Origin of the sequence: Streptomyces sp. NPDC016469 (assembly GCF_040632905.1) — a bacterium.
Lineage (GTDB): Bacteria > Actinomycetota > Actinomycetes > Streptomycetales > Streptomycetaceae > Streptomyces.
In genome coordinates this window covers 112,114-225,976 of the sequence record NZ_JBEYCQ010000003.1, presented here as the reverse complement: position 1 = coordinate 225,976, position 113,863 = coordinate 112,114, and the positions used below count along the sequence as shown (strand labels likewise).

Annotated in this window: 103 protein-coding genes, 1 tRNA gene and 7 pseudogenes (2 of these 111 running past the window's edge); 44 read left to right on the top strand and 67 right to left on the bottom strand. The window is 70.3% G+C overall.

Going from position 1 to position 113,863, the window contains the following annotated elements; translation table 11 throughout:
• Together iolD and ABZ565_RS04680 are read left to right on the top strand one after the other, a co-directional pair.
• On the top strand, positions 1-753 hold the end of the coding sequence (gene iolD, locus ABZ565_RS04685; protein ID WP_361020411.1) for a 3D-(3,5/4)-trihydroxycyclohexane-1,2-dione acylhydrolase (decyclizing). Its footprint begins 1,233 nt before the window's first position; only the last 753 of its 1,986 coding nucleotides appear in the window; its start codon lies off the left edge, out of view; its stop codon occupies positions 751-753.
• A gap of 23 nt (positions 754-776) precedes the next feature.
• Positions 777-2,273: a CoA-acylating methylmalonate-semialdehyde dehydrogenase gene (locus ABZ565_RS04680; RefSeq protein ID WP_361020409.1), complete on the top strand. Its 1,497-nt coding sequence runs from the start codon at positions 777-779 to the stop codon at positions 2,271-2,273.
• Between the two features lie 263 nt (positions 2,274-2,536).
• On the opposite strand, the gene ABZ565_RS04675 is transcribed toward ABZ565_RS04680, so the two are convergent.
• The 6 genes from ABZ565_RS04675 to ABZ565_RS04650 all read right to left on the bottom strand — a co-directional run bounded on the left by ABZ565_RS04675 (position 2,537) and on the right by ABZ565_RS04650 (position 11,541).
• Entirely contained in the window at positions 2,537-3,817 is a 1,281-nt protein-coding gene (locus ABZ565_RS04675; protein ID WP_361020408.1) for a phytase, read from the bottom strand.
• Positions 3,818-4,027: 210 nt separating this feature from the next.
• Positions 4,028-7,117 (bottom strand): alpha-mannosidase, encoded by a 3,090-nt coding sequence (locus ABZ565_RS04670; RefSeq protein ID WP_361020406.1) that lies wholly within the window; start codon positions 7,115-7,117, stop codon positions 4,028-4,030.
• A gap of 77 nt (positions 7,118-7,194) precedes the next feature.
• The gene (locus ABZ565_RS04665; protein WP_361020404.1) at positions 7,195-8,373 is read right to left on the bottom strand and encodes a glycoside hydrolase family 76 protein; all 1,179 of its coding nucleotides are present in this window, start codon (positions 8,371-8,373) and stop codon (positions 7,195-7,197) included.
• Positions 8,374-8,450: 77 nt separating this feature from the next.
• The gene (locus ABZ565_RS04660; protein ID WP_361020403.1) at positions 8,451-9,281 is read right to left on the bottom strand and encodes a carbohydrate ABC transporter permease; all 831 of its coding nucleotides are present in this window, start codon (positions 9,279-9,281) and stop codon (positions 8,451-8,453) included.
• Positions 9,282-9,283: 2 nt separating this feature from the next.
• A complete protein-coding gene (locus ABZ565_RS04655; RefSeq protein ID WP_361020401.1) occupies positions 9,284-10,228 on the bottom strand; it encodes a sugar ABC transporter permease in 945 nt (314 codons plus the stop codon).
• Complete coding sequence (locus tag ABZ565_RS04650; RefSeq protein ID WP_361020399.1) at positions 10,225-11,541, bottom strand: extracellular solute-binding protein; 1,317 nt, start codon at positions 11,539-11,541, stop codon at positions 10,225-10,227. The genes ABZ565_RS04655 and ABZ565_RS04650 overlap by 4 nt, the downstream gene beginning before the upstream one ends.
• 272 nt (positions 11,542-11,813) lie before the next feature.
• Between ABZ565_RS04650 and ABZ565_RS04645 the strand changes: the two genes are divergently transcribed.
• The 11 genes and pseudogenes from ABZ565_RS04645 (at position 11,814) to ABZ565_RS04595 (ending at position 24,400) form a co-directional block, all read left to right on the top strand.
• Entirely contained in the window at positions 11,814-13,526 is a 1,713-nt protein-coding gene (locus tag ABZ565_RS04645) for a class I mannose-6-phosphate isomerase (RefSeq protein WP_361020397.1), read from the top strand.
• Positions 13,523-14,449: an ROK family protein gene (locus tag ABZ565_RS04640; protein ID WP_361020395.1), complete on the top strand. Its 927-nt coding sequence runs from the start codon at positions 13,523-13,525 to the stop codon at positions 14,447-14,449. The genes ABZ565_RS04645 and ABZ565_RS04640 overlap by 4 nt, the downstream gene beginning before the upstream one ends.
• A gap of 55 nt (positions 14,450-14,504) precedes the next feature.
• The gene (locus ABZ565_RS04635; protein WP_361020393.1) at positions 14,505-15,521 is read left to right on the top strand and encodes a LacI family DNA-binding transcriptional regulator; all 1,017 of its coding nucleotides are present in this window, start codon (positions 14,505-14,507) and stop codon (positions 15,519-15,521) included.
• 69 nt (positions 15,522-15,590) lie between these two features.
• Positions 15,591-18,656 carry a glycoside hydrolase family 38 C-terminal domain-containing protein gene (locus ABZ565_RS04630; protein WP_361020391.1) on the top strand — a complete coding sequence of 1,022 codons (3,066 nt, stop codon included), beginning with the start codon at positions 15,591-15,593 and terminating at the stop codon, positions 18,654-18,656.
• Positions 18,657-18,860: 204 nt separating this feature from the next.
• Positions 18,861-19,136 carry a hypothetical protein gene (locus ABZ565_RS04625; protein WP_361020389.1) on the top strand — a complete coding sequence of 92 codons (276 nt, stop codon included), beginning with the start codon at positions 18,861-18,863 and terminating at the stop codon, positions 19,134-19,136.
• Between the two features lie 114 nt (positions 19,137-19,250).
• Positions 19,251-19,901, top strand: a pseudogene (locus ABZ565_RS04620) (NAD(P)-dependent oxidoreductase); the annotation flags it as partial.
• 70 nt (positions 19,902-19,971) lie between these two features.
• Positions 19,972-20,334 (top strand): MerR family transcriptional regulator, encoded by a 363-nt coding sequence (locus tag ABZ565_RS04615; protein WP_361020387.1) that lies wholly within the window; start codon positions 19,972-19,974, stop codon positions 20,332-20,334.
• Positions 20,335-20,384: 50 nt separating this feature from the next.
• Entirely contained in the window at positions 20,385-21,401 is a 1,017-nt protein-coding gene (locus ABZ565_RS04610; protein WP_361020385.1) for a zinc-binding dehydrogenase, read from the top strand.
• 303 nt (positions 21,402-21,704) lie between these two features.
• Positions 21,705-22,193 carry a DUF6281 family protein gene (locus ABZ565_RS04605; protein ID WP_361020383.1) on the top strand — a complete coding sequence of 163 codons (489 nt, stop codon included), beginning with the start codon at positions 21,705-21,707 and terminating at the stop codon, positions 22,191-22,193.
• A 444-nt stretch (positions 22,194-22,637) separates the two neighbouring features.
• Positions 22,638-23,141, top strand: a complete 504-nt coding sequence (locus ABZ565_RS04600; RefSeq protein WP_361020381.1) for a lamin tail domain-containing protein — start codon at positions 22,638-22,640, stop codon at positions 23,139-23,141.
• 377 nt (positions 23,142-23,518) lie between these two features.
• Positions 23,519-24,400 carry a hypothetical protein gene (locus ABZ565_RS04595; protein ID WP_361020379.1) on the top strand — a complete coding sequence of 294 codons (882 nt, stop codon included), beginning with the start codon at positions 23,519-23,521 and terminating at the stop codon, positions 24,398-24,400.
• Between the two features lie 255 nt (positions 24,401-24,655).
• On the opposite strand, the gene ABZ565_RS04590 is transcribed toward ABZ565_RS04595, so the two are convergent.
• Positions 24,656-25,240, bottom strand: a complete 585-nt coding sequence (locus ABZ565_RS04590; protein ID WP_361020377.1) for a TetR/AcrR family transcriptional regulator — start codon at positions 25,238-25,240, stop codon at positions 24,656-24,658.
• A 140-nt stretch (positions 25,241-25,380) separates the two neighbouring features.
• On the opposite strand from ABZ565_RS04590, the gene ABZ565_RS04585 reads away from it, so the two are divergent.
• Complete coding sequence (locus ABZ565_RS04585) at positions 25,381-26,262, top strand: methyltransferase domain-containing protein (protein ID WP_361020375.1); 882 nt, start codon at positions 25,381-25,383, stop codon at positions 26,260-26,262.
• 209 nt (positions 26,263-26,471) lie between these two features.
• Here the strand turns inward: ABZ565_RS04585 and ABZ565_RS04580 are convergent, their stop codons facing one another.
• Positions 26,472-26,831, bottom strand: coding sequence for a hypothetical protein (locus ABZ565_RS04580; RefSeq protein ID WP_361020651.1), 360 nt, complete (start codon positions 26,829-26,831; stop codon positions 26,472-26,474).
• Between the two features lie 9 nt (positions 26,832-26,840).
• Here ABZ565_RS04580 and ABZ565_RS04575 point away from each other — a divergent pair.
• Positions 26,841-26,957: pseudogene (locus tag ABZ565_RS04575) on the top strand (MarR family transcriptional regulator); the annotation flags it as partial.
• Positions 26,958-26,974: 17 nt separating this feature from the next.
• Here the strand turns inward: ABZ565_RS04575 and ABZ565_RS04570 are convergent.
• The gene (locus ABZ565_RS04570) at positions 26,975-27,574 is read right to left on the bottom strand and encodes a DUF6058 family natural product biosynthesis protein (protein WP_361020373.1); all 600 of its coding nucleotides are present in this window, start codon (positions 27,572-27,574) and stop codon (positions 26,975-26,977) included.
• Between the two features lie 121 nt (positions 27,575-27,695).
• On the bottom strand, positions 27,696-28,646 hold the full coding sequence (locus tag ABZ565_RS04565) for a MerR family DNA-binding transcriptional regulator (protein WP_361020371.1): 951 nt from the start codon (positions 28,644-28,646) through the stop codon (positions 27,696-27,698).
• 88 nt (positions 28,647-28,734) lie between these two features.
• Here ABZ565_RS04565 and ABZ565_RS04560 point away from each other — a divergent pair, with 88 nt between their 5' ends.
• Complete coding sequence (locus tag ABZ565_RS04560) at positions 28,735-30,426, top strand: carboxylesterase family protein (RefSeq protein ID WP_361020369.1); 1,692 nt, start codon at positions 28,735-28,737, stop codon at positions 30,424-30,426.
• Between the two features lie 123 nt (positions 30,427-30,549).
• Here ABZ565_RS04560 and ABZ565_RS04555 read toward each other — a convergent pair whose 3' ends face one another.
• Positions 30,550-31,011 (bottom strand): hypothetical protein, encoded by a 462-nt coding sequence (locus ABZ565_RS04555; protein ID WP_361020367.1) that lies wholly within the window; start codon positions 31,009-31,011, stop codon positions 30,550-30,552.
• A 161-nt stretch (positions 31,012-31,172) separates the two neighbouring features.
• On the opposite strand from ABZ565_RS04555, the gene ABZ565_RS04550 reads away from it, so the two are divergent.
• Both ABZ565_RS04550 and ABZ565_RS04545 read left to right on the top strand, forming a co-directional pair.
• Positions 31,173-31,340 carry a hydrophobic protein gene (locus tag ABZ565_RS04550; RefSeq protein WP_361020365.1) on the top strand — a complete coding sequence of 56 codons (168 nt, stop codon included), beginning with the start codon at positions 31,173-31,175 and terminating at the stop codon, positions 31,338-31,340.
• A gap of 468 nt (positions 31,341-31,808) precedes the next feature.
• Positions 31,809-32,141, top strand: coding sequence for an STAS domain-containing protein (locus tag ABZ565_RS04545; protein ID WP_361020363.1), 333 nt, complete (start codon positions 31,809-31,811; stop codon positions 32,139-32,141).
• 143 nt (positions 32,142-32,284) lie between these two features.
• Here ABZ565_RS04545 and ABZ565_RS04540 read toward each other — a convergent pair whose 3' ends face one another.
• From ABZ565_RS04540 to ABZ565_RS04525, 4 genes are all read right to left on the bottom strand, one after another.
• Positions 32,285-34,042 carry an Imm49 family immunity protein gene (locus ABZ565_RS04540; protein WP_361020361.1) on the bottom strand — a complete coding sequence of 586 codons (1,758 nt, stop codon included), beginning with the start codon at positions 34,040-34,042 and terminating at the stop codon, positions 32,285-32,287.
• A 32-nt stretch (positions 34,043-34,074) separates the two neighbouring features.
• The gene (locus tag ABZ565_RS04535; RefSeq protein ID WP_361020359.1) at positions 34,075-34,695 is read right to left on the bottom strand and encodes a hypothetical protein; all 621 of its coding nucleotides are present in this window, start codon (positions 34,693-34,695) and stop codon (positions 34,075-34,077) included.
• A 255-nt stretch (positions 34,696-34,950) separates the two neighbouring features.
• Positions 34,951-35,625: an NUDIX domain-containing protein gene (locus tag ABZ565_RS04530; protein ID WP_361020357.1), complete on the bottom strand. Its 675-nt coding sequence runs from the start codon at positions 35,623-35,625 to the stop codon at positions 34,951-34,953.
• A complete protein-coding gene (locus ABZ565_RS04525; protein ID WP_361020355.1) occupies positions 35,622-36,005 on the bottom strand; it encodes a DUF4406 domain-containing protein in 384 nt (127 codons plus the stop codon). Before ABZ565_RS04525 ends, ABZ565_RS04530 begins: the two co-directional genes overlap by 4 nt.
• Before the next feature lie 48 nt (positions 36,006-36,053).
• Between ABZ565_RS04525 and ABZ565_RS04520 the strand changes: the two genes are divergently transcribed.
• Both ABZ565_RS04520 and ABZ565_RS04515 read left to right on the top strand, forming a co-directional pair.
• Positions 36,054-36,812: a DeoR/GlpR family DNA-binding transcription regulator gene (locus ABZ565_RS04520; protein WP_361020353.1), complete on the top strand. Its 759-nt coding sequence runs from the start codon at positions 36,054-36,056 to the stop codon at positions 36,810-36,812.
• 338 nt (positions 36,813-37,150) lie between these two features.
• Positions 37,151-37,802, top strand: a pseudogene (locus ABZ565_RS04515) (maleylpyruvate isomerase N-terminal domain-containing protein).
• A 201-nt stretch (positions 37,803-38,003) separates the two neighbouring features.
• On the opposite strand, the gene ABZ565_RS04510 reads toward ABZ565_RS04515, so the two are convergent.
• On the bottom strand, positions 38,004-38,627 hold the full coding sequence (locus ABZ565_RS04510; protein ID WP_361020351.1) for a type III effector protein: 624 nt from the start codon (positions 38,625-38,627) through the stop codon (positions 38,004-38,006).
• Positions 38,628-38,756: 129 nt separating this feature from the next.
• Here ABZ565_RS04510 and ABZ565_RS04505 point away from each other — a divergent pair, with 129 nt between their 5' ends.
• Positions 38,757-39,188: an Hsp20/alpha crystallin family protein gene (locus ABZ565_RS04505; RefSeq protein ID WP_361020349.1), complete on the top strand. Its 432-nt coding sequence runs from the start codon at positions 38,757-38,759 to the stop codon at positions 39,186-39,188.
• A 144-nt stretch (positions 39,189-39,332) separates the two neighbouring features.
• Positions 39,333-39,776, top strand: coding sequence for a DUF2267 domain-containing protein (locus tag ABZ565_RS04500; protein ID WP_361020347.1), 444 nt, complete (start codon positions 39,333-39,335; stop codon positions 39,774-39,776).
• 120 nt (positions 39,777-39,896) lie between these two features.
• Here ABZ565_RS04500 and ABZ565_RS04495 read toward each other — a convergent pair whose 3' ends face one another.
• Positions 39,897-40,529 carry a DUF2461 family protein gene (locus ABZ565_RS04495; protein WP_361020345.1) on the bottom strand — a complete coding sequence of 211 codons (633 nt, stop codon included), beginning with the start codon at positions 40,527-40,529 and terminating at the stop codon, positions 39,897-39,899.
• Positions 40,530-40,719: 190 nt separating this feature from the next.
• Between ABZ565_RS04495 and ABZ565_RS04490 the strand changes: the two genes are divergently transcribed.
• Complete coding sequence (locus tag ABZ565_RS04490; protein WP_361020344.1) at positions 40,720-41,604, top strand: alpha/beta hydrolase; 885 nt, start codon at positions 40,720-40,722, stop codon at positions 41,602-41,604.
• A gap of 259 nt (positions 41,605-41,863) precedes the next feature.
• On the opposite strand, the gene ABZ565_RS04485 is transcribed toward ABZ565_RS04490, so the two are convergent.
• Positions 41,864-42,283 (bottom strand): ATP-binding protein, encoded by a 420-nt coding sequence (locus tag ABZ565_RS04485; protein ID WP_361020342.1) that lies wholly within the window; start codon positions 42,281-42,283, stop codon positions 41,864-41,866.
• A gap of 197 nt (positions 42,284-42,480) precedes the next feature.
• Between ABZ565_RS04485 and ABZ565_RS04480 the strand changes: the two genes are divergently transcribed.
• From ABZ565_RS04480 to ABZ565_RS04470, 3 genes are all read left to right on the top strand, one after another.
• Entirely contained in the window at positions 42,481-43,158 is a 678-nt protein-coding gene (locus ABZ565_RS04480) for a hypothetical protein (protein WP_361020340.1), read from the top strand.
• 494 nt (positions 43,159-43,652) lie between these two features.
• Positions 43,653-43,841, top strand: a complete 189-nt coding sequence (locus ABZ565_RS04475) for a hypothetical protein (RefSeq protein WP_361020338.1) — start codon at positions 43,653-43,655, stop codon at positions 43,839-43,841.
• A gap of 946 nt (positions 43,842-44,787) precedes the next feature.
• Positions 44,788-45,471, top strand: coding sequence for an alpha/beta hydrolase (locus ABZ565_RS04470; protein WP_361020337.1), 684 nt, complete (start codon positions 44,788-44,790; stop codon positions 45,469-45,471).
• 386 nt (positions 45,472-45,857) lie between these two features.
• On the opposite strand, the gene ABZ565_RS04465 is transcribed toward ABZ565_RS04470, so the two are convergent.
• The gene (locus ABZ565_RS04465) at positions 45,858-46,022 is read right to left on the bottom strand and encodes a hypothetical protein (protein ID WP_361020335.1); all 165 of its coding nucleotides are present in this window, start codon (positions 46,020-46,022) and stop codon (positions 45,858-45,860) included.
• A 14-nt stretch (positions 46,023-46,036) separates the two neighbouring features.
• Positions 46,037-46,945, bottom strand: coding sequence for a LysR substrate-binding domain-containing protein (locus ABZ565_RS04460; protein WP_361020333.1), 909 nt, complete (start codon positions 46,943-46,945; stop codon positions 46,037-46,039).
• Between the two features lie 72 nt (positions 46,946-47,017).
• Between ABZ565_RS04460 and ABZ565_RS04455 the strand changes: the two genes are divergently transcribed.
• From ABZ565_RS04455 to ABZ565_RS04445, 3 genes are all read left to right on the top strand, one after another.
• Entirely contained in the window at positions 47,018-47,407 is a 390-nt protein-coding gene (locus ABZ565_RS04455; protein ID WP_361020331.1) for a RidA family protein, read from the top strand.
• A gap of 194 nt (positions 47,408-47,601) precedes the next feature.
• Positions 47,602-47,997, top strand: a complete 396-nt coding sequence (locus ABZ565_RS04450) for a hypothetical protein (protein ID WP_361020329.1) — start codon at positions 47,602-47,604, stop codon at positions 47,995-47,997.
• A 510-nt stretch (positions 47,998-48,507) separates the two neighbouring features.
• A complete protein-coding gene (locus ABZ565_RS04445; RefSeq protein WP_361020327.1) occupies positions 48,508-49,092 on the top strand; it encodes a hypothetical protein in 585 nt (194 codons plus the stop codon).
• 246 nt (positions 49,093-49,338) lie between these two features.
• Here ABZ565_RS04445 and ABZ565_RS04440 read toward each other — a convergent pair.
• The 17 genes from ABZ565_RS04440 to ABZ565_RS04360 form a co-directional block, all read right to left on the bottom strand.
• Positions 49,339-49,457: transfer RNA gene (locus ABZ565_RS04440), tRNA-Gly, on the bottom strand.
• 459 nt (positions 49,458-49,916) lie between these two features.
• On the bottom strand, positions 49,917-50,762 hold the full coding sequence (locus tag ABZ565_RS04435) for a helix-turn-helix transcriptional regulator (protein WP_361020325.1): 846 nt from the start codon (positions 50,760-50,762) through the stop codon (positions 49,917-49,919).
• 85 nt (positions 50,763-50,847) lie between these two features.
• Positions 50,848-51,603, bottom strand: coding sequence for an SDR family oxidoreductase (locus ABZ565_RS04430; RefSeq protein WP_361020323.1), 756 nt, complete (start codon positions 51,601-51,603; stop codon positions 50,848-50,850).
• Between the two features lie 189 nt (positions 51,604-51,792).
• Complete coding sequence (locus tag ABZ565_RS04425; protein ID WP_361020322.1) at positions 51,793-53,037, bottom strand: phosphopentomutase; 1,245 nt, start codon at positions 53,035-53,037, stop codon at positions 51,793-51,795.
• 11 nt (positions 53,038-53,048) lie between these two features.
• Complete coding sequence (locus ABZ565_RS04420; protein WP_361020320.1) at positions 53,049-54,215, bottom strand: alanine racemase; 1,167 nt, start codon at positions 54,213-54,215, stop codon at positions 53,049-53,051.
• A gap of 2 nt (positions 54,216-54,217) precedes the next feature.
• Positions 54,218-55,333 (bottom strand): aminotransferase class V-fold PLP-dependent enzyme, encoded by a 1,116-nt coding sequence (locus tag ABZ565_RS04415; RefSeq protein WP_361020318.1) that lies wholly within the window; start codon positions 55,331-55,333, stop codon positions 54,218-54,220.
• A gap of 2 nt (positions 55,334-55,335) precedes the next feature.
• Positions 55,336-56,289: a phosphotriesterase gene (locus ABZ565_RS04410; protein ID WP_361020316.1), complete on the bottom strand. Its 954-nt coding sequence runs from the start codon at positions 56,287-56,289 to the stop codon at positions 55,336-55,338.
• Positions 56,290-56,335: 46 nt separating this feature from the next.
• Positions 56,336-57,673 carry a YhfT family protein gene (locus tag ABZ565_RS04405; protein ID WP_361020315.1) on the bottom strand — a complete coding sequence of 446 codons (1,338 nt, stop codon included), beginning with the start codon at positions 57,671-57,673 and terminating at the stop codon, positions 56,336-56,338.
• A gap of 45 nt (positions 57,674-57,718) precedes the next feature.
• The gene (locus tag ABZ565_RS04400) at positions 57,719-58,075 is read right to left on the bottom strand and encodes a DUF2620 domain-containing protein (RefSeq protein ID WP_361020313.1); all 357 of its coding nucleotides are present in this window, start codon (positions 58,073-58,075) and stop codon (positions 57,719-57,721) included.
• A 57-nt stretch (positions 58,076-58,132) separates the two neighbouring features.
• Positions 58,133-58,519: a PRD domain-containing protein gene (locus tag ABZ565_RS04395; RefSeq protein WP_361020311.1), complete on the bottom strand. Its 387-nt coding sequence runs from the start codon at positions 58,517-58,519 to the stop codon at positions 58,133-58,135.
• A gap of 109 nt (positions 58,520-58,628) precedes the next feature.
• Entirely contained in the window at positions 58,629-59,567 is a 939-nt protein-coding gene (gene yhfZ, locus ABZ565_RS04390) for a GntR family transcriptional regulator YhfZ (protein WP_361020309.1), read from the bottom strand.
• Positions 59,568-60,307: 740 nt separating this feature from the next.
• Complete coding sequence (locus tag ABZ565_RS04385) at positions 60,308-63,325, bottom strand: glycoside hydrolase family 38 C-terminal domain-containing protein (RefSeq protein WP_361020307.1); 3,018 nt, start codon at positions 63,323-63,325, stop codon at positions 60,308-60,310.
• A gap of 39 nt (positions 63,326-63,364) precedes the next feature.
• Complete coding sequence (locus ABZ565_RS04380; protein ID WP_361020305.1) at positions 63,365-65,422, bottom strand: endo-beta-N-acetylglucosaminidase; 2,058 nt, start codon at positions 65,420-65,422, stop codon at positions 63,365-63,367.
• Positions 65,423-65,477: 55 nt separating this feature from the next.
• Positions 65,478-66,734 (bottom strand): glycosyl hydrolase, encoded by a 1,257-nt coding sequence (locus ABZ565_RS04375; protein ID WP_361020303.1) that lies wholly within the window; start codon positions 66,732-66,734, stop codon positions 65,478-65,480.
• 46 nt (positions 66,735-66,780) lie between these two features.
• Positions 66,781-67,641 carry a carbohydrate ABC transporter permease gene (locus ABZ565_RS04370; protein WP_018524349.1) on the bottom strand — a complete coding sequence of 287 codons (861 nt, stop codon included), beginning with the start codon at positions 67,639-67,641 and terminating at the stop codon, positions 66,781-66,783.
• Entirely contained in the window at positions 67,638-68,555 is a 918-nt protein-coding gene (locus ABZ565_RS04365) for a sugar ABC transporter permease (RefSeq protein ID WP_361020301.1), read from the bottom strand. The genes ABZ565_RS04370 and ABZ565_RS04365 overlap by 4 nt, the downstream gene beginning before the upstream one ends.
• Positions 68,556-68,563: 8 nt before the next feature.
• On the bottom strand, positions 68,564-69,850 hold the full coding sequence (locus tag ABZ565_RS04360) for a sugar ABC transporter substrate-binding protein (RefSeq protein WP_361020299.1): 1,287 nt from the start codon (positions 69,848-69,850) through the stop codon (positions 68,564-68,566).
• A gap of 365 nt (positions 69,851-70,215) precedes the next feature.
• On the opposite strand from ABZ565_RS04360, the gene ABZ565_RS04355 reads away from it, so the two are divergent.
• Together ABZ565_RS04355 and ABZ565_RS04350 are read left to right on the top strand one after the other, a co-directional pair.
• Positions 70,216-71,247 (top strand): LacI family DNA-binding transcriptional regulator, encoded by a 1,032-nt coding sequence (locus ABZ565_RS04355; RefSeq protein WP_361020297.1) that lies wholly within the window; start codon positions 70,216-70,218, stop codon positions 71,245-71,247.
• A 72-nt stretch (positions 71,248-71,319) separates the two neighbouring features.
• Positions 71,320-71,664, top strand: a complete 345-nt coding sequence (locus ABZ565_RS04350) for a DUF2750 domain-containing protein (protein ID WP_361020295.1) — start codon at positions 71,320-71,322, stop codon at positions 71,662-71,664.
• Positions 71,665-72,161: 497 nt separating this feature from the next.
• Here ABZ565_RS04350 and ABZ565_RS04345 read toward each other — a convergent pair whose 3' ends face one another.
• The gene (locus tag ABZ565_RS04345; protein ID WP_361020293.1) at positions 72,162-73,745 is read right to left on the bottom strand and encodes an SWIM zinc finger family protein; all 1,584 of its coding nucleotides are present in this window, start codon (positions 73,743-73,745) and stop codon (positions 72,162-72,164) included.
• Positions 73,746-74,653: 908 nt separating this feature from the next.
• On the opposite strand from ABZ565_RS04345, the pseudogene ABZ565_RS04340 reads away from it, so the two are divergent.
• A pseudogene (locus ABZ565_RS04340) lies at positions 74,654-74,875 on the top strand (GNAT family protein); the annotation flags it as partial.
• Between the two features lie 231 nt (positions 74,876-75,106).
• Here the strand turns inward: ABZ565_RS04340 and ABZ565_RS04335 are convergent.
• From ABZ565_RS04335 to ABZ565_RS04325, 3 genes are read right to left on the bottom strand one after another with little or no spacing between them, the layout of a single operon-like run.
• Positions 75,107-75,466, bottom strand: coding sequence for an STAS domain-containing protein (locus ABZ565_RS04335; protein WP_361020291.1), 360 nt, complete (start codon positions 75,464-75,466; stop codon positions 75,107-75,109).
• Positions 75,463-76,731: a SpoIIE family protein phosphatase gene (locus ABZ565_RS04330; RefSeq protein WP_361020635.1), complete on the bottom strand. Its 1,269-nt coding sequence runs from the start codon at positions 76,729-76,731 to the stop codon at positions 75,463-75,465. Before ABZ565_RS04330 ends, ABZ565_RS04335 begins: the two co-directional genes overlap by 4 nt.
• Positions 76,731-77,540: an alpha/beta hydrolase gene (locus tag ABZ565_RS04325; RefSeq protein ID WP_361020289.1), complete on the bottom strand. Its 810-nt coding sequence runs from the start codon at positions 77,538-77,540 to the stop codon at positions 76,731-76,733. The genes ABZ565_RS04330 and ABZ565_RS04325 overlap by 1 nt, the downstream gene beginning before the upstream one ends.
• A 673-nt stretch (positions 77,541-78,213) precedes the next feature.
• On the opposite strand from ABZ565_RS04325, the gene ABZ565_RS04320 reads away from it, so the two are divergent.
• Both ABZ565_RS04320 and ABZ565_RS04315 read left to right on the top strand, forming a co-directional pair.
• Positions 78,214-78,651, top strand: a complete 438-nt coding sequence (locus ABZ565_RS04320) for a hypothetical protein (RefSeq protein ID WP_361020287.1) — start codon at positions 78,214-78,216, stop codon at positions 78,649-78,651.
• Between the two features lie 392 nt (positions 78,652-79,043).
• Complete coding sequence (locus tag ABZ565_RS04315) at positions 79,044-79,697, top strand: hypothetical protein (RefSeq protein WP_361020285.1); 654 nt, start codon at positions 79,044-79,046, stop codon at positions 79,695-79,697.
• Here the strand turns inward: ABZ565_RS04315 and ABZ565_RS04310 are convergent.
• Positions 79,601-80,629: a YdcF family protein gene (locus ABZ565_RS04310; protein ID WP_361020283.1), complete on the bottom strand. Its 1,029-nt coding sequence runs from the start codon at positions 80,627-80,629 to the stop codon at positions 79,601-79,603. The two genes, ABZ565_RS04315 and ABZ565_RS04310, sit on opposite strands and share 97 nt — an antisense overlap.
• A 55-nt stretch (positions 80,630-80,684) precedes the next feature.
• A pseudogene (locus ABZ565_RS04305) lies at positions 80,685-80,968 on the bottom strand (IS481 family transposase); the annotation flags it as partial.
• A 293-nt stretch (positions 80,969-81,261) separates the two neighbouring features.
• On the opposite strand from ABZ565_RS04305, the gene ABZ565_RS04300 reads away from it, so the two are divergent.
• The gene (locus tag ABZ565_RS04300) at positions 81,262-81,786 is read left to right on the top strand and encodes a hypothetical protein (RefSeq protein WP_361020282.1); all 525 of its coding nucleotides are present in this window, start codon (positions 81,262-81,264) and stop codon (positions 81,784-81,786) included.
• A gap of 290 nt (positions 81,787-82,076) precedes the next feature.
• Here ABZ565_RS04300 and ABZ565_RS04295 read toward each other — a convergent pair.
• Positions 82,077-82,265, bottom strand: a pseudogene (locus ABZ565_RS04295) (transposase); the annotation flags it as partial.
• A gap of 112 nt (positions 82,266-82,377) precedes the next feature.
• A complete protein-coding gene (locus tag ABZ565_RS04290) occupies positions 82,378-82,668 on the bottom strand; it encodes a hypothetical protein (protein WP_361020280.1) in 291 nt (96 codons plus the stop codon).
• Positions 82,669-82,834: 166 nt separating this feature from the next.
• Here ABZ565_RS04290 and ABZ565_RS04285 point away from each other — a divergent pair.
• Positions 82,835-82,984 (top strand): annotated as a pseudogene (locus ABZ565_RS04285) (IS256 family transposase); the annotation flags it as partial.
• An 86-nt stretch (positions 82,985-83,070) separates the two neighbouring features.
• Positions 83,071-84,054 (top strand): GNAT family N-acetyltransferase, encoded by a 984-nt coding sequence (locus ABZ565_RS04280; RefSeq protein ID WP_361020633.1) that lies wholly within the window; start codon positions 83,071-83,073, stop codon positions 84,052-84,054.
• Positions 84,055-84,078: 24 nt separating this feature from the next.
• On the opposite strand, the gene ABZ565_RS04275 is transcribed toward ABZ565_RS04280, so the two are convergent.
• Both ABZ565_RS04275 and ABZ565_RS04270 read right to left on the bottom strand, forming a co-directional pair.
• Positions 84,079-84,264, bottom strand: a complete 186-nt coding sequence (locus ABZ565_RS04275; protein ID WP_361020278.1) for a hypothetical protein — start codon at positions 84,262-84,264, stop codon at positions 84,079-84,081.
• A 127-nt stretch (positions 84,265-84,391) separates the two neighbouring features.
• Complete coding sequence (locus tag ABZ565_RS04270; RefSeq protein WP_361020276.1) at positions 84,392-85,027, bottom strand: helix-turn-helix domain-containing protein; 636 nt, start codon at positions 85,025-85,027, stop codon at positions 84,392-84,394.
• A 121-nt stretch (positions 85,028-85,148) separates the two neighbouring features.
• On the opposite strand from ABZ565_RS04270, the gene ABZ565_RS04265 reads away from it, so the two are divergent.
• Positions 85,149-85,781, top strand: a complete 633-nt coding sequence (locus ABZ565_RS04265; protein WP_361020274.1) for an NAD(P)H-dependent oxidoreductase — start codon at positions 85,149-85,151, stop codon at positions 85,779-85,781.
• A gap of 65 nt (positions 85,782-85,846) precedes the next feature.
• Here the strand turns inward: ABZ565_RS04265 and ABZ565_RS04260 are convergent, their stop codons facing one another.
• Both ABZ565_RS04260 and ABZ565_RS04255 read right to left on the bottom strand, forming a co-directional pair.
• Positions 85,847-86,785, bottom strand: coding sequence for an aldo/keto reductase (locus ABZ565_RS04260; RefSeq protein ID WP_361020272.1), 939 nt, complete (start codon positions 86,783-86,785; stop codon positions 85,847-85,849).
• Positions 86,782-88,593: a hypothetical protein gene (locus tag ABZ565_RS04255; protein WP_361020271.1), complete on the bottom strand. Its 1,812-nt coding sequence runs from the start codon at positions 88,591-88,593 to the stop codon at positions 86,782-86,784. Before ABZ565_RS04255 ends, ABZ565_RS04260 begins: the two co-directional genes overlap by 4 nt.
• Positions 88,594-88,841: 248 nt before the next feature.
• Between ABZ565_RS04255 and ABZ565_RS04250 the strand changes: the two genes are divergently transcribed.
• The 3 genes from ABZ565_RS04250 to ABZ565_RS04240 all read left to right on the top strand — a co-directional run bounded on the left by ABZ565_RS04250 (position 88,842) and on the right by ABZ565_RS04240 (position 91,582).
• Entirely contained in the window at positions 88,842-89,717 is an 876-nt protein-coding gene (locus ABZ565_RS04250) for an amidohydrolase family protein (protein ID WP_361020269.1), read from the top strand.
• A gap of 44 nt (positions 89,718-89,761) precedes the next feature.
• Entirely contained in the window at positions 89,762-90,748 is a 987-nt protein-coding gene (locus tag ABZ565_RS04245) for an acetylxylan esterase (protein WP_361020267.1), read from the top strand.
• Between the two features lie 102 nt (positions 90,749-90,850).
• Complete coding sequence (locus ABZ565_RS04240; protein ID WP_361020265.1) at positions 90,851-91,582, top strand: GntR family transcriptional regulator; 732 nt, start codon at positions 90,851-90,853, stop codon at positions 91,580-91,582.
• Positions 91,583-91,660: 78 nt separating this feature from the next.
• Here ABZ565_RS04240 and ABZ565_RS04235 read toward each other — a convergent pair whose 3' ends face one another.
• From ABZ565_RS04235 to ABZ565_RS04215, 5 genes are all read right to left on the bottom strand, one after another.
• The gene (locus ABZ565_RS04235; RefSeq protein ID WP_361020263.1) at positions 91,661-93,589 is read right to left on the bottom strand and encodes a right-handed parallel beta-helix repeat-containing protein; all 1,929 of its coding nucleotides are present in this window, start codon (positions 93,587-93,589) and stop codon (positions 91,661-91,663) included.
• A 116-nt stretch (positions 93,590-93,705) separates the two neighbouring features.
• On the bottom strand, positions 93,706-94,620 hold the full coding sequence (locus ABZ565_RS04230; protein ID WP_361020261.1) for a carbohydrate ABC transporter permease: 915 nt from the start codon (positions 94,618-94,620) through the stop codon (positions 93,706-93,708).
• 6 nt (positions 94,621-94,626) lie between these two features.
• Positions 94,627-95,577 carry a sugar ABC transporter permease gene (locus ABZ565_RS04225; RefSeq protein WP_361020259.1) on the bottom strand — a complete coding sequence of 317 codons (951 nt, stop codon included), beginning with the start codon at positions 95,575-95,577 and terminating at the stop codon, positions 94,627-94,629.
• On the bottom strand, positions 95,556-96,803 hold the full coding sequence (locus ABZ565_RS04220) for an extracellular solute-binding protein (RefSeq protein WP_361020257.1): 1,248 nt from the start codon (positions 96,801-96,803) through the stop codon (positions 95,556-95,558). Before ABZ565_RS04220 ends, ABZ565_RS04225 begins: the two co-directional genes overlap by 22 nt.
• A 242-nt stretch (positions 96,804-97,045) precedes the next feature.
• Positions 97,046-98,305 carry an alpha-L-fucosidase gene (locus ABZ565_RS04215; RefSeq protein ID WP_361020255.1) on the bottom strand — a complete coding sequence of 420 codons (1,260 nt, stop codon included), beginning with the start codon at positions 98,303-98,305 and terminating at the stop codon, positions 97,046-97,048.
• 109 nt (positions 98,306-98,414) lie between these two features.
• Between ABZ565_RS04215 and ABZ565_RS04210 the strand changes: the two genes are divergently transcribed.
• On the top strand, positions 98,415-99,221 hold the full coding sequence (locus ABZ565_RS04210; protein ID WP_361020253.1) for a ribonuclease activity regulator RraA: 807 nt from the start codon (positions 98,415-98,417) through the stop codon (positions 99,219-99,221).
• Positions 99,222-99,351: 130 nt separating this feature from the next.
• Here the strand turns inward: ABZ565_RS04210 and ABZ565_RS04205 are convergent, their stop codons facing one another.
• From ABZ565_RS04205 to ABZ565_RS04185, 5 genes are all read right to left on the bottom strand, one after another.
• Entirely contained in the window at positions 99,352-99,537 is a 186-nt protein-coding gene (locus ABZ565_RS04205) for a hypothetical protein (protein WP_361020251.1), read from the bottom strand.
• A complete protein-coding gene (locus ABZ565_RS04200; protein ID WP_361020249.1) occupies positions 99,534-100,658 on the bottom strand; it encodes a BNR-4 repeat-containing protein in 1,125 nt (374 codons plus the stop codon). Before ABZ565_RS04200 ends, ABZ565_RS04205 begins: the two co-directional genes overlap by 4 nt.
• Positions 100,659-100,836: 178 nt before the next feature.
• Positions 100,837-102,135, bottom strand: coding sequence for an extracellular solute-binding protein (locus tag ABZ565_RS04195; protein ID WP_361020247.1), 1,299 nt, complete (start codon positions 102,133-102,135; stop codon positions 100,837-100,839).
• A gap of 63 nt (positions 102,136-102,198) precedes the next feature.
• Entirely contained in the window at positions 102,199-103,119 is a 921-nt protein-coding gene (locus ABZ565_RS04190; RefSeq protein ID WP_361020245.1) for a carbohydrate ABC transporter permease, read from the bottom strand.
• On the bottom strand, positions 103,119-104,045 hold the full coding sequence (locus tag ABZ565_RS04185) for a sugar ABC transporter permease (protein WP_361020243.1): 927 nt from the start codon (positions 104,043-104,045) through the stop codon (positions 103,119-103,121). Before ABZ565_RS04185 ends, ABZ565_RS04190 begins: the two co-directional genes overlap by 1 nt.
• Positions 104,046-104,384: 339 nt before the next feature.
• On the opposite strand from ABZ565_RS04185, the gene ABZ565_RS04180 reads away from it, so the two are divergent.
• Positions 104,385-106,673, top strand: coding sequence for an FAD-dependent oxidoreductase (locus tag ABZ565_RS04180; protein WP_361020241.1), 2,289 nt, complete (start codon positions 104,385-104,387; stop codon positions 106,671-106,673).
• 69 nt (positions 106,674-106,742) lie between these two features.
• Here the strand turns inward: ABZ565_RS04180 and ABZ565_RS04175 are convergent, their stop codons facing one another.
• The 3 genes from ABZ565_RS04175 to ABZ565_RS04165 form a co-directional block, all read right to left on the bottom strand.
• Positions 106,743-107,531 carry an IclR family transcriptional regulator gene (locus tag ABZ565_RS04175; protein ID WP_360861259.1) on the bottom strand — a complete coding sequence of 263 codons (789 nt, stop codon included), beginning with the start codon at positions 107,529-107,531 and terminating at the stop codon, positions 106,743-106,745.
• Between the two features lie 193 nt (positions 107,532-107,724).
• Entirely contained in the window at positions 107,725-108,750 is a 1,026-nt protein-coding gene (locus ABZ565_RS04170) for an acetylxylan esterase (protein ID WP_361020239.1), read from the bottom strand.
• 860 nt (positions 108,751-109,610) lie between these two features.
• Positions 109,611-109,778, bottom strand: a complete 168-nt coding sequence (locus ABZ565_RS04165; protein ID WP_361020237.1) for a VOC family protein — start codon at positions 109,776-109,778, stop codon at positions 109,611-109,613.
• Between the two features lie 462 nt (positions 109,779-110,240).
• Here ABZ565_RS04165 and trpS point away from each other — a divergent pair, with 462 nt between their 5' ends.
• Positions 110,241-111,350: a tryptophan--tRNA ligase gene (gene trpS / locus ABZ565_RS04160; RefSeq protein ID WP_361020235.1), complete on the top strand. Its 1,110-nt coding sequence runs from the start codon at positions 110,241-110,243 to the stop codon at positions 111,348-111,350.
• Positions 111,351-111,719: 369 nt separating this feature from the next.
• On the opposite strand, the gene ABZ565_RS04155 is transcribed toward trpS, so the two are convergent.
• The 5 genes from ABZ565_RS04155 to hxlB form a co-directional block, all read right to left on the bottom strand.
• Positions 111,720-112,019, bottom strand: coding sequence for a hypothetical protein (locus tag ABZ565_RS04155; RefSeq protein ID WP_361020631.1), 300 nt, complete (start codon positions 112,017-112,019; stop codon positions 111,720-111,722).
• Positions 111,914-112,219, bottom strand: coding sequence for a TetR family transcriptional regulator (locus tag ABZ565_RS04150; protein WP_361020233.1), 306 nt, complete (start codon positions 112,217-112,219; stop codon positions 111,914-111,916). Before ABZ565_RS04150 ends, ABZ565_RS04155 begins: the two co-directional genes overlap by 106 nt.
• Positions 112,220-112,263: 44 nt before the next feature.
• Positions 112,264-112,458, bottom strand: coding sequence for a hypothetical protein (locus ABZ565_RS04145; protein WP_361020231.1), 195 nt, complete (start codon positions 112,456-112,458; stop codon positions 112,264-112,266).
• Between the two features lie 113 nt (positions 112,459-112,571).
• Positions 112,572-113,318 carry a triose-phosphate isomerase family protein gene (locus ABZ565_RS04140; RefSeq protein WP_361020229.1) on the bottom strand — a complete coding sequence of 249 codons (747 nt, stop codon included), beginning with the start codon at positions 113,316-113,318 and terminating at the stop codon, positions 112,572-112,574.
• Positions 113,319-113,343: 25 nt separating this feature from the next.
• Positions 113,344-113,863: the 3' portion of a 6-phospho-3-hexuloisomerase gene (hxlB, locus tag ABZ565_RS04135; RefSeq protein ID WP_361020227.1), read on the bottom strand. 89 nt of this gene lie beyond the right edge of the window; 520 of the gene's 609 nt are visible here — the last part of the coding sequence; its start codon lies off the right edge, out of view; the stop codon is at positions 113,344-113,346.

The following is a 113,863-nucleotide window of genomic DNA, read 5'->3' as shown; positions in this document are numbered from 1 at the left end:
ACCCAGGCCACCGTGCTCGGCTGCGTCAATGAACTGAGCGACCCGCGCGACGTCGTCCTGTGCGCGGCCGGTTCCATGCCCGGCGACCTGCACAAGCTGTGGCGCGTCCGCGACCGCAAGGCGTACCACGTCGAGTACGGCTACTCCTGCATGGGCTACGAGATCCCCGCCGCACTCGGAGTCCGGCTCGCCGACGACACCCGGGACGTGTTCGCCATGGTCGGCGACGGCGGCTATCTCATGATGCCGACCGAACTGGCCACCGCCGTCCAGGAGCGGCTCAAGGTCGTCGTCGTCCTCGTCCAGAACAACGGCTTCCACTCGATCGGCTCACTGTCGGAAGCGCTCGGCTCCCAGCGCTTCGGCACCCGGTACCGCTACCGCTCCGCCGACGGACGCCTGGACGGCCCGAACCTGCCCACCGACCTGGCCGGCAACGCCCGCAGCCTCGGGGCCCACGTCGTCGAGGTGCGTTCCCGCAGCGCATTGGCGGCAGCCATCGCACGGGCCAAGGCGTGGCCGGCGGACGGCGGCCCTTTCGTCATCCACGTCCAGACCGACCCGCACGTCTTCGCCCCCGACAGCGACAGCTGGTGGGACGTCCCCGTCAGCGAGGTCTCCCGGCTCGGCTCGACGCAGGAAGCCCACGCTTCCTACACGGACCACAAGAAGGCCCAGCGGCCCTTGTTCGCCCCCGCGGCCGACCGGGAGCGGAGTGGCGCTCCCGCCGCGCGCCCCGGGAACCAGCCCTGACCACCTCGCAGAAGGAGCTCGCCGTGAGCCTGCCGCGCATCACCCATTTCATCGACGGCCGCCCCTGGGACGGTCCGGCCGGACGCACCGGCCCGGTCCACAATCCCGCCACCGGGGAGCTGACCGCGACCGTGGACCTGGCCTCGGCCGAACTCGTCGGCACCGCCGTCGCCTCCGCGGAGGCGGCTTGGCGGGACTGGCGCGCGCAGTCCCTCGCCAAGCGGGTGCGGGTGCTCTTCGCCTTCCGGGAACTGCTCAACGCGCACAAGCGGGAGATCGCCTCCCTGATCACCGCCGAGCACGGCAAGGTGCTGTCGGACGCCCTCGGAGAGGTCACCCGGGGCCTCGAAGTCGCCGAGTTCGCCTGCGGGATCCCGCAGTTGCTCAAGGGGGACTACGCCGAGAACGCCTCGACCCGGGTGGATGTCCACTCCGTCCGGCAGAGCCTCGGCGTCGTCGCGGTGATCTCCCCCTTCAACTTCCCCGCCATGGTGCCGATGTGGTTCGTCCCGATCGCGCTGGCCTGCGGCAACGCGGTGGTGCTCAAGCCGAGCGAGAAGGACCCCAGCGCCGCCCTCGCCCTGGCCGCCCTGTGGAAGGAAGCCGGTCTGCCCGATGGCCTGCTCCAGGTCGTCAACGGCGACAAGGAGGCCGTCGACGCACTCCTCCACCACGACGACGTCAAGGCCGTGTCATTCGTCGGCTCGACACCCATCGCGAGGTACGTGTACGAGCAGGCGACCGCCCGCGGAAAGCGGGTCCAGGCCCTGGGCGGCGCGAAGAACCACATGCTGGTGCTGCCCGACGCCGATCTCGGCCTCGCCGCGGACGCCGCCATCAACGCGGGCTTCGGCTCGGCCGGTGAACGGTGCATGGCGATCTCCGTGCTCGTCGCCGTCGAACCGGTCGCCGACGCGCTCGTGGCACGGATCGTCGAACGGATGCGCCGCCTGCGTACCGGCGACGGAACCCGCGACTGCGACATGGGCCCCCTGGTCACCCGGGAACACCGGGACAAGGTCGCCTCGTACCTCGACGCCGGCGTCAAGGCCGGCGCCACCCTGCTCGTCGACGGCCGCGAGGGTGCCATCGACGCCGACGGGGACGGCTTCTTCCTGGCTCCGACGCTCTTCGACCACGTCGGCGCCGACATGCCGGTCTACACGGACGAGATCTTCGGCCCCGTCCTGTGCGTGGTCCGTGTGCCCTCCTACGACGACGGCCTGGCCCTCATCAACGCCAATCCCTACGGCAACGGCACGGCGATCTACACCAACGACGGCGGAGCGGCCCGGCGCTTCCAGAACGAGGTCGAGGTCGGCATGGTCGGCATCAACGTGCCGATACCCGTGCCCGTCTCCTACTTCTCCTTCGGCGGCTGGAAGAACAGCCTGTTCGGAGACACTCACGCGCACGGCACCGAGGGGGTCCACTTCTTCACCCGTGGGAAGGTGGTCACCTCCCGGTGGGCCGACCCCAGCCACGGCGGCATCGATCTCGGCTTCCCCCAGAACGGGTGAACGGCCCAGGCGCGGAGACCCGCGCCTGCCGGAGAGCCGTCCAGGCGGCGTCCGACCGGTACTCACCACAGTGAGGCGCCCCGGTCCTTCCCTGACCGGGGCGCCCCCCTTGGTGTGAGCGCTCCCAAAGACGGAAACGCCCCTCGGTGTCTCGCATGGCGAGGCGTGAGCGATACGTCTGAAACGGTCTGCTCCTGCGTTCTGCAGTTGCCTTGCTGTGCGAGACCCTGAGGGCTGATCGTCCCACGCTCCGCCCGCACGGGTCAGTCGTCGATGGCGTCGGTGACCTTGCCGAGGTCCACGAACTTGAAGTTCGTGGACGGACGGTCACCGTCGCCGGGGGCGTCGTGTCCGTCCTGGACGACCAGGAGGCCGTTCGGGTAGCGGCGGCCCAGCGGCTCGTTCAGCGCGGCGGCACCGTCGCACTCCTCGGAGCCGTCGAGCGTCGCGGAGGCGGCGGCGACACGGAAGCCGCCCTCGTACTCGTTGGCTTCGGAGACCTCGCGGTCGTAGGCGGCGAAGGTGTTGTCGCCCTGGCTGGAGGCGAGCAGCAGGCCGTCCCCGTCGTCCTCCTTCACCAGGGTCAGGCCCTCGACGTCCGCGGTGAGCTTCCTGCCTCCGAACCCGGGGTCGGCGCCCGCCGCACACTCCTCGGTGGCCTCGTCGTAGGTGCCGGGCACGCCGTACTCGCGGACCTTGTCGATCAGCTTCGGGGTGCCGGTCAGGTCGGCCTTGAGACGCCAGATCCCCACGTCCTCCTGGCCCGCGTACAGCATGCCGTTCGCCGGGTCCACCACCATGCCCTCCACCTGCGGGAGTTCGCCCGGCTCGCCGCACGGCGACCACGAAGTCCCGTCCGGGAGACGGAAGCTGTGCGGGAGGTCGAGCGTGCGGACCTCGCGGTAGCCCACGGAGCCGTCCGCCCGGGAGGTCAGCTCCAGAAGAGCGAGACGCGTACGCTCGCGCCGGCTGACCAGCGCGAAGGAACGCCCGGTCGCCGGGTCGGTGAAGGTGGCGAGGCCGTAGGCGGTGCGCTGTTCGTTGATCTCGTCCTGCGACGCGGAGAAGACGGCCGGCACCGTACGGTCGGTCACGTCGGCCAGCGGACCGTTGGCGCGGTCACGGTCGATCCGGTAGATCCGAAGCCGGTCGTTGCCCCGGTCCGTGGCGACGGCCAGGTCGCCCAGACGCGCACTGTGCACGAGGTCGACGTTGTTGAAGCGGCCCGGCGCGTCGTCCGCTCCGGGTCCGGCGGGCGCCGGGATCGACTGCACCTCGCGGGCATCCAGGTCGTACACGCGCAGTCCGCCCTGCTTCGCCGTCGCGACGACGAGACTGCGGTCGGGGTCGGCCGGGTTGCGCCAGATCGCCGGATCGTCGGCGTCCGCGTCGCCTCCCGCCTCGTCGTCGTGCAGGGCGGCTGTCTCGGCGCGCGGGGTGACGGCGGGCAGGGGACCGGCGGCCTGCACCGGGCCCGTGGCAGCCACGGCGAGCGCGGCGACAGCGGTGGCGAGGACGACCAGGGACCTACGAGGGGCGAGCATGCAGGGACTCCATCATGTAGGGGACACGCGGAGTGCATCGTGTGATCTTGGAGTAAGGAGTCGGGGGGCGCCACATGGAACGGGAGCGTGGGGGAGGTGAACTCCCGGTGACGCCGCCTCGTGATGCGTCATCCACACCGGCCGGCACGGAGCCCGCCGGCATAACGCCGGAGCCCCGGAGCCGTCGGCGCTCCGGGGCCGCACGGCGGTCTACAGCCGCAACAGCACCGCACACGTGCCCAGCACGGGCACGTCGACGGTCAGGACGCCCTCGTCGTCCGGCGTCAGGAGGTCACCGGCGGCGCCGAGGTAGTCGGCCGTGCGGGCCTCGGTGACGGGGAAGCCGGGGGTGATCCGGCAGGCGACCGGCTCCTCGGCGAAGGACTGGAGCCGGACGAGCACCTGACCGGGGGCCGGTACGGTGAGCCCCACGACGCGCACGCGCCGGTCACCGACCGTCAGCAACGCGTACGACGCCGCCGGGGCCGCGCTCTCCGCGCCCAGCGCGCGGACGGCAAGCAGCGGACGGCTGCCCGCCGCAGCGGTGCGCATGCCCAGGACGGGCCCGCTGGTGTGCGGGGCCTGCCCGAAGGCCACGCTGTAGCGGAACACATGGTCGAACGCCTGCTCGGAGGGGAAGTTGGTGTCCCAGATGTTGTTGTGGACCCAGGAGAAGAGCGTGCCGGGCTCGTCCTGGGCGAGCGACTGCGGATAGGGCGCGTACGGGACGGCGATCCCGCCCACCTGGACGAGCGGCGCGTCCTGTGTGGCGACGGCCGCGACCACCGCGTCCTCCTCGAAGCTCACCCAGCGCCGTACCGCGCGCATGTGCTGCGCGGAACCCGGTACGACCGGCAGACCGGTGCCCGTCATGCCGCCGGTCGCCTCCATGCGGACAGCCGGCTGCCGCATCGCGAAGGGGAACGCGAAGAACGCACTCTCCTTGGTGAGCGTCGCGGGCTTAACGATCCGGTTCTCCAGGTCGATCCGGGCCCGCCCGTGCGGCAGGTGCACACGAACCCGCAGCCGTTCGGTGCCGGCCGGGGCGCACTCGTAGACCAGCGTCTCACCCGTGGCGTCGCGGAACCGGTCCACCAACGCGGCCGGAGGCGCCGCCGTGCGGGACGCGAGGAGATGCATCGACGCGTTCGCCGTGGTCTTGCTCGACTGGTGGTTGAAGCCGCCGGCCGTGGCGTACTCGTCGTACACGTAGGCGTTGAGCCCGACGGTGGCGTCCTGTCGCACCAGCTCCCGGCCGGTGCGCTTGTCGACGACCGAGCCGATCCACGCCGCCCGCAGGTCCACGCTCACCCGCAGGAACTCGTTCTCCAGGACCGTCGGCTCCCCGGAAGGGTCCCCGGGGACCGCCGAGGGCTCCCGCCCCGGGACGATGTCCACCCGTACCGCGCCCTGCGCCGGCACCTCCGCGAGCCGGAACAGGAGGAAGCGGCCCGCGGCCCGGTGCAGCTCGTTGGACTGCGCCTCCTCGGTGTGCTCCAGCACCGAGCCGTCGCGCGCGTCGAGCACCCGGACCGGGTCCTCCAGCGCGACCGTGCTCTCGGGAAGGAACAGCCGGACCGACTCCGACCGCGGCCAGCCGCACGTATTGGTCACGTAGAACCCGGCGAGCGTCCCCTCGCGCGGGGAGAGCCGGCTGCCGAGGGCCGCGCCCGCACCGTCCAGGAGCGTCTTCGCGTCGTCGTGCGCCCGCAGCGCCTGGGCGTACTTCCAGTGCCACTGACGCTCACCGGACGCGTGCCCGTGATCGCCGTGCGTCCAGGGATCGCCCCCGCCCCAGGTGTGCTCGTTGAACAGGGAGGCCGCCCGGTAGACGTCGGGGGCCGACGCCGTGGTGCCCGAACCCGCAGCGCCCAGGACCTCCGCGTGCCCGGCGACCGTCTGGGCGTCGGCCAGCGCCGCCTGACCGTCCCGGGTGGCCGCCAGCGGGACCGCGCCGGCACCCACCCCGTCCACCCACCAGTCGCTCCAGTCGCCCTCGAACGTCTCCAGCCGGTCCCCGTAACGGGCCTCCGCGTCGACGAAGAAGTCCTCGTTGCGTGAGGTCCGCAGGACGGGGAAGGCCCACTCCTCGTTCCACCGCCGTACGGTGTCCGCGATGATCCGGCGCGGGGGGCCGTTGTCCGCGAACTTGCCCAGCACTCGCAGGTGCAGGATGTCCCACGGGTACGGGTCGCCCTTGAACTCCTCGTCCAGAACCGGGAAACCGGGAATACCGCGTCCCTCGTGCGGGTACTGCCGGGTGGCCAGCGCCGACAGGTAGTGCGGCAGCAGATCGTCCACCCGGGCGTACGACTCGTCGAAGCCCAGGATCGACCCCTCCATGTACGCCAGTCCGTGCGGGGTGTCGGTGCGCCACACCAGCACGCTGCGCCCGCCCGGCGCCCGCCACCGGAACAGCCGGGGCAGCGCCCCGCCGCCGGTGTGGTGCGGCACTGCCCGCCCCGCCCAGTTGTGGGCGACCGAGAGATAGCGGATGCCGCTGTCGGCGAGCACGTCGGGCAGGCCCACGACCTGACCGGGGACATCCGTCTGCATGGCCGTGGTGATGTCGATGCCGTGCCGCTCGCGCAGTTCGCGCACCGGTCGCAGCAGCTCGTGCAGTTCGTCCGTCGAGCAGGTTTCCGTGTGCAGGTTGAAGGGCATCGCGGTCAGCTCGATACGGCCCTGGCGCACCCGCTCCAGGAACTGGGCGACCTGCTCCGGCGGGCGGTTCGCCGCCCAGTTCTCGAAGCTGAAGAAACCCTCCACGGCCCAGCGGAACTTCGACGCGTCGGGGCGGTCGTCCGTCGTACGGCACAGTTCCAGCAGGGAGTCGAGGTACTTGCGGCCCTCGGCGAGCACAGTGCCCTGGGGGTCGGTGTAGCCGATGTCGAGATGGGCGTGCTGCACCAGGTGCAGGGTCCAGTGGCGCTGCGGGGTCAGCAGCACCTCGACGTGTTCGCCCGGGGCCAGGTCGGGCAGCTCGACCAGCACCGGCAGCGGAGCGTCCACCTCGGGGACCAGCAGCCGGGTCTCGCCCGCCGGCCCGGGTATCAGCTCGCTGCGCACCGAGGTGCCGGACAGGGTGGTGACCACGGCCCGGGTGAGGGGGCGGCCGGCCTGTATCCGCACGGACTGCAGGAGCCCGCCGTCGCCGTCGTGGCGAAGCAGCGGCTCGCAGGAGAGCCGGACGGGGTGTCCGCCGAGGACACCTGTGGCGGTCACGCCGCGGTCGCGCAGGATGTCGCGGGCGATGTCGGAGTCCCACCAGGAGGGGCGGGACAGATCGGGGCGGGGCATGGAGAGGGTTCTCCGCTCTGGCAGGTGCCGGTTCGGTGCGGTGGGGCGGGCGGGGAGTGTGCGGGGACGTGCGGGAGTCAGGAGGCGTCGGTGGCGAGGCCCGCGAAGATCTGGACCATCGCGGACTGTTCGAGGGTTTCGGCGGAGGCGTCCGGCTCGTAGTCGCCACCGCCCGAGGGCTGGAAGCGGAAGAGGCCGGTGGACGGATCGCGGTTCTCCTTCCAGACGCGCTCCGCGTAGGCGCTCTCCGCCTGCCGGTACGCCGGGTCGTGGCGGATCCCGTCCAGCATCCGGAGGTTGTCGAAGTAGATCGCGTTGAAGATCGCCGGCTGGTCGTGCAGGCGCTCGCCCTGCTTCCAGTACGCGAGCGACCCCTCGGCGTCCTGTACGGCGCGCCGGAGATAGGTGCGGTCCCCGGTGGCCCGGTAGAGCGTGGCCGCGGTGCCTACCATGGCCCCGGAGTTGTACGTCCACAGAGTGGAGTTGACGGATCCGTCGTCGCCGAGGCTGTTGCGGTACAGCCCGGGGGACTGGCGCAGACAGGACCAGTTCCACTCGTACCACCGCTGCGCACTCGTCAGGTAGCGACTCTCGTGCGTCTCCTGGTGGAGCCGGGCCGCCAGCTCCGCGGCCAGGCCCGTGACGTTGGCGGCCCGCATGGTGTTGGCCGGGGAATCGACCCAGTCCATCCCGCCGGGGCACTCCTTGGCCGGGTCGTCGTCCCAGCCGCGGCTGACGATGTCGAAGGTCAGCTCGGCCCGGCGCAGGTAGGTGGCGTCACCCGTGGCCTCGTACTGGTCCAGCAGGGTCAGCCCGACGACGGAGTTGTCGTCGTAGAAGACGTCGCCGCCCTGCCCGAGCGGTGCCGGCAGGTACGAGTCGTATCCGGGCCTGCCGTCACTGGGCTCGAAGTACAGCTCCAGGGTGGTGAAGCGTTCCGCCGCGTCCGCCGTGTAGCGCCTGCCCGATCCGGGAAGGCCGGCCATGTCGACCGTCGCGGCCGCCGCCTCCCGCATCGGCCAGAGGTAGGAGTGGGCGTTGTCGGCACTGCGGTGCGGTGTCGCCTCCTGGTAAAGGCCGTGGTCGTCCGCGCCCTGGTACAGGTGGTGCTGGAGCGCGTCGTACGTCTGCACGGCCCGGGCCTTCCAGGGGCCCGTCGCCGGGTGTGAGGCCGCGAGGGCGGGGGAAGGGCTCAGGGCGGCGCAGAGCAGCGGCGCCGCGGCCAGGGCGAGGGCGGTACGGGCAGAGAGTTTCACCGGGATGCCTTTCGGGAAGCGGCTCGGGGCGTTCGCGCGGGATATCCGCACGCGATATGGCGTCGGTGCGGCGTGCCTCAGCCGAGCTTGAGGCTGCTGACGAAGAACCGCTGCGCCGCGAAGAAGAGGACGACGGTCGGCAGCGAGACCAGCAGGGCTCCGCCGAGGACGACCGGGGGCCCGACGTTGGAGTAGTTGCCCTGGAGTTCGGCGAGCGCGGCCATCACCGGCCGGATGTTGCGGCTCGTGGACAAGGTGATGCCGAAGAGCAGGTCGTTCCAGACAGCGACGAACTGGAAGACGAAGGCGGCGATCATCGCGGACCGGGACAGCGGCACATGGATCTGCCAGAAGACCCGCCACCAGGAGGCGCCGTCCAGCCGCGCCGCCTCGATCACCTCGGCGGGCAGCGTCTGCGCGAAGTTGCGCATGATGAAGTACGCGAACGGGATCGCCACCGCTACGTAGATGAGGAACAGCCCGATCTGCGCGTCGTACAGGCCGGTGTTCGCGTACGCGAGGAAGAGCGGCCGAAGGAAGACCTGGAGGGGCAGGAGAGTGCCCGAGTAGATCAGCCAGAACCACAGGGTCTTGCGCTTGACGGGCATGATCACCGTGGCGAACGCGGCGGTCGTGGCCACCACGATGGCCGCGGCCGAGCTGGTCACCGCGTACAGCAGGCTGTTGCCCATCGCGGGACCGAGCCTGGCCCGGGACCAAGCCTCGGACATGTTGTCGAACAGACCGAACCCTCCGTGCGGCAGCCAGTGCGGCGCGCCGCCGTATTCGGCGGCCGGCACCAGAGCGTTGACCAGCAGCAGCCAGGTCGGGACGGCCCAGAGGAGCGAGACGAGCACCAGGACCGTGTTGCGGACGGCGGTGCCTGCGGAGACGCGGCGTAGGGACATGCTCAGGCGCCTTTCGGAGTGAGCTGGCGCCGCAGATACAGCCAGGAGGCCAGCAGCACGATGACGGTGAGGACGACGGCGACGGCCGCTCCGGCGCCGGGGCGCAGCGCGAGGAAGGTCTCCTGGTACATGGAGACGGCGAGCGTCTCGGAGCTGCGGCCCGGACCGCCCTGGGTGAGGACCCAGATCAGGTCGAACGACTTCAGCCCGTTCACCAGACTGCTGCCGACGACGATCACGGATACGGTCCGCAGCTGCGGCAGGACCACGTACCAGAACTTGCGCAGCCCGTCGGCTCCGTCGAGCGACGCGGCCTCCAGCGTCTCCGGAGGGATGGTCTGCAGACCGACCAGGAAGAGGATCACGGCCACCCCGGTGGCCTGCCAGGTATTGGCGACGATCATGACGAGGGTGTTGCCCGGCCACTCGAGCAGCCAGCCCTGGGCCAGCGATCCCAGCCCCAGCGCGTCGAGCGCCTGGTTGGCCGCCCCGTCCGTGGTCAGGAGGAAGTTCCAGACGACGGCCACGGCCGATCCGGAGATCGCGTACGGCAGGACCACCAGGAGCCGGGCGACCCGGGACCACCCGGAGCCATTCGTCATCACCGCGATGCCGAGCCCCAGGACCAGCGGCAGGACCACCGTGCCGACCACCCACATCAGGGTGTTCTCCACGGACTTCGCCAGAACCGGGTCGCTGAGGAACAGCCCGTAGTTGGTGAACCAGGTGAAGCCGGAGACCCGTCCGTCGCTGAAGAAGCCGCGGTACAGCGTCATCACGAACGGCGTGAGCAGCAGGCCGGCGACGAGCAGGACGGCCGGGGCCAGGAAGCCCGCCGAGGCGAACCGGTCCCTGAGCCCGCGCGAAGACGCACGGGCCGGGGGAGCGGGCGCGGGGGCGGTGGAGGTGTCGGCCCGGGTGCGGCGGGCGTCGAGTGCCGATGTCATGACTCGTCCTTGTTCCACGCGGCCCACTCCTTGGTGGCACGGCTCGCCATGCTGCGTAGCGTCGCCTCGGGCGACATGGCGTGCGTCATGAAGGCTCCGAGGTCATCGGTGTTTCCCTGCATGAGATTGGGCGGTCCCGACTGGCCGTAGCGGGGCAGCTCGGTCCAGTGCTCGTCCAGCGCCCGCTTCCTGAGCCGGGCGAGCACCGGATTGGAGGTGACCGCCTTCGGGTTGGCGGAGCCGTCCTGGAGGAAGTCGGTCCACACTCGCTGGACCGCGGGGTGCAGCCAGTGGCCCGCGTTGGCCATGGCGGCATCGTGCGACACGGCCTTCTCCGGTACGGCGAGCACGCCCGCCTCGGTGATCACGGACCGCCGCGTGGAGGTGTCGACGGGAGGCAGGACGAAGGCGTCGAAGTCCTCGCCGGGCTTCATCCCCGCCGCCGCCAGTCCCTGCGACTGCCAGGAACCGTGCAGGAACATGCCGACCTTGCCCGTCTTCAGCGCGGCCGGACCGTTGTTCTGGTCGAAGTCGGCCGGTGTCATCCAGCCCTTCTTCATGAAGTCCTGCCAGATCTGCATGGCCTTGTGCGCCTGTGGATCGGTGTACCGAGCCCGGCCCGCGATCAGATCCGCGTAGAACACCGGATCGACCTTGCTGATCAGCTCCTCGAACCACTCGTAGGCGGGCCAGTTGCCGCTCTGCGTGGCGACGAACGGAACGACACCGGACTTCTTGAGCACCTCCGCGGTGTGCAGCAGCTCGTCCCAGGTCTCCGGCGCCCGCAGGCCGTACTTGTCGAACACGTGCGTGTTGTAGAAGAGCACGTAGTACGACTGATAGAGGGGCATCCCGTACACCGCGCCCCGGTAGGACATCGCGTCGCGCAGGGACTTCGTCACCCAGCCCTTGCGCTCGTACGCCTCCCACAGCCCCGTCAGGTCGCTGAGGCTGCCGGTGCGGGCGAGCTGCTTCAGGTTGTAGCCCGACTGCCACTTGATCAGGTCGGTCGCTTTGGTCGTCTGCAGGGAGATCTGCGTGACCTGGGTGTACGCGGTCGGGTTCGGGTTGGACAGCGGGCGCAGCGCGTAGCCGGTGAGCTTCTTCAGCTCACGCCCGGCGGCCACGTAGCCGTCGTCCCAGGTCGCGTTGTCGTTGGCCAGGGACGTCGTCCCCGGTTTCGCGGCGGTGCTGTCGCCCCGCGCGCAGCCGCCTGCCAGCGCGGCGGCCGCGCCGGCGCCGAGGCCGGCCAGCACGGTGCGCCGGCGGAGCGGGTGAGACGACCGCTCTGTCGTCTCGCCGGTTGATCTCATGGGCTCACTTCCCTCTGGACCCCGGCGGGGGATCCCTGGCTCCGGTATGCGGTGGGGAGGCCGCCGGAAGCGCCTACGACGTGCGTCGTCGCCTTCCGGGCTGCGAGGATGTTAACGACACCATGAGGCTGAAACAAGAGCCTGGCTGCAGAGAGCTCGGAAAACTGCTGTCAAGCAGTGGATATGTAGGGGCCAGGAGTGCGCGTCTTGATCAGCCTGCGTGTTATCGATACCATGCGGACTGCTTGCCGGTCCCTTCCCCAGGAGCTTCTGTGCACCAGCCCCGTCCCTATGAACGCAACCCGCGGTACGCCGCCACCGGCGGCGCAGTCGTCACCGGCTGGGCCGCCGCCGTCACGGACGTGCCCACGGCGGGCACCGTCCTCGCCCTCGACGGCCCCGCCGCACTCGACTGGGAGCAGGCCGCCGGCTCCCTCGCCGCCGCTCTGCGCGCACGGGGCACGCGGGTCGCGCTGTGCGACGTGCGCGACCTCTGGTCGGCCGAGGCGGTCCAGCGGCTCTGCGTCCCCGGCGCGGACGCCGACCCGTTCTTCCTGCCGCTCGCCGGCTTCTCCATGGACGACCTGTTCGAGACGCCCCCCGTCCAGCCGCGTCCGGAAACCGGTGTCCTGCTCGTCTTCGGCCCCGGCGCCGCGCTCAGCGAGCCCGACCTGCTGTGGTGGGCCGACCTGCCCAAGCGGTACGCGGAAGAGGCCGTCACCCGCGGGGAGCTGCCGCTCGGCGTCAACCTGGGCCGCCCCGGCATCCCCGGTGAGCTGCGCAGCCTCTTCTACACCGACTGGCCCGTCGGCGACCGCCACCGCGACCGCCTGGCGTCCCGCATCGACCGTTGGATCGACCTCCAGGGCGAGAACGGCCCCGCCTCGCTGGACGGTACGGCTGTCCGGGCGACGCTGGCCGCCCTCGCGGCGGGCCCCGTCCGCACCCGCCCGTTCTTCAACTCCACCCCGTGGGGCGGCCAATGGGCGGCCCGCGAGCTCGGCTTCGAGCCCCGCAACGGCAACACGGCCCTCGGCTACGAGCTGATCGCCCCCGAAGCCGGAATCCTGGTCGGCCGGGACGAGACGGCCCAGGTGGAACTGCCCTTCCAACTGCTCTGCGAACTCCACCCCGAGACGTTCCTCGGCCCGGACGTCCACCACCGCTTCGGCACGTCCTTCCCGATCCGCTTCGACTACCTCGACACCGTCGGCGGCGGCAACCTCTCCCTGCACCTGCACCCCCGGGAGCAGTACATGCGGGAGACCTTCGGGTGGCCCTACACCCAGCACGAGACGTACTACGTCACGGCGTGCGACCCCGGCGCGCAGGTCTATCTCGGGCTGCGGGACAGTACGGACGTGACAGTCATGCGTGAGGAGGTCGAGGCGGCCGCCGCGGAGGGAACCCCGCTGCGCGTCGAAGACCATGTCATGGTGCACCCGGCGGACACCGGGCAGCTCTACATGATCCCGGCCGGCACCCCGCACGCCTCCGGTGAGGGCAACCTGGTCCTGGAGATCAGCGCCACCCCCTACCTCTACTCCCTGCGCTTCTACGACTGGCTGCGCAAGGGCGTCTCCGGCGCGCCGAGGCCCCTCTCCTCCGGCCACGCGTTCGCCAACCTCGACACCGCACGGCGCGGCGACGACGTCCTCAAGGAACTCGTGCAGGAGCCGAGGACCTTGCACGAGGGCCAGGGCTGGCGCGAGGAGGTCATCGGCGCACTGCCCGAGATGTTCTACGCGGTGCACCGCTTCGTGATCGAGGGGCCCGAGCCCGCCGAGAGCGACACCGACGGCCGCTTCCACGTCCTCAACGTCTCCTCGGGCGGCGGCGTCGTCGTGGAGACCGACCGTGGAGACCGGCACGACCTGGCCTTCGCCGAAACCCTCACCATCCCCGCGAGCGTGGGCGGTTACCGGCTGCACCCCGTGGGAAGCGACCCCGTGCATGTGGTGAAGTCCCTGGTGACCCCGGCATGAGCCGCGTCCCCGTACTGGAGATCGGCGGCACCCACGTGACGGCCGCCGTCATCGACACGGCCGCCGCGCGGCCCGCCCCCCTGGCCGTGGTTCGGGAGCCGGTCCCCGCCGACGCACCGGCCGGTGAGCTCCTCGACGCGATCGCCGCCGTCGGCGCCCGCGTCAAGGCTCCGAGGGAGGCCCACTGGGGCGTGGCGATACCCGGCCCCTTCGACTACGAAACCGGGATCGGCCGCTTCCGCGGCATCGGCAAGTTCGAGTCGCTGGACGGCGTCGACGTGGGAGCCGGACTGCTCGTCCGGCTCCCAGGAGCCCCGCGCCGCATCAGCTTCGTCAATGACGCGGACGCGTTCGCCCTGGGCGAGTACCGGGCGGGCGCGGCGGCAGGGCGGCGCCGGGTCCTGTGCATCACGCTGGGGACCGGTGTCGGCTCCTCGTTCCTGGACGGCGGACGGCCGGTGGCCGACGGCCCCGACGTACCGCCCGGCGGCCGCGCCCACCGGCTCACCATCGACGGACTCCCTCTGGAGGAGGTGGTCTCGCGACGGGCGATCCGCAGGTTCCACGCCGACGCCGCGGACCTGCCCGACGACGGTCGTCTCCCCGACGTGCACGAGATCGCCGACGCGGCCCGGGCCGGCGACGCGCCCGCCCGGCACACGATCCGGCATTGCTTCGGCGCCTTGGGACGGGCCCTCGCGCCCTGGTGCGAGCGGTTCCGCCCGGACCTGATGGTCGTCGGCGGATCGATGGCCGGCTCCTGGGACCTCGTCGGGCCCGCAGTCCGCGAGGGCTTCGAGTCGTGGGCCCCGGGGTCGGCGCCCCCGGCCGTGACGGCGCTGCGCCCGGCCGACGCCCCTCTGCTCGGCGCCGCTCACTGGGCCCTGCACAGGGCGGCCGGCGCCCTTTCGGTGCGGACCTAGAATGACCGCGTTCCCGATCCACAGGCCCCTTCACGAACCCGCAGGAGAACCGCACATGGCACAGCACCGCGCGGGCGACACCGGCGCCCCGACGATGCGCGACGTGGCCGCGAGCGCCGGCGTCAGTGCCATGACCGTCTCCCGCGTGCTCAAGGACGACGCCCGGGTCAGCGACAGCACACGGGAACGCGTCCTGTCCGCCGTCGAGGCACTCGGCTACCGGCGCAACGAGACGGCACGCAGCCTGCGGCTGGGCGGAAGCGGGATGATCGGCCTGGTCGTCACCAACCTCGCCAACCCGTTCTACTCGCGCCTGGCGCTCGGCGTGCAGGAAGTGGCGTCCGAGCACGGCCTGCGAGTGCTGCTCAGCAACACCGCCGAGCAGGTCGACAAGGAGCGCGGGCTCGTCGAGGACCTGGCGGCCCGTCAAGTCGACGGCATGATCGTGGTCCCGGCGGGCAGCAGCCACCGGCACCTCGGACCCGTGGCGCTGCGCGGCATGCCGATCGTCCTGGCCTCCCGGCCCCCCGCCGGAATGGACGCCGACTGCGTGCTGGTCGACGACTTCGGCGGCGCCGAACAGGCCGTGGAACAGCTGATCGCGGACGGCCACCGCCGCATCGGCTTCCTCGGCAATCCGCCCGCCCTCTACACCGGAGCGGAGCGGTTCCGCGGCTACTGGGCGGCCCACGAAGCGGCCGGGATCGAACCCACCGAGACTCACGTACGGCGTGGCCTCACCGACGTACCCACCGCCGAGGCCGCCGCACGCGCGCTCCTCGACGCCCCCGACGCGCCGACGGCGCTCTTCTGCACCAACAACCGGCTGACGCAGGGCGCCATCCGCGCCGTGCATGGACTCGGCCGCCCGGTCGCGCTCGCCGGCTTCGACGACTTCGACCTGGCCGACGTCCTCGGCCTGCCCCTGACGATCGTCTCGTACGACGCCGACGAGATCGGCCGGCGGGCGGGTCAGATGCTGATCGACCGGATCCACGGCCCGTCCGCCGAGCCGATCCCGGCGCGCCGGACCGTCGTACCCACCCACGTCATCCGCTACGGGACGCGCTGACCCGGACCCCGCCGCCACCTCCACGGCACCGGTCTGCCCTCTCGCCCCGCCCTCCCCTCCGGAGCACTCATGCACCACGACCGAACCGTCACCGAACGCAGGCTCGCCCGTGTACTCGACCTGCGCCTGCGGCCCGCCGTGTACCGCGAGAGCCTTCCTCTCGACATCGCGGCCTGGAGGGTCACCGGTGAACCCGTGCCCGTGTCCGAGGGAATCGACGCGCCCTACGCACCGGTGCGCGTGGGCGACCCGTGGGGGCCCGCCTGGTCCACCACCTGGTTCCGGATCAGCGGCACCGTGCCCACCGGATGGGCCGGGCAGCGCGTCGAAGCGGTCCTCGACCTCGGTTTCGGCTCCACCCAGCCCGGCTTCTCCGCCGAGGGCCTCGTGTACCGCCCCGACGGAAGCCCGGTCAAGGCACTCAACCCCCGCAACGCGTGGCTGCCCATCGCCGAACGGGCTGATGGCGGCGAGAAATTCGTCTACTACATCGAGGCGGCGGCGAACCCGGTCATCTTCGACTCGGGAAGCGGGGGCGACCCCTTCGTGCCCACCCGGGCCGGCGGAGTCCCCCCGTGGATGAGCGGCGACACCACGCCGGACACACCGCTTTACCGCCTCAGCCGGATGGACCTCGCCGTCTTCGACTCCACCGTCTGGGAACTCGTACAGGACCTGGACGTCCTGTCCGGGCTGATGCACCAACTGCCCGAGGACTCCACCCGACGCTGGCAGCTGGTGCACACCGTGGACCGCGCCCTGGACGCGATCGACCTCCAGGACATCGGAGGAACGGCCGCGCGGGCACGCGAGGTGCTCGCCCCCGCACTCGCCGCCCCCGCGCACGCGGGGGCGCACCGCGTCTCCGCCGTGGGCCACGCGCACATCGACACCGCCTGGCTCTGGCCCGTACGGGAGACCGTCCGCAAGGCGGCCAGAACCGTCGCCAACGTCACCGCGCTGATGGACGATCACCCCGGGTTCCGCTTCGTCATGTCCCAGGCCCAGCAACTCGCCTGGCTCAAGGAACAGCGGCCCGAGGTGTTCGCCCGTGTCGTCGAGAAGGTGCGCACGGGGCAGTTCATCCCCACGGGCAGCCTCTGGATCGAACCCGACACCAACCTCTCCGGCGGCGAGTCCCTTGTGCGCCAGTTCGTCCATGGAAAGCGTTTCTACCTCGAGGAATTCGGTGTCGAGACCGAGGACATGTGGCTGCCCGACACGTTCGGTTACAACGCGGCCCTGCCGCAGCTCATGAAGCTGGCCGGCATCAAGTGGTTCCTCACCCAGAAGATCTCCTGGAACGCCACCAACCCCTTCCCGCACCACACCTTCTGGTGGGAGGGCATCGACGGAACCCGCGTCTTCAGCCACTTCCCGCCCGTCGACTCCTACAACGGAGACCTCTCCGGCGCCGACATCGGACACACCGAGCGCAACTTCCGGGACAAGGGCGCGGCCAACCGCTCCCTCGTCCCCTTCGGGTACGGAGACGGGGGCGGCGGCCCCACCCGCGAGATGCTGGCGCGGGCCCGGAGGCTGGAGGACCTGGAGGGCTCGGCCCGCATCACGATGGAGGGGCCGGCGGAGTTCTTCACCAAGGCCCAGGGGGAGTACCCCGAGGCGCCCGTGTGGGTGGGCGAGCTGTACCTGGAACTGCACCGGGGCACCCTCACCAGCCAGCTCGCCACCAAGCAGGGAAACCGGCGCAGCGAACACCTCCTCAGGGAAGCCGAGTTGTGGTCCGCGACGGCAACACTGCGAACCGGCCTGCCCTATCCGTACGAACTGCTCGACCGGGTGTGGAAGGCGGTACTGCTCCACCAGTTCCACGACATCCTTCCCGGCACCTCGATCGCCTGGGTGCACCGCGAGGCCGAGACGGTCTACGCCGAGATCGCCCGGGAACTCGGCGAGGTCATCGACTCCGCCCAACGCACCCTCGCGGCAGCCGGTGCGGAGGGGACGGCCGGCGAAACCGTGTTCAACGCCGCACCGCACACCCGCGACGGCATACCCGCGCTCGGCGCGTCCCCCCGCGCGCGGGCCGCGCGCCCGGTCGAGCCCAGCCCCGTCCAGGACGGCGGACTCGTCCTGGACAACGGTCTCGTACGCGTCACGGTGGACACCCGCGGGCTGGTCACCTCCGCGTACGACCTGACCGCCGGACGTGAGGCGCTCGCTCCCGGCATGGTCGGAAACCTCCTCCAACTGCACCAGGACTTCCCGAACCAGTGGGACGCCTGGGACGTCGACGCCTTCTACCGCAACACTGTCCGCGACCTGACCGAGGCGGACGAGGTCGTCGCCGTCCCCGGAGGCATCCGGGTGGTACGAAGGTTCAACGCCTCGCGCATCACCCAGGTGCTGCGCCTCGGCGAGGACAGCCGCCGCCTCGACATCGAGACCGACGTCGACTGGCAGGAGTGCGAGAAGATCCTCAAGGCCGCCTTCCCGCTCGACCTCCGGGCGGCGGAGTCCATCGCCGAGATCCCCTTCGGCCATGTCCGCCGCCCCACCCACACCAACACCTCGTGGGACAGCGCCCGATTCGAGATCTGCGCCCACCGCTACCTGCACATCGAGGAGCCCGGCTGGGGGGCGGTCCTCGTGAACGATTCCAGCTACGGCCACGACGTCACGAGGGACATGCGCCCCGACGGCGGAACCACCACGACCGCACGGCTCTCACTCCTGCGCGCGCCCCTCTTCCCGGACCCCGACTGCGACCGGGGCGAGCACCGCCTGCGCTACGGACTGGTCATCGGCGCCGGGCTACAGGACGCGGTCCGCGAGGGATACCACTTCAACCTCCCCGAGCGCGTCGTACCCGGCGGAGCGCCGGTCGAACCTCTGGTCCGGCTGCTCGACGAGACCACGGCCGACGTCGTCATCGAGACGGTCAAGCTCGCAGACGACCGCTCGGGCCGCGTCATCGTCCGCCTCTACGAAGCCGGCGGCGGACGCGCCAGGACCACACTGCGGACCGGCTTCCCCCTGGCCTCCGCGCACATCACGGACCTCCTCGAACGCGAACTGACGGACGAGCCCGCGCCGGGGGTGGAGGGCCGGGACGTGCAGCTGTCCCTGCGCCCGTTCCAGATCCTGACCCTGTGCCTGACTCCGGGGGAATGAGGACGCCGATGCGGGGGAGGGCGGCTCGGTGGGTCGCACCACCCGAATGGAGCATTCCCTTCGATGGTGAAAGTCGTTGGGAAATCTGGAATCCCGAAACGATCACGATCGAGCACTGCGCCGGCCACCCCTGCGCAACGCCCTACACATCCGTCGCAACAGAACGGTGGGGGCCGGGGGTGTCGCGGCTGTAGGAGGTACGCAATGCGCGCGCTGCTGGAGAGCTTCTTCGACACCATGGACGAGCTGCGTGTCGACTTCGGTCGACGCATGGAGGAAATCGAGAGAGGGGCTCGGTCCGCTCCGACGTCGAGCACCCACGCAGAAAGCGGGCACATTCCGCACCCGGACCAGTTCGAGGAGATTCGGTACCCGCTCGGGCTGCGACCGCTCTGGACCAACGATCACCTGTCGGCTGCGCCCGTGAATGGCGGCGAGGGGAAACGTTTTCCCGGCCCGACTCGACCCGGTCTCCGATGAGCCGCCCCAAGCAGAAGGCATCGTTTACGTGACTGGGTGGCAGGCAGGAACGATTCGTCGTGACCGGACCGTGGGATCACGCTCGTGCGGTCAAGAGTCGCCGGGGGTAACCGGGCCATGTACGACATCCTCGACCGCGCCACCGCAACGCCCGCCGGCCGGGCGCTGGTCAATCTGAGCTCCGACACTCCCGACCGCACACGTGAGGCAGCATCCTGGGCAGCGGGCCACGACGCCGCATTCCTCGCCGGTGGTGTCATGGTCCCGGCCCCGATGGTCGGCACGGAGGCGGCCCCTGTCTATTACAGCGGCCCCGGCGAGGTCATGGAGAGCCACCGGCCGACTTTGGCACTGCTCGGCACACCGAGGTATCTCGGCGAGGATCCAGGTCTCGCGCAGATGATGTACCAAGCCCAGCTCGCGGTATTCCTCACCACCCTGTCCTCGCTGATGCACGCCATCGCGATGCTGGGCACCGCGGGAATGAGGGCCGAGGAGGCATTGCCGGAGTTGCTCCTGTTCGCCGACTCGATCGACGCCATGCTCAGGGCTGGTGCGGCGAATCCCGGCGCGGCGCTGGATTCCGGAGAGCACCCCGGTGACCTGAGCACGGTCACCATGATGGGCGCGACGGCCGACCACATCGTCGAAACCAGCACGTCACTCGGCCTCGACCTCGCGCTCCCCCTGGCCGTGCAGGCCCATGACCGGCGCGCGATCGAGGACGGACACGGCGGTGACAACTGGACCCGCATCATCGACGGCACCGAAAGCCGCGCCGAGAGGGCCGTTGACGCCCGGAAGCTTCGGGCGCCCCCGGACGTTGCCGTCAGGTATGAGGATCAGCGAAGCAGCCGGTGCCAGCGGCGTGAGCGCGAGGTCGTTGCGGTACTACGAGGACGAGGGCCTGATCGTCCCCGGGCGGATCAGCAACGGATACCGCGACTACTGCCAGTCGACCATCGACCGGGTTCTGGTCATCCGCTCGCTGCTGGATTCCGGACTGCCCGTGCGGTTGATCAGAGAGTTCCTGCCCCACCTCACGGATGGCGCCGACGGCGACTCGGGGGTGCCGCGCGCGGAGTTCGTACGCGAGGTGCAGAGCTACCGCGATCGGCTCGCGGGCCGCATCGCCGATCTCAGCGCTCAGCGGTCCGCGCTCGACGCGTACCTGCGGGAGGCCCGCCGCCCCGGTTGACGACCGCTGCTTGACCTTGACGTGTGTGTGAAGCTTCTACGTTTCCGGGCATGGAGATCAATGAGCAGCAGCACACCGCCGAACCCACGATGCGGGCTCTGATTCAGCACTCCCACGATGGCCCGAGGGACCTGCGCCTCACCGCTGAGAGCCGCCGTCCCACCCCGGGCCCGGGCGAGTACCTGATCCGAGTCGGCGCCGCCGGAATCAACTTCGCTGACGTGCTGCAGACCCGGGGAACCTACGGCAGCGGGCCGCAGGCACCGTACCCGGCAGGGTTCGAAGCCACCGGGGAGATCGTGGCAGCCGGACAGGGCGTTGCGGAACCCCTTGTTCTCGGCAGCCACGTGGTCGGAGCCGGGCCGGGCGCCTTCGCGCAGTACATGACGATGCCGGCCGCGCAGGTACTTCCCGTCCCGCCCGGCTGGTCGGACGCACAAGCCCTCGGGCTGGTGCTGAACTGGGCTACGGCGCTCGCGGCGTTGAAGCCGTTGGGCGAGGCCGAGGCGGGTGAGACGGTTCTCATCCATGCCGCGGCCGGCGGTGTGGGTCAGGCCGCGGTCCGTCTCGCCCGCCACTACGGAGCGCGGGTGATCGCCACGGCCTCAGCGGCCAAACACGACACCGTCGCCGCGCTCGGCGCCGACGCGGTCCTGGACAGCGCGCGTCCTGACCTCGCCGCGGAGATCACTCGGCTGACCGGCGGAGTGGACGTGGTGCTGGAGTCCGTGGGGCAGGCCACCTTCCCGGTCAGCCTGGCGGTCACCAAGCCGTTCATCGGACGGGTGGTCGTCTTCGGCGCCGCTTCCGGTGAGGCCGTCCTGACCACCCACGATCTGGTCTTCACCCACCGGGTGCAGGTCAAGGGCTTGCACATCGGGGCGCTGGCAGCCGCGGTCCCGGCTGTCTACCGAGGCCTGCTCACCGAGCTCGAGGCCCTCATCGCCAACGGTGTCTATCCACCGGGCGCCCCTCAGCTGCACCCCCTGGCCGATGGGCCGGGAGTGCTACGGGACCTCGAAGCGGGTACCACCCGGGGCAAGCACGCCCTCGACCCCTGGCGCTAGGCCGTATACGGATGTTGCGGGCCATGAGGTTGGTCTGGAAGCCGAGTTTGGCTACAGCGACGAGTAGCTGTTCCCTCCCTCGGGGGGAGATGGCCTGCCCCTCGTCGGCTCGGCTGCCGTGGCTGTGGTTCCGACGGCGGGATCGCCCGAGACACGCGCCCTGGCGAGACACGCGCCCGCCGATGAGACGTACCCGAGGGTAACCCCGCCGCATCGGATGCGCGCACCGCTCGGAAGGAACGCGCACCAAGGGAACGCAATCCGGGTCGCTTACGTCGAACGGCGGAACACAAGGGCCTCACCATGGGCACGGTCTCATTCCCGTGTCCAGCGATGGCGAGGTCACTCGGCGAAGAAGAGGCACCTCTCTTCTTCGCGGCATCCACTGAGGGGGGAATGATGAGCTGGACCAGGCGATCCGCGGGCTTGCTGGTGGCGGCGGTCATGGTGATGTCAGTGGCCGCGTGTACGGCCGGCGGCGGGGGCGAGGGGGAGGCATCCTGCGCCAATCTGTACACCTACCAGGACAGGTCGTATCTGGACGTGGCTCCGCACGTGAAGTTCACACTCGGGAACAAGCTCGGCAGCGCGACCCAAACCCCGTGCGACGACACCGGCGGCCAGGATGAGAGCGAGGCGGAGGTTCGGACGGAGAATGCTTACGCAATAGACGGCATCTCTCCCAAGGTGGCCATCGCCATTGGGGACACACCGGAGACAGCGGCGCTTTTCGCCGTTCGCTCGGGTGATGAGGTCCCGTCCGAGGTGCAGAAACTGATCGACGGCTCCTGATCTGAAACGCGGGGTTCGATGTGGTCCCCCCCGCACGCCACATCGAACCCCGCGCAGCGAACTGGGCAGTCACGTAACGGCTGTTCGCCGCATCGTCGTCCAACTGCGCCCGGGCAGCACGCTCACAGTCCTCGTCGTCGCGGCGGTGCGCACACAGAACGACATGTCCACAACGGGTTCGACCGATCCATCGTGACGGTGCCCGCCGCCTTGCCCCGACCTCCACCAGCCATGTCTCCCCCGGATTGTCGCCTCCTCGACCCGGATGCCGGTGGCCGGGGCCCGGGCATACGCATCCCGTGGTTTCCGCCGCGGAGCGCTCGGGGCGGCTTCACGCGGCCATGTCGCACATGATTTCCCCCGGACATCTTCACCTGATAGTCATATGTGTCGGTAGGCTCCGGGGCGCTGCATCCGCACATCCGCACCACAGAGGGGGGCCTCATGCGTATTCGTCATGCCCTGACCGCTGCCGTAACCGGCGCTTCGGTCGTTTCGCTCGGTCTCGTCGTCGGGGCACCGGCCCACGCGGCCGAGTACTCCTCGGTCCTGAAGATCAAGGGCGTTCAGTACGACGCTCCGGGCCGTGACTCCAACAAGTGCTCGGGCGGCAACGCCGCAAGCGAGTACCTGACGATCAAGAACTACTCGCGCACCACGACGGTCAACCTCAAGGGCTACGTCGTCAAGGACGCCACCGGGAACAAGTTCACGTTCACCAAGTCCCACACGCTGCAGCCCGGCGACTACGTCAAGCTTCGCGGGAACCGCGGCACCGACTCCGACGCCAAGAACGTCGTCTACCGCCAGAACTGCAACTTCATATGGAACAACGACAAGGACACCATCTACCTCTACAAGCCTTCCGGCGCCCGTGCCGACGTGCACGCCTACACCAAGAAGTCCAACGATCGCGACGGTAACGGCTACATCACCTACCACGGGTAACGCCCGCCGGAGCCGTTGCGTGCAGTGACGGCGGGCGATGGCCACCGCAGTGCGGGGAGCCCCCAACGGGCTTCCCGCCCTGGACGGCGTCCTCCGGTGCGGGCCGACTCGGCGGCGCCGGAAGGACCGCACGGGCGTTAGTCACGCCGGTGACAGACACTTCCGTTGGCGCACCCGGCCCCTGGCGCGCGCTCACTTCGACCGGCGGCGTCGAGCGTGGAGTCCGGCTTTCGTGGCTGTCCGGTCTCTGCTTCAACCGTGCGGCACCAGTGCATGTGCTCCTTGACCTCCTGGATGCCGGCGAACCCGGGCATTAATGGCGTGCGGACCTGTCCCCCGACGTTCTGGATGCGGCAGTCGTACACACTTCGAGACGGGTGCGCGCCACAGCTGCCGAATGCGGACACCTCTCCGAGAAGCAGTGGCGGCGGCTGATCGCCAGTGCGCAGAGTCCGCACGAGCGAGAACTGCTCACGGAATTCGCGGAACAGGAGCGGTCGGCACGACGGCTCGCGCGTGGCGGCCCCGGCATCGGGCGCGCTCCGTACCCCGATGCCACACCGCCTGCGACACCCGACGAGATCGAGGCCGCAGCCGCTGAAGCACCCGATGTCGATCCCTACCGTCAAACGACCGGGCTCTGGTGGGCCGGCGCCCTCCACGACGACGCCGAAGCCATGCGCCGTCTCGCGGCCTCGCCGAAACTGCTCGTGCGCCGCAGCGTCGCACGGGCACCCCGCCTCCCCGAGGACGTGGTCGGCTTGCTCGCCCGGGATGAGGACCGCGTTGTACGGCTGTTCCTCGCCGAGTCCTGTGATGACGCGCCGCCGGAGATGCTTCTCGAGGTCGCATCCTGGTGGGACGGCAGCCTCTCCTTCCCCGGCCGGCCGCGCAGTCACCCGAACTTCCCGCGCGACGGCCTGCTGCGCTACGCAACCGGCCCGAACCCGCGCCTCCGGGCTCTCGCACTCGACGTCCCTACGGCCACGGATTCCCTGATCGAGCAACTAAGCCTGGACGCAGACCCGTTCGTTCGCATGGCCGCCGGTGAGAACCGCCGGCTCTCGCCGGGCTCCTTGCGCCGCCTCGCCGCCGATCCGGACCAGGCCGTGCGCCGGCGTGCCTGGCAGAACCCGTCCCTTCCGCCGGACGCGCTCGTGAAACTCCTGCTCGACGCACACAGCGCCGGACATGCCGCCCACAACCCGCTCATCCCGATCGCCGTCATGCGCCGCATGGCCGCCCTCGGATGCCATTGAACTCGCCGACGGACGCAGCCGGGTCGCGGTGACCGCGAAGGGCCGAGCGCGGCAAGACGTGCCGTTACCGGCCAGTTCCGTACTCGACTGCGGCATCCGGGCAGTCGGCGGCCCTGGGGCCTCGGCGCCGGGCCCCGTGAGTGATGCGGGGCACGGCCGGCTGCGGGGCACGGCCGGCTGCGGGGCCAGGCGTTCGGACGCAGGCCGCGCAGGATGACGTCGATGAGCCGGTCGATGGCAGAAGGTGCTACCTGACTAGCCGTTCACCATCGCGGCCACCAGGCGCGCCATGGCCGGCCGGGGATCCGGTGTGTCGGGCCAGCCGGTCATGAGGAGATGGTGGGCAGTGCCGACGATGGCGAGGGCCACAGTGTCCGGGGCGATGGACTCGGCCACCCGGCCGAGCCCTTGCTCGGTCTTCAGATAGCCGGTGATGGCCTCCTGAAACGCGGTGAAGCCGGGCGCCCCGCCCTCGAGGGACTCGCGGATGCGCAGCGCGGCGGCGGGACGGGTCATGGCCAGCCCCGAGATGGCGGGACCGCCCGAGTCGAACAGCGCGAAGGCGACGGCTTCGAGGTTCTGCGCCACCGTGCCATGCCCGACGAGCCTCGACAGTGCCTGCGCCTTCGCCGCCGTCCGCGCGAACCGGTCGAGACAGAGCGCGGCCACGAACTCGTCGAGCCCTGCGAAGTGCGTATGCAGCAGGCCCTTGGCGCAGCCCGCTTCGGTCGTGATCGACCGGCTGGTGAGTGCGCCGGGGCCATCCCTCTCCACAACGCGCTCGGCGGCCGCGAACAGCCGCTCGCGAACATCCGGCGTCGCTACTCCGCGTGGTGACATGGGCCCCTCCCTCCGTTCCGGCTCTGCCGCCCTCAAAGAGCACAACCGCTCCGATGGTAACGGGGATTGCCAGTTTGGGTACACGCCCATATGGTTTGGGCGCACGCCCATTCTTCGTCGTCCACCATTGGAGGCACCCCGTGCCGGACATCGCCAACACCGAACAGGCACGAGCATGGAACAGCTCCGAAGGAGCCCACTGGGCCCGCAACCAAGACCGCTGGAACGCCGTGAACGAGGGTTTCAACGAGCCGCTCCTGGACGCCGCGGGGATCACGGGAAACCACCGGACCCTCGACCTCGGCTGCGGCTCGGGGCAGACCACACGCCTCGCGGCGCTGCGGGCACCCGGAGGGCACGCGCTGGGCGTCGACCTGTCGGCCCCGATGCTGGCCGCAGCCCGAGCCTGTGCCGAGCGGGAGAGGATCGGCAACGTTTCCTTCACCCAAGGCGACGCGCAGGTGCACCCCCTTGGGGCGGGCGCCTTCGACGCGGCGATCAGCCGCTACGGGGTGATGTTCTTCGCCGACCCCGTAGCCGCATTCGGCAACATCGGCCGCGCGCTGAGCCCCGGCGGGCGCCTGGCGTTCATCTGTCCGGCCGAGGCCGCGCTCAACGACTGGGTTACGGCAGTGGCATCGCTGCGCGACCTACTGCCGGTCGGCGACTTCGGGCAGCCGGGGGTGCCCGGCATGTTCTCCCTGGCCTCACCGGACCGCATCCGCGATGTGCTCACCGCGGCCGGATTCGCCGACCTCACCATCAACCAGGTGCAGGCGTACGGCGCGTGGGGGAGCGGAGCCGGAGACGCGGCGGAGTTCCTGCTGGGAACCGGCCCCGGCCGTTACCTGATGGAGCAGGCCGACACGACCACACGGGCTCGCGCCCTCCGCGCGCTGACCGACCACTTGCGTGCCCACGAGGCAGCGGACGGCACGGTCCGGCTGCGCAGCACGTCGTGGCTGGTCACAGCGGATCGCCCGACATGTGACACCCCTCGGACCGCCGGCCGCCGGCCCTGACCGACCTGCGCCGCCCCCCATTCGGAAAGCGGGCGGGCTCCGTACAGCCTTTCGCGGCCGGCTTCACGGCGCAGGATGGCCACCGCCATGTCCGCGAACAGGTGCCGGCCGCCTCCGATCGCCCAAGCAGCCCGACGCGGTGGCTCGGCTCGTTGAGGCTGCGAGGTGGTGTCGAGGAGGCCGGCGCTCCCGTTGTCGAGGCCGGGTGCTCAGCCGATCCGGACGCTCGCGCCCGGGGCCAGCCGGCGGAAGCGGGCCGGGAGGCTTGGCCCCCGATCGCCGAGGAAGCCCTCGATCACCACCGTGCCGACATCGTTGAGGGCGCCGTCGTGCACAGCGTAGGCATCGCGGGAAGCGGCCTCCCGCACGTAGTCGATCAGATCGCCGACGGTGGACCAGGGGGCGTGCACGGGCAGCAGCAGGGCGTCACCGGGGTGGAAGAGAGTCTCGTCCACCACGAGTCCGATGTTGGGGATGCGCGGAACGTCCGGGTGGATGACCGCGTGCCAGGTTCCATGAACCCGGATGTCGAAGCCCACCGCGCTGAAGGCGTCCCCGTACCCGGACATGCTGACCTACTGGTCCGCAGCGAGCAGCACCCCGACGACGGCCGCAAGCTCCTGCTGAGCCTCACCGACGCCGGCCGCTCCCGCCTCCAACGGGAACGCGCCCTTCGCGCGGGCGCCCTCGGCACCCCATCGCTGACTTTGGGTCACGGGCGCGAGAAGCGGGCGCGCGTGGCGTCGATGCAGGTGTCCCGGGAGGTCGGTCCGTCGAACCGAAGGCGGTCATAGGCCGTGAACGCCGGTTCCAACGAGTCGAGTTCGTCGACCATTCGGTGCAGCCGCTCACACCACTGCGCTGAGCCCGCGTCCGGCTCGTCCTCCGAGGCACTGATCGCGGTCGTCAGGTAATCCTTGCGCTGAATGGTGGCCGGGGTCACCGAGTGCAGGCACACGTACTGTCCGCTGAGATACGCGTTCCACTCCGCCTTCCCGGTGATCGGGTCGGCCCAGTGAGCGGTGAACCACGCTTCGAGCAGCTCTACGCCGCCGGCTTCTTCGGCGAGTGCGAACAGGTCGGTCGGCACCATCTCAGCACCGTCGGAGCGCAGATACCCCGGAAGCGGCAGACGCTGCTCCAGCATCAGCCGCCGGACCGCGTCGACATCGCGGCCGTGGACCGCGCACAGCTCCTCCAGGGAGATGAACTGCGCGCTGACATAGAGATCATCGGCGTCGGTCATCGGGTGGTCGCCGTTGACCTCGCGGAACCGCTCGGCGAGCTGCTGCTTCAGATCTGGTTCGGACATCGGGCCGCCTCCGCTGCGTATGCCGGCGCGGGCACCTCCCGCGCTGGACTCGGCACGCTATCGGCCGGACGGTTCGGCACTCACCGAACCGTCATGGGGAGCACCAGTGCACGAGGGCACCTCACTCGTGCCGCTGCCCATCGATCTGCTGTTCCAGCGAAGGGCCGTCGGCGATCGAGCGTCCCAACCCCTCGGTCAGCCAGGCGTGGGCCGCGGTCATGTTCAAGGAGCGTCCGCCGGTGACGGTGTCCAGCAGGCCCCAATAGCGGCGCAGACGTGGGTCGAACCCCGACGACCTGGAGACCAGTGTGTGCAGGAAGCGACGGAAGGCCCGGTTGTCCGACTCCCCGCGCGCCCGCGCGTGAGCGGATACGAACGCGTCGACCGCCTCCCCGGGGCCCGGCGGCAGCCCCTCCCTCACCGCAGCGGCCGTCAGGGCGGCCGCCTCGTCTATCTCGCCGTAGAAGGCGGGCGCGTCCCGCATCTCCTCCGCGTGATCCCCGGTCCAGCGAGTGAAGCCGGGCGTGGAAACCAGAACGTGGATCTCGGCGTAGGCCAGTGCCGCGGCGGGGGAGGGGGCGTGCGAGGGCTCGGGCGACAACATGGCGACCATGAGGTCGAGCCGCCGCTTCGGCATCTCCGCGGGCAGTTCGCGGTACCAGTGATCGGTAAGGCTCCGCCGTGCCTGGGGAAGCCGCTGCACCCGGGCGAGAACCTCCAGGCGCCGCAGCCGCTCGCCCTCCGCGCAGTCGTCGAGGGCGCGAAGGGTCGCCTCCCGCCATCGCAACTGCGTCAGCTGCTCCTGAACGGCGGCGAGTTCGGCCGCTACGAGATCGCCGAGAGCCTGCTCCCCGCTCGCGACCCGGCCGATGGTCGCGATAGGGGTCTCGAGCGCGCGCAAGCGCCTGATGAGCCCGATCCGCTCCCACGCCTCGGGGCCGTAGCGCCGGTGGCCCCCGCTGCTGCGCTCCGCGACCGGCAGCAGACCGCTGTCCGAGTAGTAGCGCAGGGTCTTCACCGAGATGCCCGTCCCGGCGGCGAGTTCACCGATGCTCCATGTGCGGTGCGTCACAGACCCTTGAACCTCCAGCGCGCGGGAGCTTCTAGCGTACTGAGCACCGGCCGCCTCCGGTCCGGCCCATCGAGACACGGGAGCACGCATGTCCGCGATCCCACCATCACGCCCGCGCAGGCGAATCGGCCTGCGGGCGCAGAGCGTCCGCCTGCTGCGCCTTGTCGTCCTGCTCGCCGTCACGGCCGTGTCCGCCGCGACCGCGGCCGCCGAACCGCCGCGGGAGGACGGAATGCGTACGGGAGTCGTCGTACGGACCGATCACGGCCTGATCCGCGGCGCCGCCCACGATGCGTACGTCACCTTCGACGGCATCCCCTACGCCGCGCCGCCCACCGGCCGTCTGCGCTGGCGGGAGCCCTCGCCGGCCCCGGCCTGGCGGGGAGTGCGGGACGCCACGGCCCCGGCCCCGCGCTGCATACAGATGCCCATGCCCGGCGTGGACGGCGTGAACGGCTCCGAGGACTGCCTCTACCTCAACGTCACCGTGCCGTCGGCGCCTCCGCCGGCCGGGGAACGGCGCCCGGTACTGGTGTGGCTGCACGGCGGGGCGTTCCTCGGCGGGTCCGGCAGCGACTACGGGGCCGAGCGGCTGGCGGTTCGCGGCGACACCCTCGTCGTCACGGTCAACTACCGTCTCGGTGTGTTCGGTTACTTCGGTCATCCGGCCCTGGGCTCCGCTCCGCCGTTCGGCCTCGCCGACCAGCAGGCCGCCCTGCGCTGGGTACGGGCGAACGCGGACCGCTTCGGCGGCGACCCGGACGCCGTCACTCTGTTCGGCGAGTCCGCGGGGGCCCTGAGCGTCTGCGCGCACCTCACCTCCCCGCGTGCGGCCGGGCTCTTCCGAAGGGCGGTGCTGCAGAGCGGTTCCTGCCTCATGGCGTTCCCGCCCGGCGCCCTCGGCCCCGGAACGCCGGCGTACGAGCCCTTTGCCGCCGAGCGCGATGTCCAGGGCAGCGGCGCCCGGGCCGCGCGGCAACTGGGCTGCGCCGGGAACGAGGGTGCCCGGGTACTGGCCTGCCTGCGCGGGCAGACCACAGAACGTCTCGCCACCGCCCCGCTGATGCAGGCCTTCAACCGCCCCGCCTTCGGCAACGCACTGCTGCCCACGGCACCGGGCAAGGCCCTCGCCACAGGCCGCTTCCTTCGGGTGCCGCTCCTCCAGGGCACCAACCACGACGAGATGCGGATGTTCGTCGGCCAGCCACTCGCCGCGTACCCCATCCGGACCGACGAGGACTATCGCGCCCGTCTCGACGACGCCTTCGGGCCCGCCGCCTCCGCCGTGGCCTCGCACTATCCGGCGGCGCGCTATCCGACGCCGGCACTGGCCTGGTCCGCCGTGCTGACCGACCGCTCCCTGGCATGCACCACACTGGAAGCGTCCCGCACGATCACCGCGCAGGCGCCGCGGATCCCGCTCTACGGCTACGAGTTCAGCGATCCGGACGCCCCCGTCCTGTCCGGCCTGCCCGCGCACCCCGACCTCCCCTACGGGGCGGCACACGGCTTCGAACTGCCCTATCTCTTCTCCTCGGTGCCCACGGAACGGCCCCTGACCGACGCGCAGAGCACCTTGTCCGACCGCATGATCGACTACTGGGCGTCCTTCGCCCGCACCGGGAATCCGAACACACCCGGCGCCCCGCGCTGGCCGGCCCTGAGCGCCACGGGCCCCGTACTGTCGCTGGCCCCCGGACCCGGGGCGGTCCACGTCGGCGACACCTATGATGCGCACCACTGCGCCTTTTGGCACGCTGCCGGCCCGCCAGGCATATGAACCGGACTCGTCGGGCGTGGCCGGATATCGGTTCCGCCCGACGAGAGCTCGACCGTCGACTGAATTCCGGGATACCGGGACCGAGCGTCCGGTACGGATGGCCGTAGCGATACCTGCGGCCTGTCAGTCGTAGAAGAAGAGCTCGAGGTCCTCGATGGACCCGGGTCCGGTGAAGAATGCCTCCGCTCTCGAAACCTCGTCCTCCGGAGGCGTTTCGCCCCTGAGGAGCCGACCCATCCAGATCTCTCCCTGCTCAGCGATCGCGTAGATGCCGGAGAGCAACTCGGCCATGCCCGCATGGGGCGGCGGGTTCCGCCCGGCGACCGGTTGGAGTACCCAGCCGCCTGCCCGGGACGCGAGCCGCAGCACTCCGGCCCAGTTCGCGATCCTTCCCAGGCGCACGTGCCACGACTCCTCTGTGAAGGGGGCCGGCCGCCCACCATGAAGAGGGTTGGTCGCCGCAGCGATGTCCAGCATCACCTGCCGTTCCACGGCATCAGGGACCCACCGCCCCTCCTGTGCCTCTTCGACGGCGGCGTCCCACCATCTCCACCCGGCGTCCAGCCGATCCGCGAAGGTGTCCATGGGGGAGAGGCTGCCATCCCCGATGCCGTAGGTGCTCGAAGGGGCAGGCATGGGCCGACCTGCCCCGGCGCCGCCTGGCCGGGCGCGAGATAAAATTCCCTTAAGGCCACGGGAGTGAATCCGTGACCTTGGGGCAGAGGATGTCTCGGAGGTTGATAATCATGGTTCCCATCATTCTTGTTCTTCTGCTGGCTCTGCTTCTCTTCGGTGCCGGTTTCGCACTGAAGGCGCTTTGGTGGATAGCGGTCATCGTGCTGGTGGTTTGGCTGCTCGGATTCATTATCCGGCCGACGGCGAATGGAAAGCGGGGCCGTTGGTACCGGTGGTGATGCCCGCCGGGCGGGCAGGCTTTGCATGACGTGCGGGTGGGCCGCAACGATTCGTCGTTGCGGCCCACCCGCACGTCGGCGTACGCCGTCCCCGATGTCGGCGCGGTCAGGCATGAGGAAAGCGTTACGGGGCAGTAGGGAAAGACGGCCGGAGATTTCCTCGGGAACCATGACCTCCCCCAAGGGAATCTTCGGCCGTCCTGCATGGGCGCCGCCCGCAACGGAGAGGTACGGGGTCGGTGGCGGGTGTGCACGCACCGAGAAGCCGGCGGGACTCGCCGGAACGGGCATGTGTGTGCGACGGTGGGCCGACATGAGACCGACCGCCACCCCGGCACGGATGACGGTCTTTCGGGGAGCCGGGCGTTGCCCCCATCCCGGGCATCCTGCCCCCTGACATCGTCGCGGCCCCTCACCACGGGTGCTTCGCCTTTGGGCTCAACGACCCCGGAAGGGGGCGCGCCCAGAATGGACATCACCACCGTCATCAACGGCACGTCCGCACGGATCTCCCCGATCGGGGAGATCGACTCCGACACCCTTGCCCCGCTGCGCGCGGCGACCGACGCGCTCCCGCCGCACGTGACCGACGTGCAGTGGGATCTGCACGACGCACCCTTCATGGACGTCGCCGGTCTCCACCTCCTCCTTTCTCCCCGTGCGCGGAGAGGCGCCCCGGGGCGCAGCGTCACCGTCACCGGACTGCGGCCCCAGCCGCTGCGCCTGCTGCTCCTCGCAGCCGACATCAGCCCCGTTACCTTCGGTACTGCTCCGCTCAGCGCTTCGTCCGCCGGGTCCTGAGCGGGCATCCCCGCGGTGTTTCCGGGGCGGCTTGCCGGAACCGCCCCAGCCGCATCCGCACCGGCCCCGCCCGCACGCGCCACGGCCGGTGCGGGCCGACGGCCTCGATGACGAGGGCAGCGCGTGGCCCCGGCCAAGGCACCCTAGAAGGGTTCGGCGGCCAGCAGCAGGTCCGGCGAAAGGTAAGGGGATTCCACGCGGACGGCCCAGCCCCGGCGCCGGGCGTGGCAGGCCAGGGCGAGGATGTCCAGGTTCACGGAAGCATCGGGGCCGTCGGCGCGGTCGGCGACCTGGTAGTAGGCGCGGTGGGCTTCGAGCGCGTCGGCCAGGGCGAGGTTGAAGCTCCCTTCGTCACCCTCGACGAGTTGCGACAGCAGCACGGCGGGCGGCATCGCGAAGCCCCAGTCCTTGGCCTTCTCCGCCTCCTCCCACGCAAGCTGCGCGGCCGTTTCGGGGTCGGTCCCCTTCAGGTAGGCGTGGAGGGCCCTGCGGTACGCGGCACACGCGGAGCCGTCCGGGCGTGCGAAGGCGGGGCCGGTGAGGACCAGCGGGGCAAGATCCTCCCGTACCCCGGTGATCAGCGCGAAGGCGGCAGCCGTCTGCCAGTTGCCCGCACTCGCCTGCTCGCCCCGCTCGGCCGGGTAGCGCAGTGTTCGCCCGCCGATGACGACCTCGGCCTCGGTGCCCGGCTCCGCCAGTGCGATGCGGAACAGCGCCGCCCCCATCTGGGAGGCCAGACGAAGGCTTGCGAACTGGGCGCTCGTGTCGGCGCCGGGATTGCCCGCCCGCCACTTGAACAGGCGCTCCTGATCGTTCATCGCGTGGCCGAGACGCCAGACGGCCAAGGGCTTTCCGGGATCGGCGGTGAACGCCTCCCGGAGGTGCTCCTCGTACCTGGCCTCGATCCGCGCAAGCCCTTCGTGCTCACAGACGGGCCGCTCCACCACCAGCGGACCGGCGGCGAGCGCGGCGACCGCGTCCTGCCGCCGGTCCCGGCCGAACGCTCCGACTCTCGGGCCCCGGGTCTCGAAGCCGGTGACCAGCGCGTGCGGGAGGTAGTCGGTGCTGACGGCAGGCGTCCAGCCCAGCGTCCGGTACGCGAGCGCGGCCAGAGCGAGGGGGACCAGGGGGAGCAGGGTGCTCGGAGCCGCGGCGGGGCTCTGCAGGGCGGCGTGCCCGGTCAGCAGGCCGGCGAGTGCGGTGTCGAAGGCGTCCCGGTCCGCGAGGACCAGGGCGCGCAACGCGCGGAGCGCCGCACTGTCCGGCCGGTCCAGGAGCGGGTGCCCGGTCTCCGCGGCACGGGTGCGGAGACGGTCCAGGGCCGCGTCGATGGCGGCGAGCTTGGCCCGCGTGCTCGGTGGGTACTCCTCGTCGTCGCCGGTGTCGTCCAGGACCACGGCCGACAACCCGGTGGCGAGTTCGCCGGCAGGCGTGCCCTGCGCCGGCTCGACGAACTTCTGCCGGGCGAAGTGGAATGCCTCGCCATGCCACTGGGCCTTGTCCCTGAGGACGGCCAGGCAGAGCGCGTCGATCCACTCGGGGGCCGTGACGCTCTCCACGGGGGCGTCCTCACCCGGGTCGTAGCTCATCCCGAAGTTCACGTAATCCAGGAACACCCGGAAGCCGCAGTGCGGATGGTAGGCGGCGTAGGCGACGGCGCCGGCCGCAGCCTCCGAGGCGTCCTTGAGGGCCGCCTGGGCCTCCGGCGTGTCGAGGCCGGGGGTGCCGACGGAGAGCGCGCCGAGGTAGTCCAGGAACTCGTCGGCGATCGCCCCCCATTCGTAGGTGGTCATCCGGCCGGCCTTCGACATGGACCGGACCCGGCCCCCGATCCGGTTCGTGAAGTCCTCGCGTGCGGCCGACACGGCTGCCCGGCCAACCTGGTGACGCTCTATTCGCACTGCCCCGCTCCTTGATCGATCTCCGTACCAGCCTAGGTCCTGGAGAATCGGGCGGAGAGGGAGCTTGTCGGACGCGTTCGCCGGTGCCGGGGACGACACGGAGCCGCTTGCATCCGGAGAAGTCCTGCGGGGTTCTGTTCACACATCGGCCCGCTCTGCCGGGCCCTGGCAGAGCGGGTCAGGACGCCTGGCCGTCCGGAGCGGCGGTCCCTGGTGATGGCCGTGCACCGGCCGCAGCGCCGAGGGGTTTCTGCCCCGGCGCGCCCGCATGAGTTCAGTGGTGCGGGGGCCGGCGTGCCGTAGAAGGTGAGCGGCGGCCAGCCCTTGGACTGGGCGAGTGCGGACAGCGCCTCTGCCACCTCCAGAGGGGTGATGTCCTGGGCGGACGGACAGCCGTTCGGCTTGTCGACGCGGACCTTGAAGCTCATCTCCATCATCAGGTCGCTCTCGGACATGGACTGGTCGGCCCGGAATTCGGTGCCGTCCACGAACTCGACGGGATTCGTGGCGGACGTCGACGTCGTGGTGGCCTCCGCGGCCGTGGCGGGCTCGTCCCGGCCCGCGGCCTCGGACGTACCGGCGGTCGCGAACACAGCGCCGGCCGCGGCCGTTCCCGTGTACCCCAGCAGCGACCGTCTGGAGAACTGCGACATGGTCCCCTCCTCCTGTCCTGCTCCCGGTGGCCGGGAGCGGATTCGATCACAGGAACGGATGTCGGGCGGTGGAGGGGCTTCGCCTCTTCTGGCTGCGGCTGCGGGTGGCGGCTTCCCGCGACGTGGTGAGGGGTTCGCCGGATGACGAGCGGCCGGCGGGATCGCGAGGGGTGAGGCGTACGCCGCCGACGGGCCGTGCGGCGGTCATGTTCCGCGCCCGCGCGCGGCTTCCCCCCGGCTTGGGGCGTTCGTTCTTCAGATGTGGCGCTCATGGGCGAACGGCCCCGACAGGGCTGCCCATTGCAGGAGCATGATGGTCTTGCCGTCCCTGATGCGGCCGTCGCGGGTCATGGCGAGGGCTTCGTCAAAGGGAAGTTCGAGGACTTCGATGTCCTCGCCCTCTTCCTCCAGTCCTCCGCCCGCGCCGGTCCGGTCGGCCGGGGTGTAGGGGGCGGCGAAAAAGTGGAGGCGCTCGGTGACGGAGCCCGGGCTCATGTAGGCGTCGAGTAGGTGGGTGAGCGGACCGAGGCCGATGCCGAGTTCCTCGGCGCTCTCCCGGCGGATCGCGGTGTACGGGTCCCGCTCGTCGAGCAGTCCGGCCGCTGCCTCGATCAGCATCCCGTCGGGGTGGCCGTTCACGTAGGCGGGGTAGCGGAACTGGCGGGTGAGCAGGACGCGGCCGCGTTCCGCGTCGTAGGGCAGGACGACGGCGCCGTTGCCGCGGTCGTAGGTCTCGCGCTGCTGGGTCTCCCACCGTCCGTCGCGGCGCCTGTAGTCGAAGGTGGTACGGCGCAGGACGTGCCACCCCTGGGAGGTGAGTTCGACGTCGCGTATCCGGACGTCGGGATTGCGGTCGAGGTCGCGTCCCGCGAGGTGGAGACCGGTGCGTCCGCGGTGATCGGGGGCGTCGACGCCCGGGATGCCCGTCACCTGGTCTCCTGCGGGGCGCGGCGCGGAATCTCGGAGATGTCGTGGAAGACGGGCAGGCCGCGGCGGCGGGCGGTGGCGACGTCCTGGTCGGCGCCGGCGGACGCGCCCGGCAGGCGCAGCACGGCGTCGCAACGGGCGAGCAGCCGTTCGGCGGCCGGGTAGAGCACCTGGTCGGCCAGGGCGTCGGTGGGGCCCGCGCCGGCGGAGCGGAGGACGGGCAGGGCGACCCACTCGCCGATCACGGGGAGGTGTCCGGCCGCGAAGACGGGCCAGGCCGCGGATTCCAGGCGGTCGAGGTTGGCGGCCATGGCCCGCGGGTCTCCGCCGGTACCGGAACGGTAGGGGCCTGCGATGAGGATGAGCAAGGGCTTGTCGGTCATAGCGGCTACAATACACGCAGAAACGTGCAAGAACAGGAAGGAATGTAAATGCTGGCCGCTGAACGACGCGAGCACCTGCTCGATCTGCTCGCCCGTACCGGAAAGATCGTGGCCAAGGACGTCGCCGCCGAACTGGGCATTTCCGAGGACAGCGTGCGGCGGGACCTGCGCGATCTCGCCGCCGAGGGGTTGTGCCAGAGGGTGTACGGGGGTGCGCTGCCCGCCTCCCCCGCAGTGGTGGACTACGACGCCCGGCAGGCGGTGGCCCCGGACGGCAAGCGGAAGGTCGCCTCGGCGGCAGCCGCACTGGTGCGGCCGGGCGGCTCGGTGATCCTGGACGGTGGGACCACCGCCCTCGCCGTGGCGAGGGCACTTCCGAGGGACCTCGCCTGCACGGTGATCACCCACAGCCCGACGATCGCCACGGCGCTGATCGAACACCCGCGGGCGGAGCTCTTCCTGCTCGGGGGACGGGTCTTCAAGCACTCTGCGGTCACCTGCGGCGCAGCCGCGGTCGAGGCCGCGCAGAACGTCTCCGCCGACCTGTGCCTGCTCGGTGTCACCGGCGTCCACCCCGAGGCCGGACTCACCACGGGGGACGCCGACGAGGCGGCGATGAAGCGCGCCCTGTCCGCGCGGGCCGCGGACACGTACATCCTCGCCTCCTGCGAGAAGATCGGTACGGCGTCCCCGTATCGCGTCCTGCCGTGGGAGAAGATCACCGGCCTGATCACCGACGCCGACCCTCACGACCCGGCCCTCGAGCGGCTCAGGACACTCGGTGTGGAGGTCCTGGCAGCCCCTTGACAGCCGTATCCGGGAACGCCGCCCGCCCGGCGGTTGCACTCTCCGAGGTCCGGAGCCGGCGGCTGCGGGACAACTCTCCCGCAGTGGGCCCCGGCTGCACGCAGCCGGTGGGACGGGCCCGCTCCCGGCCCTGCGCGGTGAGGCGGGCGTCGTCACGTTCACCGGTGGCGGTCGGTATGCCGTCACCGAGCTCATCCGCGCCCTCGGCACCGTCGCGATCGTGTCCGCCGCGGGCGCGGTGATCGGCTCCGTCGCCCGCCTCGCCGCCGACACAATTTTCCGGGCAACGACCGCGGCCATGGGGTGCGGTTGGCCCGGGCCGGGTGATAGCCGGCGATGTGACAGACACCCTTGAGTTTTCCGCCCTGCTGCACATGGTCGACGAGCGCTCGGCCGCGTTCCGGAGTGCGGCCGCCGCCGCGCCCGGACTCGACGTGCCGGTCCCGTCCTGCCCGGGGTGGACGGTGCTCGATCTGGTGCGGCACCTGGGTACGGGCCGGCGCTGGCGGGCCGCGATCGTCGCTGCGGGCCCGGCCGAGGCTCCGCCGGCCAAGGGCGCCGTACAGGCGCCGGACGAGCCCGGGGCGCTGCCGGCCCGGTACGCCGAGTCGAACGAGCTGCTGCTGAGTGCGCCGCGCGAGGCCGGCCCGGAGCGCGCGTGCCGGACGTGATGGAGCGCCGGCGTGTCGCCCGCCGCTGCGTGGGGTGTTGCCCGGCGCCGGGTGCGCGAGGTGCTGGTGCACCCCTACGACGCCCAGCTCGCCGCGGCGCCGTGCGGCCCATGCCGCTCCTGGCTCCTCACGCCGGACGGCACCGGCGCCTGGCCCGCACCCCTGACGGACGACGCCCCGCCCGCCTCCACTTCGGCCACCGGCACCGCAGAGCGACTGCTCCTCTTCGTCTGGGGCCGCCTCGCGCTGAACGACCTGAAGACCGAGGGCGATACACGGGTGTTCCGAGCAGCTGATCGCCTGGGAGCCCGAGGAGTAGCCGTCAACGGCCCCAGCGTGCGGCCTCGTACGGTGCCGGGCCCGAGCACATCGACCGCCTCGCGTTGCACGGGCAGCGGCCCCGGCAGCCGCAACGCGCGCCGCCGAACGCCGAGTTGCCGAACACCGAGTTGCCGGTACCGCTGACCCGCGCGTCGGCCCGCCGGAGCATCGCATCGGGGCGGGCGGGGGGACGCTGTCGTCAGGGGGGTGTGAGGTCGTCCGTCTGGGCGGCCAGGTCGCGGTGGGTACCGGTCAGGTGGTGCCGGGTGGCGGCCAACGGGGCGATCAGGTCGGCGGGGTCGTCGTGGGCGAGGGCTGCGCGGAGCTCACCGACAGGCCGATGGGCTGCGGGCGGAAGGTCGGTGAGCGCGATGATCTGACCGGCGAGACGGCGCAGGTCGGCCGCGTTGCGCCGGGCCCAGACGGCGGTGTCGCGGTCGGCCGCCCGGGCCTGGCGGGTGGCCTGGACGCGCTGCTCGCCGGTCGTACCTGCCGGTCCGGGGCGGCCCCGCAGGTAGCGGCGCTCGGCGGCCTGCCGGCTGGCGACACCCAGGGGGGAGGCGAGATCCGCCCAGCTCGCCCCCGCGTCGCGGGCGGTTTCGATCAGGCCGGTCTCCCATCCGGCCAGTTGCTCGCGCACCTGTCGCAGCAGCGACAACGAGGCGAGTGCCTGCTCGGGGCCGGGAGCCGGCGCGTCGGGAGCCCCGTGCCGGGCTTCGCGCAGGGCGTCGTCGATGGTTTGCAGAGCCGCGGCGGCGGCGAGGAACGACACCGGGCTGTGAGTGCCGGTGCTGGGCGAGGACGGCTGATCGGCCGAGGCCATGGGCCCCTCCTTCACGTGTGTCATCCATTGGATGACGATGAAGTTTGTCATCCAATGGATGACATGTTACAACGGTGTCAGTGAGGCGCATTGGCAGCAACTGCCTGAACCCGCTGGAGGTGTTTCCCCATGTTGATGCGCACTGACCCCTTCCGTGAGCTGGACCGGCTGGCACAGCAGATGACGAGCCCGGGCACCTGGTCGAGGCCGTCGGTGATGCCGATGGACGCCTATCGCGAGGGCGACGAGTATGTGGTGGCTTTCGACCTGCCCGGCGTCGCCCCGGACGCGATCGATGTCGATGTCGAGCGGAACATGCTCACCGTCAAGGCCGAGCGTCGGCCGGTGGCCAAGTCCGACGACGTGCAGATCGAGCTGTCCGAGCGGCCGCTGGGAGTCTTCTCGCGCCAGATCGTGCTCGCCGACACCCTCGACACCGAGCGCATCCAGGCCCACTACGACGCAGGTGTTCTCACCCTGCGGATCCCGATCGCCGAGCGTGCCAAGCCCCGCAAGATCTCGGTCGGCGTCGGCTCCGGACACCAGGAGATCTCCGGCTGAGGCCGGCCGGGCACGAGCGGAGGGCGGGCACCTGAACCGCCGGCCACCGCCCTCCGCGTTCCTGGAGACCCTGCTCCAGCTCCCCGCCGGCTACGACCCACACCACACCACTCCACTTCGGCTGCGAGAAAGGCATAGACCGCAGTGACCATCGACGTACGCGCACCGCTCGGCCACCAGCAGCGGTACGGGACGGCGTACGAACAGCTGCTGGAGAAAGTGCGCTACGAAGGCGCCTACCCCACCCGCGAGCGGGCCGACGAAGCCGTCCGCCTGGTCCTCGCGGGCCTGGGACGCCAACTGACCGGAGACGAGCGCGTCGACCTGGCCGCCTGCCTCCCCATCGAGGCCGCACGGGTCATGACCGCGCAGGTGCCCAGCACCCAGCCGCTGACCGGCTGGGCATTCGTCAAGGACCTGGCCACCCGCTCCGGCGCCGCCCTGGCTCCCACCCGCTGGGACACCGGATCCGTCTTCGCGGCCGTCGCCGCATGCGCGGGCCCTGACCTGATCACCCGCATCCTCCGCCAACTCCCCTCCGGCTACGCCCTGCTGTTCGGACGCGTCGAACTCGCCCAGGCCGCGTAGGCGGGAACCCGGGACGCGACGGGCCCTCCCGGTCACTCACCGGGAGGGCCCCGTACACAAGCGCCCGTCCATGTGCCCGGCGCCCTGACGCGCGGGCCCTCCACCGGCCCGAAAGCGACGTCAGGCGGTGCGGTTGACGTGGCGGGTCAGCCACTTCAGCAAGGCGTCCAGATCGGTGGCGGCCGCAAGCACCCGCTCGACGGCTTCGGGAGTGTGCAGCCACTCCTCGCGGCCGAGGGAACGGGCGGCGATCAGTGAACGGTGGCGCAGCAGGTCCGCACGAGGGTGGTCCGCCGGATGGCCACGCGGGGGACGCTTCATCATGTCCCCGGAGATGTCGTAGCCCTTATGCCGCACTTCCTCGACGATGGCCGCCAGTTCGCGGCCGCTCCCTTCGGAGGCCACGGCCCTGCGGAACCCGTCGACCTGCCCGGGGTCCGGATACCACCAGGCACCCTGGACCCACAGACCGTCCAGGGAGAACCGCACATTGATCTCGACCTTGCGGCCGAGCCTGATCACGCCGCTCTGGTGTTGCCACCACCAGGAGCCGGTACGGTAATGCCAGACGGAGAAGTCCTCGTACCGGGGATCGGCGTCCGCCACCTCGTTGAGCAGGGCGATCATCGGCTGCCGGACCAGACGCTCCCGGTCCGCACGACACCGTTCCCTGGTCTCTCTCGTCGGTTCACCCTGGAGCTGCCACAGGACGTCCATGGCCTGCTCCGGCCAGCCGGTGAACTGTTCACGCATGCGCGGAGGATAGCCCAGCCCGTCCCGTCGTTCCCGAGACCAGACCCCGGCAACGTGCTCAGCAGGCAGAAAGCCCCGTCACGTGACGCTCACGGTGTACATGCCTCCGAGGCCACAATCAGGGCTTCGGCTGCCGGACGCAGCCGAGCTCTGACCGTGTGCGGTGCCCCGGAGCGGGAACGAGGAAGGTGTGTTCGATGATTTCGCCACCAGGACGGTGGACATCGGTGAGGCTTCCATCTTCGTCCGTTTCGGGGGAGAGGGCCCGCCGCTTCTGCTGCTGCACGGCCATCCGCGCACGTCGGCGACCTGGCACAAGGTCGCGCCCCTCCTCGTTCGCCGCGGCTTCACGGTCATCTGTCCCGACCTACGGGGTTACGGGCGCTCCCGCGGCCCGGCGCCTGCTCCTGACCACGTCCCGCACTCCAAGCGGGCCGTGGCCGGGGACCTGGTCGAGGTCATGCGAGTGCTGGGACATCAGCGCTTCGGGCTCGCGGGCCATGACCGCGGAGCGGCCGTGGCGCTCCGGCTGGTGCTGGACCACCCGTCTGCGGTGACCCGGGTGGCATTCCTGGACGGCCTGCCCCTGAGCGAGCACCTGGCGCGCGCGGATGCCCGCTTCGCCACCGCGTGGTGGCACTGGTTCTTCTTCGCTCAGCCGGAGATCCCGGAACGCGTCATCAACGCCGACCCCGACGCCTGGTACCGCGGCGACCCCTCGGTCATGGGGCAGGCGAATCACGACGAGTGGCGGGCGGCCACCAGGAACCCGGAGGTCGTCCGCGCCATGCTGGAGGACTATCGCGCCGGGCTGACCGTCGACCGGCGGCACGAGGAGGCGGACCGGGCTCGCGGTGCACGCATCGAGTGCCCCACCCTGGTCCTGTGGTCGCTGCGGGACGACCTGGAAGACCTGTACGGCGACCCGCGCGCCATCTGGCGCGACTGGGCCGATGATGTCCGGGGACACGGCATCGACGCCGGCCACCACGTGGCCGAGCAGGCCCCCGGCCCTCTCTCCGAAGCCTTGGCCGACTTCTTCGCCCCGGGCAACGAGTCCGGCCCGCACCTCTGACAGTGCGCTACGGGCCCCGGCCGGCGAGCCTGACGGCCATGGGACGCCCCGCCCCGCGGTCAGCCGTTTGCCGACCGGCTCTCTGCGGACCTCGAAGCTCTGGCCGACCATGAGCACAACCCCCAGGCCGGGTGGGGAGCGTACTCACAGACAATGGTGGCCAGTTCGTTCATGTCCGGCCGGCTGGATTTTCCAGCCCCTAGCCCACCACCCCGGCGTATGGGTTCCAAGCCCTCATTACGCAGCCCGGCGTCCTGGATCAATCCTCGTCATGGCCCGCCAGGGGCGGGCGGAAGCACGCGATCACCATTTTGCCGTCATTGCAGGGGCGGGTCTCCCAGCAGTCGGCCAGGGCGTCGACGAGGAACATGCCCCGACCGCCCGGCCGGTCCGGGCTCGGTGGCCGCGGCGTGGGCAGCGTGGTCGAGGAGTCGTGGACGGCGACGTGCAGACAGCGCTCGTCCCACGTCATCACCAACTGTGCGCTGCTGTCGGCGTGTACGTGGGCATTGGTGACCAGCTCCGAGACGGTCAGCAGTACGTCGTCGATCACCTCTGAGGCGCCGTCGGCCCACGGCAGCGTCTCCAAATGCCCACGTGCCCATTCCCGCGCGTTCCTGACTTCACTGTGGAGAGGCAGTGACCGCGCCCAACCCACTGCGCGCAGCGATTCCCCCATGGTGTTCCCTTCACCGTTCCGGCGTCTATGTCTCGCGTCTACCCCCGGCGGCAGCGCTGACTCGGCCACTGCCCACCCATCCGGCGTCGCACCAGGGTCACGGCGAGCCGGGGGACGCCCGCCGTGACCACACGCACCGGGCGGAATGAGTACGCATACTCAGGTGCCTCGTAACGAGTGGCCCGCAAGGTACCCACATGCAATCGATTCGTCTTCCGAAGCCCCTGCTCACCGCCGTACTCGGCAGCGCCGTCGTTCTCACCGCCATCGGCACCCCGAACGCCCACGCCACCGCCCGCACCTCTGCCACCACCGCAGCCTCCACCCCCTCAGCCCGCACCTCCGTCATCCACACCACCTCCCGCGCTTCCATCGCGCGGACTGCCAGGGAGGCCACTGCCGTGACGCGCGCCGGCGAGGCCGAGGCGCAATTCCTGGAGCTGGCCGATCTCATCGCGCAGAGCTGCGAACCGAAGGTCTACAGAGCCGACGGCCATGTGACCTCTGCACCGACTCCTGGCCCCACCCAGCCCTTCGCAGCTGACCCGGTGGCCCTGACTCCGGCGGAGGAGTGTGCCGCCCAGAGGCACCAGTTGCGGATCAGCAAGGCGTTCTCCGGGGCGGAAACGGTTACCTACGAGCAGATGCTGACCGGGCTGACGGCCCTGAGGTACCCCGGAGCGCGAATCCACCGCATGCCGGACTTCGCGGGCAAGCCCGTGTCGAGACTCGACCTGCGGGTGGGGGCCGACCACCTGGCCCTGGAGGTCACCGACATCGGCCACGGCGTCATGGTCCAGGCGTTCGGCGCACCGCAGGGCGTGAGCGTGACCGAGGTCCGGCTGAAGCGACAGCTGGACCGCCCCACCTCCTGAGAAGGGCCTTCCGCCCGGCCGTCCGCGGCCGGGCGGAAGACTCGTGCCTCGCCCACGGGCCCAGCTGGTCCGTCGCCGAACGCATCACCGTCGCCCGCGCCGCTACCGAGCTGGACCGACATGGCGGCCTGCACGAGCAGCCCGAAGGTTCAGGAGGCCGGCCGGGACCGATGTGCTGACGGCGATTCCCGTGCCGACTGTCTGACCGCGCGGGGTGAGGAGCCCAGTTCCTTCCGGCAGGTCTTGTTGAGGCCGCGACTGTCTGCCGCAGCAGGCCGTTGAGCAGCGCGGCGTCAGCGCCCGCATCCTGCACCGCCGGAACGTGCCGCCGCTCGCCATCGCCAGGCAACATGAAGTGGGCGTAGAGGTGCCGGCAGGGCGTGGTGTCGTAGTGGAAGTGCACCTCGGTGTCGGGCGGGACGAGACTCACGTATCCCGGGCGGATCGGACGGGGCAACGACCTGCGGTACGCCGTACGCGGTATCTGGTTCGAAATGGTGCGCGGCGAGGCCGAAGCCGTACGCGCGAATCCACATGTCCGGGTCGAGCTTGACAAAGGACAGGAAAACGAATTGCGCCGGTACGGTGGTGGCGTGGAGCGCCTGCTCATCAGCCAGTGGGACGCGGTGCATGCCGATGCCCTGTATGAGGCGTTTCCCCGCGAGGGTCGAGACGCACAGTGAACGTACGGCCACAAACGCCGGAATCGGCCGCGCCGCCCTGCGCATCAGAAGACTGCGAATGGGTACCCGTGCTGTGTACTCATTCGCATGCGACAGAGGACGGAAACGTCATGGCAGTAGGAGAAGAAGGCCGGCAAGCTCAACGGTTCTGCAAGGCGTGCGGCAGGCCTGCCGGCGAAGAAAAACTGTGCGAGAACTGCGGTGCCGTACTGGGACTGCCCGAAAAGCCGGGCTTGGTGGATGATGAGGCAGCTGTAGCGCGGCGGGTCTTCGAGGAGAGGGACCAGTAAGCAGCCGGCCCGGAGGCATGGCGAACGAAGCACCTCACCCCTTGTACTGGCCCACATACCTCACGCCATCGAGGAGCCACCATGACTAGCTTTGTCATCACCGTTCCCGGCACGTTCGGTGTTGATATCACTGACTCCACACGGTCCGCCCTGGAAAGTGCTCTGGCTTCACAGCACACGGACGTGAGCGAGAGCGAGGGCTTGGATCTGCTTCCGTCAACGAAGACGGCACCTTCTCCGTCCGGCTGGAAGTCGAAGCCCCGGATCGGTATGAGGCAGAATTGAACGCCAGCAGGATTCTTTCCGCAGCCTTGAAGAAGGCAGGAATCGAAGAATCCGACGCCCCTCTTGGCCCGCCTGCGGTCACCGGCATCGACAGCGACCTCTGAGTCGCACCTCCGGGCCGGGACGCCAGGCCAGGACCGGGCGGACCGAACCTGTCACGGTCTTGCCGCCATGCGTGGGAAGAGGGCCAAGCGGATCCGGTCGGCATGCTGCGTGGGGCAGCGGTCCCTGCGTGATCAACAGACGGAAGCGCAGAGGGCCGTTGGGCGCGGCGGCCACCGATGACGAGGTCGCCAGGCTGCTGAGCATCGAAGCCATCTCGGCCAGGTGGCCGCCCGCAGCCGGGTGGTCGTGGCGGTGGACGATCACGGTTGGGCGCCACGTCGCCGGTCTACTTCTCGGAAGTTGCCGTTCATCCGTTGCTGGCCGGACGTCGTTCGCTTCTGATCGACCTGCTCGGACACGGCCTCAGTGACCGGCCTGCGCACTTCGCATACACCCTGGAGGCGCACCCCGACGCCCTCGCCGCAGCCCTGATCAACGCTGACGTCACATGTGCCGAGGTGATCGCGCACAGTATGGGGGGCTCGGTGGCCATCGTTCTCGCCGTCCGGTACCCCCACCTGGTCGCCCGTCTGGTCCTGGTCGACGCCAATCTCGACCCGATTCCGCCCGAACCCGGCGCGGTGGGCAGCAGCGGCATCGCCGCCTACTCGGAAAAGGACTTCCTGGCGGACGGCTGGAGGGAGATCCGGGACCGGGCCGGTGCCCACTGGTGGACCACGATGCGCCTGGCGGACCGAGAGGCCCTGCATCGCAGCGCGGTCCACCTCGCCCGCGGGACCGATCCCATCATGCGCGAGCAGTTGTTGGACCTGAGAATTCCTCGGACCTACCTGCTACCCGAGGCCGACGGCCCGCTTCCCGGCACGGCGGCGCTCGTCGAAGCCGGCGTGAGCGTGGTCTCTGTCCCGGACTGCGGGCACAACATCATGCTGGACAACCCGGAAGGCTTCGCCCGCGCCACCGCGGAAGCACTCTCGACTACGGCGTAGCGTGGCGCCGCCGTGGCTACCGTAGAGCCTCTGCCACTGAAGGCGCGGTTCCTGGCATGTGCCCAGGTAGTCGGGGGCGCTGCGCCGGGTGGTCTTCTCACCGGGGAAGATCCGCAGGCGTCGGCGGTGCGCTCGATGGTCGAGGAGTGCGGCGGGCAGTGGGCCGGCTGCTCGGTCGTCGTTGACCAGACGCTCCCGGCCCGGCGGGCGGATCCGGGCGTCCGCAGCATCGTCACCGCCGCCGGACTTCCGGCTTGGGACGGGCGATCCTGATACGTGCTCGCCTGGCCGTTCGGTCACTGCCCAGGATCGGGCTGGGCGAGGTGGAGCATCTCCTGTGCGCAGCGGTGCAGTCCCGCTTCGCCGGATCCGTCGGCAGCGGCCATTCAGGGCAGGGCGTCCATGGCGTGCGCGCGCTCGTCGGTGCCCGGGTCGTCGACGGCGGCGCGCAAGCCACCGGGGACGGGTTCGTCGGTGAGGCAGAGCCAGCCACTCGATGGTCGGCTGAAGGTGCCCTGGGGAGTGAAGCGGTTACCGCGACTGCCTGCCACTCTGCCGGAAGTCGTCAGCGCTCCCTCGGGAGACCTTGGTCAAGGGCCGCCATGATGCCTGGGATCAGAGGGCTGGAGTCATCTTTGCGCCACGCAACGGCGACACGTGTGCGCGCGGCACCGGCATCGATCCTGCGGAAGGCGACGCCCTTGAGACGGATCCGGCGGATGCTCTGCGGGGCCAGTGACACGCCCAGACCGGTTTCCACCAAGGCGCACACGGTCTGCCATTCCACAGCGTGCTGAGTCACCTGGGGGGTGAACCCCGCAGCGATGCAGAGACCGGCGATCTGGTCGTACAGCGGCGGACCGGCGGCACGAGGAAGGAGCACGAACGGACAAGGCGCCAGCTGCGCCACTCGGACGGTTCGTTGTGCCGCGAGCGGGTGCGAGGCGGGCAGGACTGCCACGAATGGTTCGGCCAGTACGGTCTTGAACGCGAGCTCCGGGTCATGGGCAGGTGGCTCCCGCAACAGGCCGATGTCGATCGTCCGTTCCCGCAGGGCGGCCAGCTGCGGCGTGGTGGTCATCTCCTGGATGTCCAGATGCACAGCCGGAGACCGTTCCCGGAAGGTGCGCAGCAGGCTGGGGAGGACGGTGAGAGCGAGGGAGGCAGCGAATCCGATGCGCAGCCGGCCGGCCCTGCCACTGCCGACTTCCCGGGCTGCGGTCAGCCCCTCGGCGAGGTGGGCGAGGGCATACCGGGCGGCGGGGAGGAGTTCTCGTCCCGCCGGGGTGAGGCTGACGCGTCCGGGCTCGCGGCTGAACAGTGCGTAGCCGACCTTGTCCTCCAGGCGGCGGATCTGCTGGCTCAGCGGGGGCTGGGCGATGCCCAGGCGGGCGGCTGCACGGCCGAAGTGGAGTTCTTCGGCGAGCACGGCGAAGGCGTACAGCTGCGGCAGGGGTAGTTCGGGGCGCTCCATACGCCTAGAAGTATCACTCCGCGCCTGATGGCGTATTAGACGTATCACTCCTGGTCGCTTAGCGTTCGGCGCATGACAGAGCGACGTTCTCTTCTCAGCGGCTCGACGTTCGAGGAACAGATCGGCTACGCCCGAGCGGTGATCGACGGCGACTGGGTTCACGTCTCCGGGACGACCGGCTTCGACTACACCACCATGACGATTTCCGACGACGTGGTGGAGCAGGCCGACCAGTGCCTGCGTAACATCGAGGCCGCCCTGGCCGAGGCGGGGTGCACCTTCGCCGACGTGGTGAGGGTCCGGTACCTGCTCCCCGACCGCGCCGACTTCGAACCCTGCTGGCCGGTGCTGCGGCGCACGTTCGGCGATGTTCGGCCGGCCGCCACCATGCTCATGTGCGGCCTCGCCGATCCCCGGATGAAGATCGAGATAGAGGTGTACGCCCGGCGGCCCACGGCGTAACCGTCTCTGGCAACCAGCTGGTAAGCGGGGCCTTGATCGTGCTGTGCCGGGCGCCGCACGCTGTTGAATCCCGTGAGCCTTCCGGCTCGAAGTGCTGGCAGCCGGTTGCCGGCTTGTGTGCCGGCGAACCTGTTCCAGGCAGCGCCGACACCTCAGGAGTTCCGGCTGGAACACGGATGCTGCATCATCGAACGATGCTGGTCGAACTGGTGAAGGTCGCAAAGTTTCCCTGGAGCCCCTGGCTGGCCCAGGTTCGGACGCCGTTCGGCTCGACAGCGGTCCGCTGGTGCGGTGACCCGGCCGCGAAGCCGGGCCCGTACCACGTTGAGTGGACGGTCGATGAAGACATCGCCTGGGGGCGGAACGCGAAACCGGCTGTCGGCGTCGGACCGGAGGTCCGACCTGGCGGGCACTGCGTTGTCCTACGCGGGCGGCTGGACCTCACCGTGGACGGCGCCGCCATGCTGGACTTCGATGGCTCGCAGATTCCGCTGGACCTTGCTGATCCGCTGCCCGGGGGTGTTGCCGGTACGTGGGTCGAGCTCTTCGTGGAGCGCGAGCAGATCGCTCTCTGCCCGTACGCACTCTGATCAGTGATCAGGCGTCGGCCGGCGCCCCCTCCGACAAGCGAATCGCTCCCATGCGGTCGGACCGACAGATCACGGTGGCATCGGCATCCAAGCCGAAGACAGCGGCGGCGAACTCGTGTCCATGGCGTTGACCAGGTCGAGCAGGCGAGTGCGGCGGACCATCGGTGCGGGAAGCCACAGGTGGCGACGACCTGACTGGCATAGCCGGTGTGCCGTTCTGCAGTCGAATGTGCACCACGTGCCGGGAGCGCAAGCTCGTCGAAGGAGGTGGCGTCCTAGGATCGGGGCATGCTGCCGTACTCGAACCGGCCGTCCACGGAAGCGATACTCCAGTCCGTACCCGGCCTTGCGCCCTACGGGCGGCCTGCGATAGTGCTCCACCCGACGCCCGGAATGCCTGGCCCGTACGACAGTTCGGTCGCCGGGCCGTTGCTCTGGCCGGGGGACGAACCCTGGCCGCACTGTTCCGTACCGGACGAGCGGGCCCCGACCGGACTGCCTCCTGCCGCGATGTTGCCTGTGGTGCAGGTGTTCCGGCGGGACGCACCGGGGCAATGGTGGCCCGAGGGCGCCGACGTGTTCCAGTTGCTGTGGTGCCCGAACACGCACTGGGACCCTCCGTTCCCGCAGGCCGATGCGAGTCCGGTGGTGGAGATTCGCTGGCGGCGGGCGGCGGACCTGACGCCAGCGCCTTTCCGGCCCCCGGCACCTGTGCGCCAGGAGGACGACGACTACGGCTTCACCCCGCTCCCGTGCCTGCTGACACCGATCCCCCTGACGGACTTTCCCTATCCGCAGGAACTTCCGGGGGGCCTTCGGGAAGACGTGCGTCGGTTGGTCGAGGAGACCGGCGGGGAGGAGGGCGGGGAAGACATCATCACGCGTGTCGCGGGATGCAAGTTCGGCGGTTGGCCGACCTGGCACCTGACCGAGCCCTACACCATTCTCTGCCGGCAGTGCGGTGCGGAGATGACGCTCCTGTTCACTGTCGCCAGTGACGCCACCACAGGCATCACGGTAGGCAGATGGGGCGACCTGCGAGTCTTCAGCTGCTCGGCCGACATCCGGCACGGCTACGACTTCGACGTGCACTGAGCGAATCGCGCCCCCTCAATTCCGCAGCCGCCCAGGGGGTAGTCGCCGGTGCGCGGCTCGGACGGGATCGGGCCCGTCGAGGACTCGCTCGTGTCCGAGCGGCAGGTGGAGCTCGTCTTCCGGCCCGGCGGCCGATGCCGACCGTACGGAGGGGCACCTCTTGGAGCGGAGCTGGTTCCGATCCAACGTTTGTGGACCTGTCGCGACGCTGTGGAGCCGGGCACCGGACCATGTGCGGGTCGGTTGCGGTGCCGACGGGATTCGAACCCGCGGACAGATGGGGGCAGGCCCGCCCCGGCTCCGTCAGTCGCCGTGGGAGGGACCTCGCCCACGGCGATCGCAATGGGCCGCTCTGCCACGGCACCGCAACCTGCGGGAACGCGCGCATTCTCGCTGCGACCAGAGTAGAGACGCCGTTCGCCAGATGTCGTGCCGGATTCACAACGAGCGCAAAAGGTCCAGCAGTCGTTCCGCGGAGGCCGCCGCTTCGCCTGGTGGTGCCGGTCTTGGTGTTGCACTGCCCGCCCGGGAAAGGCGCGCCATCCAGTGCGCTCGTGCGCACTGCGGGAGACCTTCCGGTCCCGAGGCACTGGTCGGCGTACGGCTGCCGGCGAAGGCGTACGCCAAGTTTCCGCCTCTGCACCCCTGTGCGACAACCGCGGGCGCACCGTCGACGACACCGAGCCCCGGGCCGCGGACACCACCACGTTGGCCCCGGACCGGAGCTGCTACACCTGTGCAGCCACCGCAGGTGTCGGAGCCGAGAGTGGGGTCCGGTGCACATCGACGTAGTCGACGGAGGATATGGCGCCTCCCGGGCGCTGTCAGGTGCCCGCCGTCCGCGCTCCCAGCACCGGCAGCAGCCGCAGCTTCTCGTCGTCCGCCGAACCCGGGGTGGCGGTGTACACCAGCAAGGTCTGGTTCTGCTCCGGGTCCAGCAGGACCTGGCACTGGAGGGTGAGAACTCCTAGCTCGGGGTGGCGTACCAGCTTGGGGTCCACGCGCGGTACGTCGATCTCGTGTGCGCTCCACAGGCCCGCGAACTCCGCGCTGCGCTCCAACAGGAGGTCGCGCAGGTGCTCGGCACGGCCGCCCGGGCCCTGCCGTGAGTAGGCGGCGCGCAGACCGGAGGTGAAGAAACGGCTGTGCAGCGGGTGGTCCTCCTCCGGATACACCAGCCGGGCGGCGGGATCGGTGAACCACCGATAGGTGAGACTGCGTTCAGGGCCGGTGAATTGTGTCTGGTCGCCGAGGAGCGCGGTGGCCGCCGGTGTCTGGGCGAGGGTCTCCGCTACATCGCTGACGACCTGCGCCGGGGTGTCGTCCAACCGCCCGAGGATGCGCATCAGGCCGGGCGTGATGTGGTCGGAGCGCAGGTTACTGGGGCGGGAGGGGGTGTTGTGGCCGGCGATACGGAACAGGTGGTCGCGCTCGGCGAGGGAGAGGCGCAAACCGCGGGCGATGGCGGCGAGCATCGGCTCCGAGGGCTGAGGCCCGCGCTGCTGCTCCAGCCGGCTGTAGTAGTCGGTCGACATACCGCTCAGCGTCGCCGCCTCCTCCCGGCGCAGGCCACGGGTGCGGCGGCGCGGCCCGCGGGGCAGTCCGACGTCCTCCGGTTGCAGGGCTTCGCGCCGGGTGCGCAGGAAGTCCGCGAGTTGAGCTCGGTCCACTGTTCCTGTCTCCTTGCCGCCCTGGTGCCTGACGTCCGGGGCGCGGTAGTGCGGGTTGCGGGTCGGCCAGGGCGGGCCGGGGCCCTCAGAGCAGCATGCCGCCCGACGCCTCGATGCGCTGCCCGGTGATCCAGGAGGTGCCTTCGGTGAGCAGTGCGGCAGCGGCGGCGCCGATGTCGTCGGGCTCGCCGGGCCGGCCCATCGCGGTGACACCACTCAGCATGGAGCGCATACCGTCATCGTCACGGACCCCACCGCCACCGAAGTCGGTGCCCGTGGCACCCGGTGCGAGGGCGTTGACCGCGATGCCGCGCGGCCCCAGCTCCTTGGCAAGGTAGCGGGTCAGGACCTCCACGGCACCCTTGGCTGCGGCGTACGCGGCGGTCGGGGCGGCGATGAAGCGGGTCAGGCCGGTGGAGACGTTGAGGATGCGGCCACCGTCCTTGATCAGGGGCAGCAGGGCCTGGGTGAGGAAGAAGACGCCCTTGACGTGGACATCCATCAGCCCGTCGAACTGTTCCTCGGTGGTCTCCTCGAACGGCGCGTGCACTCCGTGGCCGGCGTTGTTGACGAGGATGTCGAGGTCGTCGCGGCGCCACTCCCGGTCCAGGGCCTGACGCACCTGCGCGGTGAAGGCGGGGATCTCGGCGGTGTCCCCGGTGTCCAGCCGCAGGGCGATCACCGTGCGGCCCAGCTTCCTGGCCGCCTCCGCGACGGCCTCGGCCTCGTCGGCGTGCGAGCGGTAGGTGAGGATCAGGTCGGTACCGGCCTCGGCGAGGTGCAGGGCGGTGCTGCGGCCGAGGCCCCGGTTGGCGCCGGTGATCAGGGCGATGCGGGTCATGGTGACTCCATTCGGTTCGGGGTGCGGGCGGACCGGCCGGTCCGTCGCCGCCTGCCCCTCAACGATCGCCCGGCCCGAAGGCCGGATGAAGGCCGCGGTTATCCAGGGATCGCGGATCCCTCCCTGACGCATCGTGGCCTCCTCGGTGGTGTGGGAAGCCGGGCCGGCGCGAACGAGCCGGGGCCGTCCCTAGGCTGCGGCCCCTCGGCCCGTCCGCAACTCCCGGCCGTTTGCCAGGCTCTCCGGGTCCAGCCCCAGGGACACGGCGGCCGTCGCGCCGACATCCGCGAGGCTCTCCGCGTCAGGCAGCAGCTCCACGCCGTCCGCGCCGGGCCGGTGGATGAGCACGGGGACGTACTCACGGGTGTGGAAGGCGTGCCCGGCCGTCGGGTCGTTGCCGTGGTCGCCGGTCACGATGAGGCGGTCGCCCGGCGCGTCGAGCAGGGCGACGAGCGCGGCCAGACCCGCGTCGGTCTGTTCCAGGAGGCGTCCGTAGCGCTCCGTGTCCTGCTGGTGCCCGGCCAGGTCCGTCTCCTGGATGTTGGAGATCACCAGGCCGTCGCCGCAGGCGCGTACCGCTTCGAGGGTGTGCGTGAGGACGTCGGCGGTGTCCACGGCCGCGTGCCGGGCCGCAGTCTCGCAGGCCAGGATGTCGGCGGCCTTCCCCACCAGGGTGACCGGGATGCCCGCGCGGGCCGCCAGGTCGGGAAGCTGGCGGGTGTGGTCGATCCGGGCGCCCAGGTGCTGCACTTCGAGGCCGCCGTTGCGATAGAAGCCGGTGGCGGGGGTGTCGAGGCCGACCGTGCCCTCTTCGCCGGCCCGTACGAAGCGCTCCAGCGGGCCGTCCGCGTGTCCGCCCACCGCGATGACCCGTGCCACGGGAGCGGCGGCGCGCACCGTGCGGGCCACGGCGAGAATGCCGCCCGGCCCGTCGAATGGCAGGTCCTCCAGCCTCCCGGAGGCGTTCCAGTTGATGCCCGGGTCGGCCTCCAGGTTGTCGTGGACCAGCACCGAGCCGTCGATGACCAGGAGCGGCCTGCCGTCCAGCCGGCCGACCCGGTGACCGGCCGCTTCGAGGGCGGCGGTCACCTCGTCGAGGTGGTCGGCGAGCCGGGCGACGGTCACCCGGCTGAAGTCGGCCCCCATCATGGTCTGGTGGCCGGCGAAGGTGTCGGCGCCCGGATAGCCGAGGGCGGCCCGGCCGGCGGCGACGGGCAGATGGGTGCGCCGGGCGAGATCGGGGTGGGGGTGGACGAGCCCGAGGCCGAGCGAACCCAGCACGGGCAGCCGCAACGGCCGGCCGAACGTCTCCCGGCAGTGGTCCAGCACATGTCCGCAGGTGTCGGCGGTCGGATCGCCGGGACGCGCGGTGCCCGCGTCGGGCATGGCGCCGATGCCGAATCCGTCGATCACGACGATGACGGTCTTGGCCATGGGGTGCCTCCTCAGCTCAGGGACCGGCCCTGGGCGTCGTACAGACCGTTGAGACGGGGCGTCCCGGATGAGATTCCGGAGACGACGGCGACGGTCGAGCGGGTGACGAAGATCTGGGTGCGGAAGGCGAGCAGCGCGGTGTCGCCGATGCGGACGTCCTGTCCGGGGGCGGGCGCGTCGAGCAGCCGGTAGTAGTCGATGTTCTCGGCGGGTGCGTCCAGCACGTTCAGACGTGCCCCGGTGCGCGGCAGCAGGGCGCTCCTGATGTGGGAGCGGGCGTAGAACCCGCCGCCGAAGACGGCGGGGCGGCCGTCGTCCAGGGTGTGGGCGACCTCGGTGACGTACACGTAGGCGGGGGTCTCGGGCTGCGCCGGGTCGAGGGCGTGCAGCGGAGTCGTGCCGGTCAGGGCGTGGCCCGGCTCGCCGTGGGTGGCGCCGAGGCCGGCGAGCAGCGGCAGGGAGGCCATCGAGGTGGCGCTGGGGGCGCTCAGCCTGAGATTCGCGTGGCCGCGGCCGGCGAGCGTGTCGCGGGCCTTCAGGGCGAGGGCGAAGTTGGGCGTGGCGTACGGGGCACCGGAGGCCGGGTCGCACAGCACGCACGGGAAGGCGGTGACCCCCGCGATCCGGACGCCGGGAAGCCGTTCGGCGGCCTCGGCGAAGGCGTCGAGCCGGTTGAGCGGGACGCCGCCCTCCTGGCCGGGGTAGATGCTTCCCTCGGCGCCTTCGAGACGGATCAGGATGTCCTGGACGAACCCCAGCCGCCTCGCGGCGTCGGAGACCGCGCGGGCGTTGTCCAGGTCGTAGACGGTGACGGTCTCGGGACGCCACGCCAGCAGCTCGGGCAGGGCGCGGCGCGGGATCTGGACGAGGTGGCCGAGGTTGCCGGCACGGGCGCCGGAGGCGTGCAGGGTGCGCGCCTCCGGCGGGTCGATGGCGGCGTACCGGGGAATGTGCCGGGCGACGGCCCGGATCAGTTCCGGGTTGCGGCCGAGCTGCTTGACGACGAACCAGAGGGAGACGCCCAGCCGTTCTGCCTCGGCGGCCAGCAGCGCGGCGTTGGCCTCAACGGCGTCCAGGTCCATCACATAGGTGTCCGGCGGGATGGCGCCCTCGTCGTGGAGTGCGGCCGCGGCCTCGACGAGCCCGGGATTACGGGTCAGTACGGTGTCGAGAAACACGGTCAGTGGCCCTTCGGATCGTTCAGCGCGGCCAGTGAGCGGCGCAGGATCTCGATGACGAGGTCCGCGCCCGCCCGCATCGGGTTGATGCGCACGGTCCAGTCGGCCAGTTCGGGGGTGTCGTCCAGGGCGGAGCTGGACATCCGGTAGAAGAGCGGCGTGATCTCGTAGCGGGAGTTGGAACCGACGGGGTACGGGGCCGCGCCGAAGCGGGCGGCGACGGCGGGCAGTTCCCTGGCGACGGGCCGGTCGAGCCGGACGAGCAGGCACCGGTCCTGCGCGTTGGCGAGCCGGACCTCGGCGACGCCGGGCACCTCGCCCGCGGTCAGCCGCTCGGCGACCTCGGCGCCGACCTGGGACTGCACGGACCACATGAGCGGTACGTGGGTGAGCGCGCGCAGCGCGTCGAGTGCCTGGTGGCCCTGGACCTGGCCGCCCCCCGAGTAGTTGTCGCGGCGGATGTGCTCGACCAGGTCCCGGGCGCCGACGACGATGCCGACGCCCTCCGGGCCGTGCAGCTTGAACAGGGAAAAGCAGGAGGCGTCGGCGCCCAGTTCGACCCCGGCGGCCGGAGTGCGCATCACGGCGTAGTTGTCGTCGACGACGGTACGGACGCCGGCGGCCCGGCAGGCGGAGAGGACCGCGCCGGGGTCGTACGAGTCGGCGAGCCGCTGCCGGGTGTGCTGGACGTAGGCCCAGCGGAACCGGCCCGACTCCAGCGCCTCGCGTAGCTCATCGGGGTCGTTGAAGTCGGCCTCGACGGTCCGGGCCCCGAGGCCGCGCAGTGTCACCTCGGTCGTTCGGTAGACGGGCGCCCGGTGGATGAGGAGGGGGTCGCCCGGCCGGACGGCGGCTGTGAGGGCGGCCCGGATCGCGCCGGTGCCCGCGCCCTGGACGAAGGCGGCGTCCTCGGTGCCGAAGAAGTCGGCCAGGACGGACTCGACGCGGGCGGTCGTGGCGGGGCGTCCGAGACCGGGCACGACCCCGGCGTCGGAGGCGAACAGCTGCGGGCCCTCGAAGTGGCGGGCGGTGGCCTCGATGAGCCGGAACTGCCGGGCGACGGCGTCCGCCGGGGCCACGGTCGGCAGCGGGAACGTCTGGGGGAGTACGGGGTGCATGGTCAGCTCTCTTCCACGTGCGCGCCGCTCAGGAAGCGCAGCGGATTGCGGCGGGTCAGCAGGTCGATGAGGTCGTCGTCCACGCCTGCCGCACGGGCTTTGGGCAGGAAGCTCCCGAAGAGGTGGCCGTAACCCTGGCCCCCCTCGGAGGCGAGGTAGCCGTGGCGGGAGATGTCGCAGCTGAGCAGGGCCCGGTCGGCGTGCCCCGCTTCCAGGAGGGCGAGCAGGAGCCGCAGCCGGGTGTCGTCGCTCTGGTAGCCGTCCTTGCCGACGGTGTCGAAGGCGACGTACGCGCCGCTCGCGGCCAGCTCCCGGTGCACCGCCGGGTCGTTCAGCAGATCCTGATGGCCGATCGCGATGCGGTGCGGGGGCAGCCCCTCGCCGGTGAGCAGTTCCAGCTGGCCGAGGCCGCCGCGACCGAGCTGGGCATGGGTGGCGACGGAGAGCCCGGTGGCGAGGGCGGCCCGCGCCGAGGCGCGGAGCACCTTGCTCTCGGGTGGCGTCGGGATGTCCCCGTGGCTGCCGATCTCGCCCAGGACTCCGGGGCGGACGCCCGTGGTGCCGATGCCGTCCTCGATCTCGCGGACGAGGGTGGCGGTGAGGTCCCCGACGCTGCCGCGGTCGATCTCGGGGGTGTGGAACGGCTCGTAGTACCAGCCGGTCGCGGCGACGACGGCGACCTGGGCGTCCCGGGAGATCCGGGCCAGGGTGCGCACGTCGCGGCCCATGCCGCGACAGGTCAGCTCGACGACCAGGGCGAGCCCGTACTCCTCGCGGAGTGCGGTCAGTTCGGCGGTCACGGCGGCGGTGTGCCGGCCGGCGGCGAGCACGGCACCGCCGTCACCCCGGTGGTCGAGGTCGAGGACGAGGTGTTCATGGGCCAGGGCGGGGCCGCGTACCGCGTCGGGGACGATGTCTCCGAGGACGGTACGAAGCACGGGGGCGGAGCTGTTCATCGTGGGGGGTCCTTCCTGGGTGGCCTGCGTGATCCGGGGAGCGGAGCTATCCCTTGATCGGTGTGAACAGGTCCATCCAGTACAGGAGGTTGAGGAGGATGCCGCCGACGATCACCGCGGCCGGTGCCGCGGCCATCCGGACGACCGGCCGGCCCATCGCCTCGTTCAGCAGGTAGAGCCCGCCGACGACGAGGATGCCCAGGCCGCCGCCCATGGCGTTGGCCGCCATCAGCGAGCCGAAGAGGATCGCCAGCTGGAGCGTCTCGCTGATCGCACTGCGCAGGTGCTCGGAGGAGTCGCGGACGCTGGGCAGCCGCCCCAGGAGCTTGCCGATGTAGGACAGGGCCAGCACCTCGGCCGCGAAGACCAGGGCGCCGACGATCGCGGCGAGGAACGGGTTCGGCATCAAATACCCGATGGGGTACACGAGCGTGAAGCCCGCGATGCCGTACGCACCGGAGGCCAGCGCGGTGGTCGCGATCAGCGGGATGAAACCGAAGACGCGGTAGAAGTCGACCTGCGCCGCCTCGGAGTACTGCCCCTTCGCGATCAGGAAGCTGGTCGCCTCGCCGCCGCCGAATATGTGCATCTGGGCGAGCACACAGACTCCGGCGCCCAGCACCATGAACAGCGGCAGGTACGTGCGCAGGCGGGCCGCACTGGCGCTGAAGAGGGAGGCCATGGGGTCGTCACCCTCGATGACGGGTTCGCTCACGCCCGCGGCCCTGTCCGCCTTGCGCTGAGCGAGGTCCTTGGCGACGGCGAGACCGATGAGCATCAGCACACCGACAGCCATCGCCAGCGCGCCGGCGAACATGTTGGGCCACAGCTTCATAGTCATGACGACCAGGGCGAACTCCAGCAGCCCCGCGATGCCGCCCCACTTGCGCCCGAACTGCTTGGTGATGGCCAGCACCGGGAACAGCGTGAAGAGGAAGAGGATCGGGGTCGACATCTGCTGCATGGCGGTGATGAAGTCGACCGGCAGGTCATGGGCCACGTTGTTGGCGCCGTTGAGTCCGAAAACGACGACCGCGCCCCAGGCGCCGCCGAGGATCGGCGCGAGCCACTTCTTCGGCGACAGCATGCCGAGGATGTCGGTGGGCAGAAAGAGGAGCCACGGGTTCAGCACACCGGTGGACAGAGCCATCGGGGCGCCGAGCCCGAAGATGAACCCGGCCGAGAGGCCGAACGAGACCGCCGTCGTCGCGCTGCGCGTGGTGCGCCCCTGGATGAAGTCCAGGAGAAACGGCCGTACGCCGTCGTTGAAGACGGCCAGAGCCATGTGGGAGATGTACGCGGTCAGCGCACAGAGGGCTATGACGGTCAGTTGTTGGGCCAGCGAGAAGTCGAGGCTCGTACCGGCTGCGAGTGTCGTACTCACGGGGTCACTCCTTCGTGCCCGGGATGATCAGAGCGGTGGCTGGAGTCAGCCGCGGGCGGCGATGGCGCGCGCCATGAGGGGGGCGATGGTGTCGATCTGGTCCATCGAGAAGCCGAAGACCTTCTTGCCCTCGTCCAGCAAGGCGGTGATCTGCTCCTCGGTGGGGACGCTGCGGCCGAAGGTGTGGCAGACGGCGCTGCCCATCAGGCCGACGAGGACGCCGAGCGAGGCACCGGCGCCCGTGTGGCAGGTGCCCAGGTAATAGCCGGCCTGGCCGACGCGCAGCTTCATCGCGGCGTCCATGTCGCTGGAGGCGGTGACCTCCAGGCCCTCGATGCCGAGCTGCTTGATGGTCTGGGTGACCTCGGTCTTGCCGACGCCGCCGGCGAGGATCTTCGTCATGTCCTGCTTCTTTCCAAATGGTTCGGACCGGCCGAGCCGGTCCGGGGACGGGGTGGTTCAGGAGGAGGGGGCGGCGGGTGTCTGCTGCGCCAGTACCGCGAGGTGCATGCCGAGGAAGTTCACCTCGGACTCCGGGAGGGCGGTCCCGAGTTCGCGCCGGGCGCGTTCGGCGACGGCACGGGCGCGGCTGACGGCCTCGGGGTGTCCGGCCAGTTCGGCGGCGACCTGGTCGTCGGTGAGGAACTGCTCGATGGCCTCGCCGTTCAGGAGCCGGGTGAGCGCCATCATCAGGTGGCTGGTGAGCATGCCCGCGGTCGCCTCGGTCACGGTGTCGCCCTCAGCCTCCAGGGCGGCCAGCTCGGCCGTGACGAAATCGGCCACCTCGGGCTTGACCTGTCCGCCTTCGCGGAAGAGCTGAATCCGCAGGGCCAGCTGGTCGTCCATGACGGTCCTCCTAAAGTCGACAGTAACCAGGATTTTGTATTTTGCCGAGGCCGAAGGTCCCGTCGTGACAGGACCTTCGACCTGTTCCGGCCGTCGCGTCGGCCGGGGCTCAGTACGAGGGCAGGCGCGTGCCCTCAAGCACCTCGCGCTGGAGCGAGGTGATCAGTGAGAGGTCGAGGGAGTCCCGGACGGCGGCCAGGGCCTTGGCCCCCTCGGTCCGCCCGATGACGGCCGCGCTCGAGTTGCGCAGCGACAGCTCGCGGGTGACCTCGTCCCCCAGCGGAAGCACGTCGACACCGAATCCGAGCCGGTCCTGCACCTCGTCCAGGTTCCAGACGGTGGCGTCGACCTCTTCGCGGGCGAAGAGGTCGGGCAACTGCATGTACGAAGCCTCCAGGCGCTGGACGTCCGGGCGCCCGGCGAAGACCAGGTCGACCAGCATGCGCAGATCCTCCGACGCGTGGTCGACCGCGACCCGCAGCCCCGGGGTGTCCAGGTCCACGCCGTGGCGCAGCAGCATGCCGTGCGCCCCGACGTAGGTGGCCGGCCCCAGGTCCGCAACCAGCTCCACCGGATGCTCGGCGATCAGCTCGTCGGCGGCGAAGCGGGACAGGACGACGAGGTCGACCTTGCCTTCGAGCAGGGCGGCGGTACGGGCCCCGGCGCCTCGCATGAACGTGATCGCGAAGGGTGCGCCCGCCTTCTCGAAGGCGCCGCGCAGTCCGGTGGCCAGGCCCTCGTACCGGCGGGAGTACGGGAGGGGCATCGCGGCCAGCAGCGTCCCGAGCCCGGAGAGCCGCCAGAGTATGGAGCGGTCCGAGTGGGCGAGGAAGGTGCCGAGGTGCCCCCGGGCGGTCGTCCTGATGGCGCCGGACTCCTCCAGTAGCTGCAGGGCCGCCTGGACCGTGCCGTTTCCGCAGCCCAGCTCCTCCGCGTAGTCCCGCACCCGGGGCAGTCGCGTGTCCGGCTCATGGTTGAGCAGGAGGACCGCGAGCTGGCGGGCGGCCAGTCCGTTGCGCGTAAGGAAGCGCTCATCAAAGGCGTTCACATAGGGAACAGTAAACAGGATTCTGGATATTGACAAGGGTCCTCGCCGGGCGCAACCGGCGGGCGCCCGAGCCCGGACCGCACCTGTACTTGAGCTTCTACGTCGGCCGTGTTCCGTTGATCACGAGGAGTGGCACATGAGCCTGACGCCCTGCGCGAGCAGTCGGCGGTGGAAAACCTCACCCAGCCGCACTGGTGGACGCTCAACCACGTGGCCGGGGAGCCGGGCAGGTGGAACCGTGCGTCGTTGCCCGAGCGGCTGACGAAGTGGGACGACCTTGGGACCGACTTCGACGGTGTCGTCGAGGACCTCGTCGACCGTGGCCGGCTGACGGAGAACGCAGGACTCAGCACGTGGGCCAAGGCGGGGGAGGAGGGGGTCTCCGGGCGAGGGAGCACAGCCTTCGCGTCCATCAGCAGGTGCACGAAGGCGTCGACGCCGCCGACTTCGCGACCACCCTCAACGTTCTGCGCCGTATGGTCGCCAACCTCGGTGGTGATGGCGGCCTGCCGGCTGACGGATACGGCAGGCTCGGGACGCCCTCCCGCGCATGCCGGACCCGGCGCGCTGCCCCGCCCGGTGCCGGCCACCGCACCGCGCGGCCCGCACCCGCAACCGCCCGGTCGGGCACCAAGCGGCGCCGTCCTCCCGAATGGCAGGGCTCGTACCCCGTGGCCCGTCGACACACTGCCGCCCCCGATGCCCGCGGCACCGGGGGCGGCAGCCCACGCATCCCGGCGTCAGCCGCGCGTCAAGCGCAGCGTCACCAGCTCGAACGGGCGCAGCGACAACCGCACACCCTCGCCATCGCTCTCGGGCACCGGGGCATCGGTCAGCGGCCGCTCCAGCAGATCGGTCGCCACGACGCCCGTGGCCCGGAAGCCGGTGGCCAGGCTCACCTTCGCACGGCCGCCCGTCGACTCGTAGAGCCGCACGACGACGTCGCCGCTCCCGTCGTCCGCCAGCTTGACCGCGCTGACCACGACGGCGTCGTTGTCGACCTCCACCAGCGGTGCCACCTCGCGCTCACCGCTGACCCGGCGCTCCGGCAGGTTCACGCGGAACCCCTCGCGGACGGCGTCACCGATCGCCGCTCCGGGCACCAGCGCGTGCCGGAAGCGGTGCACGCCCTGGTCGGTCTCCGGGTCGGGGAAGCGCGGCGCGCGCAGCAGCGAGACCCGCACCGTGGTGGTCGTCCCCGCGTCCGTGTCCCGGACGGTGCGCGTGACGTCGTGGCCGTACGTCGAGTCGTTGACGAGGGCGACGCCCCAGCCCGGCTCCTCCAGGTGGACGAAGCGGTGGTTGCACGCCTCGAACTTGGCCGCCTCCCAGCTGGTGTTCGTGTGCGTCGGCCGGTAGAAGTGCCCGAACTGGGTCTCGGAGGCGTACCGCTCGGCATGCACGTCCAGCGGGAACGCGGCCTTCAGGAACTTCTCCGTCTCGTGCCAGTCGACCTCGGTGTCGATGTCGAGCCGCTTGGCGCCCGGCTCCAGGGTGAGCAGCTGGGTCACCTTCGAGTCGCCGAAGCTGCGGACGATCCGCACGCCGTCCGTCACCGGGGTCAGTTCGTCGAGGGCGGTCAGGTCCGTGACCGTGTTGCGGTAGAACGCGTCGACATCCCACGCGTCCCACATGTTCGGGAAGTCGGGGTGGATCTGGAGCAGGTTCGCGGCCGCGCCCGGAGCGACGGTCTCGCGGTCCGCGGCGACGTCGTACACGGAGACGACGAGGCCCCGGCCGTCGATCTCCACCCGGAGCCGGCCGTTGTCGAGCACGTAGCCGCCGCCCTCGCGCGGGGCGGACCGGGTGGTCTCGGCCGTCGCGGCGGTGGCCGCCGCTCCGGCGGGGACGCCGCCGCGGGCGTGCGGCGCGGCGTTGAACACGAGGGCCCGTCCGCCCGCCGGGTCACCGGCGAGCGCGCGCTGCGCGGCGTCGATGATGCCGGTCAGCTCCTCGGCGACGGCCGCGTACGTCTTCTCGGCCTCGCGGTGCACCCAGGCGATCGAGGAGCCGGGCAGGATGTCGTGGAACTGGTGCAGCAGCACCGTCTTCCAGATCCGGTCCAGCTGCTCGTACGGGTACGCGAAGCCGGTGCGCACAGCGGCGGTGGCGGCCCACAGTTCGGCCTCGCGGAGCAGGTGCTCGCTGCGGCGGTTGCCCTGCTTCGTCTTCGCCTGGCTGGTGAGCGTCGCGCGGTGCAGTTCGAGGTAGAGCTCGCCGACCCAGACCGGAGGGTTGGCGTACTCGGCCTCGGCCTTGGTGAAGAAGTCCGCGGGGGTCTCCCACGTCACCGTCGCCGAGCCCTCCAGGCTCCGCAGCCGGGCCGCCTTGGCGATCATCTCGCGGGTGGTGCCGCCGCCCCCGTCACCCCAACCGGTCGGCGCCAGCGAGTGCTGCGCGGCGCCCTTGTCCTTGAAGTTCGTCGCCGCGTGGGCGATCTCGCTGCCCTTCATCGAGCAGTTGTACGTGTCGACGGGCGGGAAGTGCGTGAAGATCCGCGTGCCGTCGATGCCCTCCCAGTTGAAGGTGTGGTGCGGGAACTTGTTGGTCTGGCTCCACGAGATCTTCTGTGTGAGCAGCCACTTGGAACCCGCGGCCTTGATGATCTGGGGCAGCCCGGCCGCGAATCCGAAGGTGTCGGGCAGCCACGCCTCGTCGTTCTCGATGCCGAACTCGTCGAGGAAGAACCGCTTGCCGTGCACGAACTGCCGGGCCATCGCCTCGGAGCCGGGCATGTTCGTGTCGGACTCGACCCACATGCCGCCGGACGGCACGAACCGGCCCTCCGCGACGGCGGCCTTGACCTTCGCGTAGACCTCGGGGCGGTGCTCTTTGATCCAGGCGAACTGCTGGGCCTGCGACATCGCGAAGACGAAGTCCGGCTCGTCCTCCAGGAGGGCCGTCATGTTCGACGTCGTACGGGCCACCTTGCGGACCGTCTCGCGCAGCGGCCACAGCCAGGCGGAGTCGATGTGGGCGTGCCCGACCGCGCTGATGCGGTGCGCGGAGGGCACGGCGGGCGTCGCGAGGACCTCGGCCAGCTCCGCGCGGGCCGCGGCCGCCGTCCCGCCCACGTCCTGGAGGTCGACCGCGTCCAGCGCCCGGCCGATGGCGCGCAGGACGTCCCACCGGCGGGCGCCCTCCACGGGCAGCTCCTGCATCAGCTCGCCCAGCACTTCCAGGTCCTGGACCAGGTTCCACACGTCCTCGTCGAAGACGGCGAGGTCCATCCGGGCCAGCGTGTACTGCGGCTCGCTTCCGGCGGTCTCCTTGTCACCCAGCTGCGTCGGAAGGAAGGGGTGGTAGTCGAGGATCACCGGGTTGGACGCCGCTTCGATGTGCAGCAGCACCTCCTCGCCGCCCGCCACAGGGGCGCCCACCCGCACCCACTGGTTGCGCGGGTTGAGGCCCTTCACCGGGGTGCCGTCGGGGCGGTAGACCAGGCCCTCGCACTGGAAGCCCGGCATGTTCTCGTCGAAGCCGAGGTCGAGCAGCGCCTCCACGGTCCGGCCCGCCCACGCCGCCGGCACCGTGCCGGAGACCTTGAACCAGGACGTGCCCCACGGAGCGCCCCACCGGTCGCCGACGGCGATCGGCTCGGTGGGCCCGGCCAGGCCCTCGGCGACGGGGACGGGCTCACCCGGCGCATTCCACACGGCGACATCCAGCGGGACGGACTCCGGGTATACAGCGGGACGGATGCGCTCGTCGAGGACGCGCTTGAGACGGGCTTCGACCAGGCTGCGGTCGTCGTGCATGAGGGGGACTCCGTTGTGAGTGGTGGATCGGGTGGGGGGTTACCAGCGGTGCGCGGTGGAGGCGCTGCCGGAGGTCGTGTACAGCTCGCCAACAGCCCTGACCTGGAAACGAGCGGCTTTCTCGCCCGGTTCCCGGCGCAGACCGGGCACGAAGAACGCGGTGGAGGCGGTTGCGCCCAGGAAGCGCCGGGTGCCGTCGGGCAGGACGCGGTGCAGCTCGTAGTGGCGCGGAGCGCCGGGGGAGCGGTGCCAGCGCAGGCGCAGGTCCGTCCCGCCGGTGCCCCGGGACGCTCCGGTGACGCGGAGCCCCGAGGGCGCTGCGGGGGTCTCGGCCCGGTCCCGAACGGCCATGGCGCCGAGCCGCCAGCGCACCGGACCGGCCGCCGTGAGGCGCACCCCGAGCGCGCGGACCGTACCGGAGAGGGAGTTCAGCCGCAGCGTGGAGGTGGTCCACCCGCTGCCTCCCGCCCGGAGTTCGCCCGCCGGGATGTACGTGTACGCCACCGGGTCGCCCGGCCGGTCCGGCTCGTGCAGGGCGACGGCAAGCTCGACGGCGACCGGGCCCGACTGCGCGTCGGTGCGGTGAGTCAGCTCCACGACCGTGCGCCGGGACAGCGGCAGCCGGGTGCGATGGAGATCGACGGTGACCGGGGCACCCGGCTCCCCGGCGACCAGGAGGCTGCTGCCCCCGCGCCAGGCGTCCTCGAAGTCGAAGCCCACGGACGGGCGCCGGCCTTCGGTGCGGACGACCCAGCGGCGGCCCGGCAGCCGGTCCTGCACCCCGAGGTGGTTCCACTCCGCGTCCGAGGCGACCCGGCCGTTCTCGTACCAGCGCAGTCCGTGGCCGGTGTTGAAGGTGGTGGCGAACGGCAGCCGGTCCACGGTCGAGCGGTCGGCCACCGCCGTCGCCGGGGCGCGCCAGCTGTCCGTACGGTCCGGCCGGGCCGGGTCCAAGGACCGCCCGGTCCAGAACCGCTGGTCGGCGGCGTGGAACTGAGCGGGCGTACGGTCCCCCGGAAGATGGCTGCGGGTCCACTCCGGCCGGTAGAAGCCGTAGCCGACGGTGTGCGGCCGGTCGGCCGGGATGATCGCGTCCCAGTCGACGGAGGCGTTCCAGCCGGTCGATTCGACATCGACGCCCGCCCACAGGGCGTACCGGCTGCGGCCGGCGGCCTCGGCGTTCGCGGCGGAGGAGACGAGCGACGCGGGCTTCCAGCGGAAGTCCACGAACATCGAGTCCGCCTCCCGGAACAGCGCGGTGTTCTCGGCGTTGAGCGCGCCCTGCCAGCCGACCTCGCCCCGCACCGTCATCGCGTCGTACCAGGTGATGCGCAGCCCCGCCGCGTCGCTGCGCGCCCGAAGCTCGGTGACGAAGGCGAGCATCTCGGCGCCGAGCGCGGCGTCCCCGCCCTCGGTCTCGGCATTGAGGAACCAGCCGTCGAAGCCGTGCGCCACGGCCGCCTCCACGAGCTTCGCGGCGAGCGGGAAGCGCCCGGCCGCGTCGCGCTGCACGAGGTCGCGGGTCCACCGGAGGTCGCCGCCGTGGTGCACGGGCGGCAGGAACACGGTCCCGAGGACGGGCACCCCGTGGCGGTGGGCGGCGTCGACGACCGGGGCGTTCGGCGCGAGGATCAGCCCCTCGCCGGCCGAGCCGCCCCAGAAGACCAGCTCGTCGATGTACGCCCAGTGGTTCAGGGCGTAGTAGTCGGCGGTGGCCGAGCCCTGGGACGGATTGCCCGCGGTGTCCCCGAACGCCACCAAGGAGGTGATCCGCGCCTGGTCGGTCCGGGCCGTCGTGTTGGCCGGGACCGGGGTGTAGCGGTCGGCGAGCGGCACGGACGCGGTGTTGAACGGCAGGTCCTGGTCGGCCTCGGGGCGCCACGCCTTCAGGCTGCGCCAGATGATGCCGTCACCGGGCGTGCCGGCGGGCAGCGAGTCGGGGAACCAGTACGAGGCGCAGGGCTGAACCGCGGCAGGTGCGGCGGCCTGGGCGGTCGCGGCCGGACCGGGGGTGAGCAGAGCGGCCGCGGATCCGGCTCCGGCGAGAACCACGGTGCGGCGGCTGGGTGCGGACGGGCGCCGCGGGGACTGGGTCATGGTGTGCTCCGTATCGTGCGGGTTCGATTCCGGTGCGGTGCAGGGTGACGCGAGGTCAGCGGACCTCTTCGGGCGTGACGACCTTCGTGATGCCCCGGGCGGCCAGGTGGTCCTGATCGGACGCCCTGCTCGCGAGGACGGTGGTGGGGCGGACGCCGTCGGCGGTGAGCCGGGCGAAGGCTTCGAAGACCGCGCCGCCGGGGGCGCAGACGGAGCGGCGGGGCGCGGCCTCGTCGTCCCCGGTGTCGACGACGAGTGCCGTGGTCCGGGGCGCGGGCCGGTGGGCGCGGTCGCGCTGCTCCTGGACGATGCGGGCGATGGTCCGGCCGGCCGGCTTGACCCGGCGGTCGTTGGTCAGCAGCCCGAGGCTGTACTCCAGCTCCGGGAAGTCGGCCAGCGAGCGGGACACGTCGTGGGAGCACCACCAGGTGACGCCCCATACATCCTCGCAGTCCAGGGCGTTGGCCACGGTCGCCTCGGTGAACGCGGCGGCATGCTCGGCGGGGATCAGCGGAGCGGGTGCTCCGACCTCCTGGAGCCAGACCGGCCGGTGCGGGTCGAGCGCCCACGCCTTGGAGAGCTCGATGAGGTAGGCGGCGTGGTGCTCGGTGGCGGTGCCGGTACGGCCATGGCGCTGGGCGGTGCCGTTGAAGACCCAGGAGTGCACGGCGGTGACGGCGCCCTTGCGTGCGGCCTGCGCCGGGGTGAAGGCGTGGTCGTCCTGGTACCAGGCGGCGTCGTACTCGGCGTGCAGGTGGAGCTTGCCCGGCGCCCCCTCCTCGCAGGCCGCCAGCATCCGTGTCAGCCAGGCGTCCGCCTGCTCGGGCGTGATGCGGTCGGGGTCGGGGTGCGGGTCGCCGGAGAACTGGTTGATCTCGTTGCCCAGGGTCATCCCGATGAAATGCGGCCGGTCGGCGAGGGCGGCGGCCAGGGTGCGCAGGTACTCGGCCTGTCCGGAGAGGACGTCCGGGTCGGTGAAGAGGTTGCGCCGGTGCCACGTACCGGTCCAGGCGGGCAGGAAGTCGAAGCTCGACAGGTGGCCCTGGAGCCCGTCGACGTTGACGTCGAGGCCGCGTTCGGCGGCGGCGTCGGCGAGCTGGACGAGCTGCTCGACGGCGCGCGGGCGGATCAGGGTGCGGTTGGGCTGGAAGAGCGGCCAGAGCGGGAAGACCCGGATGTGGTCGAGGCCGAGGCCGGCGATCGAGTCGAGGTCGGCGCGTACCGCGTCGAGGTCGAAGTCCAGCCAGTGGTGGAACCAGCCTTGGCTGGGCGTGTAGTTGGCGCCGAATCGCAAGGGGGTGGAGGTGCTCATACGGAACAGGGGTCCTGGTTCTAGTGGTGCGGGGGGGCGGCCGGGGTCAGCCCTTGACGGCGCCTTCGCCGACGCCCCGGAAGAAGAAGCGCTGCAGCCCCGCGAAGAGGATGATGAGCGGCAGCACGGCGATGATCGTGCCCGCCGCGACGAGCCGTTCGTCGTTGGCGAAGGTGCCGTGCAGGTAGTTCAGGCCGATGGTCAGGGTGAAGTTCTCCGGGTCGCTGAGGACGATCAGCGGCCACAGGAAGTCGTCCCACGAGCCCATGAAGGCGAAGATCGCGACGACGGCGAGGGTGCCCTTGACGGAGGGCAGCGCGATCCGCAGGAAGCGCTGCCAGACATTGGCCCCGTCCACGAACGCCGCTTCCTCGATCTCCACGGGTAGGTTCAGGAACGCGTTGCGCATCAGCAGGACGTTCATCGCGCCGACCGACCCCGGCAGCAGCACGCCGAGCAGGGTGTTGTTCAGCCCCAGGTCACGCATGGTGGTGAACTGGGCGATGATGATGCCCTCCACGGGTACGAGCATGGCGAGGATGAACGCCAGCGTCGCGGCCCTGCGCCCCCGGTAGCGGAGCCTCGCCAGGGCGTACCCCGCGAGCGCCGAGCCGACGCAGTTGGTGACCACGTTGGCGGAGGCGACCTTGAGGGAGTTCAGCGCGTAGTCCCAGACCGGGATCGTGTCGGCGACCCGGCTGTAGTTGTCCAGCGTCGGATCGCTGGGGAAGAACTTCGGCGGGGAGCTGAAGATGTCCTCGTTCGGGCCCTTCAGCGAGGTCGACAGCTGCCACAGGAACGGCCCGACGGTCAGCGCGAGGACCGCCAGCAGCAGCACGTACCGCAGCACGAGTTGCCAGACGGGGACGCGCCGGCCCTCGGCGTCGGTGGTCTTCAGGAAGCTCACGCGTCCTCCTTGCGGTCGGCGCGCAGCACCAGCAGCATCAGGCCGACGGTGACGACGAAGATGACGACCGAGATGGCGGAGGCGTAACCGACCCGCCCGCTCAGCCCGGTGCCGACCCGCTGGACGAGCATCACCAGAGTGGTGTCCTCGCCCGCAGGTCCGCCGGACGGGCCGGCCATCAGGTAGACCTCGGAGAACACCTTGAAGGCGGAGACCGAGGAGAGGGCCGCGACGAGCACCATCGTGGACCGGATGGCGGGCACGGTGACCGTGAAGAAGCGGCGTACGACACCGGCACCGTCCACGGACGCGGCCTCGTGCAGTTCCCTCGGTACGTTCGCGAGGGCGGCCAGGTAGATGATCATGTAGTAGCCGAGGCCCTTCCAGACCGTGACCGTCATCGCGCTGCCCAGCAGCAGCCACTGGTCGCTGAGGAAGCCGACCTTGCCGATGCCGACCGCCTCCAGGACAGCGTTGATCAGCCCGCGATCGTCCAGCATCCACACCCAGATCAGGCCGACGACCACGATGGACGCGACGACCGGGGTGTAGAAGGCCGACCGGAAGAAGGTGATGCCGGGTATGTGCCGCTGGACGAGCATCGCCAGCAGCAGCGGCAGGATGACCAGTGCGGGGACGACGCCGACGACGTACAGCACGCTGTTGCGCAGGCCGGTCCAGAACATCTCGTCGTGCAGCAGTTCCCGGAAGTTCGCCAGGCCGACGAACGAGCCGGGGACCAGCGTCCGCCGGTCGGTGAAGGAGTTCACCAGCGTGCTGAAGAACGGGTAGAGGCTGAAGGCGCCGACCACGATCAGGCCGGGTGCGGCGAACAGCCAGGGGCTGAGGGGCAGATGGCGGCGGATCCGGTTGGTGGGCCGGCCCGCCGCAGCGGTGGGGGAGGGGGATTTCACGGGAGGGCTCAGCTCTGCTGCAACAGCCGGTCACACGCCTTGACAGCGTTGTCAAGAGCTTCCTTGGGGCTCTGCTTCCCTTGCAGCGCCTTGGCGATCTGGTTGCGCAGCTCGGTCTTCATCTGCTCGCTGAACAGCACCGGGGTGTAGTTGACGGCCGTCTTCAGGGACTTCGCGGCAGCGACCCGGACACGGGTCTCGTCCGTCCCGTCCTCCTTGGTGAAGTACGGGTCGTCGAGCGAGCCGGCGGTGCTCGGGAAGATGGCGACCTGCTTGGCGAACTCCATCTGGCGGGTCGCGTCGGTCACGAAGTGGGCGAAGGCCACGGCGGCGGGCTTGCGCTTGCTCTGCGCGTTCACCATGACGCCCATGACATACATGTTGGCCTTGCCGGTGCTGCTGACCTGGTCGGTGATCCCGATGTTCTTGTAGAGGCTCGGGGCCTGCTTCTTGAAGTTGGCCAGGTCCAGCGCGCTGCCCGGGTTCATCGCCACGGACTCGGTGAGGAACTTGTGGCCCGACGACTCGGGGGTCGCCGTCAGCGCCTGGGAGTCGAGCGCCTTCGCGTCGTACAACTCCTTGTAGTGCGTGAGGAGTTCAACGCCCTTCGCGTCGTTGAACGCGAAGCCCGTGCCCTCCTTGTTCATCAGCTGTCCGCCGTACCGGCCGAAGTCCTCGATAGTGGGGACGTTGGCGAGCGTGGCGACCTTGCCGTGACTCTTCTCCGCCAGCTTCAGGCCGTCCGCGAAGACCTCGTCGTAGGTGGTCGGAGGCTTCTGCGGGTCGAGTCCGGCGTCCTTGAACAGCCGCTTGTTGTAGAACATCGGACCCGTGTTGAGGTACCAGGGGAAGGCGTACGTGCCCTCCGTGCCGGGTATCTGGTGGCTCTTCCAGGCGCCGTCCAGGTACTCCTTGCGGTACTTCGGCGCGGCCTTGTCGAGGTCGAGGGCGAGGCCGGCCTTGGCCAGCGGAGCCACCAGGTCGGGTGAGACGTTGACGACGTCGGGCAGGGTGCCGCCGGCCGCGTCCGCGCTGATCTTGTCCGCGTAGCCCTCGCCGGGGCGGTCGACCCACTTGACCTCGGTGCCGGGGTACTTCTTCTCGAAGTCCGCGATGACGCCGTTGAAGTAGTCCTTGAAGTTCGCCTGGAGGTTCCAGGTCTGGAAGGTGATCTTCCCTTCGACCTTGCCCGAGGCATCGGACGAGTCCGAGCCGGATCCCCCGCCGCACGCGCTCAGCGGCAGGACGGTGGCGAGGACGGCGGCAGCGGCGACTGCTCTGCGGGAGATGTGCACGGTGAACGGCTCCTTTGCTCGGACCAGGCGCGCGGACGGTGGCCCCCGGGGTCCCTGACCCGGCGGGCCGCGTTCGCCCGACAGACCCTGCAATGAGCCTGTGCTCAAAGTCAATACATTCACCGGAACGTAATCTCCCATCGTCGCATCAGTGCAGGTCAACGACCTGCAAGGTGATATTGACACCTGCTTGCTAATGCGCTTTAGCTTGATGCAGCTCAAGCGCATTAGTCAGTTCGGCGTCCCCTCTCGACCAAACGGCCGGGAAAGCTCTACGATGCCCCGGGGCGACCGGGCCCGACTGCCCGTCAGTACCCCCGGGCGAGGCAGGAAGTGAGGCACGGGTGGCTCCGAAGCGGCCGACCATGAAGGACATCGCCCAGCGGGCCGGTGTCTCGGAGAGCGCCGTCTCCTTCGCGCTCAACGACCGTCCGGGTGTTTCCGAGGTCACCCGCGCCCGGGTGCGGCGCGTCGCCGAACAGCTGGGCTGGCGCCCGAGCGCCGCCGCCCGCGCCTTGTCCGGCGAGGGCTCGGCCACCGTCGGCCTCGTCGTGGCGCGCCCGGCGGCCAACCTCGGTGTGGACTCCTTCTTCCTCCAGCTGATCTCCGGCATCCAGGAGGTGCTGTCCGAGCGTCATCTGGGCCTGCTCTTCCAGGTGGTGGACGACGTGGCGGACGAGTGCGGGGTCTACCGGCGCTGGTGGGCCGAACACCGGGTCGACGGCGTGCTCGTCGTGGACCCGCGCACGGACGACCCCCGCGTCTCCCTCCTTGACGAGTTGGGCCTCCCCGGCGTCATCATCGGTGCCCTCCCCGGCACCGACACCGGCCCCCACCCCGGCCTCTCCCAGGTCCGGGCCGACGACGCGGGCGCGATGGCGGCGATCGTGGGCCGTCTGTACGAGCTGGGGCACCGGCGCATCGTGCACATCGCCGGCCTGCCCTCACTCGCGCACACCGACCGCCGTATCCGCTCGCTGCGCCTGGAGGCCGACCGGCGCGGCCTGACCGGGGCGCACTCGGTGACCACCGACTACTCCGACACCGAGGGCGCCGCCGCCACCCGCCGGGTCCTGGAGCGGGCCGGTCCGCCGACCGCGCTGATCTACGACAACGATGTGATGGCGGCGGCCGGGGTGGCCGTGGCGACCGGGCTGGGGGTCCGGGTCCCGGGCGATGTGTCGGTGGTGTCGTGGGAGGACTCCGCGCTGTGCCGGCTGACCGCCCCATGGCTCACCGCGCTCTCCCGCGACCCGGTCGCCTTCGGCCGGCTCGCGGCACGGGAGCTCACCACCCTGCTCGACGGCGGCCCGCCGCGCACCGTGCGGGTGGCCCTGCCCGACCTCATCGAACGCGGCAGCACGGGGACGGCGCACGAGACCGCCGGCACGCGGTGACCGCGGCGCGGGCTTGGCTCCCAGGCTTCCAGGGGGGCGGATGAGCGGCGGGGGCCGGTAGGCTCGGTGCCCATGAGTCAGAGCGGTTCGCAAGCGGCAGCGTTCTTCCGAGATGTTCGCCGGAACCGAGTGGTCCGGCTTGTCCAGGACGACGACGGAAGTCCGACTCACCTCGCGGCGGACGGTGCGCGAAGTCTTCCGTTCTGGTCGACCTCGGCCCGCGCTCGACGAGCAGCGATGGTCTGGGGGAACGGGCTACGCGTTGAATCCATGCCCTTGGACACCTGGTGCGAGCGCGTTCTGCCCGACGCCGCACGGGATGGGCTCGTGATCGGCATCAACTGGAGCGGACCGAGCCGGGTCGGCTGGAGTTTCACGACCATCGACATTCCCCACCGCTTGACGGCGGCTGGCTAGGGCGTGTCCGGTGGGTGTGGGACCGCCCACCTCCCAGGCTTGCTCACTGGCGATCTTCAACGCCTGCGGCTAGGCCCTGGCTCTTGGATGTCCAGGGACAAGCCGTCCGCGAAGACGTCAGCGTCGCCGACAGCGATCCTTCGGATCATGGCGAAGGACCGCCGAGGAACGGCTGGACAAGGAACTGCCGACCTGGCGTGCCGAAGACCGGGCCACCCCCTGAACTGGAGGCACTCGCCTCAAACGCCGGCGGTCTGCGGGGACTGCTCACCCCTGGCCTGCCCAGCGGGTTCGCGCCCGCCCTGACGTAACGCACCGTTGGGGAGGCCGCCCGAAAGAGGGCACCGATCAGCCGCTCAGGACTGGCCGCTCCGGCTGCATCGCCCCCTGCGATTGGGCACTGCAAGGGGCTGCGACGACATACCTGCGTATACGGCGCATAGAGCTGGCCGCGGGGGCCCGCGGGACGACGTCCACAGGCCCGCGCAGGGGGAGGCTCACAACCCGTTCGTCGTGAGGATCTCCATCAATTTCGGCTTGCGTTTGAGCTCCTTGCGGAATGCGACGAGGAAGTGCGTGAAGGCGTCGGGGGTGCCGAGAAGCTCGTGGCAGGCGCGGATGCTGCGGAGGAGGCGGGCGATTTCTTGGTAGGTGCGGTCGCCGGTCGACTGTTTGAGGGGTTGGAGTCGGCGGAGGTAGACGGCGAGTGCGTCGGAGGGCCGGTGCTCCCTGATGCAGTCCGCGAGGGGGAGCAGTTCGCGATCGTCGAGGTGGCCGACGGCGGCCTCCCACGCCGCGTCGGCCTGGCCCGCGTCGAGCAGGATGTCGACGCGTACGCGGACCGGGACTCGGGCGTCGTCGCCCAGGAGCGCCATCGCGGAGTTGCGTTCCTCCTCGCCGTAACCGCAGGCGCGGGCCGCTGTGCACAGGGCGCGGAACGCGGCGAGGGAGATGTGGGACCGGAAGGCGTCGCGGCGCAGGGCGAGGGCCTTCTCGTGGCGGCCGGTCGCGGCGTAGCGGCCGCAGAGCCACTCGACGAGCTGAGGGTTCTGCCCAGTGGCCGGCAAGCCCCGTTCGGCCCATTCGAGGGCTTCCCCCAGACGCCCGGCCGCTTCCAGTTCCCGCGCGATCCGCAGGTGGCTGCTGCCGTCGGGGGCGGGTGCAGCGCCCAGGAACGCGACGAGGCCGTCGATGTCACCGCGCGCCTTCAGCAGGCGTTCCATCACGCCGCCCGTCTTCTTGCCGGGGTCTTGCCGCCATGCCTCGGTGGCCAGCTCCAAGGCATGGGCCAGGCCGGCCGTGCCGAGGATGTCGCGGTAGTCGGCGGGTTCGACCGAGGTCGCCTCCCCGTACGGGCCGAGCAGGTGCCCGACGAGCCAGCGCGCCGTCGGCTCAGGCTCCTGCTCCGGGCCGGCTGCCCGGCAGGCGCGCAGGTGCAGATGCTCAAGACCTCTCATGGGCTCGTACAGACATGAGAACCCGAGCGCGCGCTCATAGACATCGCTCAGTCGCCACAGCGCCCACCGGATCCCGTTGACGGCTTCCGCTGCCCGTTGCGCCGCGATCAGCGCGCTCAGGACGACGCCCGCCTCCACCACCCGCTCGCCGTAGGCGACGGCGTTCGCGGAGTCGTCGTTCTCCTGGTCGTACTGCCAGTCCCCGGGATCGAGCAGGCCTTTGACCAGGTCGCGGATCCTCGCGTGGTCGGCCCGGGCGGCCTCGGCCCGTATGCGCAGGCGGTTGCGCAGGGCGGGGTCGGCGGCCGACTCCTCGGCCAGGAGGCCGAGCAGGGCGCCCCGGCTCAGCGTCGTGAGCCAGGCCGCCGCGTCACCGCTGGGCCCTTTCGGCGAACACGCCTCCACCGCCGGGCCCGGTACGGCGTCCGCGTCCGAGGCGGTGAACCGCAGGGCCGCGAGGCCGACGGCGACGCAGTGCTTGCAGAAGTTGCCTTCGGTGCCGTACGGGCAGGAACAGGTTCCCGTCACCTCGGCCCTGGGCCCCGCGACGAGTTCGACGTAGTACGTCTCCGCGCCCGACACGGTGGCGCGGATCGTGTCGTCCGCGATGTACAGACCGCTCACGGCACCCGCGTAGTTCTGACCGCGCTCGAACGACGTCGGCCCGGCAGCACGCCTCAAGGACCCCTCGCCGAAAGCAAGTTGCATGTCCATGATCTCCGCCACCCGTACATTCAAACGGATGCCGCAACCAGGCGGAACCCGGACGCCAACGCGCGCCGTGGTGGTGCGGCGGAACAGTGTCGCGGACTCGAAGTCACTTTGCCCGCTGCCGAACGACTGGGCATCCGGCGCATGCTCGCCTCGCATCAGTATCTGCTGGGCGTCACGCTCATGCGCGTCGGCGCACTGGACGGGGCGGCCGTGGCGCTACGGTCCGCTCAGGGATTGATGGCAGCGGCCGGCGACCGGACCGGCGAGGCGCTGGCCCTTCATCAGCCGGCCGAGAGCTGTGTATGCCGACGACGCCACGAGTGCCGTAGAGCTCCTGGAGCAGGCAACCTCGTTGGTGCCGCCGAGCGAGTCCGCCCTTCGTGTCCGGGTGCGCGGTGGTCTCGGCCAGGCCCTGGTGCGGTTGGGACGGCACGGCAAGGCTGATAAGGCCGTCTCGGAGGTGTGGGACGCCGCGTGCGGGCTGGATTCGCAGAGCCGGCGCATGCGCCTGGACGTGCGTGGCTGGGCGGCACGCGGTCAGGGCGATGCGGAGGCGGCCTTGCAGTTCGCCGGGCGCTCCACCGAGATCAGCAGGTCAACAGGTCATGCGGTGTCGAAGCGACGAGCCGGACCGACGCCGCTGTGGCCCTGCGCAGTCCGGCCGCCTTGGAGAGGCGGCCTCCGATCACGCCGAGGCGGTGCGGATCCTCGAGCGGGCCGGTGAACCGCACTGGCGGACACGAAGCCTCCTCGCCTTCGCGGCGGCTTGCCTGGACGCAGAGGACAAGGACGCCGCTGGCCGCTCCTTCGGCGCGGCCTTGAAGGACCACGCCTTCACCGACCTGCGACTGCACCGCCTGGAGGCCAACATTCAGCCAGGGAACAAGGCATCTCTGGCCCTGGCCCAGCGCATGGGCTCCCGTTACGAAGGGCTGTCGCGCGCCCACCTGTACATCGATGGGGCCTGGCGTGATCACGAACGCTGGTCCATCACGACGCCGGAACCGTGGAGGCCTCATCCGTCCCTGCCGGAAGACTGAGGAAGAACACGCCACGAGGGGGCGGAGAGCAGGCTGACCGGGCATACGCATGGTGAGTGCGGTGGCGCGGGGGACGATCCCGCCACACGAGGAGATTCTGTTCGATATCGGATCGGTGACCTGCAGCCACGGACCACAACCTTGTGCCAGAGCCCTGCTTCGGGATGCATGGCGAACGGTGGTTGTTGGATTCTCTGTGCGGCGAGAGCTTCCTCCGGCAGATACGACGGGTCAGTCGGAGGCGATGCGCCAGGCGGTTTCGGCGTCCTGTGCGGTGAGATGGAAGGCGAAAACCTGGTCGAGGCCGACGATGCGGAGGATCCGGGCGAGGTGGGCGGGGACCGCGGCCAGGACGACGGCCGCCTTCACGGCCAGGGCGTGGTTGCGGGCGGCGATCAGGACGGTGATGCCGGTGGAGTCGCAGAATGCGAGGCCGCCGAGGTCGAGAACGAGCTGCTGGCCCGTACTCGGAGTCAGGCCGGACAGCACGGCGCGGACCTCCGGCGCGGTGTGGTGGTCCAGTTCTCCGATGAGCTCGAGGACCGGTCCGGCAGGGGTGGTGCGGGTGTGAAGGGTCAGGTGCTTGCTCACTGCTGCTCTTCACTGGGGGGTCGTGGTGCGTGGACGGCCAGGACGGCGGTGTCGTCGTCCACGCCGGTGCCGAAGGTGGCGAGCAAGTCGCGGACCGCGCTGATGGTGTCCGAGGCGGTGCTGGGGGCGAGCCGGCGGCCGAAGTCGAGGAGGGCGTCGTCGCCGTAGCGCCCCTTGCCGCCCGGGACGGCGTGAGTGTGGGCTTCGGTGAGGCCGTCGGTGTGCAGCAGCAGGGTGTCGCCGGGGGCGAGGTGGACGGTGGTGGTGGCGATGTCCGGATCGGGCAGGACGCCGATGAGCTGTCCGCCGGGAGTGGGCAGGTAGTCGGCGGTGCCGTCGGCGCGCATCAGCAGGGCCGGGGGGTGGCCGCCGCTGGCCAGCGTGATCCGGAAGCCGCCCCGGAGAGGGTCGGGGGTGAGCAGGCCGAAGACGACGGTGCAAAAGCGGGGGTCGGTCCCTTGGTACTCGTGGTTGAGGACCGTGTTGAGGTTGCCCAGCACGGCGGCCGGGTCCGGGTCGTAAACGGCGGCGGCGCGCAGGGTGTAGCGGGCCAGGGAGGTGACGGCCGCGGCGGCGGCGCCCTTGCCGCACACGTCACCCAGGAACAGGCCCCAGGTGCCGGCGGCCAGGGGGAAGAGGTCGTAGAAGTCGCCGCCGACCTCGTCGACGGAAGCGATGTGGTAGAACGCGGCAACATCCAGGCCGGGCACGTTCGCCAGCACGGGCGGCAGCAGGGTCTCCTGCAAGGTGGTGGCCAGGACCTGGAGGCGGTCGCGTTCGAGGTCGGCTTCATGGCGGGCACGCAGCAGTTCCGTCTCGTACGCGCGGCGGTCGCGGGCGTCGAAGACGGTGGTGCGGATCAGCAGGGGCTGCCCGTCGCTGCCCGTTTTCACCGTGGAGGTGACCAGGACCGGCAGCCGGGTGCCGTCGGAGGCCTTCAGCTCCAGAGCGATGCCGCTGATCTCGCCCTGCATACGCAGCAGCGGGCCGAAGTGGGTCTCGTGGTAGAGCCGGCCGCCGACGGTGAGCAGGTCGGAGAAGTGCTTGCGGCCCACGAGATCATCGCGTTGGTATCCGAGCCAGTCCAGCAGGGTGGTGTTCACCTTCGCGATCCGGCCGTCCAGCTGGGTGGAAAGGTAGCCGCAGGGCGCGTGCTCGTAGAGATCCTCGGCACTGTCCTCCAGCAGAGCGGAGAACTGTGCCTGGTCATCCGCCGGCCCCTCCCCTTCTCGCCCCTCCCGCCCTTCGCCGTTGGTCTCGCACATCATCGGGCGGCCCCCGCGAACGCGGCGATCGCCTCGGCGGTCTCCTCGGGCGCGGCGAGCTGCGGGCAGTGCCCGGTGGCGTTCAGCGTGACGAGCCGGCTGTCCGGTATCTGCGCGTGTACGAAGGCGCCCACCTCGGGTGGGGCGATCGCATCGCTGGAGCACTGGGCGACCAGCGTGGGCACCGTCACCTCGGCGAGGTCGGCACGGTTGTCGGACAGGAACGTCACCCGCGCGAACAGCCTGGCGATCTTCGGGTCGGTGCGGCAGAAACTGCTGGTGAGCTCCTCCCCGAGCTCCGGCCGCTGCGGATTGCCCATGATGACCGGGGCCATCGCACCCGACCAGCCCAGATAGTTCGCATCGAGCGATTCCAGCAGCTCGTCGATGTCCGCGGCGCTGAACCCTCCCCGGTAGCCGGTGTCGGGATCGTCGATGAAGCACGGCGAGGGAGCCAGCAGGACCAGTCCCGCGAACGCCTCGGGCTCCCTGGCGGCGGCCAGCACGCCCATCATGGCGCTCACCGAGTGCCCGACGAACGTCACCGGTCCCAGGGCCAGCTCCCGGCACAGCTCCAGGACGTCGTCGACATACCCGTTCAGCGTGGAATACCGCTCGGGGTTCCACGCGGAGAGGTCCGAGTTCCCCGCGCCGACGTGATCGAAGAGGACGACGGTGAAGTCCCGCTCCAGCGCCGGCACCACCAGACGCCACATGTTCTGATCGCACCCGAAGCCGTGCGCCAGTACGACCACCGGTGCACCGGGCCGCCCGGTCACCCTCACATGGTTCCTGCTCCGCACATCCATACCCGCCATCGTCGCAGATGAGAACGTTCGATTCCCAGTGACGTTTGCCCGGCGCCCCGGGCCTCGGCAAACTGCCCGCACATGATTCGTCCCCAGTGCGGTGCGGCCGACAGTTCGCCCGTGAAGGAAGTGGAGCCCCGGCTGGAGGGGCTGCGGCATGGCCGCCTGGCCGGCGAAGCGACCAGGGGGGGAGGCGGCTGTCGCGATCGGACACCGTTCCTCGCAGAAGGTGCCCCGCCAGGGCGCAGGATTCGACCAGCCGCAGCACCGCGTTACGGGCCGGACCCGGGAGCTCCCGCCCCACGCGACGTCGGCGTCGATGAGTACGCCACCCGCGAAAGGCCGGTCGGTCACGTCGACCGACAGCACATCCAGAGGGCGAGGAGGGGATCTCCCTCCGGAATGGCGGTACTGCTCTGCGTGATCGCTCGATTCGCGGGCGGCCCGTGGGTGCCAAGGCTGCGGTCCGGTACTCCATCAGGAGGCTCCGTAACTCGTGATGTCTCCCGGTTCTCCCGCTGCACTCGTAGTTCGTTGCGCCCGGGAATCGGGAGTGGTCGGGAACAGCGATTTCCTCCTCGCGGGCCGTGTCGGGCGTAGGGGGCCTTCCGTGTGGCCCCCGTACGCCTGCCCGGGCGGTAGGAAGCGGGCAGCTGCGGGCAAGGCTGTCAGCATGAGTGAGGAACACGATGACATTCCGGACGTCGCGCATCAGCGTCCTGAGGGAATGAGCGACAAGAGCGTCGAGGCACTGGGGGCGCTGTCGAAGGCGATGGAGACCACGGAGCGGGCTCGGGGCGCGCTCTACGAGTTTCACCAGCTGACGGGGACCGCCGACTTCCAGGTCGGCGACGCGGTGCGCCTGCTGCGGGAAGCCGGCCACGGTACGGAAGCCGACCTGGTTGAGCGGCAGGTCCTCGGACACAACGTCATCCCCGGCCACTGGACCTTCCAGATCATCGAGGCATACAACCAGACCTACTACCACCCCTTCGCCGACCTTGAACACCGCTTGGTCGACGAGCTCGCGCAGGGCCGTGACCACATCCTCGAAGCCGAGCTCAAACAACGCCGCCGCTCCACCGACCCCACCCCTGACACCGCCTCGTAACGGGTGTGCTGACCTGGCCTAACGGAGTCGCGCAGGGATGCTACGAAAGGCTATGTGCAGGCGATCAGGCCGGCGTGCGCCCGTACCAGGTCCCAGCGCCGTCTACGCAGAAGGAGCGCGCCGCCTGACCCGACGTTTCAGCCGGCCGTGTCGCAGATCAGCTCCCCTTCAGGCCGAACAGTTTCACCCGGGGCCTCGCTCCGGGAAGCTGCACGCAGCCGGAGCGGGACGCTTGACGGCGCCGTTCTCGTGCTCGCAGGTCAGCTCGACCCAGCGGTGCGGATCGCCGCTGGCCCGTACAGAGACGACTGGCGCTGCAGCGGCGGGGGGATGTTCGAGGAGGCGCGGGCCGAGGTCGAGCAGGGCGCCGTGCTTCAGCCGCCAGGAGCGGGATGCTGCACTTCTTCACCGCGTTCGACGACGACCTGCGCCGCGACGCGCTGGAGCAGATGGAGTCGCAGCTCTCCGTGGCCGGCGAGATCGGCGCCCTCGGCGCGCAGACCCCCGCGTCGTACGGAATGTTCTCGCGCAGGCTCCGCCCTTCGAGCCGCCGCGCACCGAGGAGCGTCCGGCAGCGGGAACTGGAACCCCTACCGGGCCAGGCGAGGGGCGCTGACTTCGCCGGCTCCGGGGCTGGCGTGCCTGCGCTCCCGCCCGCCCAGGTGGTCGCCGACCGGCGTGAACCGACTCTGCTGCAGGCTGAGTTGGCTGACAGCGGCATCCCACTGGCCTGGATCCTGGACGTCGGCCCCGGACACCCTCATTTCGTGGCCGTCCAGTTCCTCGCCGCAGCCGGCGCCCTCACGGGGCCACGGGCCGCACAGCTGACCGCCGACCCGAAGGCGGCCGGCGCGCGCCTCGTCGTCCTCGACATGCTCAACCCGTGCTTCGTCGGTCCCGGCGTCCTTCTACCGGGACGGGCGGCCGTACCGCTGTGGATCCTCAATTTCTACGTGCCGGCCGCCGGCGACGGCCACCCCAACCACCAGATGAAGAGGCCGCTCAGCAGGACGAGCAGGAAGAGTACGGCGTTGGTGCGGCGGTAGGCGACCAAGAGTGCGACGAACTCGCGGATCATGGCGCTCGGCCAGAAGTACGCGGCTGTCGGGGCGCCGATCACGTGCCCCCGGATGCCGGTGCGGCGGGCGCTGACCGCAGCACGGAAGACGTGGTAGTTGTTCGTGACGATCACGCACCGGTAGTCCGGATTCGCCCGCTCCATCAGCGCTTTGCTGAACGTCAGGTTCTCGTCCGTGGTTGTCGAGCGGTCCTCGCGTTCGATCAGGTCGGCGGGGAAGCCCGTGGTGACCAGGTAGTCGGCCATTGCGTGGGACTCCGGCAGCTTCTCGTCGGGTCCCTGCCCTCCAGAGGTGAGCAGGACCGGGCGCCGACCCCTCCGTGACAGCCTGGTGTGTTCCCGTCGGGCCCGGTCCAGACGTCCGGCCAGCAGTGGGGGCACAGTGGTGCCTCCGATCAGGCCCGAGCCGAGGACCACCACGAAGTCGGCCCGACGCCGGATGCGCAGGCGCGCGTACAGAGCCCCGTAGACGAGGAAACAGAGGAACAGGAAGGCGACGTATCCGGCGAGGGCCACCGAAGTCGCCGCCACCACCAGAAGCGCGGGCGTATGCAGCACCAGCGCGGTGATGAGCAGCGCGAGCAGGGCCACCAGAGCGATGCCGGCCCCCAGGGACAGCAGGTTCGCCGGACTCCTGCCCTCCTTGCGGACCATGGTGATCCCGTTGGCGATGAGGAACCACGCCAGCGTGACGACACCCACGCCCGCGAGGGTCAGCAGGGCGACGGCCAGGTCACGGCCCAACTGGGCTCGCTCGGAAGCCACGTGCAGGAGCAGTGCGATCACCGCGAACACGGCGGACAGGCCCAGGAGGACCGCGTTGCTCAGTCGGCGGCGGTCTCGCACCACACCAGCAAAGAACAGGAACAAGCAGACGAACGACGGGACGAAGGCCACCATGCACCGATCCTACGAGGCGCGGCACCATCCCAAGGCCGCGCGGGCGCCGGATCTGCTTCTTGACGCCGACGTGGATTATTGATCCCGGGTAGGGGTGTTCGTACCGGCGAACCAGATCACCCGTTGCACGACCGAGATGGCTCAGACGGCTGATCCGGCAGCGCTCAAGTACTCGGTGCGCGGTCGAGGGCGCGACGCCGGTGAGGGCGGCAAGGTGCACGAGGCCGACGCGCTTGCGCAGCCGCAGCGAGACGATGCGCAACATGGTCCTTGCCGGAGTCTTCGAGGGGCTGGTGCGCGGCCGGAGTACCGGTCGGTCATGGGCTGCCCGTCGGCATACGCCGAAGAGGGTTACACCCTCCGAGTCTGCCGGAGCAGGTTATCCATGGTTGACCCTGCGACCGGACGAGGGGCACGGATCCTTCAGCCCACCCGAAGGGGTCAGCACGGAGCCCCCGCCCCGACCTTCGACGGACCCCCGCTGGCGTTCACATGGGCATGGGCGATGGGGACGACGCGGACGTCGGTGTCGCGGGACGGCTCCACGTTGCCGACCGGGTCGCCTCTGATGCCTGACTTCACTCGCGCTGTGTCAGCGACGCCGCGGTCGTACCTGTGCTACATATCTGGACATGAACACGTCTGGTAGGGGCGGCAGTTCGAGCGCAGTCCACGAGTGGATCAACACGGTGGGTGTGGTGTTCGCGGTGGGGCTTTCCCTGTTCTCTCTGCACCGCGATCAGACCCAACGGGCCGACGATGAAGTGCGAGAGGCAATGAAGGTAAGCCTCTACTGGACTGGGACCGGGGAGGCGCCTACTGGGGTGTTGGTGGAGAACCAGCAGTCGATCCGCATCATGGATGTGACGGTCCGGCTCAAGGTGGGCGACGCGACCGTTCAGCACGTCCGATTTGGCGAGGTGCATTCATGCACGCAGGATTCGTTCTCGTTCGGCGCCCACCAACCGCACGTCCGCACGGACGCGCTGTTCGTGCTTCAGTTCCGCGATGCGACAGGCCATTGGTGGCAGATGAAGCCGGGCCCGGTCCTGGACAGGATCGACTCCGACGAGGCCCACCAGCCGGGCGGGATCGACTTGGTCTCGGCATGGAACCTCAAGCGTGGGACCGGCCCATCCAGCGGCTGTGACCAGTGACCCGAGTCGGAGATCTGTCGTTGGCTGGGTGGCCTTTACCTCGAATCCTGGACACGGGTTATGCGGCTTGTGCCGGCGTAGTTGGTGTGCGGTGGAGGGCATTCTCGTAGGCGATGGGTGATCGCTGTCCGAGGGGGGGGCGGTGTCACCTTCCCCGCGATGTTCGTCTGCGCCGCCTCGGGAGTCGCCCCGGAGGAGCCTCGGCCCTCGTCAGCACCTCGCAGCAGATCGGTGGCGCCGCCGGCGTTGCGCCCACCACGGGCCTTGCCGCCCACCGGAACAGGGCATGCGCCCTCGGCAAAGAAAGGTGCGCGATCCCGGCAGACCACCTCGATCTCTGGCCGCTTCGCAAGCCACGCGGTAAGGCTGGATGCCTCCCGGTCGGGCAGCAGATCCACCGGCCGCCGACTCTCAACGTCGACGAGGATAGTCCCGTAGTTGCGACCCTCGCGGGTCGCATACTCATCGACGCCGACCACTCGTGGGGACGGAACCTGAGGGTCGGGCAATGAGGGTGGCGCCGTCCTGCTGGAGCCGGTGACCGCCGATCCGTGGGAGTTTCAGGCCGACTGCGTTGACGCCTTTGTCGCCTCATGGCGGGCCCGTGGGTTCAGCCCGGTGACCGTCGAGAACGACATCGGATTGCTGGAACGGACGCTCACCGCACTGGGCCGACCTGCCTGGGACGTCACCCCGGAAGACATCGACCGTGTCGTTGGGGACCTGGCTCTTGCCGGGCGGGCGGCCTCCACCCGCCGCGAGTACGTGCAGATCTTCAAGGGCTTCCACCGGTCCCTTCAGTTGCGCAAGGCCGTCGAGATCGAGGCTGGTTCCGGCGTGCGCCTGGTCTGCCCAGTCGATGAGTTCAACGCGTCCCGGCATGTCGGCGACGACTCCCCGTCCCAGCTGCCGCCCCGACCCCGGAGCGGGTCTCGAGTTTCTCGACTTCCTCAAGGCCCGGATCGCCACCGCCCGCAAGTACGCGCCCGCCGCCCGGGACTATGCGATGTTCCGGACCCTCTATCACGCCGGCCTGCGCTCGGAAGAGGTCCGTCTGCGGACCAAGGTCACCAAGGGCGCCGGATCCCGGGCCGTCGTCCTGGCGATGGTCTTCAAGCTTGTCGAATCCGCCCAGGCCCGCTGGCGAGCCGTGAATGCACCCCACCTCGCTGCCCTCGTCCGCGTTGGGGTCCGCTAGGAACGCGGCCAGCTCCTTGAACGGTCGCAGACGAGGGCGGCGTGAATGGGGTGGCGGACCTGCTCGAAGTTCGAGAACATCCGGTCATGTTGGATGGCACAGCAGGACAGGACCTTCCGGTCGGCCTCCGGTTCCGGCCGTATCGCGGCGACGAAGACCACGGCGCCATGGCCGCGGTGCGGCTGGGGTGTGTTGAACGGGACCGGGTCGATGTCCATTCGGTAGTGGAAGGGCTCCCGACAGCGGCCGAGATCGCCGAAGCTTCGGCCGAGTCGGAGGAGCCGACCAAGAACCAGATCCTGGTGGTGCTCGACGAGAGCGTCGTCGGCTACGCGACGATCCGGTGGTGGCAAGAGCGGGACGATACGTGGCTGTACCTGCACCGCGGCTACCTCTTGCCCGAGCATCGCGGCCAGGGCATCGGCTCAGCCATGCTGAGCTGGGCCGAAGAGCGGATCCGCCGGCTCGTCGAACAGCACGGAACGGCGCGGACGGCAGTGATCGGCGCGAACGCCATGGCCTCCGAGCAGGACGCCACGGCACTTCTGCGCGCAGCCGGCTACCGACATGTCTTCAGTCTGGTCGAGTTGGAGCTGGGCGATCTGCAGCAGGTGCCCGAGCCGGTCAGCGAACTGCCGGGCGGGATACGGACAGGACCGATCGGGACAAGCCACTACCGTGCAGCTTGGAGGACGGTCGTCGATTCGTACGCGGACCGCGGTTTCACTCAGAGATGGCCTTTCCAGGACTTCGTCGACACCGCCGACCCGGCATGCTGGAGGGCTGCCTGGAACGGGCAGGACATGGTCGGCGTCGCCCTGTGCTCCATCCGCCGTCACGACCACACCGTGGGCGAGGTGGAAGAGCTGAGTGTCCGGACGGACCAGCGACGCCTCGGAATAGGCCGGGTCCTGCTGCTGGACGGGCTGCGGAGCCTTCGCGAGCAGGGTGCAACGACCGCTCGGCTGTTCACGGGCACGGCAAATCCACACCGGTCCTACGACCTTTACGAGAGTGTGGGGTTCCGGCGGCGGAACGAGTACGTCCGTTACCGCAAGCCGCTTGCTTGATCGACCGGCCATTGGGCTGTCGGGTCAGTTCACGGTCTTTGACAGTACCTCCGGGCTGCAGCCGCTTTGGCGGAAGATCCGACAGGACTTCAGGCGGGCGACGCCTCCTTCGAGGGGAGTGCGGGCCTGGGCCAGTGCCCGGTTCAGCTCTTGGTCGGACGGGCAGATGCCGAGGAGGCCGTCGTCGTCCGCGCCGATGACATCGGTCACGGTCGTCCCACGTGTCAGTCCGTCGGTGACCGGCTGACCACTGGGCGCGCACGGACGGCACGCCCCGATGAAACGCTCCTACGCCATCGTCACTCAGCCCGTGGGGCCCGCGACTCCGCTTCCGGGGTCAGCCGCTTTCACGGTCGGGTGGGGCGCTCAGCAGGCGGTGGACGAGGACGCTCCAGCTGTCGGCCAGTGGGCGGCCTTCGGCCGAGGAGAGAGGTCTGTCGGTCTCGGGCATGGCCAGGAACAGCAGCAGCGGGCCTTCGAGGGCGCCGGTCAGCTGGACGGCCAGGCTGTCCAGGTCGGGGAGATCGACCTCGGCCTGTCCCAGCAGGACGCGCAGGTGCACACGCGTGATCGACGCCGGGCCGGCGGGCACGGGCTGGTTCCGGTCGAGGGCGGCGCGGGCGACGCTGTGATGGTTCAGCAGGAAGGCGATCCTGGCCTGCCCGTAGGCGACCATGCGGTCGAGCGCCGGCGCACCCGGACCCAGTGGGGGCGGCCCGTAGAGCACCTGTTCCTGGAAGGCGCGGTCTTCGGCGTCGAGCAGGGCGCGGAAGATGCCGGCGCGGGTGCCGAAGCGCCGGAAGACAGTGCCCTTGCCCAGGCCGGCGCGTTCGGCCAGGGCGTCCATCGTGACGCTGCACGCGCCCCCGTCGGCCAGCATCTCCCGGACGGTCGCGAGGAGCAGTTCGCGGTTGCGCACGGCATCGGCGCGTTCGGGGCGGGGCCGGCCCAAGGGGATGAGGGATCCGTTCACCTGTCCAATCTACCGCCCTCCGTGTTAAGCGGGGTATAGTCCGGTTATGGCGGCGGCGAGGGTGCCCACCCCGGGCCTTCCCGCCGACCGCTCTCCATGACTGCCCTTGAGGAGTTCCACCGTGAACCTGTTCCGTCTGGACGCGAGCATCTTTCCGACCACTTCGGCCAGCGCCGAACTGGCCTCGCTGGTCGAGGCCGAGTGGACTGCCGCACACCCCGGCGCCACCGTGACGCGACGGCACATCGCCACCGACCCCCTCCCTTCCGAGGCCTGGGCCCTGGCAACCACGGCCGGCTTCACCCCCGAGGCGGACCGGAGTCCGGCCCAGCGCGACGCGGCGGCGCTCGCCGCCACGCTCGTGGAAGAACTGCGTGACGCCGACGCGGTCGTCCTCGCGGTGCCGTTCTACAACTTCGGGGTCTCCCAGCACTTCAAGACCTGGGTCGACCTCGTGATCGCCGGATCCGGCCCCACCGACCCGGTGCTCAAGGGCAAGCCCACCGCCCTGATCACCACCATCGGCGGCGGCTACGGCCCCGGCGCCCCGCGCGAAGGATGGGACCACTCCACCTCGTACCTCGAGCGCATCATCCGCGACGTGTGGCAGGCCGACCTCACCCTGGTCAAGCGCGAGCTGACCCTGGCTGCCACCACACCGGCCATGGAGCAGCTGCGGGACATCGCGGACCAGCACCACATCGCCGCCAAGGAGCAGGCACGCGAGGCCGGACTCGCCCTGGCCGGCAACTGACGCGGCCCACCGGCTGACGTGGTGACGACGGCCGGCCGAGTTGGCCCGGCGCCGAGCGCCCGGCGTCACGCCAGGCCGGGCACCAGCTCCGGCGGCACGAAACCCGCCTGACTCAGCCGCCGCCACAACGCGTCCGGCACGGAAATCCGCGACGCCGCCGCGTTCGCGGTGACCTCACCGGCCGACCGGCAGCCGACGACGACCGACGCGACGGCCGGATGCAGGAAGGGGAACTGGATCGCGGCCGCCGCGAGCGGCACTCCGTACTCCGCGCACAGGTCGCGGCAGTGTCGTGCGCGGGCCAGGTCCCGCTCCGGAACGGGACGGTAGTTGAACATCGCGCCGGGGGAGGGGTCGGCGAGGAGACCAGTGTTGAAGACCCCGCCGACCACGACCGAGGTGCCGGTCCTCAGGCACAGTGGCAACAGCGTTCCCAGTGCGTCGTGGTCCAGGAGCGAGAACCGGCCCGCAATGAGGACGACGTCCACGTCGAACTCCGCCACGTACGCGGCGAGCGGCGCGGTGTTGTTCATGCCGAACCCGATCGCCCGTACCAGCCCCTCGTCCCGCAGCCGGCGCAGCGCCGGGTAGGCCGATCGCCGGACCTCGTCCGGAAAGGCGTCGGGGTCGTGCAGATAAAGCACGTCGACCGACGACCGGCCCAAGCGGTCCAGGCTCGACTCCAGGGACGCGCGGATACCGGCCTCGGTCCAGTCCGTGACGACTTCGCCCGGCGAACCGTCGGGCTTGGGCCGCAGCAGCCAGCCCGTCTTCGTGGAGATCAGCGGCGCCGTGACGCCCGCCGGAGCCAGCAGGCGGCCGAGCCGGGCCTCCGCCTGGCCGTGCCCGTAGCGCGGTGCCGTGTCGAAGTACGTGATCCCCTCGCGGGCGGCGGCCTCCAGCGTGGCCGCCGCGTCAGCCTCGGAGACCTCCTCGAACAGGCCACCCAGTGGGGCGGTTCCGATGCCCAGGCGGGGCAGGTCGAAGGGCAGGCGGACGGTCATCGCCCCTCCTTCCGGAACGGGGTGCCGCAGGTCGGCCGGGTGCCGCGCAGGGTCATCGTCAGGGTCAGCCTCATCTGGGTGCCTCCGGGCAGTTCCACGCGGCAGTGGGGGCCGCCCACGTCCTCGACGGGCCCGTCGTCGACCTGCGCGGTGTGCACGGTGTGTTCGGCGAACGAGCCCGCCTGCACCACCAGCGAGCGCGCGGTGCCACCGAGGTTGACCAGGTCCACGACGGTGCGCTCGGGACGGATGTCGGAGACGAGCGCCGCGACGTCCGCGGGAAGCCCCGGCCGCTGCCCCGCCGCGTCCCAGTAGCGCAGATGCATGTGGGTGAGCCCTCCGTTGTAGAGCACCTGGGGGGATCCGGTGGTCAGCTGCAGCAGCGCCTCCGTGACCACGGGGTTGAGGTTCTGCCAGTGGTGGATGTCGAGGATGCCGGGGCCCACCGCCGGGTCCACCGGGTCGTTCTCGATGGCCTCGACACGTGCGGCGCAGGAGTCGAGGGCGCTGCGCAGCATGCGCTCGGGGAAGCCCGGGTTCCGGCCCTGCAGGAACTCGTACCACGGCTCCTCGTGGCCGGCCTCGTCCTTGATGCGCTGGGTGTGCACCGTGGTCCAGTCCCAGTTGGCGCCCGCACGCAGCCGCTCGATACGTTCCTGATCCGCGTCCTCCCTGCTGAAGTGCCACAGTGAGAGCGGAAGTTGGCCAGGCATCACGGTGAAGTCGAACCAGCCGGAGTCGTTGTGCCGCTGCGGGACCATCAGCGTCCGGTCGGCGTCCATCGCGTCCAGATGCGGATCCCAGCGTTCGCCCAGAGTGCCCCGGCCGTCGGCGCCGCGCTGCTCGCTCTGCCGCAGCACGGCGTCGAGCGGGTTGCGGGCCAGGTCGAGGTAGCCCTGGTCGCCGGTCAGCAGGGACGCGTTCGAGGCTCCGACGAGGGTGGCGCTGCCCACGGGGGAGAGGCCGTGCGGCCAGGACCAGCCGTAGTGCGCGCCGTACCACCGGCCGCCCAGGTACTCGCCCACCCTGCCGCTGAGGCCCGCGTTGTCGGGCACGACGTCGTGTCCGTCGAGCCGCTCCCGCCAGGCGCCGACGTACTCGGACACCCAGTCCGCGTAGCGCTGCTCGCCGCTGAGGAGGAAGGCGTTCGTGGCCAGCCCTGTCGCGGCCAGATTGACGATCGTGTCACCGCGGCCCATCCGGTCCCACATCGCGCGGCCGTAGGAGCGGGCGCGCTCGGGATCGGCCGCGAGCTGGTCGAAGGACGTGACGTCGTCCATCGCGTCGAGCGGCAGCCCGTACGGGCGCAGGGCGAGGCTCCACGGGAAGTACGGCTCCCCGTCACCGAATCCCTCGCGCGGACCCGCCGAGCCGTTGTGCGGTGCGCGTACGACTCGGTGCTCCGGGTCGTAGTTCGGTCCGCCGGGCAGGTAGAAGTCGGCGAAAACGTGCGCCAGTTGCCGCAGCCGGCGGTCGTCGGGGTCGGCCAGGCAGAGGCCGTAGAAGAGCAGCAGCCCTTCGCCCTGGTGGAACCAGTCGTAGCCGCGCTCCAGACCGTCCTGGAGCATGCCCATCTCCGTGAGCTGCGCGGACACTCCGCTCCAGTGCCGCCGCGCCGCCGTCAGGAGATCCGTGCTGCCACCGAGTACGTACAGCGTCGGCCAGTTGAAGAACGGCTCGTAGAAGTCGTCCACGCCGTCGCGGCCGTCCGGGCCCACGCCGAGCGTGTCCCGGAAGACGAGGCGGCCGTCGCCCTCGGTGTAGCGGTCGGTGAAGAGCCGCCACGCCTTGTCCTGACGAGCGAACAACTCTCGTTGCAGCGAGGCCCAGAGCGGCGCTCGGGTAAGGGTGCGGGTCGCTCGGAGGCGGGGACCGGGCACGGTGACGGCTGTCATCGCCCCACCCCGTCAACCGAGTTCGAGTCACTGGTCCGTCGGTCCCTGGACATCAAGAACATCCGCCCTTCACAATCGACCATCGATAGCCGATGGTTAGACTCACCGGAGCGAGTCGGCCTGTCAATACTCGGGAACGGCACCTCAGGAGGATCCCGACCGTGATCGACTGCCATGTGCACCTGTGGGACCCGGCGCTGGGCTTCCCATGGATCCGCCCGGGAAGCCCTCATCACCGGGCGTTCCGCATCGAGGACCTGGAGGCGTCGGCGCCGGACACCGAGGTGTCCGGCGCGATCCTGGTCGAGGGGTCCCGCGGTGACGCCGGCGAGACGCTCGACCTGCGCGCATGGCGGACCGGCCGCCCCGATCTCGTCGCGGGGTACGTGGGAAACCTGCACGTCCACGGCGAGGGCGGCCCCCGACGCTTCCGGGAGCTGCTGGCCGAACTGGGCGACACCCGGCCCAACGGCATGCGCATGGGCGGGGCGCGCTGGGCGGACTGCCCGGAGTCCGCTCGCGCGCTGGTGCCGGAACTCGCCTCCGCCGGGCTGGTCCTGGAGCTCAATCTGGGCTCCGGGGCGCTCCGTGCCGCGGCCGAGGTGGCCGCCCGGCACCCGGAACTCACCGTGGTCGTCGACCACCTCGGCAACCCGCCGAACCTCCGCCTGGACCCCGGGGACTGGATCCGGGACCTGGAGCGGGCCGCCTCCGCGCCGAACGTGGTCGTCAAAGTCTCCGGCCTGCTCACCCAGCAGCACGGCGTTCCGCCCGAACGGATCGCGGAGCTGGTCGGGCGCGTGGTGGACGCGGTCGGGCCCGACCGGTGCCTCATCGGCTCCGACTGGCCGATCTGCCTGCCGCGCGGCAGCCGCACCGGCTCCCTTGAACTCTCCTGCCTCGGGCTCGGCCGCCTCCCCGGCGACGAGCGCCGGAGGATCCTGCACGCCAACGCCGTCCGGGTGTACGGCCTCGGCCGTGTCCGACACCCGTCGGACCCCCTCGATCCGATTCCTTCGACGACCGACAGACGATGAACATCCCACGGGCCCACCGGCCCCGACCTCAACGGAGATACGACGTGGCCTTCTTCGACCTGCCCCTGGGCGAACTGGAGCGGTACTGCCCGGTTCTGGACGAGCCCGAGGACTTCGACGCGTTCTGGCGCGAAACCCTGGACGCGCAGCGGGACTTCGCACCCACCGCGACGTTCGAACCGGTCCACAACGGGCTGGCCACCATCGAGACGTACGACGTGACGTTCGCCGGCTACGGAGGGCACCCCGTACGCGGCTGGCTGCACCTGCCCGCGACCCGCTCCGGACCACTGCCCGCCGTCGTGGAGTACCTCGGATACGGCACCGGACGCGGGGCCCCGCACGAGAACCGGCTGTGGGCCTGTGCGGGCTACGCGCACTTTGTGATGGACACCCGTGGGCAGGGCGCCGAGACACCCGACCCCGACCCGGCCTCCGGCGACATCGCGGCCCCCGGCTTCCTGACCCGCGGGGTGCTCGACCCGCGACGCTACTTCTACCGGCGGGTGTACACCGACGCCGTGCGCGCGGTGGCCGCCGTACGCACCCATCCCTCGGTCGACCCCACGCGCGTCGTGGTCACCGGAACCAGCCAGGGCGGCGGCATCGCACTGGCCGCGGCGGGCCTGGTCCCGGACCTGTCGGCCGTCATGCCGGACGTGCCGTTCCTCTGCCACTTCCCGCGCGCCACCACGATCACCGACAAGCCGCCGTTCGCCGAGGTCGCCCAGTTCGTGAAGCGGCACAGGGAGCACGCGGGCACGGTCGCCCGCACGCTGGCGTACTTCGACGGCGCCATCCTGGCCCGCCGGGCGAACGCGCCGACCCTGTTCTCGGTCGGGCTCATGGACCACATCTGCCCGCCTTCGACGGGGTACGCGGCGTTCAACCACTACGGCGCCGTAGCCGGGGTCGACCAGGCGGACAAGCACATACGCGCCTATCCGTTCAACGACCATGAGGGCGGAGGCCCCACGCACGAGGTCGTGAAACTCGACTGGCTGGCCAAGCGGCTGGACGTCCCTGCCTGATGCCCGGGGCCGTTCCTCGTGCATCCTCCACCTGGATTCCATCGATAGACGATGCGCGCGTACCATGTCACCACTGGTCACCCGTCGCAGGATTGGGAATACATGGCATCGACCGCCTCGGCTGGATTCGTCTCCACGCTGGCCACGAACAAGGACCGGTTCCGCAAGACCCTGATCTCGGATCAGGTCTACGAGTTGCTCCGCCAGGCCGTCGTCGACGGCGACCTCGGACCGAACGACCGCGTGGTCGAGTCGGAGATCGCCCGCCGTCTGGGGGTGAGCCAGGCTCCGGTGCGGGATGCGGTCAAGCGCCTGGCCCGTGAGGGGCTCCTCATGCACGTCCCGCGCCGCGGCCACTTCGTCGTCGAGATCTCCGCACAGGACGCCGAGTACGCCCGTCAGGTGCGCGAACCGCTGGAGCGGCTCGCCGCCCGGCTCGCCACCGAACACCTCACCGACGACCACCTCCGCGAACTCGACGCGTTGGTCGACCGGATGCGGGACGCCGTCGCCGCGAACGACGTGAGCCTGTTCCGCGACGCCGACATCGAGTTCCACACGCTGGTCAGCCGGATCGCGGGCAACCCGTTCCTGGCCCGGATGTGGGAGGTCGTCGAACCGAGCCTGCGTACGCTGCGTGCCATCTCCGACCCCCTCTTCGACGGGGACTGGAGCGCGATGGCGGAGGAGCACGGCCGGCTCGTCGGACTGCTGCGGTCCCGCGACGCCGAGGCGGCGGCCGAGGCGTTCGCCGACCACGCGGCCGGCCGTGGACCGGTCCCGGACGCGCGTGGGACGAAGCGGAAGCCGCGCGGGGCCGCAGCCGACAACTGAGCCCGCGCGTCGAGGGCCCGAGCCGAACATCCGGCTCGGGCCTTCTCGCGTCGGGGACGCGGACTTACGCGGTCGCACTCAACGGGTGGCCCCCGCCACCCATTTCGGCGCCCCGTACTGGTAGGCGCCGAGGCTCGGCACCGCATCCGTCGAGCCGTCGTTGATGCCCGGCAGCGCGATCGCCTGCCCTCGCGCGGGCGAGTCGGCGGTCAGCCGGAAGTCGTGCCCGGCCGCGTCGACGAAGAGTGGATCGGACTCCGCCGGGAGGTTGTTCGAGAGCACCAGGCCGCCGTCGGTGGCACCGGTCAGTCCGCGTATGGCGCCGACGTTGTTGTAGATCTTCGTTCCGGTCGACTGCCCCGGCTCCTTGACGTAGAACAGGGTCATCCCACCGGTGTTGTTGTACACCCCGTTGTCGTGCGAGCCGGTGCCCAGACCGTTCAGCATCACCGTGCCCTCCCGGTTGCCCCAGCCCACGTTGTTCGCGATGACCAGGTCGCTCTGCCCGTTGTCGGCGTAGACGCCCGAGATCCCGAAGGCGGTGAGTGTCGTGGCCGGCTCCGGATCGTGCAGCACGTTGTGGTCGATGGACGTCCCCATCATGTAGGCGCTGCAGCAGGTGTAGATCGCGGCGACGTCCAGGCTGAGGCGGGCGTAGCCCGAGATGTCGTTGTACGCGATCAGATCCTTGCCCGGGGCGAGGCCCTCCACGGTGTTCCACTGGAGGTTGATGCCGCTGCGGCCGACCCGGGTGATCGTGTTGTGGGTGACCGTCTGGCTGTTGCCCTGTACGGCGATGCCCGCCGCGTACGTCCCCATGTAGTCGACGTCGTGGATCACGTTGTTCGTGGCGGTGTTGTTCTGGCCGCGCAGGGCGATGCCGTTGCCCGCACTCAGCGACAGATCACTGTTCATGATCGTGTTGTTCGTCCCGTCGAGGACGATGCCGGTGTCGCCGACGCCGCGCGTCACCGTGCTGCCGCAGTCCGTCGCGCCGCGCGTGATGTCGGTGTAGTGCGACAGGTACGTGCCGTCGATCGCGTCCAGCGTCACACCGCTGCTGGTCGGTCCCGTCCTGATGGTGGAGGCGAACAGCCCGATGCCCGCCACCGTCGTGTGACTCGTGGCTGTCAGGTCGAAGGCCAGGGTGCGGGTCTTCGCCTCGATGGTGTGGGTGTCCGGGCCGTCCTCGCTGTAGAGGTACAGACGCCCGGCGGCGGGGTCGTAGAACCACTCGCCCGGGCGGGAGAGCTCACCGATCTTCCCGGCGAGGGCGTACCGTGTCTCCTTCGGCACGATCTTGTGCACGCACGGGGGCGCCACGTCCAGCGTCACCGAGCCGATGGCGGAGCTCTTCACTGTGCCGGTCGCCGAGACGTACCAGTAGCCGGTCAGGGCGCGCGCGCCGTCCCAGTACCCTGCGGGCCGGGTCAGGGCCGCGTCCGCGATCGTCGCGTCCGCGCTCCCCGTGTCCGCGTACTGGAGCGCGGGGTCGAGCGGGTCGGGCCCCGGGTAGGGCCACTGCGCCTCGACGCCCGCCTCCCCGTCCGTGAAGACCTGCACGGTGGTCACGTCGGAGCCCAGGTCGACGGCTGTGCTGTAGACGTGTCCGGCCGCCACCGCGGCGCTGAACGCCGAGTCCTGGGCATACGGATCGCTCTCGGCGATCCGGGCGACGTCCGCGCCGGTGACGGGCGTGAAACCCCGCACCGGAGCGGTTCCGCTCAGCGTCACCTCCGCCCCCGGCGCCGCCCGGTAGGTGATCGGCAGCGCGGCGGTGCCCGACCGGGCCGGCACGACCGTCTCGGCGTACGTACCGGACTGGATCAGGCAGGTGTCGCCGGGCCCCATGACGTCGGCACACCGCTGGATGTGCCGGAACGCCTGACCCGCGCTGGTGCCCGTGCGGGAGTCCTGGCCCGACGGACTGACGTAGTAGACCGCGCCCGCCCGGGACTTGTGCGGATGCGGATGCGGGTGCGCGGCGGCCGGGACAGCGGCCGTCACGACGGCCAGGGAAGCGAGCAGGGCGGCTGCGGACCACGAGCCCGTACCGGGGCGTGGCCACCATCTCCTCGACACTGAATGGTCCTTCTTTCTCCGGAGGGAAACGATGCGCCCGCTCATCCCTTCACCGCGCCCACTGTCAGACCGCTGATGATGTGGCGCTGCATGTAGACGAAGAAGATGATCACGGGTGCGACGGCGAGCAGAAGGTTGGGGAACACCTTCGTCAGATCGGTGGAGTACTGGCTGATGCCCGCGTAGATCGCCGTCGTCACCGTGTAGTGACCGGACGACGGGCTGAGCAGGATCTGCGGGGAGATGAAGTCGTTCCAGATCCCGATGGAGTTGAGGATCAGGACGGTGACGACCGCCGGACGCATCAGCGGGAAGATGATGGTCCAGAAGGTCCGGTAGCGGCCCGCTCCGTCGATCGTCGCGGCATGGTCGATGTCCACCGGGATCGCGCGGATGAAGCCGACGAAGAGAAAGATGCTGACCGGCAGCGTCGAGGCCACGTCGTGCGCGACCAGGCCGGTCACGGTGTTGGCGAGCCCGACCTCGCGCAGTACGTAGATCACCGGGATGATCACGGCCGCGCCGGGGATGAACGTGCCGGCCAGGAAGTACAGCAGCACCAGCTGCGTCCGCCTCCTGAGGCTGCGCGCGATCGCGTACGCGGCCGGTCCCGCCAGCGCGATGCAGAGGACATCCACGGTGATGACGAGGAAGAGCGTGAAGCCGTAGCCGCCGATGACGTTGTACTGGGGGTTGCTGAGGGCGGCGGACATGTGCTCGAAGGTCAGGCCGCTCAGCGGGATCGAGAAGGGGCTGTCGAGGATGTCCTGTTGCGACTTGAAGGCGTTCACGACGAGCAGGTACACCGGCACGATCATGACGACGAACAGCAGGCCGAGGAGTACCCGGCGCAGCGGCGAGCGGGACTCCCGCCGTTCCGCCGAAGAGACCTCGGGGGCGGGGACCGGTGCGGTCCGCGGCCTGTCGTGCGCCCTTGGTTCGGTGACGACCACCATCGGCTCCTATCCGCTCGCAGCTTGGTCTTGGCGGTTGCGCAGCGCGGTCACGACGAGGGCGAGCGCGGCGGAGACGACCATCAGGAAGACCGCCTGGGCTGTCGCGTAGCCGACCTTGGTGCCCTCGAAGGACCGGGCGAGAATGAGGTAGGTGAAGGTCTGGGTCGAACCCGCCGGACCCCCGCCGGTGAGGCTGACCACGATGTCGTACGCCCTGAGCAGGCCGACCAGGTTCAGCACGGTCGCCACGGTGACCACGGGTGCGATCATCGGGATCACGATGCGCAGATTGGTCTGGCGCCTGGTGGCGCCGTCGATCGCCGCCGCTTCCAGAAGCTCGGCCGGAACGGTCTGCAGGGCGGCCACGAACAGGACGACGTTGAAGCCGAATCCGGCCCACACGATGACGCCGATCAGCGTGTACAGCGCGAACCGCTCGTCGAAGAGGAAGCCGATGGGCTCCATGCCGAACTCGGCGAGCGTGTTGTTGACCGCCCCGTTCGTCCCGAGGATCGCCGCCCACAGATAGCCGAGGATCAACGCGCTGATCACGTGCGGGAAATAGGCCACCGCGCGGAAGAACGAGTTCGCACGGGACCGTCCCTTGAGGAGCAGCGCGTACACCAGGCCCGCGCCCACCATCAGGGCGGTGCCGACCACGGTGATCAGCGCGGTGACGTACCAGGCCTCCGTCGAACTCGGGTCGTCGAAGAGGTGCTGGTAGTTCTCCCACCCGATGAGCCTCGCGGGGGAGAATCCGTCCCAGTCCGTGAAGCTGAGGTAGACCGCCACACCCACGGGCACGATCGTCAGTACCGTGTACAGAAGCACGGCCGGGCCGATCATGCCGAACGTGACGGCCGCCTCGCGGAAGCGGGCCCGTCCGCGGCCGGCGTCCGCACGCGGGGAGGCGGCGGAGCGCCGCGTCCGCGGCGTCAGTTCTGCGAGTTCCACCACTTGTCCAATCCGCGAGCGGCATCCTCCGCTGAGGTGCCGGTGTACAGGGACTGGATCTGCGTGTTGAGCTCGTCACTGAACCCGGCGACCGGCTGGTTCTCGCCGGACTTCACCAGCACCGACGGCGTCGCGTCGAGGATCTTCTGCACCGCGGTGCCGAGGCTGGACATCGGATAGCTGAAGCCCGTGCGCAGATTGCCGTCCGCGGCGAGCTGGCTGCGGATCGCCTCCTTGTCGGTGACCAGCCACTTCACGAACTCGATCGCCTCGGCCTTGTGGTGCGACTGGTTGACCACCGTGTAGGGGTTCGACACGTTGCCGAACTGGCCGGACGGGTAGGCACCGTCGGTCGGCATCGTGAAGACACCGATCTCGTCGCTCTTCTTCGCCGCGTCCGCCGCAGGCACGAAGAAGGACCCCATCATGTACATCGCCGACTTGCCGTTGAGGAAGGACGTCTGCCCGTCGGCGTACGTGAGCCCCAACGCGCTCTTCTTGAGGTACCCCTTGTCGATCCACTCCTCGTAGCGCTTCAGGTACGGCACATAGCCGCTGTCGGCGAAGGAGACCTCGCCGTCGTTGCGCTGCTTGATCCACCGCGGGTTCCCGGTGAGTACACCGGCGTCGGCCATCATCGAGAACTGACCGCCCGTCACCCACTGGCCGGCGGTCTGCAAGGGCTCGTAGCCCGCCGACTTCAGACGGCCCATGGCTGCGGTGAACTGGTCCAGCGTCCGGATCTCCGTCGCGTCCACGCCGGCCTTCGCGAAGGCCGCCTTATTGTAGAAGACCAGCGACTGGATCTGCTCGCCCACGCCGACCATGTACGTGCGGCCGTCGACGGCGTACTGATCGACCAGCGGTGTCTTCTTCGTCCACGGCTGGTCGGTCAGGTCGGCGAAGAGCTTGGCCGTGTCGGGGGCCGGGACGATCTGCTGGGCGACATCGGGCGGGTCTCCGGCCGCGAGGTCCTGGGTGAGCTTGGCGTTGGCCGAGACGGTGCCGGTCAGCTCCAGCTTCACGTGGACGCCGGGATGGCTCTTCTCGTACGTGGCGAAGAGGCCCTTCCAGTACTGCTCCGTCAGGTTCGGCGAGATGTTGACGATGATGCGGAGGGTGGTGCCCCCCGCGGCCTCGTCGGACCCGCTTCCTCCGCAGGCGACAGCGGATGCCATCACCAGCGGAGCCATGGCGAGTGCGGAGGCTCGGTGCCACATGGTTTTCATCGGACACGCTCCATTGCGTAGTCATGAATAATCGATAGACGATGTGCCGCGCAGGCGTTCGTTCGGGTTCGGCGCGAAGGGGAGGGGTGCCGCGTCCGAACGGTGCGGGCGGCTTCCGGTAGGCGTGGTGATAATCGCCTATCGATTGTTGATGCTAGGGGCGGCATCCCGCATGTTCAAGAGTGCTGCCGAAACCGCTTTCTTCCCGTCGTCCCGCTGCCCGGTCGCGCATCCCGGACCCGTCATGAATCCAACTCCGCCTCTGCCAGAAAGAGTTCGATGACCGGCAGCAGTACGTCGGGCCGAGCGGTGGGCAGGGTCAGGGTCAGGGTGCCCGGCGGCTGGCTCGGCGGAGCCAGGTTGTTGTGCTCGTGACGGGAGCCGTCGGCCTCATGGAAGGTGATCTCCGAGCCGTCGTGCAGCAGTTGGGCGTAGCGCACACGGCCGGCCAGGCCCGGAAGATGGAGGTGCCTGAGCGGCCAGGCGAGCAGGTGCACGTAGAGACGGTGGCCTCTCTGCGTGTAGAGGGCGTTCGTCGGAGCCCGGAAGGAGGACGGCCCCGCACCGTGCACGGCGCGGGAGTGCGCGGCGCACCACTCCCCGATGGCCCGCAGGGTCTCCCGCGCCCGCCGGTCGAGCGAACCCCGCCCGTCGGGGCCGACGTTGAGAATCAGGTTGCCGCCGCACGAGACGGACTGGACCAGCATGCGGACCAACTGGGACGGGTCCTTGTAGTCGTGATTGTCGCGGTCGTAGCCCCAGGAGCCGTTGAGCGTGTGGCACGCCTCCCATCGCACCGGCACTCCGTCGCGCTCCAGCGGCCGGTCGGGCTGGTACTGCTCGGGTGTCACATAGTCGCCGGGTATGCCCAGCCGGTCGTTCACCAGGATTCCGGGCCGCAGCTCGCGGACCGTTTCCATGAGCTCCTCCGCCCCCCACTGCTCCGGCCCCATGCCCGGATACGTGAAGTCGAAGAAAAGCAGGTCGATCTCTCCGTAGGAGGTGAGCAACTCGCGCACCTGGCCCCGCATGTACGTCCGGTAGCCCGCCAGGTCCGCGGTCTCCCGCGCGCCCGCCGAGCCGCGCAGCGGATGGTGCTCGTCGACCGGGAATCCGGGGTGATGCCAGTCGAGGAGCGAGTAGTAGAGACCGACGCGCAGGCCCTCGGCGCGCATCGCCTCCGCGAACTCCGCCACCAGGTCCCGGCCGGCCGCGCGCACCGAGGTGTAGTCGGTCAGCGACGAGTCGAAGAGGCAGAAGCCGTCGTGGTGCTTGGCGGTGAGGACGGCGTAACGCATCCCCGCTTCCCTTGCGGCGCATGCGAGTTGGCGCGCGTCGAAGAGGTCCGGGTCGAACCGCTCCAGATAACGGTCGTACTCCGCCTGGGACATGGCCTCCCTGCTGCGTACCCACTCGTGCCGCGCGGCGAGGCTGTACAGGCCGAAGTGGACGAACAGTCCGAAGCGGGCGGTCTCGAACCAGCCGCCGGATGCAGTGGGCACAGAGGACTCCTGACGGTTTGACAGCACTAATCGATAGGAGGTTATCTACCATCGATAGACGATGGTGTCACTGGTGTTGCGTGCGAAGAGCACGCGGAGAGGCACGGACATGAACCCGAGCAACCACGGAACGTCCACGGCGGGGGAGACCCCGGTCTACGAGTCGATGCGATCCCCGGTGCACACCGCGTCCTACCGGAGGCCGACCCGGCGGATGGTGGACGCGCTCGCGGACGTGAGTGCGGCGACCGCCTGCGCGAAGCTCCACCAGATGGGCATCACCCGCACCTTCATCGACGGGCCCGTGCCGCTGCACCGGGAGCCCGACGTCAAGGTCACCGGGGGCGCGGTGACCCTGCAGTTCCTTCCGCAGCGCGAGGACGTCTTCAACGGTGCCGAACAGGAGGACATCGAGCGCAAGACCCCGCTGTGGGGGGTGCTGGAGTCGATCCGGCCCGGCGACGTGCTGGTGATCGCCGCGCAGGGGAGCCACTTCACCGGCTGTCTCGGCGACATGCTGGTGCGCTACTTCAAGCTGCGGGGCGGCGCCGGCATCGTCGTGGACGGGCGGGTGCGGGACGCGGCCCGGATCCGGGCCCTCGGCGTGCCGGTCTGGTGCACCGGCGTCACCCCGCACTACGCTTCCCAGACGGAGCTCTTCCCTTCCGCGTTCAATGTGCCGGTCGGTGTGGGGGGCACTCTGGTCACGCCGGGGGACCTGATCGTGGCCGACGAGGACGGCGCCGTGGTCGTACCGCAGGAGCGGGCGGTCCCGCTGGCCGAGGACTCGCTCCTGCACCAGGACCGCGAGGCCTTCGCCCGCCGCCGCCTCGACGAGGGCGGTCTGCTCTCCGACTACTACCCGCTCACCGGTGCGGGGCTGGACGAGTACCTGGCGAGCAGGGCGGCGACCTGACCGCCCGCGCCGTGTGCACCGTCCGTGGAGACGGTGCACACGGCGCGCTCCCAGGGCGCGTTCCGAAAGTCCCGCCTGTCGGGCGACGCCCGGCACGCGGGCTCGCCGCGTCACCGGCACGCCCATTACGTCAACGGACGCCGTAGTAGAGGGAGTTGTGTGCGGTGTCCGGAAGATAGAGCACATCGTGCCCGTCCGAATCCTGCTGCACCGCGAGCCGGTCCGCGCTCACACCGGGAGCGGCGGACTGCGCGGTCCAGGCCCCGTCCGCCGACTGCGTCGCGCAGTAGACCCGGTCGGTGCCCGAGGTGGTCACGTAGTAGATCCGCTTGAGGTCCGTCGCGTCCCAGGTGATGCCGAGAGCGGCCGCGGTCTGACCGCCGGCGTACACCAGCTTCTCCACCCAGTCGCTGCCGCTCGGATAGGCGTAGTACACACGGAAGTCGCCGCCGCTGTCGGCCGAGCGGTAGCGGTAGGCGACCTTCGGGGCAGTCGGTCGAGGGTGAGCTTGGCGCTCTGCACCGCCGGACCGGTGTAGGCGTTGTCGATGCTCCACTCCTCGCCCGAGGTGAGGTTCTGGATCACGTCGGAGGTCGCGGGCGTGACCGGGGTGGTGAGGGTCGCGCCGGTGCTGTCCGCGAAGGCGCCGGTCGACGGGTCGTAGGTCAGGTACGAGAGCTGGTGACGGAACGCGGTCGCCGGTGCCTTCGCCCACTCGTAGAGGAGGTGGACGCGGCCGGTGACGTCCACCGTGATGTCGTCGGGGTACACGGAGCGGTTCAGCGCGCCGGCGAAGGTCGCGACAGTGCTCCAACTGGAGTTGGCGTTGTCCCAGCGGTACAGCTTGCCGGGCCGCTGGTCGGAGCCCGCGCCCACGCGGGCGGCCAGGTACAGGTCGCCGTTGGGTGCGGTGGTGACGACCGGGTAGGTGATGCCCACGCCCTGGTCGGGCAGTTCGGACGCGTGGTCGGTGACGTGGCCGCCGGGGGCCTCGGTGCGGAAGTAGCGCCAGGCGTTGGCGTGCATGGAGGTGAAGACGTGCAGCCGGCCGCTGCCGTCGCGGGCGACCGACGGCTGGTTGTGTCCGTTGTCGTCGGCGAACTCGGCCTGCTGCCCGTCGCTGTTCAGCAGCGGCAGCCGGCTCCAGACCCCGTCCGGGTCGCGCCGGGCGATGGCGGGCCGGTGCGTCGCCGCCGTCGATCCCGGCTCGTTGAAGGCGAAGTACGTGTACTGGCCGCGGCCCTTGTACGTGGCCACCGGAGTCCACCAGGCGGCCTGGTTCGACGAGTCCATGGCGTACGGGACTTTCTCGATCGTCGTCGCCGCGGCTGCCGTGCCCTCCGGGGCGTCGGCCGCCCCGGAGGCCGGTACGGCCAGGAGGAGGGCGGCCAGGGCCGTGGCGGAGGCGGTGCACGTGCGTACCGTGGGGCGTCGCATGATGAGCTCCTTTGCTCTTCGCGGGTGCGGGCGTGGAGAGTGCGCGGACGGCGGCGGCCCGGGGGCCGGGCCGCCGCGGTCGTCGTGCGGGAGGGAGCATGGGGGAGGGGCCCGGCGAGGGCCGTGCCGCGTTCGCCGGGCCCGGAGGGTGGTACTGGAGGCCGTGTCTCCCCAGGTCTCAGCGCTTGATGAGTGCGGCGGCCTCCTCGCCGGCCCGCTTCATCGCGTCCTTCGGCTTCGACGTGCCGACGAGGACAGCCTGCACCTGCTTGGCGACGGCCTCCTCGATCTGGGCGTTCTGCGCGAACTGCCAGAACGGGCTGCCGGTCGCCGTCTTGGTGATCTTGCTCGTCCACTCCGTGGAGAAGGTGTCCTTCGCGACCTCGGGAGCGGCCAGACCCGCGGTCGTCGACGGCGGCAGGGCACGTTCGGCGAAGTACTGGGAGGTGGTGGCCAGGTCCGTGGTGGTGTGCAGCGCGAACTCGGTCGCCGCGTCCTGCCCCTTGCCCTTGACGATCGCGATCACACCGCCCCACAGCAGCGCCTGCGGCGTGTCCCCGGCCTTGAGCACGGGGCGTTCCACCGGCTGCATGGCGTCGGCCAGCGTCTTGTCCTTCGACTGGGCGGAGGTCACGCCCTTGCCTATGATCGCGTCGTCGTAGAAGGCGGCCTTGCCCTGCCCGAACAGGGCACGGGCGTCGAAGCGGTCCACGTCGGCGGCGATCAGCTTCTGGTCGTGCAGCTTCTTGTACCAGGTGACCGCGTCGATCGAGGCGTCGTCGCCGATGGTGACCTTCCCTCCGTCGAGCAGCGTGCAGCCGAAGGTCTGCATCCACGGGAAGATGTCCTTGAGCTGCGCGACCTTGGTGGCGGCGGCATACGGCACCACACCGCCGCCGAGCCCCTTCAGCTCCCGCAGCGCCGCCTCGAAATCCTCGACGGTAGTGGGGTGCTCCTTGATGCCGGCCTTCTCCAGGAGCTTGGAGTTGGCGATCAGACCGATCGATCCGGTGTTCCACGGCAGCCCGTACTGCTTCCCGTCGTACGTGCCGCTGCTCAGCGCCACGTCCGTGTAGCCGCCCTTGCCGGCCACCGAACCGAGGTCTGCCAGCTTGCCCATCTGCGCCATCGCGGCGAGCCAGGCGATGTCGAGGTGCACGGCGCCCGTCGTCTGGCCGCCGCCGAGCTTGAGGGTGAGCTGGCTCAGGTACTCGTTGTACGGGTAGGAGACCGCGCGGATCTTGGAGTCCCGGGCCTTCTCCCAGGCCGCGATGATCTTCTCGATCGAGGGCTTGGCGGCCTCCTCGTTGAGCGACCAGGAGGTGAAGTCGAAGTCCTTGGACTTGGTGTCGCCGCTGGTCGCGGAACCGGCGCCGGACGGGGCGCAGGCGCCGAGCACACCGGCGCCCGCCACACCGAGCGCGCCGATGCCGAACATGCGCAGCGCGCCGCGCCGGCTGATGCCAGAGGTGGTCATGATCTCTCCATGGGGGAGTGAGCGGGAGGGGCGGTACGTGACGGTGCGGGCGGGGCCCGCGGTTCAGCTCTTCACCGAACCGGCGGTCATGCCGCCGACGAGGTAGCGCTGCAGGAACATGAAGGCGACGACCACCGGGACGGACACCACGAGGGAGGCCGCCATCAACTGGGGCCAGGCGGTCTGGAACTCGCCAATGTAGGTGGAGACGAGGCCGGGAGGCAGGGTCTGCTTCTCCTTGTCGGCCAGGGTCAACGCGAAGATGAAGTCGTTCCAGCCGCGGACGAAGGCGAAGAGTCCGGCGGCGATCATCCCGGGTGCGGCCAGCGGCGCCACGATCGAGTGCAGCGTCCGCCACCGGGACGCGCCGTCGATGGACGCGGCTTCCAGCAGGGCGTCCGGGATGGTGTCGAAAATGCCCTTCAGCATCCAGACGCACAGCGGCATGGTGAACGTGGTGAAGGAGAGCACCAGGGCGGTGTACGTGTTGAGCATGCCGAAGCTGGAGAACACCGTGTACAGGGTGACCAGCAGAAGCGCCTGGGGGAACATCTGGGAGGCCAGCACCAGGTGCATCAGCGACCGCCGGCCCGTGTAGCGGAACTTGGAGAACGAGTAGCCCATGTACGTGGCGACCACGACGCTCAGCACGGCGGTGATCGAGGCCACGATGAGCGAGTTGACCATGTACTTGATCAACTGGTCGTTCTCGGCCAGGGCCGTGAAGTTGTCGAGCGTGAGGTCGGTGGGTATCAGCCTCGGCGGGAACTGGAAGGTCGACTCAGGGGTGCTCAGCGCGGTGGCGAGCAGCCAGTAGACCGGCAGCAGACCGAAGGCACCGATGACGACGACCGCACTCCAGGCGGCGATCCGCGAGCGCAGCAGGTCCTTGCGCATGCGGCGCCGGGTGCTGCCTCCGGCCCGGGTGGCCGACGATCGGGACCGGTCCACGGTGGACAGCGGGGTGGAGGTGGTGGAGGTCATCAGGCGTCGCCCTTCCGCTCGGTGATCCTGAGGTAGGCGACGACGAGGAGCAGCAGGAGCAGCATCCACAGTCCGCCCAGCGCGGTGGCCCGGCCGATGTCGAAGCCCTTGAACGCGGTCTGGTAGACGGCGGTCGCGAAGGTCTCGGTGGTGCCGGCCGGACCGCCGCCGGTGAGGACGTAGATGGTGTCGAAGTGCTGGAAGTTCCAGATGAACTCCAGCAGGAGCACGATCGAGGCGACACCGCGGACCTGTGGCCAGGTGACGTCGAAGAAGCGCCGGATCGAGCCCGCCCCGTCCATCGAGGCCGCCTCGTGCAGCTCCTTGGGGACGGTCTGCAGTCCGGCCAGGAGCATCACCATCATCCAGGGGAAGCTGGCCCAGGTCTTGGTGATGATGACGGCGAGCATCGCGGTGCCGGGCTGCCCGAGCCACGCCACGGACTCCTCGATGATCCCGGCCTTCATGAGGACGCCGTTGAGCACCCCGTAGTTGGCGTTGAAGATCCACATCCAGAGGAAGGAGACCACCACGCCCGGGATCACCCAGGGGAAGAGGAACAGTCCGCGTAGGAAGCCGCTGCCGCGGATCCCGGTGTTCAGCGCGAGCGCCAGCGCGAAGCCCACTACGAAGGGGACGAGCGTCGCGCCGACGGTGAAGACCAGCGTCTGCTTGAGGATGGTGAGGAAGTCGCCGTCCAGCCAGTAGGTGAAGTTGTCCAGGCCCACGAACTCACGGCCCGGGAGCCGGAGGTCCTGCTTGAAGAAGCCCGTGAACAGTGCCGACAGCAGCGGATAGAAGATGATCGCCGCGAAGAGGGCGAGTCCGGGTGCGGTCAGCAGCAGGGCGAACGCACCGTTGGAGAGCCGCCCGCCCGTCCGCCGGCGGGGCGGGGGCGCCTTCTGGGGAGGTGCGGCCGTACTCATGGGTCAGTCCTCTCGAACGGTGCGGGAGCGCCGGGGCCCGTGTGAACGCCAACCCTGCTCCAGTGAATGCAAGTTGCAGCATGCGGGATCGTTCTCCATATCGCGCGATGGAGTCAACCCTTTTGGTCGGTGAATCGCCGGTTCTGTGCAGACCCGCGAACTCGCGCCACCCGCTGTGAACACGCGCTTCGACGCGTGGTGACCGAACCGGTGGCCGCAACGGAACTTACAACGAATCCCGCTGACTGAACAGTGGTTGCACAATATGGATGTGATGTACGTTCAAGGCCGTTCCGCTATGGCGGAAAGTGACCGAGCACCACATCGAGGAGGCCGCACGTGCGGGAAGAAGAGGTCCATTACGACATCGCCGTGATCGGCGGCGGACTGGCGGGGACCTGCGCGGCCATCGCCGCGGCCCGGCTCGGCCGGCGCGTCGCCCTGGTCAACAACCGGCCCGTCCTGGGCGGCAACGCCAGCAGCGAGATCCGCGTCTGGGTCTGCGGCGCGTCCGCACACGGCGTGCACCGCTGGGCCCGTGAGACGGGGATCATGGGCGAGCTCTACACCGAGAACCAGTACCGCAACCCCGAGGGCAACCCGTACTACTGGGACCAGGTCGTCCTCGACGCCGTCCGCGCGGAACCGAACATCGACCTCTACCTGAACACCGACGTGCGCGAGGTCGACGCGAGCGGCCCCGACGACAGCCGCGAGGTGCACTCCTGCACCGGCTGGATGATGGGCTCGGAGCGCCGCATCACCTTCCACGCGCGCCAGTTCCTCGACTGCACCGGAGACGGCCTGCTCGGCCACCTCGCCGGCGCCCACTACCGCATAGGGCGAGAGGCACAGGCCGAGTTCGACGAAGCCTGGGCGCCGGTGGAGGCCGACCGGGCGCTGCTCGGTTCGACGATCCTCTTCCACACCAGGGACACGGGAGCACCGGCGAAGTTCGTACCGCCCGCCTATGCGAAGGACCTGTCGACCACACCCATCCTGCGCAACCGCATCCTGCGCACCGGGGACAACGGCTGCGACTACTGGTGGGTCGAGTGGGGCGGCGAACTCGACACCGTCCACGACAACGAGCGCATCCGCGACGAGCTCCAGGCCGTCATCATGGGCATCTGGGACCACATCAAGAATTCCGGCGAGTTCCCGGACGCGGCGAGCCTCACCCTGGAATGGGTCGGCAGCCTCCCCGGCAAGCGAGAGTACCGCCGCTTCCTCGGCGACCACGTCCTCACCCAGCAGGACATCCTCCAGCAGCGCCAGTTCACCGACCGCGTCGCCTTCGGCGGCTGGTCCGTGGACCTCCACCCCGTCCAGGGCATGTACGCCGACGAGCCGGGGGCGCGCCAGAGGTACGCCGACGGCATCTTCCACATCCCGCTGCGCTCCCTCTACTCGGCGAACGTCACGAACCTGCACTTCGCCGGGCGCAACATCTCCGCCACCCACATCGCCTTCGGGGCCACCCGCGTCATGGCCACCTGCGCCACACTCGGCGAGGCCGCGGGCACCGCCGCCGCCCTGTGCGTCGCCGAGGGCCTCACACCGCGCCAACTCGCCACGGAGCGACCGAGGCTGGTGCGCCGGACCCTGCTGCGCCAGGACGCCTCCGTGATCGGTGTCGCCGACGACGACCCCGGCAACCTGGCGCGCACGGCCCGCGTCAGCGCCTCCTCCCACCTGGCCCGGCTGGCCGCCGAGCCCACCGAGGGCGAGCCCGGCACCCCGTACCCGCTCACCCGCGACCTCGCCCTCCTCCTGCCGGTCGACCCCGCCCTCGACACGGTCGACCTCCTCGTTCACGGCGCCCCGGACGGCACCGGCCGCGAACTCACCGTGGAACTGTGGGGCACGGGCACCCCCGAGAACGCGGTCCCCGCCGACCACCTCCTCACGACCACCGTCACGGTCCCGTCCGGCGGCCCCCACTGGGTCACGGCCCGCCTCGGCCACCGTCCCGACACCCCCCGGAACGCGGTCCTCATCGTCCGGGCCTGCGCGGACACGGCCCTGGTCCTGCTCCCCGAGCGCACCGACGGGGTCCTCGCCCTGCGCCGGAAGGCGGAGGGGGATGCGGCCGTCGACCACGACATCCCGGAGGAGGACGGCCAACTGGTCCTGGAATGGCAGGCGCGCGGCCTGCGCCGTCAGACCTTCGCCTTCCGGGCGGCCCCCGACACCGCGGCGTTCCACCCCGAACGGGCCGTGGGCGGATACCAGCGGCCCTACGGCGGCCCCAACATGTGGTCCTCCGCGCCGGAGGGCACCGAGGAGTGGCTCCGTCTCGACTGGCACGACGAGCAGGAACTCACCGAGACGCGCCTGGTGTTCGACGACGACGTCGACGAGTACCTGAACAACCTGCACCGCCACCGCACCCCGTACGACGTCATGCCGGAGCTGGTGCGCGACTATCGCGTCCAGAGCCGGGACGCGGCCGGTACGTGGCACACCCTCCTGACGGAGACGGACAACCGGCGCCGCCACCGTGTGCACGCGCTGAGGGCCGCGGACGGCGGCCCCGTACGCACCCGGGCGCTGCGGCTCGTGGTCGACGCGACGCACGGGGCACCGCGGGCCCACGTGATCGCCTTCAAGGCGTACGGGGCGTAACCGCACGGCCGGCGCGAAGGGGGCCGGTGGGAGCCGATCGGCCCCCACCGGCCCCCTTCGCCGTGCGCGTCAGAGCGCGCCGAGCGCCTGACTGATGGCGTCGGCGGCCTCGATGACCTCGCGGACGAGGGCGAGCCGCTGCCCCTCGGTGTCGGATCGCTCCCCGAGCAGCGAGGCAGGACCCCACAGGGAAATGGCGGCGACCACGTCCCCCGAAGCATCACGGACGGGCGCGGCCAGGGACGCACGGCCCAGGGCGCGCTCTTCGGCCTCGATGGCGTACCCGGTGCGCCGGACGGTCTCGATCTCCGTGTCGAGGAGGTCGTGACTGGTGGTCGTGTACTCGGTGTGCGCGTCGAGGGGATCTCCCAGCAGCTTGCGACGCTCCCTGGGAGAGAGCCCGGTGAGCAGGCACTTGCCGATGCTCGTGGCGTGCAGCGGGGCGGTGTGTCCTGCCTGCGTATAGGACTTGGGGGCGCGGGGACCCTCGAAATTGCACAGGAACATCAGCTCGCCACCTCGGCGTACGGCCACGTTGGCGCCGAGCCCGGTGCGGGTGGCGAGGCCCTGGAGCACCATGCGGGCCGCCCGGTGCACGGGGTGGCGGTTGGTGGCGGTGGCGGCGAGGGGGAGCAGGCCGAGGCTGAGCCGGTAGAGGTTGCTGACCGGGTCGCGTTCGACCATGTCGAGGCGTTCCAGAGTGGACAGCAGGCGAGAGGTGGTCGACGAGCCCAGCCCGGTCAGCTCGGCGACGTCGGAGACACGGAGCTCGGGCCGGCCGGAGTCGAGTGCGCGCAGCACCGAGACCGCTCGTTCGACGCTCTGGTTCGTCCCGGCGTCAGTCCCCCGCGTGGCCATGACCCTCCTTGTTTGCAAACGGCTTGCACAATCTGCATCAGCATATCGCGCATGATCCACGCCCGTACGTGGAATCGGCGACCGCGGCAGCTCCGCGACGGCATGCGCGCCGGCGTCGCGGGACCGCCAGGTCGCGAGGGGGAGGTGCCCGGGCGACCGGACCCGGTGTGGGTCCGGTCGCGTCACGTTCCTGTCAGGCGGTGGGGTGCGACGCTTCCGCCCGGCCCGCCGCCGACAGGAAATGTCGCTGAGCCTCTTCCAGCGCCGCGGTCTCGGCCGGCTCGCCGGGGTGGTCGAAGTGGCCCGCCCGCAGAACGAGGAGTTCGCGCGGCCCGGCCAGCGCGTTGTGAATCGCGAACTGCCCCGGCGGGGGTACCGACGGATCGAAGAGGGCGGCGCCCACATGGACGGGGATGCGCAGATGGCGGGCGGCGGTCGCGGCGTCGAAGTACGCCAGGACTTCCAGTACCGAGGGGTCCTCGGCGTATCGCGCACGCACCGACTCCCCGCTGCCCGTGCACGGCAGTGTCACCCGCAGCGGATGGTTTCCGAAGGTCGGCACCGTCAGGCCGGCGGCCTGGAAGCGGTCGTCCCAGGGAAGCGCCAAGGCCCCGATGCCGCCGCCGAAACTCGTCCCCAGGTACGTCAGCCGCCCGCTGGTCTCCGGCACCAGCCGCCGCAGTGCGGTGGCCGCACACCACACGTCCGCCACGCACTCGCCGATGAGGTACGACTCCCGGGCGCCGATGCCGTGCAGCACGTGGCCGGCCGATGCCGAGGGCACACCGGGCAGCAGGCTCCGCGTTCCGAGCCCACGCAGACAGGGCCAGATGGTCGCGGTCTCCGGCGGCGCCTGCCAGTGGTCCGGGGCCGCCCGGCCTCCGTATCCGTGCGTCGACACACAGCCCTGCGTGACCCGGCCGTCGGCGGGGACGGTCAACCAGCCCCCGATGCGGACGCCGTCCGTCGACATGTACGAGACGTCGGCGACCCGCACGCCGCCCACCGTGGTCCAGGGGCCCTCGATCCGGGGCTCCGGGTCGACGCTCATCGCACGTGCGTGGCGCTCCCGCCAGAAGTCGGCGAAGTCGTCCGGCCCTTGCGGGGCCTCCACCGCGAGGAGGCGCGGCAGGTCGTGTCCATGGGTGGGGTCGAAGGGGAAATCATGGTGGAGGGGGCTGAGTTCACCGTCGTGCGACGTGAGCGGATGGTTGGGCACGATCTCTCCTTGTTCGGTGTGCGCGGTGGCCGGCACGTTGTCGGAACGGCTCTCGATGCCGTGCCCCGTCCGGCGGGTGGTGTGGTCACCGCAGTCGGTCCCCCGAGCGCGACGGCCGGCCGGTCCTGGAGTGACGGTGCGGAGGGGGCCAGGACGACGTTGCTCTCTCGCCCGGTCTCCGGTCCCCGGCCCCCGACGACCGAGGCCGCCGGGCAGCCGCGCGGGTCATGGTCACCAGCGGGACGCCGTCGGACGGGACGGGAGCTCGGTCCACAGGGTCTCGGCCCCGCTCCGTCGTCTGCCATCGGCCCGGTCGCCTTGCGACGCCCCGCCGGCGAAGTCCCCGCGGCGATCATCATCGCTCGCGCGACCCTACGGCGATGTGCCTGTACGTCGCAACAAGTGCGGGCCCGTCGCAGGAGACGACCGGTCAGATCTTCCGCGAGCCCATGTTCCGCATGCGCCTCCCGCCGGCCCCGGCATCGGCTGAACCTCAGCAGACAGGACACGGTTTCTTCTGGATCACTCCCGCAAGGGCTGGAGCGGGTTCGAAATCCACCGCCTGGGCACGGACGGCGGGGCTGGAAGCCGGCCGTCGGAGCGATGGCCGGAGCAGCGAAGAGTGTTCACCGGCCCGGCAGTGCCCGATCATGCCGCACGCTTGTCGCTTTGCGCCGCACCGGAGCAATCAGTGCCCGCCATAGGCAGCTCAGCCATGCGGCTCAGCGGACGAATCGTGCTTCTCCCGCTAGTGACGCATCAGACAACGTTTGCCCTTCGTGACGCGCCGTCTGGATGGCGGTCGCGAAGCCGCCATGCCGACGACCGGCACCCGCGCTCCGTCGGCGACCGGGCGAGCGTCACCTGATCCATTCGTCGTCGCGGCACAGGCAGAAAGGGTGGCCGGCCGGGTCGATGAGCACCCGGACGTTTTCCCGTGGTGGGAACTCCGCGATGGTGGCGCCCAGGGCCACCGCCTCGGCGACCGCCGAGTCCAGGTCACCGACCTGGAAGTCGAAGTGCATCATCGGGCGCTTGTCACCGTCGGCCGGTGGTCACACCGGAGGCCGATAGCCCTCCGCCTGCTGGAACACGAAGAACGGCCCTTGTGGTGAGGCGGCCACGATGGCTGTTTCCGGGCTCTTCGTGTCCGATGTGCCAATCGAGGAGTTCGGCATAGAACTTCGCCAGACCGCTGGGATCCGGCGCTTCAATCGTCGTCCCCCACCACATGCCACCTGTTCGAGATCGCATCCACCGGCCTGCGCCCCGGCACTCGTGGCCGCTTGCTGCACCCCTTCCCTCGGTGGTTCCCGGTACAGTGCATACATGCACCTGTCGTCGTGTCTGAGCTGGTGGCGCTCCTCGTAGGAGCGGCCGCCTCTCATGCATGCAAACGGGCCGTTCGGAACGGACGGCCCGTTGTTGTGTCCTCGTGGCTCAGGGTCTTGCCGTTCTGACGGCGACATTCGACCCGCCGGGAGACACCGATGAACACGACCGCCCTGACCGCATCTCTCACGACCCCCTCCTCTGCTTCCGCCGACCCCCTCAAACTGTCCCAAGCGCAGACGCGCAGCGCGGAGCTCGAACAGCTGATCCTCAAGGACCCCGGCCGATTCCGGGTGCTGACCGGAGACCGGCCCACCGGGCGCCTGCATCTGGGCCACTATTTCGGCACGCTCCACAACCGGGTGCGTCTGCAGAACCTCGGCGTGGAGTTGTACGTCCTCATCGCGGACTACCAGGTCCTGACCGACCGCGACATCGCTGACGACCTGACCGGACACGTTGAGGAACTGGTCCTGGACTACCTGGCCATCGGGGTGGACCCGGTGCGCAGCACGATCTTCACGCACAGCGCCGTCCCCGCCCTCAACCAGCTGCTGCTGCCCTTCCTCAGCCTGGTCACGGTTGCCGACCTCGAACGCAATCCCACGGTGAAGGACGAGATCACCCACTCCCGGCAGTCCACCGTCAGTGGCCTGATGTTCACCTACCCTGCTCACCAGGCCGCCGACATCCTGTTCTGCAAGGCCAACCTGGTCCCGGTCGGGAAGGACCAGCTCCCTCACCTGGAACTCACCCGGGCCATTGCCCGACGCTTCAACGACCGCTACAGCGCCGGTTCCGCTCTCTTCCCCCGCCCTGATGCTCTCCTTTCGAACGCTCCGCTCCTGCTCGGCACGGACGGCGGCAAGATGAGCAAGAGCCGCGGCAACGCCATCGCCCTTGCTGCGGGGCCCGACGAGACCGCGCGCCTGATCCAGGGGGCCAAGACCGACTCGCAACGCCACATCGCCTACGATCCGGTCGGCCGCCCGGAAGTGTCCTCCCTCCTCCTCCTGGCGGCCCTGTGCCAGAACCGGACACCCGAGCACGTCGCGTCTGACATCGGCTCAGCAGGAGCCGCCGCGCTGAAGAAGACGGTGACCGAGGCGGTCAACGAGTATCTGGCCCCCATCCGGGCGCGCCGAAACGTCTACGCGACCGACCGCGCCTACCTTCGCACCATCCTGCGCGAGGGCAATGAGCGAGCCAACGCTGTCGCCGACAACACCCTTGCTGAGGTGCGTGCGGTGATGAACAGCCACTACTGACCCCCGGCTCTGCCGCACTGGAACAGATCCCTGACACAGGAGAGCACGGCTCATGTCCCTACCCGCAGTACAGGCGGCTGCGCACCCATCACACGTCCCAAGACGGTGAGCCTTGCGGGACTGTATCGAGAAGGGCGTCAGAGCCCTCTCGGGATGGCGCTCGGCGATACGGAACGGTCCTCTGGCGTGAGAGATCCGCTTGCACCGTCGACGGTGATCTCGATGACCGTGCTGTGAGGGACGGGCCGATCGCCTTGGGCCTCCACCCACTGCGCCGGCGCGTCCAGGCCCCGCTGAGAGGCAGCCTCAGCTTTGCTCACCGGCTTCTTCCCCCCTTGAGGTTGATGGCGGCCGGGGGAGGCCGCGGGCTCATGCCCGCGGTGTGCTGGGGAGCACACGGATTCGATCGAATCCCTGGTCCAGTAGAACTGGTCGGTCTGCCTGCCCGTCCGAGCGCACCCACTGACTGGACACGGCGTCGAGGACAGCGGTGGCGGCGTTGGTGAGCAGGTCCGCGGTGTATCGGTCGATTGCGGCCCCTGGCCGGGCTTGGAGCGCGTCGCTCACTCGTCGACGCCATTCCGTTCTGCGTTGGTGGAGCCGCCCGACCAGTGCGGGTGTGGCTGCGATGAGTCGCAGGGTTTCGAGTACCTGCTCACTTGCATGGATCTCTTCCTGCCAGGCCCGTAGGACCTGATGCAGGGAGTCCCAAGGATCTTCGTCCGCCGTCGCGCCGCGATGCCGGCGACCACCTCCTCCCCGGTGAGGTCGATGCCGTCGAAGACGACGTCTTCCTTGGTGGGGAAGTACCGGAAGAAGCTGCGCTTGGTCATTCCGGCTGCTCGAGCGATGTCCTCGACGGTCGGCATCGCAACCAAGGCCCAGGCCTGACTGGGCGCGGCACCTCAGGTGATCACCAGGGTGAGCCGCGCGCACCTGGTGGGTCCGGCTGCCCGCCCGAGCGCACCGAGGGGGCCCTCACCTGCTGTCCCGGGAGGTGCTCGGCCCCGTCCGTCACGTATCCCCGTACGATCTGCTCGACGTGCGGCAGGATGCGTCCGGGGACCGGGTAGTTGTCCCCGATCGAGGAGTCCGCCAGCTCGTGCACGAAGGCGTCGCAGCGGCCACGCCTGCGGTCCGGCGGTCAGGCCGGTGCAGGCGATGAAGACGGCCAGGCCCAGTCGCCTTTGTCGGCTGTGCCGAGGATGGCCGTGGCGTTGCTCACGCCCGGGCGTTCGTGAGTTCGTTCAGGACGTCGCGGAGCATGGCGGGGTCCTGTGCGGCGCGGCCGATGGCGACTCCGTCCCATGCCGCGTCCTGCCGGAGGGCGGTGTACGTGCCCGGGACGACGGCCCCGCCGTAGAGGAAGCGGATGCGGCTGGTGTCCAGGGTTTCGTGCAGGCCGGCGAGTACCCGGGCCGCGTGTGCCGGAGTGGCGGCGTGATCGCTGCCGATTGCCCAGGCGGGTTCGTAGAGGACGAGCGCGGGCCGGCCTGCGGGCAGCCGGGTCAGGACGTGGGCCTGACGGGCGACGTGGCGGGCCGCTTCAGGGGCGCTGACCGCAGTGTCTTCGCCGACACACAGCAGGGGCACCAGTCCGGCGTCGGAGGCCGCCAGGACCTTGCGGGCGATGAGTGCGTCGTCCTCGGCGAAGAGCCGGCGGCGTTCGGCGTGACCGAGCATGACGTGCTTGCAGCCGAGTTCGGCGAGGAGTCCGGCGCTTACCTCACCGGTGACCGCTCCGCCCTCGGGCCAGCAGTTCTGGGCTCCCGCCTCGACGCCTGTGCCGGTCAGGCGGGCCAGCGCGGCGGGCAGGACGGGATAGGGAAGGCAGGCGAAGAACGAAAGCGCGGCGAGTGCGGTCACATGGGGGGCGATGACGTCGTCGAGCCAGCGTAGTGTGCCCGCCAGGCCGAGACTCATCTTGGTGCTGGTGCAGCTCACTGGTGCGGTGTGGGTGGCATCCATGAGGCTCCCTCGTCAGCAGGTGCGGTCATTCCAGGTTGGCGTGCCGGGTGAACATGACGTCGGGGTCGGTCCGATCGGATTCCTGCATGCACAGGACCATGCAGTCGAAGAAGAGAAAGGCGCCTTGTTCGAACAGGGTGCCGACGAACTGGGTCGAGGCGCGGGGCTGGTAGTCCTGGCTGTACTCCGGCAGCTCCACCACGAGGTCCGCGGCGGTGGCCAGAGCACTGTCGCGGTGACCCGTGACCGCGACGACACGCGCTCCGGCTCCGGTTGCCGCCTGGGCCAGATGGACGACGGTGGGCGTCTGGCCCGACCCGCTGCACGCGATGAGAAGGTCCTGGGGCCCGATGGCCGGTGTCGTCGCATCGGCGGCGATGTGAACGCTGTAGCCGAGGTGCATGAGCCTCATGGCGAACGCGTCGACGGCCATCTTGGAACGCCCCATGCCGAGAACGAAGACGCGGCGGGCCGAGCGTATGGCCGCTGCCAGCGCCTGGGCTTCCTCTTCGTCGGCCTGGGTGAGAAGCGCCTCCACTTCGCGG

Coding starts and splice junctions, on each gene's coding strand:
- ABZ565_RS04675 (WP_361020408.1), bottom strand. CDS start 3,817: ATGCTCGCCCCTCGTAGGTCCCTGGTCGTCCTCGCCACCGCTGTCGCC.
- ABZ565_RS04670 (WP_361020406.1), bottom strand. CDS start 7,117: ATGCCCCGCCCCGATCTGTCCCGCCCCTCCTGGTGGGACTCCGACATC.
- ABZ565_RS04660 (WP_361020403.1), bottom strand. CDS start 9,281: ATGTCCCTACGCCGCGTCTCCGCAGGCACCGCCGTCCGCAACACGGTC.
- ABZ565_RS04655 (WP_361020401.1), bottom strand. CDS start 10,228: ATGACATCGGCACTCGACGCCCGCCGCACCCGGGCCGACACCTCCACC.
- ABZ565_RS04650 (WP_361020399.1), bottom strand. CDS start 11,541: ATGAGATCAACCGGCGAGACGACAGAGCGGTCGTCTCACCCGCTCCGC.
- ABZ565_RS04640 (WP_361020395.1), top strand. CDS start 13,523: ATGAGCCGCGTCCCCGTACTGGAGATCGGCGGCACCCACGTGACGGCC.
- ABZ565_RS04635 (WP_361020393.1), top strand. CDS start 14,505: ATGGCACAGCACCGCGCGGGCGACACCGGCGCCCCGACGATGCGCGAC.
- ABZ565_RS04630 (WP_361020391.1), top strand. CDS start 15,591: ATGCACCACGACCGAACCGTCACCGAACGCAGGCTCGCCCGTGTACTC.
- ABZ565_RS04625 (WP_361020389.1), top strand. CDS start 18,861: ATGCGCGCGCTGCTGGAGAGCTTCTTCGACACCATGGACGAGCTGCGT.
- ABZ565_RS04615 (WP_361020387.1), top strand. CDS start 19,972: ATGAGGATCAGCGAAGCAGCCGGTGCCAGCGGCGTGAGCGCGAGGTCG.
- ABZ565_RS04610 (WP_361020385.1), top strand. CDS start 20,385: ATGGAGATCAATGAGCAGCAGCACACCGCCGAACCCACGATGCGGGCT.
- ABZ565_RS04605 (WP_361020383.1), top strand. CDS start 21,705: ATGGGCACGGTCTCATTCCCGTGTCCAGCGATGGCGAGGTCACTCGGC.
- ABZ565_RS04600 (WP_361020381.1), top strand. CDS start 22,638: ATGCGTATTCGTCATGCCCTGACCGCTGCCGTAACCGGCGCTTCGGTC.
- ABZ565_RS04590 (WP_361020377.1), bottom strand. CDS start 25,240: ATGTCACCACGCGGAGTAGCGACGCCGGATGTTCGCGAGCGGCTGTTC.
- ABZ565_RS04580 (WP_361020651.1), bottom strand. CDS start 26,831: ATGTCCGGGTACGGGGACGCCTTCAGCGCGGTGGGCTTCGACATCCGG.
- ABZ565_RS04570 (WP_361020373.1), bottom strand. CDS start 27,574: ATGTCCGAACCAGATCTGAAGCAGCAGCTCGCCGAGCGGTTCCGCGAG.
- ABZ565_RS04560 (WP_361020369.1), top strand. CDS start 28,735: ATGTCCGCGATCCCACCATCACGCCCGCGCAGGCGAATCGGCCTGCGG.
- ABZ565_RS04555 (WP_361020367.1), bottom strand. CDS start 31,011: ATGGACACCTTCGCGGATCGGCTGGACGCCGGGTGGAGATGGTGGGAC.
- ABZ565_RS04550 (WP_361020365.1), top strand. CDS start 31,173: ATGGTTCCCATCATTCTTGTTCTTCTGCTGGCTCTGCTTCTCTTCGGT.
- ABZ565_RS04545 (WP_361020363.1), top strand. CDS start 31,809: ATGGACATCACCACCGTCATCAACGGCACGTCCGCACGGATCTCCCCG.
- ABZ565_RS04535 (WP_361020359.1), bottom strand. CDS start 34,695: ATGTCGCAGTTCTCCAGACGGTCGCTGCTGGGGTACACGGGAACGGCC.
- ABZ565_RS04525 (WP_361020355.1), bottom strand. CDS start 36,005: ATGACCGACAAGCCCTTGCTCATCCTCATCGCAGGCCCCTACCGTTCC.
- ABZ565_RS04520 (WP_361020353.1), top strand. CDS start 36,054: ATGCTGGCCGCTGAACGACGCGAGCACCTGCTCGATCTGCTCGCCCGT.
- ABZ565_RS04510 (WP_361020351.1), bottom strand. CDS start 38,627: ATGGCCTCGGCCGATCAGCCGTCCTCGCCCAGCACCGGCACTCACAGC.
- ABZ565_RS04505 (WP_361020349.1), top strand. CDS start 38,757: ATGTTGATGCGCACTGACCCCTTCCGTGAGCTGGACCGGCTGGCACAG.
- ABZ565_RS04495 (WP_361020345.1), bottom strand. CDS start 40,529: ATGCGTGAACAGTTCACCGGCTGGCCGGAGCAGGCCATGGACGTCCTG.
- ABZ565_RS04485 (WP_361020342.1), bottom strand. CDS start 42,283: ATGGGGGAATCGCTGCGCGCAGTGGGTTGGGCGCGGTCACTGCCTCTC.
- ABZ565_RS04480 (WP_361020340.1), top strand. CDS start 42,481: ATGCAATCGATTCGTCTTCCGAAGCCCCTGCTCACCGCCGTACTCGGC.
- ABZ565_RS04475 (WP_361020338.1), top strand. CDS start 43,653: ATGGTGCGCGGCGAGGCCGAAGCCGTACGCGCGAATCCACATGTCCGG.
- ABZ565_RS04460 (WP_361020333.1), bottom strand. CDS start 46,945: ATGGAGCGCCCCGAACTACCCCTGCCGCAGCTGTACGCCTTCGCCGTG.
- ABZ565_RS04455 (WP_361020331.1), top strand. CDS start 47,018: ATGACAGAGCGACGTTCTCTTCTCAGCGGCTCGACGTTCGAGGAACAG.
- ABZ565_RS04450 (WP_361020329.1), top strand. CDS start 47,602: ATGCTGGTCGAACTGGTGAAGGTCGCAAAGTTTCCCTGGAGCCCCTGG.
- ABZ565_RS04445 (WP_361020327.1), top strand. CDS start 48,508: ATGTTGCCTGTGGTGCAGGTGTTCCGGCGGGACGCACCGGGGCAATGG.
- ABZ565_RS04430 (WP_361020323.1), bottom strand. CDS start 51,603: ATGACCCGCATCGCCCTGATCACCGGCGCCAACCGGGGCCTCGGCCGC.
- ABZ565_RS04425 (WP_361020322.1), bottom strand. CDS start 53,037: ATGGCCAAGACCGTCATCGTCGTGATCGACGGATTCGGCATCGGCGCC.
- ABZ565_RS04415 (WP_361020318.1), bottom strand. CDS start 55,333: ATGCACCCCGTACTCCCCCAGACGTTCCCGCTGCCGACCGTGGCCCCG.
- ABZ565_RS04410 (WP_361020316.1), bottom strand. CDS start 56,289: ATGAACAGCTCCGCCCCCGTGCTTCGTACCGTCCTCGGAGACATCGTC.
- ABZ565_RS04400 (WP_361020313.1), bottom strand. CDS start 58,075: ATGACGAAGATCCTCGCCGGCGGCGTCGGCAAGACCGAGGTCACCCAG.
- ABZ565_RS04395 (WP_361020311.1), bottom strand. CDS start 58,519: ATGGACGACCAGCTGGCCCTGCGGATTCAGCTCTTCCGCGAAGGCGGA.
- ABZ565_RS04385 (WP_361020307.1), bottom strand. CDS start 63,325: ATGCACGACGACCGCAGCCTGGTCGAAGCCCGTCTCAAGCGCGTCCTC.
- ABZ565_RS04380 (WP_361020305.1), bottom strand. CDS start 65,422: ATGACCCAGTCCCCGCGGCGCCCGTCCGCACCCAGCCGCCGCACCGTG.
- ABZ565_RS04375 (WP_361020303.1), bottom strand. CDS start 66,734: ATGAGCACCTCCACCCCCTTGCGATTCGGCGCCAACTACACGCCCAGC.
- ABZ565_RS04355 (WP_361020297.1), top strand. CDS start 70,216: ATGAAGGACATCGCCCAGCGGGCCGGTGTCTCGGAGAGCGCCGTCTCC.
- ABZ565_RS04350 (WP_361020295.1), top strand. CDS start 71,320: ATGAGTCAGAGCGGTTCGCAAGCGGCAGCGTTCTTCCGAGATGTTCGC.
- ABZ565_RS04330 (WP_361020635.1), bottom strand. CDS start 76,731: ATGTGCGAGACCAACGGCGAAGGGCGGGAGGGGCGAGAAGGGGAGGGG.
- ABZ565_RS04325 (WP_361020289.1), bottom strand. CDS start 77,540: ATGGATGTGCGGAGCAGGAACCATGTGAGGGTGACCGGGCGGCCCGGT.
- ABZ565_RS04320 (WP_361020287.1), top strand. CDS start 78,214: ATGAGTGAGGAACACGATGACATTCCGGACGTCGCGCATCAGCGTCCT.
- ABZ565_RS04315 (WP_361020285.1), top strand. CDS start 79,044: ATGCTGCACTTCTTCACCGCGTTCGACGACGACCTGCGCCGCGACGCG.
- ABZ565_RS04310 (WP_361020283.1), bottom strand. CDS start 80,629: ATGGTGGCCTTCGTCCCGTCGTTCGTCTGCTTGTTCCTGTTCTTTGCT.
- ABZ565_RS04300 (WP_361020282.1), top strand. CDS start 81,262: ATGAACACGTCTGGTAGGGGCGGCAGTTCGAGCGCAGTCCACGAGTGG.
- ABZ565_RS04290 (WP_361020280.1), bottom strand. CDS start 82,668: ATGCCGGGACGCGTTGAACTCATCGACTGGGCAGACCAGGCGCACGCC.
- ABZ565_RS04280 (WP_361020633.1), top strand. CDS start 83,071: ATGTTGGATGGCACAGCAGGACAGGACCTTCCGGTCGGCCTCCGGTTC.
- ABZ565_RS04260 (WP_361020272.1), bottom strand. CDS start 86,785: ATGACCGTCCGCCTGCCCTTCGACCTGCCCCGCCTGGGCATCGGAACC.
- ABZ565_RS04240 (WP_361020265.1), top strand. CDS start 90,851: ATGGCATCGACCGCCTCGGCTGGATTCGTCTCCACGCTGGCCACGAAC.
- ABZ565_RS04230 (WP_361020261.1), bottom strand. CDS start 94,620: ATGGTGGTCGTCACCGAACCAAGGGCGCACGACAGGCCGCGGACCGCA.
- ABZ565_RS04220 (WP_361020257.1), bottom strand. CDS start 96,803: ATGAAAACCATGTGGCACCGAGCCTCCGCACTCGCCATGGCTCCGCTG.
- ABZ565_RS04210 (WP_361020253.1), top strand. CDS start 98,415: ATGAACCCGAGCAACCACGGAACGTCCACGGCGGGGGAGACCCCGGTC.
- ABZ565_RS04200 (WP_361020249.1), bottom strand. CDS start 100,658: ATGCGACGCCCCACGGTACGCACGTGCACCGCCTCCGCCACGGCCCTG.
- ABZ565_RS04195 (WP_361020247.1), bottom strand. CDS start 102,135: ATGACCACCTCTGGCATCAGCCGGCGCGGCGCGCTGCGCATGTTCGGC.
- ABZ565_RS04190 (WP_361020245.1), bottom strand. CDS start 103,119: ATGACCTCCACCACCTCCACCCCGCTGTCCACCGTGGACCGGTCCCGA.
- ABZ565_RS04185 (WP_361020243.1), bottom strand. CDS start 104,045: ATGAGTACGGCCGCACCTCCCCAGAAGGCGCCCCCGCCCCGCCGGCGG.
- ABZ565_RS04175 (WP_360861259.1), bottom strand. CDS start 107,531: ATGGCCACGCGGGGGACTGACGCCGGGACGAACCAGAGCGTCGAACGA.
- ABZ565_RS04165 (WP_361020237.1), bottom strand. CDS start 109,778: ATGATGCACTTCGACTTCCAGGTCGGTGACCTGGACTCGGCGGTCGCC.
- trpS (WP_361020235.1), top strand. CDS start 110,241: ATGAACACGACCGCCCTGACCGCATCTCTCACGACCCCCTCCTCTGCT.
- ABZ565_RS04150 (WP_361020233.1), bottom strand. CDS start 112,219: ATGCCGACCGTCGAGGACATCGCTCGAGCAGCCGGAATGACCAAGCGC.
- ABZ565_RS04140 (WP_361020229.1), bottom strand. CDS start 113,318: ATGGATGCCACCCACACCGCACCAGTGAGCTGCACCAGCACCAAGATG.